Source organism: Blautia marasmi (genome assembly GCF_900258535.1).
Lineage (GTDB): Bacteria > Bacillota > Clostridia > Lachnospirales > Lachnospiraceae > Blautia > Blautia hominis.
Map to the genome: position 1 here is coordinate 2,210,001 of NZ_OIWX01000001.1, position 115,343 is coordinate 2,325,343.

The window sequence follows — 115,343 nt, forward strand, 5'->3', positions numbered from 1 at the left end:
AAGCTGAGGAATGACATAGTCATTGGTAGAGGAGCATTGAATGCGGGAAGAAGCAGTACCGTAAGGAGCTGTGGACTGCATTGAAGAGAGAATGCCGGAATGAGTAGCGAGAACAAGGTGAGAATCCTTGTGGCCGAATATCTAAGGTTTCCAGGGTAAAGCTGATCTGCCCTGGGTAAGTCGGGGCCTAAGGCGAGGGCGAGAGCCGTAGCCGATGGACAACAGGTTGAGATTCCTGTACTGCGATATAACAGAACTGTGGGGACACGTGTGGAGAGCACAACCCGGGAATGGAATCCCGGGGCAAGCGAAGGAGGGGTCTGATAGGAAAAACCGTCAGACAACCCAAAAGCGTGATGCGTACCGAACTAAAGTAGGGAAGTGTGTGAGCCATGCGTCAAGAAAAGCCGCTATTGTTTATACCGTACCCGTACCGTAAACCGACACAGGTGGATGAGGAGAGAATCCTAAGGCCGACGGAAGAAGCATTGCCAAGGAACTCGGCAAAATGACCCCGTAACTTCGGGAGAAGGGGTGCCAGGGAGACCTGGCCGCAGAGAATAGGCTCAAGCAACTGTTTAGCAAAAACACAGGTCTATGCGAAACCGAAAGGTGAGGTATATGGGCTGACGCCTGCCCGGTGCTGGAAGGTTAAGAGGAGATGTCAGGAGACGAAGCATTGAATTTAAGCCCCAGTAAACGGCGGCCGTAACTATAACGGTCCTAAGGTAGCGAAATTCCTTGTCGGGTAAGTTCCGACCCGCACGAAAGGCGTAATGATTTGAGCGCTGTCTCGGCAATGCATCCGGTGAAATTGAAGTACCAGTGAAGATGCTGGTTACCTGCGCCAGGACGGAAAGACCCCATGGAGCTTTACTCCAGTTTGGTACTGGGGTCCGGTATTGCATGTACAGGATAGGTGGGAGGCTTTGAAGGCATGACGCCAGTTGTGCTGGAGCCAATGTTGGGATACCACCCTTGCAGTATTGGGCTTCTAACCATCCGCCGTGACCCGGCGGTGGGACAATGCCAGGCGGGGAGTTTGACTGGGGCGGTCGCCTCCGAAAGAGTATCGGAGGCGCCCAAAGGTTCCCTCAGAATGGTTGGAAACCATTCGCAGAGTGCAAAGGCAGAAGGGAGCTTGACTGCGACACCGACGGGTGGAGCAGGTACGAAAGTAGGGCTTAGTGATCCGGTGGTATTAAGTGGGAATGCCATCGCTCAACGGATAAAAGCTACCCTGGGGATAACAGGCTTATCACTCCCAAGAGTTCACATCGACGGAGTGGTTTGGCACCTCGATGTCGGCTCATCGCATCCTGGGGCTGTAGTAGGTCCCAAGGGTTGGGCTGTTCGCCCATTAAAGCGGTACGCGAGCTGGGTTCAGAACGTCGTGAGACAGTTCGGTCCCTATCCGGCGTGGGCGTAGGATATTTGAGAGGAGCTGTCCTTAGTACGAGAGGACCGGGATGGACGGGCCGCTGGTGTACCTGTTGCAGTGCCAACTGCATGGCAGGGTAGCCAAGCCTGGAAGGGATAAACGCTGAAGGCATCTAAGCGTGAAGCCCCCCTCAAGATGAGATATCCCATTCTATAAAGAAGTAAGACCCCTTGAAGACGACGAGGTGGATAGGGCAGAGGTGGAAGTGCAGCAATGTATGGAGCTGACTGCTACTAATCGGTCGAGGGCTTGACCTAAGCACGGAAGTGCGANATGAGATATCCCATTCTATAAAGAAGTAAGACCCCTTGAAGACGACGAGGTGGATAGGGCAGAGGTGGAAGTGCAGCAATGTATGGAGCTGACTGCTACTAATCGGTCGAGGGCTTGACCTAAGCACGAAAGTGCGAACGGCGGGTAAGAAAAAAGGTTTTTGTGTTTTGTATATGCGGTTTTGAAGGTATATACCTTCGTGATGGCCCAGTGGCTCAGTTGGTTAGAGCGCCGCCCTGTCACGGCGGAGGTCGAGAGTTCGAGTCTCTTCTGGGTCGTTATTTTCTTGAAAAAGAAAATAATAAAATATAATGGGATCTTAGCTCAGCTGGGAGAGCATCTGCCTTACAAGCAGAGGGTCATAGGTTCGAGCCCTATAGGTCCCATTTTTGGACGATTTCCCGAGTGGCCAAAGGGGACAGACTGTAAATCTGCTGCAAATTGCTTCGGTGGTTCGAATCCACCATCGTCCATTTAGCTGATAAGGTTAGACTTTAAAGTGAATATGCCGATGTGGCTCAATTGGCAGAGCAGCTGATTTGTAATCAGCAGGTTATCGGTTCGAGTCCGATCATCGGCTTTTCAACAATAAATTGTTGATTTAAATTAATAACGCGGGGTGGAGCAGTCTGGAAGCTCGTCGGGCTCATAACCCGAAGGTCACAGGTTCAAATCCTGTCCCCGCTACTCAAGTTTTACGCCCAGATAGCTCAGTTGGTAGAGCAGAGGACTGAAAATCCTCGTGTCGCTGGTTCGATTCCGGCTCTGGGCATTTTTATTGCCTATTAGTATGTTAATTGAATATGGAGCATTAGCTCAGTTGGTAGAGCACTTGACTTTTAATCAAGTTGTCCGGGGTTCGAATCCCCGATGCTTCACTGTAAGACAGTTCAAATTCAGATATTTCTGTATTTGGGCTGTTTTTTTATTATTTTTTGCGGGGGAAGGTCATCAGAGATCTCTACACAGAAAATAAGAAGCCATAATCTTGAGGGGGGATAGATTATGGCCTCTTATTTTCATGTCTACTTTTATAAAAATATAAAAAGAAGGAGAGCCGGTATAAGGGAATACCGGCATATGAAAAAGAAAAAGATTTTGAAAAAAGTCTTATTGGCTTTGTTCAAATACTAATATACATTGTAAATGTGATGAATCTGTGATGAAATAGTAAAAGAAATGTGAAAAAGTTTTTTATTTTTTATTCATATATGGATAGAAATCACTTACGTCTATACGAAGTATATAGTGTAACGGCCGTTAAAGAATATAGAATCGGGTGACATCTTATGAAAATAAACGAAGATAACTTTATAGAGCAGCTAAAGTTCCGGAACGAGAAGGCTCTTGAATATGTGATCGACAACTATGGACGTATTGTTAAATCTGTTGTAAAAAAACATCTGTTTTCATTGGAGTATTATCAGGAGGAGTGTATCAATGATGTGTTCCTGGCAGTCTGGGAGAATATAGATTCCTTTCGTCCTGAGAGGAGTAGTTTTTTAAACTGGATCGCAGGTATCTCCAGGTATAAGGCAATTGATTATAAGCGGAAATACTTAAACAGAGAACAGATGGAGAATCTGGATGATGTGACCGCAGGGGAGGAGGACAGAGAACAGATGAGGTTAATAGAAAAGGAGCTGTCTGAGGAGATGGAGGAGATGCTCAGTTGTCTGAATCCTGAGGACAGAGAATTATTTCTAAAGCTTTATGTGGATGAGATGGAGCCGGAAGAAGTGAGCAGACAGACAGGTTTGAAAAAAGATGTGATATATAACAGAGTTTCCAGGGGAAGAAGGAGAATCAGGAAACTGTTTTCCGGACAGAGAGGAGAAAAAAGTTATGAGCAGTAATATATATGAATTATTAAATGACATTCAGACAGATATGGGAAGTTATGGAATAGAGGAAGCAAATGATATAGAAAACAAGCGCTGGAAGAAAAATGTTTCCAAAAAGATTGGCGTGACAGGAAAAAAGAAAAAAAGATGGAAACCGGTAGCCGGAGTCTGTGCTGCTGCGTTGGTTCTTGCGGTAGGCCTGGGGAGCGGTCCGCTGCATTATATTGTTCAGGCTGCTGTAAAATCAATTTCTTATGATATTGCTACAATACTTGGGATTAAGAAGGATCTGGAACCTTACAAAACAGTAGTCGGGAAGTCAGTGACTACAAATGGCATTACGATCACTTTAAATGAGGTGATTGTCAATGAAGATGAGATCCTAATATCCGCTACAAAGGAGTATGATGAGAAGATCACGGATGAGAGCAAAAGACTGATTGGGGAAAGAATATATATCAATGGAAAAAGTGTATCGGACAGCTCATCCGGCGGAGAAAAGCAGGAGGGGGATCATACACTGGTATCTATTTCCGAGTGTGATATAAAAGGGGTTGATCTAAGCCAGACTCTTGATTTTGAAATACAGTTTATGGACTACGATAATACACGTGATACATGGGATTTTGAATTCTCTGCATCCGGTGAAGAACTTGCACAGAGTACAAATACCATTGAATTAGATCAGACCTTCACATTGGAAGATGGAACGGAAGTACATCTTGATAAGCTTACAGATAATCCTCTGGGGCAAAAAATATACTTTTCCACATCTACGGGTGAATGTGATTATGATCTTGTTTTAAGAGGTGTGGATGATTGTGGAAATCCGGTGGAGTTTACATTTTCCCGGTGGAGTGATGGAGTGGGAAGAATGAATATCTCCACCATTGATAACGGAAATCTCAGTGATGAGGCCACAGAATTGCAATTGACACCATACGCTGTGAAATTTCCGGAGCAGAGCGGGAGACTCAGTAATGATTTTAAACAGGCCGGAGATGAATTTGTTATCAATATAAGGTGACTGTGAGAGAAAAGGGGCAGGCGGTTACGCCTGTCCCCTTTGCATTATAAATCTGCTTTGTACGGCGGATCTGCCGGATAACCGCTTCCGGCTTTCTGCATCCCCCGTTGTATGGCATCTCTGGAGTTCTTCCAGTCCGCATCCTTGTTTCGGTAATCGAATTTATCACAGAACCATTCCAGATCATCGGTGACTCTCTGCATGTTATCAGTCATGAGGGGAAAGAGGATTTCGTAGAAAGAAGCTTTCTCCTTGTCCGAGAGTAGGGATTCTGCCGTTTCTACCAGATCGCCAAAATGGGAGAGGCAGAAGCCTTTGCTATTTTTAAATAAATCTACAAATTCCGGATTTTTTCTGTATAGTTCAAAAAAAGTATCAAGATAGCGCACATATGTATTTTTGTAGTAGTCACAGATATAACAGTTCTGCTCCTGTTCTTTAACCCAGGCACCAATGTTTGTTTTAGGATTGTCCGCATCCAGTTTTGCCTTTTTAAAATGACCCAGCATGGAGGCTTTTCCAGGAGAGAACATCTTGATCTGTTGTTTCAGCTCTTCGTTTTTTTTCTTAAAGTGTGTGGTGAGGATCAGCCCGCAGCCCAGACGGTTTCCATAATCGAACATTTTCTTATAGTGTTCATGACAGAACCCCAGTTGATCTGTCTCTGCCCGTACATCGTCCTCCATATAGGAGGCACCGGATCCAAGGACAAAGTCCATGGAGTGCTGTTCCAGATTTCTTTCGATAAAGCAGAAAGGACATTCGTCGCCGGCATGGAATGCATCCATCAGCGGTATCGTGTATATTTTTTCCTTCATTTTTTCTTCCCCCGGTTTCTTTGCTTGTCTGATATTAGAGTAACATAAAAAAAATAAGAAAGAAAGAGTGCAAAATGTATTTCTATGCGATACAATAATAATACCGGTTTTTCCAGGGGATTTATGTGGATATCTAAAAAAAGTGTGGATAACTCCCGGGAAAGATCCATGTTCTGTTGAAAACTTCCGGTTACTGTGTAAAAAACGGTGTTTTCCGGAAACTGTGGGCAGGAACTCCTCCAGAGTTCCGTCCGGGAATCGGTTGCAGATTTTTTTGTGTCTGATAATATAGGATTTAGAGTTGAAAGTGGGGATTTGAAAGAAAAATGAAGAGAAATGTGGATTTGCTGGAAGGGCCTATAGCGGGTTCTATGGCAAGATTAGCTTTTCCCATTATGGGAACATCATTGATACAGATGGCGTACAATATGGTGGATATGATCTGGATCGGACGTGTCAGCAGCAACGCGGTAGCTGCAGTAGGGGCAGCCGGTATGTATATGTGGCTGGCAAACGGTATTACCACCATACCCAGGATCGGGGGACAGGTGACAGTGGGGCAGTCACTTGGAGCTATGGATAAAGAAGCTGCGATCGACTATGCCAGAGCCTCTATGCGGATGGGAACGCTGCTGGGGATTATATACGGAATACTCTGTGTGTTATTTGCCGGGCCTCTAATTGGATTTTTTAAGCTTAACAGCCCGGAGGTTATTCGTGATGCAGAAATCTATCTGCTGATCACCTGCGGGGCTATCGTATTTTCCTTTTTAAATCAGGTATTTACCGGGATATTGACAGCTATGGGAAATACCATGGCCGCTTTCAGAGCAACTACCATTGGTCTGATCATTAATCTGGTGCTTGACCCGGTTTTGATATTTGGAGTTGGACCAATTCCAGGTATGGGCGTCACAGGCGCAGCTCTTGCCACTGTATTTGCCCAGATTATTGTGTTTGTACTATATCTGGCCACTGTTTGGAGTGAGCCGGTTATTTTTCAACATATTCATTTGACACAGAGGGCGGATAAGCAGCACGTGCGTGATATCGTGCGTATTGGATTTCCACCCGCTGTACAGGATGCGCTGTTTTCCGGGATTTCCATGGTAATTGCCCGTCTGATCGCAGGGTGGGGAGATGCCGCGGTGGCAGTACAGAAGGTAGGAAGCCAGATAGAGTCTATATCCTGGATGGCTGCAGGAGGATTTTCAACGGCAGTGAACGCATTTGTAGCCCAGAACTACGGAGCAGGAAAAAGGGAGAGGATAAAAAAAGGCTATAAGACAGCCATGGGGATCATGGCGCTCTGGGGGATTTTTACCAGTTTTATTCTGATAGCGTTTCCTGAATTTTTCTTTCGGATTTTTATTACGGAGAAAGATGTATTGCCCATGGGCGTGGATTATCTGAGAATAATAGGAATATCCGAATTCTTCATGTGTATGGAGATTACCACGGCCGGAGCTTTTCAGGGATTTGGAAAGACGGTCCCTCCCTCTGTGACAGGAATTGTTTTTAATACACTGAGGATACCCGGAGCTATGCTGCTGTCCTCTACGGCTCTCGGACTTAATGGTGTATGGTGGACGCTGAGTCTTTCCTGTGTATTGAAGGGCTTGGTGCTGCCGGTTTGGTTCCTGATCATCTTTGTGAAATATTATAAAAGCGGACGGAAAGAATTTTAGATACTGTTCACAGGCCACTGGACTGGGAGGCGTTTTCATTCTGGAAGCATGAAAATCCCGAAGCGCGATATGGGGCAGAATGATCTATATCTGTGCATCGCGAAGCATGTTACTGGAAACGGAGTGATTCGTAACGAATTTCAGAGGATAAGCAAAAAACAATATTTACGAAGATGACAGAATAGAGGAATCGTGATAAAATGGTAACAGTTCAGACAAGCTGAAACGTTACGCATCCGGCCATTAAAAATCGCTTTGCGATGGGCCGGATAAAGCTGGCACTACTTTTTCATACGGTCAGCGCAGTAAATGCGCAGACCTGTCTGAACTGTTATGTAAAATGAATAACAGTAAAGTTCTGCCTGTAACTGTGGAGGTACGGAACCGTTACAGTTTTGGTATATTATGAAAAGGGGAAAGAACAATGGATAAAGAATTTCGTATTGAAACCAAATGTGTGCAGTCCGGATGGAAACCAAAAAAAGGAGAGCCAAGGATTCTGCCTATTTACCAGAGTACAACATTTAAATATGATACCACTGAGGAGATGGGACGTCTTTTTGATCTGAAAGACGAAGGGTATTTTTATACAAGATGCCAGAACCCGACCAATGATTTGGTGGCAGCTAAGATTGCAGACCTGGAAGGTGGTGTAGCGGGAGTGCTTACCTCATCAGGGCAGGCCGCTACCTTTTATGCTGTATTTAATATTTGTGAGGCGGGGGACCATGTGATCTGCGCGTCTGCCATCTATGGCGGTACACTGAACCTGCTGGGCGTGACAGCAAAGAAGATGGGCATTGAGTGTACTTTTGTGGATGCGGATGCACCCGCAGAAGAGTTGGAGAAAGCTTTTCAGCCAAACACTAAGGCTGTTTTTGCTGAGACCATTGCCAATCCGGCGCTTGTTGTTCTGGATATCGAAAAGTTTGCAGGTCTGGCACATGCCCACGGGGTTCCGTTGATTGTTGATAATACATTTGCAACACCTGTAAACTGCCGCCCATTTGAGTGGGGAGCGGATATTGTAACCCATTCCACAACAAAATATATGGACGGACATGCAATGCAGGTAGGCGGCGCTATTGTTGACAGCGGTAATTTTGACTGGGATGCTTACGGTGATAAGTTCCATGGTCTCACAAGGCCTGATGAATCCTATCATGGGGTGGTGTACACAAAGCAGTTCGGAAAAGCAGCATATATCATGAAAATTAATGCGCAGCTTATGCGTGACCTGGGTTCCATTCCATCTCCCACCAACTGTTTTATGTTGAATGCCAGCCTGGAGTCCCTGGCCCTGCGTGTGGAGCGTCATTGCTATAATGCCCGGAAAGTGGCTGAATTCCTCAATGAACATCCCCTGGTAAGCCATGTAAATTATGCGGGGCTTCCCGGAGATAAATATTATGAACTGGCTAAGAAATATATGCCGAAGGGTACCTGCGGTGTTATCTCTTTTGAACTGAAGGACGGAAGGGAAGCAGCAGTGAAATTTATGGACAGCCTGAAGCTGGCAGCAATCGTAACGCATGTGGCCGATGCAAGAACAAGTGTCCTTCATCCCGCAAGCCATACACACAGGCAGTTAAATGATGAACAGCTTGTGGCAGCAGGGGTTTCACCGGGAATGATCCGTTTTTCCGTGGGGATTGAGAATGTAGAGGATATTATTGAAGACCTGGCACAGGCTTTGGAAGCCAGCACAAAGTAAGAAATGAAATCATATCAGATCACAGAGTGGTGCCATGAAAGCTTTAGAATACATGCAAAGCCCGGAGGTGTCTATATAGATGCCACCATGGGGAATGGAAATGATACGCTTTTTCTGTGTAGGATGGCAGGTGAGACTGGCCGTGTAAAAGCCTTTGATATCCAGCAGCAGGCACTTGATGCCACGCAGGAGCTGCTGGAGCGGAATGGTTTGAGGCAGCGGGCAGAACTACTGCTGGAGAGTCATACCAATATGGGCCTGTATGAGCGGAAAGAGACAGTTGACGGTATATTCTTTAATTTCGGATATTTACCGGGTGGTGATCATTCTCTTGCCACAAAGCCTGAAAACAGTCTGAGGGCCATTTTAGAGGGCCTGGAGCTGTTAAAAAAGGACGGTGTTATGAGTCTTTGCATATACAGCGGAGGAGATACCGGTTTTGAGGAGAGGGACAGCATTCTGGAAATGCTGAAAAATCTGGACAGCAGGAAATATGTAGTCATTTTGAGTACATACTATAACAGAGAAAATAATCCGCCCATACCGGTATTGGTCATAAAAAAATAAGTAACTGTTCAGTACCCTCACAGTTACAGGCAAAAATCCATGCAGAGCCGCTTTTGGCGATGGGATTTTTGCTTGGCCGTGGTACACTTTCTTACGGTCAGCGCAGTGAATGCGCAGACCTGCTGAATAGTTACAAAAATAAAACTTTTTCTCAGGGAATACATTGCGAAAGGGCAGTGTATTCCCTGATTGCATGTAATAGGTATGGGACGAGAATGCCGATTCATATAATAAAAGAAAGAAATCGGCCGGGTTTTGTATGAAAGCAGGAAAAGGTCCGGGGATTTCCGGAATACTCATATTATTTTTACTGCCATATCTTTTGACTGTTATTATATGCGGGAGGAAAGCGTGCCCTGTTTCCAGGGAATCAGATATGGAAGATTATCTTCCGGCTGTCACAGCATCTCAGATATCCTGGGATGCGCCCCGTGAAGCCATAAAAGCACAAACCATTATCGCCAGAAATAATCTTTATCTGGAGTGGAAGAGAGGGACCGCCGCAAATACCATTCAAAATGCTTCCCAGGCGCTGAAAAGAAGAAAGATGGATGATCTGTTCCTGGAGCAGTTCCAGAAGTTCCAGGATGCGGCGGCTGATACCAGGGGGCAGGTACTTATGAAAGACGGGGATGTGGTAGAACTTCCTTATCATGAACTGAGCCAGGGAAAGACCAGGGATGCCCAGGAGGTACTTGGAGATGCTTTTTCCTATGCGCCTTCCGTGGATACTCCGGAAGATATCAACAGCCCTTCCTACATACAGGGGTGTTATTTTTCACTGGATGATCTGAAAAAGCAGATCCAGAACACATATCCCGGTTTTTCCATTGATGATATAGGGGAAATTGAGATCAAAAATACAGACAGTGCGGGTTATGTTATGGAGATCAATGTGGGAAACCAGGAATTTCAGGGGGAGAAGATAAGGGAGATCCTGCATCTGCCTTCCTCCTGTTTTACGGTCCAGACATTGGAAAATGAGGTCAGGTTCCTCTGTAAAGGTATTGGTCATGGGGTAGGACTGAGCCAATATACAGCGGAAAAAATGGCGGGACAAAAGAAAAAGTATGAGGAAATCTTAAATTATTTTTTTCCTGATCTAAAATTGAAGGAAATACAAAAGTAAAAGAGCGTAACAGTTCAGATAGGTCTGCGCATTTACTGCGCTGACCGTATGAAAAAGTAGTGCCAGCTTTATCCAGCCCATCGCGAAGCGATTTTTAATGGCTGGATGCGTAACGGTTCAGCTTGTCTGAACTGTTACAAAAGAGCTGCCGCGCGGAATTTTAAAATTATGTATAAGTTCACATATTCTGGCAATCCTATAAGAGAAAACAAATGGTTACTATTTACATCCACTTTCCCGGGAAGGATTTTTCCAAAGGGATGCAGCGCGATGCATAGCAAAGCGTGTTACTGGTCAAATAACTGCGCTTTTTAGGCTGTAAACAGTAACAACAAAAGGGGCGGATGCCCACTATAGGTTGAGGTGAAGAATATGAGTAAAAGAAACAAAATCCGCGTGGCTCTCAGCAGTTTTTTAGTGCTGGCCATAGTTGTAACATGTGCGGCTGTATATCAGTCTGGGAGTAAGAGCACACCGAATGAAAAGGAACTTGTCAAGAATGAGGAGAATACTTCTGACGAGGCAATGACAACAGAAGAAAAACCTGAGGAGGAATCCCAGGATGCCAACACCACTCAGGTTGAAGGTACCAGAGAAGTGCCGGAAGAGGCAGATACACAGGCAGAAGCAGTCCAGGAGCCTGCAGCAGAGCAGACAGAATCTGCAGACGCATCTGCAGCAGAGGATACACAGCCGGAGGCTGATACACAGGATGCATCCGCAGAGGTGGACAACCAGGCAGCAGTGGCAACTGCACCGGATGTGAACTTTACAGAAAGCTCTCTTATGGAGTGGCCTGTAAGTGGACAGGTAGTCATTGATTACGATATGGAACACACTGTATATTTCCCCACTTTGAATGAATATAAATACAGCCCGGCGATTGCCATTTCCTCAGAGGTTGATACGCCGGTTGCCTCCGTTGCAAACGGTCAGGTAGTGGCTGTGGAAGAAAGTGTTGAGACAGGAACAACAGTTACTGTTGACCTGGGCAATGGATATCAGGCAATTTACGGTCAGTTAAAAGATGTGGCATTCCAGCCGGAGCAGTATGTAGAGGCAGGAGCAACACTTGGTTATGTGAATGAACCTACAAAATATTATACAAAAGAGGGTGCAAACCTTTATTTTGAACTGAAGAAAGACGGAAGTCCGCTGGATCCTATCCAGTACCTACCGTAATCAAGAAACCCACCTCAAGACAGAACAATTGTCTTGAAGTGGGTTTTTATATTTACATAGAAAAAGCTGTTACTGTAAGGGTACTGAACTGTTACAAAAGTTTTATTGTGGGTATGAGGCGCAAAAAAGGGTAGTTTATTAAAAAAAATGTTTCATTAATCTGGATGAAAAATAAAAATATATAGTTTTGTAATGGTTTTTGAAACCTCTAAAATGGTATATTTTAAAGTAAGATAGGTAAATTTGTATACAATGTAAATTTTTAATTAGTTTGTTTGAATTTTTAGTGAATTTTTATTTTCTTGTTGACATTGGAAAAGAATGGTGTGAAAATATAAAGTATAAGGAAATTTATGCTTTTTTGCAGTAGGAAAAAGATGGAATGGAAGGAGTTCTATGCATTTAAAAAAATTGAGCAGAGTCGTGGCTGTAACAGTGGTACTGACAATGGTTACACCGTCCGCTGTTTTTGCCGGCGATATGACAAAGGTTGGAACAAATAAAATTGAAGAGCCTGAGGATACGGATTCTGCAAGTATAAAAGATCAGGATAAAAACCAAAAACCGACAGGTTCGGAGAATCCCGAGAACTCAGACAATCCAAATCCTGTAGAACCAGACCCGGAAAATCCAAATCCGGAGAACCCGGACCCGGAAAATCCAAATCCGGAGAACCCGGACCCGGAAAATCCAAATCCAGACCCGGAGAACCCAGATCCGGAAAATCCGAATCCAGACCCGGAGAACCCGGACCCGGAAAATCCGAATCCAGACCCGGAGAACCCGGACCCGGAAAATCCAAATCCAGACCCGGAAAACCCGGACCCGGAAAATCCGAATCCAGACCCGGAAAACCCGGACCCGGAAAATCCGAATCCAGACCCGGAAAATCCAGATCCCGAGAAACCAGACCCGGAGAATCCGGATCCTGAAAAACCGGAAACACCAGCGGAGCCTGAAAAACCTGCAGAAGAAACACCTGCAGAGCCGGAGGCACCGGCAGAGGAGCCGGCACAGGATGCAGAGACAATCGGCAATTTGATTGATGGCCAGCAGGCTTTTGAAATGCCGGATATCAAAGAGAATTTCCGTTTCCGTACCATTCGCAAGGTCTATGCATTTGCGCTGGAGAATCTGAATGTCTATGAAGAAAAATCAGAGCAGGCAAGAGTCATCGGAACACTGGATAAAGATGGTGTATGTTATCTTCTGAGCAATGACGGATTGAAACTTCATCTGGGTAATGAAGAGGAAGAACAGACCATTGATACGGACGACGGAACATGGGTATACATAGAGTCAGGAACTGTCAGAGGATTTGTGCTGAAATCAAAACTTTTAACAGGTGATGAGGCGCAGAAGATAGCAGACGCAAAAGCAAAAGAAAAACAGGAAGCTGAAGAAAAAAACAAAACTGCCAAAAAGAAAATTGTAGTTGAAGAATTTAAACAGGCAAAAGAATTAATTTCACCGCTGGAAAATAAAGCATTCCTTTATACAAAGACTACTGTAAGGTCTACTGTAGTCTCAAAAGATTATGCAGTGTGCAAATCTTTACTTGGAACCATTCATGAATCACAGAGTGATAAGAGCCGTGTCATCGGTAATTTGAATCTGGATAACATTTGTTTTGTACTTGCAGATAAAGATAAGGATTGGATATATGTAGAATCCGGAGATGTAAGAGGATTTATTAAAAAGAGTTCTCTTTACCTGGATGATGAAGCAAACAAGATCATAGAAGAGCGCGGGGAAGAGAATCTGGAGACAGCTGCAGAGCTTATAAAACCGGAAGATAACAGTGCATGTTACTATACCATCACCTCCATAAAGGGCGGAGTTCCGGGTGGAGCGCTGAGACAGTCCATTCTGGAGTTTGCATCCCAGTTTGTAGGCAATCCCTATGTGTGGGGCGGCACAAGCCTGACAGACGGTGCGGATTGTTCCGGTTTTGTTCAGAGTATTTATGCACAGTACGGTTATGACCTTCCCAGAGTTGCCGAGGATCAGGCTTACTACGGTACACAGATACCGGTTGATGAAGCACAGCCGGGGGATTTGATCTTCTATTCCAACGGAAGTGAGATTTATCATGTTGTGATGTATGCCGGAGAAGGCAAGACCGTAGAGGCGGCAAACAGCCGTGCAGGAATTATTGTAGGAAATGTCAATACTGCAAACGCAGTGTGGGCAACCAGAGTTCTGGATGACACATATGGATTCTATGGAAGCGATATCGGAGAGGTGAATGCTTCCCAGGATCAGTATGGCGAATGTCTGGGCACATATAAGATCACACATTACTGCGGCGGTGCATGCTGTAATGACCAGTGGGCAGGCGTTACTTCCACCGGAGCACCTCTTGTGGAAGGTGATACCATCGCAGTAGACCCAACCGTTATTCCTTATGGAACAAGAGTGATCATTAATGGACACATCTTTACCGCATCTGACTGCGGTGGTGCGATCAAAGGCAATCGCATAGATGTTTTTGTAAATGATCATAATCGCGGAAACAATCTGGGTGTATATTACACCAATGTATATCTTTTAAAATGATCACATCAGAATATCGTTTATTACTGTTCACAGGCCACTGTACCGGGAGGCGTTTTCATGCCGGAAGCATGAAAATCCCGGGGCAGGCAGCGGGATATGGGGCAGAATGCTCCATATCTGTGCATCGCGAAGCGTGTTTCCGGACTCGGAGTGAATAGTAACTATCTTTTTACAGGGACGGCCATTTGGCGGTCCCTGTATTCACATTTATGAGACTTTAGAGTATAATAAACTATGCGGAACAGAAAATCCGCAGCCGATCAGATTTTTACAGGTTTTATATCAGAACAGTGCTTCACTGTTCCTCTGCGGGATTATCCGAATTTCCGCAAATGGGAAAAATACTTTTTTTCATCGGCAGCTTTGGAATAGAGGTGCCGTATTTGCCACAGGCGGGTGCGGTGCCATTACATAGAAGGCAGGTCAGGGATTTATCATGAATTATACTTACATCCTTAAATGCGGTGACGGCAGTCTTTATACTGGGTGGACCAATGACCTGGAACGGCGTATAAAGTGTCACAACGCCGGAAAAGGGGCAAAATACACAAAGTCCAGACTTCCCGTTGAGCTGGCCTATTATGAGTCTTTTGGGACGAAAAAGGAGGCCATGCAAAGAGAATGGGAGATAAAACGGCTTTCGAGGAAGGACAAGCTGAAATTATTCATGTAAAGATTAAAGGCAGATCATAAACAAGGGGGAAGCAGGGAAGTCGAAAATAGACAGGATAACGGATATTCCGGGGGTGCGGTCTTATTTAATCAAATATTAGGTGTTCTTGGAGTGGCAGGAGGTTTTGCCGCTGCTTTTGTTTTTGGCGGGACGGCACTCCACTGTACAGGGGATGGAAAAACCGAACTGGATATAGTTGTGACTTTGTACATATTAGCTGTAATGGCAGCAGTTATAGTTATTAATGGGGTGCTGCGCTTCCGGTTGATCCATGAGATGAGGGAGTATATCCCGATCATCGCCTCAGACCCGGATGGGTCTGTCAAGAATCTGTCTTTAAGAATGGGAATACCGGAGGATGTGGCAGTAAAAAGACTTAGGAAAATGCTGAGAAAAGGTTATATAAAGGGCGCTTACTATGATGCGTCTACCGGAAGATTTGTTTTTTTGCACAGTATCCATATACCCGGACAGAAAACGACCAATGTTTTGGGCACATCTACTGTGGTTGTGGAGTGCGGTAACTGTGGGGTTTTGAATCATGTCAACAGGGGAAGTGTGAAGAAATGTGATTTTTGCGGGGAAAAAATACAGGGATAAAAGAGGGCGAAAGGCAGTGGTGAGGAACAGACCACTGCCTTTATTCAGGTATCCTCATAACTCCTGGTATGGGATCCGTATCTGTACACAGGTTTTGATGCCATATTCGCTTGTCACACGAAGTCCATAGGATTCACCATAATACATTTTGATTCTTTGGTGTACATTTTTCATACCAAGACCGCCGTTCTTCCTGGTATCGTCCGGGGATATAAAATTAAGGTCCAGATTTTCAAGAGATAATTTTGAAAATCCTATGCCGTTATCCATTATATCTATGATGATATCCTCCCCTTCCCGAGTGCCTTTTATCAGGATCCTTCCGTTTCCGGCTTTCTGTTCCAATCCATGCACAATAGAATTTTCTATGAGTGGCTGTATAAGGAGTTTGGGGATTTTTGCGTGGTATAGTTCAGGCGGTATTTCAATCTGCACGTCCAGTTTGTCACTGTATCGGAATTTCTGTATGGTCAGATAGCAGTGGATGTTTTCAAGCTCCTTTTCCATGGTGATAAACTCCGGACCGCTTATATTGCTCCTCATAAAATCCCCAAGTGCTTTCACCATCACGACAATTTCTTTATTGTGGTTCATATAGGCGATCCATTTTATAGATTCCAGGGTGTTATAAATAAAATGTGGATTAATCTGCATTCTAAGAGAGTTAAGTTCTGTTTTCTGCAGCAGGATCTGCTGCTGATTTGTTGTCTGTATTAGATTTTGCACCTCTTTTACCATATCAATAAAATAATCATATAAGACACCTATATCATTTTGGTAATAAGCAGGCTTAGACACATTAAAGTTTCCTTTTCCCACAGATTTCATCATTTGGCAGAGTTTATCCAGAGGTAAGAATAATTGTCTTGTTATGGCGATGGAGATAAATATTGCTGCTATTATCAAAGCAAGGGCAATTACTATAACGCAGCCCCTTAACCAGATGATTTCCTTTTCATAGGAGATATTAGGGATCGTACTTACAAGCCTCCACTGTGAACCTGGGATCACACATGAAGTCAGCCAGTCCTGGGAGTCATCTAATTTTCTGCTTACGGTATCTTCGGTGAGTAGTTGAAAGGATGGATAGATGTTACCGTTATCTCCGGGTTGGTTGCTGGAGAGGATGGTTCCCTTTTCATCCACAATACAAAGGCTGCCGTCTTTAAAATACTCTTTCTGTTCCAGAATATCCATCAGTATCTTGTCATCAAACCGGACCAGAAAGTAGCCGATGATCTTTTGTACACCTAAATCATTAATTGTACGGCCTGCAATGATCTGGGGACCGTTTTCCTTATCCAGGGTAAGCCAGCTGAGACTTCCCTGCTGCCTGTAAAGGTCGTCAAGAATAGGAGAGGAGGATGTAAAATCCGGATAGGGCTGAGAAATCCAGGCAGACTGTCCGCTGCTGGTCAATATAGTCATTTCTTTTAAGGAATCATTGGCGACGGTCATGTTAATGAGTTCCTTTTCAAGGATCTTCTTTTCGTACAGGAAACTGTTTCCCTGGGCATGGTTCATTTTGTTTATCTGGGACTGGATTGTTTCGTTGTAGCAGATATAGGTTGTCAGGCTGTCGACTTCTTTTAGTTTGGTATGTATGTTGGCGCTAATCTCATTTAGTATGTCAATACAGTATTTGGAATTCTTTTTACTGATGATCTGCTCAGAGAGCGTGTAACTGATCCCTGTTATAGCAAGCGTGGAAACCGTGATCAGCAGGATCAGCAGTGCTGCAACCAAATGCTGTACGGGAATGCGATAGATGCTGTCCCGAAGAGATCTTAAGCATTTTAAACGTTTATATTTCATAGGCATCTCCATGTTATGAATGTGGTCCATGACGTCTTAATGGGTGTTTTTTTTCTTTACGGTTTTCCGGTACTCTCTGGGGGTCATCTTATATTTGTTTTTAAATACTTGTCCAAAATACCGAAAATCACGGAAACCGGTCCGGCCGGACACTTCACTGATAGACAGATCCATATTGCATAAAAGAGAGCAGGCTTTTTCCAGACGGGTATTTGTCAATATCTGGCTGAATGGAAGTCCGTATTCTTTTTTTAGTATACGTGCCAGATAATCGGCATTCACATGTATTTCCAATGCTGCTTTGGTTATATTGATATCTTCGGTATAATTTGCCTCAATAAATGATAGACAGTCCTTTACAATATGGTGATAAGCGGGATCAGATGTACCATTCAAGTCATCAATACAGTGTGTGAGTATCTGCAGTGTCCGGTCCATTAAAACAGTCAGGGAATCAGCCTGATCAATGGATAAGAGCTGTTCTGCCGTAAGGCCGGAAAATACCTCATTTTTCTTCTGGGCAACTAAACCGGAGGCGAGGAGGCACAGGTCGATCATAGAGAGGCGGATTTTGGCAGCCGTATTCCATGTGGATTTATAGAAACCGGTTAGTTCCGTCATGGATTCACACAGGAGTGTATAATTGCGCTGCTCCAGTTGGGAGAGTATCTTATGGCACACAGACTCACCGGATTCCTGGTTCAATATGCCGCAGACTGCGTGATAAGAAATAAAATCTGACTCAGGATGGGAAAAAAATATTTCCGATGATTCTATGGCAGTCCGGTAAGCCTCAGGTATTTCCTCACAGGAGGCAGCATCCTTACCCATACCTATATGGATGGAACAGCCCAATTCCCGGCACATCTTTTGTTGTGTGGCGCGAAGCCAGGCAGAAATATGATCCAATCCGTCATGTGCAGACTCCGTGCTTTTTATTATAAGAACGAGCTTGTTATTTGCAGGGAAGAAGTACATAAAAGAGTAACCGGAATCTACCTGGTCCTTTAAAAATAATTGGATTTCACTGGCATCCGTATCATGGAATAATGCCTGAGCAGCCAGATAGGTTCCGCTATGGAAAAAATCAGAGCCTTTTAATATTTGGATCTCATTATCCGTGATAGTTTGGCTGGTATAGATATGCAAAAGGATATTCTGCAGTGTCTGCTTATGGATCTGTGATATAGTATCAGCATTTATTCGCTTAGATTTATTTTCTTCCTCTATTTTTTCTGCCAGCTTTCCTATAATATCCAGAACTTCATCAGGGTCACAGGGTTTTAAGATATAGTCATAGACATGGAGGGATATGGCCTCTTTTGCATAGTTAAAGTTATTATGGCCGGTTAAAAGTACACTTTGAATGGAAGGGGACAAAAGATTGGCAGCCCTGATCAGTTCCAGTCCGTTAATATCCGGCATCTGTATATCTGTAAACAGTATCTGGATATTTTTTTCTTTTATAAATTCCAATGCTTCCATGCCGCTTGCGGCTGTGCCAATCAGACAGACACCGGCTTTTTCCCATGGAATACAGGAAAGCCCTCTTCTCATTAATATTTCATCATCGACAATAAGCATATTTACCATGTGTTCACCTCTGTATAAAAACGCAATGTTGGAAGATAATTACAAATTCAGTGTACGTCTATTATATGATTAAAGATAACAAAAAACAACACCTCATTTAGTTAAAAAGCATAAAAAAAGGAGGGAATTACAGGAAATAATAAAATAAATACAAATATTATTTTGTGTATGGTTAAAATATAGTGTTAAAACATACAGAAAAACAAACATTTTGCTTCGGAAAATGAATAGAAAGAACAATAGCTCTTTTATATAATAAATGTAACAGTTCAGTTCTTTTACTTCTCAAGTAACTGTGAGGGCACTAAACGATCACGAAATGAAATCAGGAGGAGATATTATGAAGAAAAAGATGTTTACAATGCTTATGGCAGCAGTTATGGCTTTATCATTAGGCGCATGCGGCCAGGAAAAACAGAGTAGTGAAGAGGGGAATGAAAAGACAGAGGCAAAGGGAGCGGAGAAAAAAGAAACAGAGGGAAAACCGGTGGAACTAAGCCTGATGGCATGGGATGGCGGAACAGGTGAGGCAACAGAGGTGATACTCCATGATATTATTGATGATTTTAACAAGGAGTATGAAGGTAAGATTAAGATCGTTCCGGAGTATCTGCCCAGTGAGCAGACGAAAACAAAGCTTCCCACTTTGATGGCAGCCAATAATGCGCCTGACTTATTTATGTCATGGTCAGCAGGATATCTTGAGCCATATGTGAAAGCGGGCAAAGTTTATTCTCTTCAGGAAGCTCTGGACAGTGATCCGGAATGGAAAGACCAGTTTTTAGAGAGTGTAATGGAACATGTCACATATGACGGAGAAATCTATGCTGTCCCAACGGTCTTGTCAACACAGGTGGCATATTATAACAAGGAAATTTATGATAAATTCAATCTTCCGATTCCCAAGACACATGAAGAATATATTGAGGGTTTGAAAACGATTCGGGATTCAGGGGAGGATATCATTCCCATGGCATTTGGAAACAGCACAGCCTGGCCCTCCGCATCACACAGTGAAATTCTGGCGAACAGGATCGGTGGGGACGAACCCTTTCATAAAGTGCTGGATGGCAGCGGAAAATGGACGGATGAATCTTTTGTGAAGGCGGCATCCCTGTTACAGGAAATGTCCAATGAAAAGCTTGTACCGGATGGTTATGCAGGTATGACTCCGGAGGAGGCAGTGGAGCAGTTTAAGTCCGGTAAGGCAGCCTCTTTTATCTGGTCAAGTTATTGTATCAGTAATTTTGAAGCAGATGACTCCGCGGTTAAGGATAAAGTGGTACTTGCCAAGTGTCCCACCGTAGAAGGCGGTAAGGGAGATGAAAATAACTGGCTGGGACAGGCTGACAGATGTCTGGTTGTCAGTGAGCGCTGTGAGAATAAGGATGCAGCAGTTGAATTTATAAAATACTATACACAGATAAAATATATGCAGAAAATGGCTGATGCGGGAACTCTGACAACCATTAACGCAGAGAAGCTGGATTTAAGCAAAGTAGGTCCTATTGCGTCACAGATCATGAAGCTGCATTCAGATATGACCGGATTGTTTGTATTTTATGATGTGGCTTTAGGTTCTGTAGTAGGAAATGAGTATAACAATACAGTTCAGGGAATTATGGCCGGCAATGATCCAAAAGAAGCATTTGAGAATTTCCAGCAGTTCTTTGATGAGAATTATGAGCAATAAAAGCTTCGCAGGGGGCTGTCAAAAGCAGGAAAGGGCAGCCCTCTACTTAAAAAAGGAGGGGGATTAGATGGAGAAACTGAGAAAAGACAAACGGACAATATGCCTCTTCATACTGCCGGCCCTATTCTGCTATCTTATGATAGCAACATTTCCCCTGTTATGTTCGGCTGTTCTCAGCTTTGCCGATTGGGATGTGGCGGGGTTAAACGGTTTTGTGGGATTAAAGAATTACATACAGCTCTTCACAACAGATAAAATATTTCAGGATGCAGTTGTACATACGTTGATCGCAACCATATTATGTCTGTTGATACAGGTTCCCTGTTCTGTATTACTGGCATACCTTCTCACAAAGATCAGAAAGGAAAGGAACTTTTTTAAGGTGGCATTTTTTGTTCCGAATATGATCTCTACGGCAGCAATTGGAATCCTGTGGATCTTTATACTCCATCCGGAATTTGGTCTCATCAACTCTATTCTCCGGTTTGCAGGGCTGGATTCTTTTACACATGTATGGCTGGGAGAGTCAGGGACAGCGCTGGTTTGTGTTATTTTTGCCGCAAGCTGGCAGTATATAGGATACCATATGATCATCTATCTCTGTGCAATGCAGAACATTTCCTCATCCGTATTAGAGTCGGCGGAGATTGACGGAGCAACCTCCTGGCAGGCTTTTTGCAAGATCACTTTCCCGTTGATCGTACCCATACTCAAAATAGATACAGTATTAGTAGCAACGGGTTCTCTTAGAATATTTGATATTGTATTTGTTATGACAGGGGGCGGGCCAAACCATGCATCTGAGGTTATTGCGTCTCATATGTATACAAGGTCATTTAAGGGGATGCAGTTCGGATATGGAAGCGCAATGTCAGTGGTCCTCATGCTCATGTGTGTGCTGGTAACTGTTATATTGAACGGTGTGTTCAAGCGTTCAGAGGAAAATATGGAATGAAGTGGGAGAGGGTGAACATATGAGAAAGGTTGCAAATATTTTTAAATATGCGGTTCTGTCAGCAGTTACCCTTATTTTTATATTTCCGCTGGTTTGGGTATTTTATAACTCCTTTAAGACAAATAGCGAGTTGTTTGAAAATCCGTGGGCACTGCCCGGTAGTATAAATTTTGAGAATTACATCTATGCATGGAAACAGGCCAATATCGGACAATATTTTCTGAATTCCATTATTGTATGTGTGTCTGCGCTTTTTCTCTGTTTGCTGCTGAGTACCACCGCAGCGTTTGCGCTTACAAGGCTGAAATGGAAATTGTCCAACACTGCCATGATGGTTTTTCTGGTGGGTATGATGATACCGATCCACTCTACTTTGATCCCATTGTTTTTAATGTTCTCAAAGGCGGGGATCATAAATTCGCATTTGTCGCTGATCATTCCTTATACCACCAGTGGGATGCCTATCGCCATTTTTATCATGACAGGGTTTTTAAAAAGTTTTCCTGCAGAGATAGAAGAATCCGCAGTTATAGACGGGGCTAATATGAGAACCTTGTTTTTGCGTATAACCATACCCATAGCAAAACCGTCAATCGCTACAGTTTCTATTTATACATTTGTTTCTATGTGGAATGAATTGAATTATGCACTGGTATTTTTGAATGACCGGAGTAAAATGACGCTTCCCATCGGATTAAATTCATTTAAAGGGCAGTATTCCACAAATTATGTTGCCATGTTTGCGGCTGTGGCAGTCACCGTTTTACCAAGTATCATTATATTTTCTGTTTTTAACAAACAGGTGATAGAGGGTATGACATCAGGAGCAGTAAAGGGATAGTGAGGAGGTAGAAGATGGATCCTTTATTTAATACAGACCTGCCTGTGGAGGAACGGGCAAAAGAGACAATAAAGCAGATGACTTTAGAGGAAAAGGTTTCTCAGCTTGTATATAAAAGCGCTGCCATAGAGCGCTTGGGAATTCCGGCATATCATTGGTGGAATGAGTGTCTTCATGGTGTGGCAAGGTGCGGAACCGCAACCGTATTTCCCCAGGCGATCGGTATGGCAGCCATGTTTGATGCGGATTTTTTGAAAAAGGTGGCAGAGGCAATCTCGGATGAGATCAGGGGGAAATATAATGCGTATCAGAGTATAGGAGATAACTCTATATACAAAGGCATTACGGAGTATGCGCCGAATATTAATATTTTCAGGGACCCAAGGTGGGGCAGAGGACAGGAGACCTATGGGGAAGATCCTTTTCTTACAGCGGAACTTGGAATCGCTTTCATACGGGGAATTCAGGGCGGGGATGAAAAATACAGGAAGGCTGACGCAAATGTAAAACATTATGTGGTGCACAGCGGACCGGATGAATTAAGGCATGAGATTGATGTTGCCATTGATGAAAAACAGTTTAGGGAAACTTATCTTTATGCTTTTGCCAGATGTATCAGGGAGGCAGATGTGGCATGTGTGATGGGGGCTTACAACAGGGTAAACGGGGCACCCTGCTCAGGCAGTTCTTACCTCTTGAAGGACATACTGAGGGATGAATTGGGATTTAGGGGGTATGTGGTGTCAGACAGCTTTGCGATTGATGATTTTCATCTGCACCATAAGATCACGCAGACGCCGGTGGAATCGGCAGCAATGGCTTTTAATAATGGATGTGATCAGAATGGTGGAACTACATTTTTACATCTAACAGAAGCTGTGGATCAGGGGCTTGTCAAAGAGGAAGATATTGATACATCGGTTCAGCGTTTGCTGGAGGAGAGGATCCGCCTGGGAATGTTTGATCCTGTGGAGGATGTACCGTTTCACAAGATCAGTGATGCTGTAGTGGATTGTGAAGAATTTCGTGAGCTGGCAAAGGAGACTGCAAGGAAGTCTGCAGTTCTTCTGAAAAATAAAGACGGGATACTTCCTCTGGAAAACAAATATAAAAAAATTGCAGTCATTGGACCAAATGCAGATTCAAAGGATATTTTACTGGGGAATTATTCCGGTACACCGTCTAAATACACTACTTTACTGAGGGGGATGCAGGAGGAGGCAGAAAAACGCGGTATAGAGATTCTGTATGCGGAGGGCTGTGACCTTTATAAAAAGGAGTACAGAAGTCTCTGTGAGACAGATTTGATACCGGAGGCTGTGCTCGCAGCCAGAAAAAGCGATATTGCAGTGCTTTGCCTGGGGTTATCTCCTGTTCTGGAAGGGGAAGAGGGGGAGGAAGGAGCTGTCCAGTGTGACAGGGATACCCTTGGGCTTCCTGGCAGACAGGCGGAATTGATAAGGGCTGTTGCCGGGGAAGGCAAGCCCATCATTCTTATTTTATGTAATGGAAGTCCTTTAAGTATACCAAAGGAGGAACCGCTGGCAGATGCAGTCTTAGAAGCCTGGTATCCCGGTGAGGAGGGCGGAAGTGCTGTGGCTGATATTTTATTTGGAAATTATAATCCCTCTGGCCGTCTGCCGGTGACCGTAGTAAAAACTACGGAAGATCTGCCGCCGTTTGAAAGTTATGATATGCGGGGACGCACCTACAGATTTTTAGAAAAAGAACCCATGTACCCATTTGGATACGGACTGAGCTACACAAAGTTTCGGTATGAACCATGGGGAATCCCAAAAAAGATCAAAGTGGGAGAAGATATTCATTTTGAAGTTTCAGTCAAAAACACAGGTGAACGTTCCGGTGAGGCTGTCATTCAGGTATATATACATGATGAGGAGGCAAGCGTAAATGTACCGAAACTGCAGTTAGCAGCCTTTAAAAGAGTTTTGGTGGAAAGAGGTGCCGAAAGACAAACAGAGCTTACGATCAGAGCAAGAGATTTGGCTGTTATACGGCAGGATGGAACCTGTGTGCTGGAGCCTGGAAGATTTAAACTTTTTATTGGAGGCCATCAGCCGGATGAGGTAAGCAGGAGACTTACAGGCGAAGAGATCTGGGAAGGTGAGATAGAGATGGCAGGAGAAGAAACAAAGATACCGTATTGACCAGCAGGAAAAGGGAGGTTTGACGGATGTATTTGGAAGAGATATTTGGTCTGAAGGGAAAAGTGGCTGTAGTAACTGGAGGAAACCGGGGAATCGGCCAGGTTGTGGCAGAGGGATTAGCCAGGGCAGGAGCTGAGGTTATCATCCTGTCCAGGAGCGGGGCGGAGGATACGTTGAAAAAAATCTCTGATGCGGGCAGCAGGGGATATCATATCAAAACGGATGTAACTTCCGAAGAAAGTGTGGCAGAGGCGTTCCGGCAGATCGTGGAGAGATCAGGCTCTATAGATATTGTTTTTAATAATGCGGGAATATGTCTGCATAAGGATACTTTGGAAGCATCTGTGGAAGAATTCCGGCGGGTTGTAGATGTAAATCTCACAGGTGAATATATTGTGGCAAGGGAAGCTGGGAAGATCATGATGGAGAAGGGGATACAGGGAAGCATTATCAATATGGCATCCATGTCCGGCAGTATTGTGAACATTCCGCAGTGGCAATGCTCTTATAATGCGTCTAAGGCAGCAGTCATACATATGACACGTTCACTGGCTGTGGAGTGGGCAGAATATCATATAAGAGTCAACAGTCTGAGTCCCGGTTACATAGCAACCCCAATGTCAGTGGACACCCCAAAAGAATTAAAAGAGGCCTGGATGCCGCTGATCCCCATGCACAGAATGGGAAAGCCTGAGGAGCTTGTTCCGGCTGTTTTATATTTAGCCAGCAATGCTTCCGGGTATACATCAGGCAGTGATGTGGTGGTGGATGGAGCTTACACATGTGTATAAATGGGTATCTATCATGATGAAAATACCTCCCGGTAAGCAAAGACTGCATACCAGGAGGTATTTCTCGAACATTTATTATAATACTTTCTTCAGATTATACACGTCATCCACCAGCAGGATATCCGCTTCTTTTCCGGGTGTCAAAGAGCCGACTCTGTCATAGACTCCAATGCTCTTGGCTGGATTTCTTGTTGCGGCGAAGATGGCATCTGCCTCAGAAATACCGAATTTCATAGCTATTTTCATGCAGTCAAACAGGTTGGTCGCGGAGCCTGCGATCGTTCCGTTTGCCAGTGTTGCCTTCCGGTTGTTCATGGTGACTTCCTGGCCGCCCAGCTCGTAGGTGCCGTTTTCCATGCCGGTTGCCATCATGGAATCACTGATAAGCACAACTCTTTCACTTCCGAACATGCGGAAGGTATTTCTCACAACGCTTGGATGAATGTGGATTCCGTCACAGATCAATTCCACCATACAGTTTTCTGCATCTGCGGCAGCACCTACAACGCCCGGGTCACGGTGGCCGTATGCCGGCATGGCGTTGAAGAGATGGGTCACATGATTGGCGCCCTTTTTCATAGCAGCCAGTGCCGCGTCATACCCGGCCATGGTATGGCCAATGGATATTTTAACCTCATCTTTCAGTTCTTCTATAAATTCATCGGCGCCTTCCATATTGGGAGCAAGTGTCACGAGTTTTATGAGATTTCCGCTTTTTTCATTGCATTCACGGAAGAATCCGATATCCGGTCTGCGTATATGGCGTTCTACATGTGCACCTTTTTTATCCGGGTCAATGAAAGGCCCTTCCATATTGATTCCAACGATCCTTGCCTGATCTTCTGCATTTCCTGCCTTTACGGCAGTTGCGAAAATATCCAAGAGCTGTTCCTTCGGCAGTGTCATGGAGGTGGGGCAGTAGGAAGTCACGCCATGGGATTTTTCATAACGGAGGACCGTTTTAAGCCCTTCCACATCCGCGTCGGAAAAATCGTGTCCGAATGCTCCGTGGCTGTGTATATCCACAGCGCCGGGAAGGACTTTCATGCCTGAAGCATCAATCTCTTTCCTGTCTGTCACTTCTTCTATAGAAGATACAATTTTTCCGTTCTCTACATACAGGTCTTTCTTTTCAAAAGTGCCGTCTTCCTGAAATACTGATCCATTTTTTATTATCATCTGGTTTCACTCCTTTTCTGATTTCACTCTATCACATGAATTGTTCCCTGTCCTTGTATTTTTTTGCAATTCTTTGGGAAAATATGTGATGTTACTGAACAGTTACCATGCTTCTATTATAATTCCCTTTACAAGTTAATTCAATGTATGGTGTGTAAATTGAAAGAACTTTCATAAAACGTCAATATCAATAAAAAACGGAGGTTTGGCACGGCTAAAATTTGTGCAAGTTGATATTTGGTGTGAAAGGAATTTCTGAATTGGAAAAAATATTGAAAAAATTTTCATAAATGCTATACTGAAATCAAAGCGAAGGCAGCAATTAGAAGCCGAGATGCGGAAAGGAGAGAGTTATGAATCAGCGTTTAGAGAAGCTCAAGGGACATTTGATCGTATCCTGCCAGGCGCTCCCTCATGAACCCCTGCATTCTTCATTTATTATGGGAAGAATGGCCAGAGCGGCAAAAGAAGGCGGGGCCATGGGCATTCGTGCCAATACAAAGGAGGATATAGCGGAAATTCAGAAAAATGTGGATCTTCCTGTGATCGGAATCGTGAAACGGGACTATGATGACAGCAAGGTTTATATCACCCCCACCATGAAGGAAGTAGATGAACTGATGGAGGTAAAACCTGAGATCATTGCCATTGACGCCACAAAAGAGTTGAGACCTAGAAATGTTACTTTGGATGAATTTTATGCGGAGATCAGAAAGAAATACCCCGAACAGCTTCTGATGGCAGACTGCTCCACCGTGGAGGAAGCGCTTCACGCAGACGAGCTTGGATTTGACTTCATTGGAACGACACTGGTTGGCTACACAGAGCACAGCAAGGGCGACAGGATTGAAGAGAATGATTTTGAGATCATTCGCACAATTTTAAGCAAAGTAAAGCATCACGTGATCGCGGAAGGCAACATCAACACACCGGAAAAAGCAAAACGTGTGGTTGAGCTGGGATGTTACAGCGTGGTAGTAGGGTCTATTATCACACGTCCCCAATTGATCACAAAGTCCTTCACAGATGTGATGGCAACCCTGGAAAAGTAAATAAAAGAGGAAGATGAAAGGAGTCACAGCAATGAGTAGATTAGATAAGTACAGAGGAATTATCCCGGCATTTTATGCATGTTATGATGAGGAAGGAAATGTGAGCGGAGAGCGTGTACAGGCCCTCACACAGTATTTTATTGACAAAGGCGTAAAAGGTGTGTATGTCAATGGTTCTTCAGGTGAATGTATTTACCAGAGCGTGGAAGAGAGAAAGCTCATCATTGAAAATGTAATGGCAGTGGCAAAGGGAAAACTGACTGTTATCAACCATGTGGCATGTAATAACACAAAAGACAGTGTGGAGCTGGCAAAACACTCTGAGAGTGTGGGTGTAGATGCGATCGCGTCCATTCCTCCCATTTACTTCCGTCTGCCGGAATACTCTATCTCCGCTTACTGGAATGCGATCAGTGATGCTGCTCCCAACACAGATTTCGTGATCTACAACATTCCGCAGCTTGCAGGTACTGCTCTGACTATGAGCCTGTTTGCAGAGATGATGAAAAACCCCAGAGTGATCGCTGTTAAGAACTCTTCCATGCCCACACAGGATATCCAGATGTTCAAATCAGCAGGTCTGGCAGCAAAAGATGACTTCGTTGTTTTCAACGGTCCGGACGAGCAGTTTGTAGCAGGGCGCGCCATCGGTGCTGACGGCGGTATCGGCGGAACATATGGTGTTATGCCGGAGCTGTTCCTGAAATTGAATGAACTGGTTGAAGCAGGGGAAAAAGGACAAGCCTGTGAATTGCAGTATGCCATCAATGAAATCATCTACAAAATGTGCTCCAGCCGTGCAAATATGTATGCTGTGGCAAAAGAGATCCTGCGCACAAATGACAACGTGAATATCGGCGGTGTCCGTGAACCGCTGGAGAACCTTCAGGAAGCAGATGTGGCGATTGCACATGAGGCTGCTGAGATGGTAAAAGCTGCGAAAGAAAGATACCTGGCATAAAAGCAAAAGACAAAATCGTTACAAAGGGATACAGAAAAAGATTAGGTAACCGTCCGGGTGACCGGACTGTTACAGGATTAGAGGGAGGTAACAGATGCAAGGTTTTACTTATATTGATCTGGCAATTTTGATTGTTTACCTGGCAGCCGTTTTATTTGCCGGTCTTCATTTTGCTAAAAAGGAAATGAAAGGAAAAGAATACTTTAAGAGTGACGGAACGGTACCGTGGTGGGTTACGTCCGTATCTATTTTTGCAACACTGCTGAGTCCTATTTCCTTCCTGTCTCTGGCAGGAAACTCCTATGCGGGAACATGGATCATGTGGTTTGCCCAGTTAGGTATGCTGCTGGCTATTCCGCTTACCATCAAATTCTTCCTGCCTATTTACAGCAAGCTGGATATTGATACGGCTTATCATTATCTGGAGCTGCGTTTTAACAGCAAGGGGCTGCGTGTCCTGGGTGCTGTTATGTTCATTGTTTATCAGGTTGGACGTATGTCCATTATCATGTATCTGCCGTGTATGGTATTATCCAGCCTCATGGGGATCAATGTAAATATCCTGATTGTCATCATGGGCATTATTGCGATCATTTACTCTTACACAGGAGGCCTGAAATCCGTACTTTGGACAGACTTTATCCAGGGTTCCGTACTTCTGGTCGGTGTAACCTTTGGTTTGGTGTTCCTGATCGCCCATCTTGACGGCGGTATCGGAGCCATCTTCCATGAGATGTCAGCAGGACATAAGTTCCTGGCAGTTGATCAGCCTATCTTCAATGCCAATATTTTAAAAGACAGTGTATTCTTGATGATCGTGGGCGCCGGTTTCAATACTATGGGCTCCTATGTATCCAGCCAGGATATTGTACAGCGTTTCACAACAACAACAGATACAAAGAAACTGAATAAGATGATGCTGACAAACGGCGGTCTGTCTATTTTTATCGCCACTGTATTTTACCTGATCGGTACCGGGTTATATGTATTCTATCAGGTGCAGGGGAATCAGCTTCCTCCGGCAGCACAGCAGGACCAGATCTTTGCATCCTGGATCGCATTTGAGCTTCCTGTTGGTATTACCGGTCTGCTTCTGGCAGCGATCTATGCGGCAGCACAGTCCACACTTTCTACCGGTCTGAACTCTGTGGCATCAAGCTGGACTCTGGATATTCAGGCTCGTCTTTCCAAAAAAGAGCTGAGCTTTGAGAAACAGACAAAGATTGGACAGTATGTATCTCTTCTGGTAGGTATTTTCTCCATTGCGGTTGCTATGGTCCTGGCTAACGGCGGTGTGAAATCCGCTTACGAATGGTTTAACGGATTTATGGGTCTGGTACTTGGTATCCTGGTTGGTACGTTCATCCTGGGCGCATTTACCAAGGTTGCCAATACATTTGGCGCTGTATGTGCATTTATCGCAGCATCGGCTGTTATGGTGGCTATTAAATATGTGGTACCGGTTGTGGCACCGGATGTGACGATCTCTATCTGGTCCTACTCCATTATCTCTATTGTGGTTTCTCTGGTTGTGGGTCTTCCTGCAAGTATAATTTCCAGAAAAGTTAAGGGCGATAACTCCGTACCGGCTGCGCATACAACAATTTACAAAAACTGAACCTGATTCTGTTCTGCAAAGGAGGCAGCAAAATGGTATTTGGTAATATCAGAGATTTGAAGGATTATTCCTGGCTGGAAAAGGAAGTGCTGAAATGTTTCCGGTACGCAAAGGAACATGACCTGCAGGGATATGAGAAGGGCAGCCACGAGATTGACGGGGATGATCTGTTTGTGAATATTGTAGAGTATGAGACTACAACACCCGAGAACCGTTTCTGGGAAGCACACAGACAATACCTGGATCTGCATTTTATGCTGAGAGGCCCGGAACAGATTGATGTGAATTTTATTGATAACATGGAACAAAAAGAATTTGTGGAGAAGGATGATTTTCTTCCTCTTGACGGTGAGCCTAACAGCCATGTGGTTCTGACGGAAGGCGATTTTCTTCTCTGCTACCCAAAGGATGCCCACAGGACAGCGGTTGCTGTTGATGGTCCGGCTGTTATCAAGAAAGCCATATTTAAGATAAAAATCAAATAATCCATGATTCTTTAAGACTGTGGGGCAGACTCATGGTACAATATAGGGAACTGTAACGGCCGCGGGGATGTGACATTACAGTTCCCTTTTGTCACGTTTTTATGCCGCGGAAAATGCGGGGAAGAAAAGGATAACTGTGAAGGTAGTGAACAGTAATATAAGGAGCATTCGTATGAAGCAATATATTTGTATAGATATTGGCGGTACTTCGATAAAGTATGGTATAATACAGGAAGATGCGGTATTTGTTGCTGCAGGTGAGATGCCCACAGAGGCTATGCAGCATGGCGGACCGGGAATCATGAAAAAAGCAGTGAAGATCATCGAGGATTACCTGAAAGATCACAGGCCGGCGGGTATCTGTATCTCAACAGCCGGTATGGTGGACTGCGAAACGGGCAGGATCACGCATTCCGCCCCACTGATTCCGGAATATACGGGAACAGAGATTAAAAAAACTCTGGAAGACAAATTTCATTTGCCCTGTGAGGTGGAAAATGACGTGAACTGTGCAGGGCTTGCGGAAAATTTTGCGGGTGCTTCCAAAGGGAGCAGGATCAGTCTGTGTCTTACCATCGGGACAGGGATCGGCGGTGCTATTGTGATCGACAACCAGGTGTTCCATGGATTTTCCGGAAGCGGATGTGAAATCGGATATATGCATCTTCCGGGCGGCGAATTTCAGGATATGGGTGCAAGCAGTATCCTGGTGAAGAAGACAGCCCAATACAAGAAGATAAGCCCTGAAAGTATTGACGGAAAGTATGTGTTTGAACATGCAAAGCAGGGGGATGCGGACTGTATCCGTGCCATTGATGAGATGGTGGATGTGCTTGGAATGGGGATTGCCAATATCTGTTATGTGATCAACCCGGAAGTGGTAGTTCTGGGAGGCGGGATCATGGCCCAGAAGGAATATCTGTATGAACGGATCCGAAAGAGCCTGGATAAGTATCTGATACCCTCAGTGGCTTCCCATACCAGGCTGGCCTTTGCGGTAAATAAAAATCAGGCAGGGATGCTGGGAGCATTTTACCATTTTAGGGGAAGGCATTCTTAGCTGATATTTTAGCTGTCCGGTCCAAGAGAGCTGCCTGCCGCAGGGACAGATAGAATGGAGGTGCTCGAATGGAGCAGTATGAAAAAAATATCATTCCTCAAATAGAATCAATCTATAACAGCTTTACACCCTTGGAGAAGACCATCGCTGATTTCTTTATCAATAATTCAGAGAAAACGGATTTGTCCTCCAAGAGTGTTTCCAGCCGTCTGTACGTGTCAGAGGCATCCTTGTCACGTTTTGCCAAAAAGTGTGGATATAAGGGATACCGGGAGTTTCTTTTTTGTTATGAGCAGGGAACCGTGCGGAATTACCCGGTGAGTAATGACCAGACCAAAATGGTGCTGAATACTTACCAGGAACTTTTAAACAAGAGTTATTCCCTGGTGAATGAGGAGCAGATGAAGCGTATTGTCAATATATTGTCCGAAAAGAAGCGGGTATATGTGTATGGCAAGGGAAGTTCCGGTCTGGTGGGCGTGGAGATGAAGATTCGTTTTATGCGTATCGGTGTTAACGTGGAAGCAGTGACGGATACGCATATCATGAAGATCAACTCCGTGCTTTTGGATGAGGACTGTGCTGTTATCGGGATCAGTGTCAGCGGAAGGACAGAGGAAGTCATGACTTCCCTGAAGGCAGCCAAAGAGAGAGGGGCCACTACCCTATTAATGACATCCAGGAAGGATAAGACATTTTTGGATTACTGCGATGAGATACTTTTGTTTGCCGTTAAGGAAAATCTGGAAAAGGGGAAGGCGATATCCCCACAGTTTCCTATATTAGTTATGGTGGATATTTTGTTCTCCCATATACTGGAGTCGGATAAATTCAGGAGAGAAGCAATACATGAGTATACACTCAATGCGCTGGATGCCAGGTGATGCGGTTTGTGTTTGTGCAAAGTGATTTGTTGCAAAAAGGTATTGACTTTTTTAGAAAAAAAGGATATTATTAAAAGTGAAAGAAATTAAATTATGTAATCCAACAAGAAAAGAACCCCCACGGAGTGCCCTTCCGTGGGGGTTCACTTTGGCTAGCTGTCTTTATTTCGGTCTAGTACAGCGTTGCGTAAATTCCTGTGATATAGCACTCGCTATCTACGCCAGGAGCACGCCCACGAAGCTAGGCGTAGGGTCCACTACTCCGTCGCTTCATGGACGCACACCTGACGCAGATATCAAGCACTATATCACAGTTATTTACGCAATGCTGTACTAGCCATTTGCCGATAAAGTAAGTGACAATACCGGCCATGACCGAAATTATAAAACTAATTATGTAGTCCAACAAGATCACCTCCTTCCCGCTGGAAAGGATCGACAGCATATTCATTATAAGGTATACAATAGGCAATATCAGCATAAAATATATACAAAAAAACGATTCATAAGTATTCTACAAAAGCCGGCTGAAAAAAGAGTCGGTTTTTTTATAAATTTATACTTGACAAAAATTGTTAAGTATTATATAGTTATATCAGTAACAATTATTGTTATTGAAAGGAGGGTGCGATGGCAACATTGAAGTACAGCCGTCAGCGGGAATCCATCCGCGAGTTCGTTATGAACAGCAAGGAGCATCCTACGGCCGATACTGTATATGCAGGAATCAAAGCCGATTTTCCGAATATCAGTCTTGGAACAGTATATCGGAACTTATCTCTTTTGGTTGACTTAGGCGAGATCGCCAAGATAACAACAGGAGATGGGCCGGACAGATTTGACTGCAATACAAAACCTCATAGTCATTTTATATGCACCCAGTGTCACAGTATCACAGACATAGAGGCAGACGAATTTGACTGTATGAAGGAGAAAGTGGCCGAGAGCTTTGACGGTAAAATAACAGGTCATATGACTACTTTTTACGGAGTTTGTAAAGAATGTCTGGAATCAAAAAAAATTAAAAAAACTAGTTGACAAAAATTGTCAAGTATGTTACATTAAAACAGTAATCATTACTGTTATCAAAAAAGAAACTAATAAATAACAAAATTTTAATGAAAAAAGGAGAATGAGTATTATGAAAAAATTTGTATGTAGTGTATGTGGATATGTTTATGAAGGTGATGCAGCTCCGGAGAAATGTCCGGTATGTGGCGTAGGTGCTGATAAATTTACAGAGCAGGCCGGCGAAATGAGCTGGGCAGCAGAGCATGTTGTTGGAGTAGCTCAGGGCGTAAGCGAAGATATCATCGCTGATTTAAGAGCTAACTTTGAAGGCGAGTGCTCAGAGGTTGGTATGTACCTGGCTATGGCTAGAGTAGCTCACAGAGAAGGATATCCGGAAATCGGTTTATACTGGGAGAAAGCTGCTTATGAAGAAGCAGAGCATGCTGCTAAATTCGCAGAGTTATTAGGCGAAGTTGTAACAGACAGCACAAAGAAAAACCTGGAAATGCGTGTTGCTGCTGAGAACGGAGCAACAGCTGGTAAATTTGACCTGGCAAAACGTGCAAAAGCTGCTAACCTGGATGCGATCCATGATACAGTACATGAGATGGCTAGAGACGAGGCTCGTCACGGAAAAGCATTTGAAGGCCTGTTAAAGAGATACTTCGGCTAATCCATATAAAAGTTTTGGTATTTATCTATTAGCAACCAATTGGCAGAGCCGGCGGATGGCCGGTTCTGCTAAAGAAAATAAATAGTCGTTATTTTCAGAATCTTATGGAGGGTTTTATTATGTCAAAGTACGCAGGAACAAAAACAGAGAAAAACTTATGGGATGCATTTGCCGGTGAATCACAGGCCAGAAATAAATATACATATTATGCATCAGCAGCAAAGAAAGCCGGTTATGAGCAGTTAGCATCTTTATATCTGGAGACAGCAGACCAGGAAAAAGAACACGCTAAAATGTGGTTCAAAGAGATCCATGGAATCCATGATATTGCGCAGAACCTGGAAGACGCAGCTGCAGGTGAGAACTACGAGTGGACAGATATGTACGCACGTATGGCTCAGGAAGCCAGAGAAGAGGGCTTTGAAGAACTGGCAGTAAAATTTGAAGGTGTTGCAAAAGTGGAAGCTGCGCACGAGAGACGTTATAAAAAACTCCTTGAAAGTTATAAAACTGACAAAACCTTTAAGGGAGATGCTCCTTTAGGCTGGAAGTGCAGAAACTGCGGTTATGTACACGAGGCAGAGGAAGCTCCTGAAGTATGTCCGGTATGTGCTCATCCGAAGGCATACTTTGAAAGAAAAGTAGAGAATTATTAATTTCCTCACATTTGTATCATTCACATAACAATTAGGGAGGGGCCGTTTGGCCCTTCTTTTTATTGGTAAAAAGTACGGGACCTGTTTTCTATTTTGTTGTTATTCCACCTTTTCTGGTGTAAGATAAAGTATAACTATGTAACTGTGAGGGTACCGAACAGTTACGATAAAGTTATACAAATTCTGCTGTACGGTTAAAAAGCAGGTATTACAAAAGGAGAGGGAATTATGAAGCATTATCCACATTTATTCAGCCCCATAAAGATTGGCCGGCTGACATTAAAAAACCGAATCTGCGTGTCCCCCATGACAATCACCGGACGTGGGGAGGAAAAGGGGTATTTTGCACAGGATAACATTGATTTCTATACCACATTGGCAAGAGGTGGTGCGGCACTTCTTACGATAGGGGAGACCGGAATCCATTCACGTACGGATGCATGTCATCCGCGGATGGCTCATCTGGATGATCCGGGCCTTCTGCCGTCCCTGACAAGGCTGGTTGACGGTGTGCATCAGTATGACACGTTTGTATCGATAGAGCTTGTACACTCCGGCAGAAGAGCACATCCTGCTTATCTTCCTGATAACGGGGAGGTGTGGGGGCCGTCCCCGTCAGTCAATCATTATGGTGCCAAAGTGAAAGAAATGACAGAGGAGATGATGAATGAGATTGCCGACGCCTATGCAGAGGCGGCTTTTATGGCGAAATTTGCAGGCGTTGATATGGTAATGATACATGGAGGTCACGGATGGCTTTTAGACCAATTCCTTTCACCATTAAATAATAAACGGACAGATGAATATGGGGGGAGTCTGGAAAACCGTGCCCGATTCCCTATTATGGTTTTGGATAGAGTGAGGGAACGCTGCGGCAGAGATTTTCCCATTGAATATCGTATTTCAGGTTCAGAGCTTATTGAGGGAGGTCTGGAAGAGGAAGAAATGGCAGTCTTTGCCCATATGATCGAGAGCAGGGTGGATTCATTCCATGTATCTGTGGGAAGTTTCCATGACCCAGCCACTATGGTGCGTATGTTTCCAGGGCCGTTTTTTCCAAATGGAGTAAACATACCATATGCAGCAGCCATAAAAAAAGCAGTCAGTGTACCTGTTACAGGTATCGGAGGATTGTCGGATCCGGATGAGATGGAGAAACTGCTGGAGGAAGAACAGGTGGATATGGTTGCTATGGGACGTCAAATGATAGCAGACCCATTTCTTCCTAAAAAGGCATTGAAGGGAAAGAGCAATGAAATTGCCCACTGTATCCGCTGTATGCGCTGTAACAGCGGTGCACTTATCCCTTATGTACCATATCCAAACGGGGTGGTATATTGTTCTGTGAATCCTGTTATGGGAAGGCTTCGTGAAATTGCCCGGGAGAATTCCTTTAAAACAGCAGAGAAAAAGATTCTGATAGCAGGCGGCGGTCCTGCAGGAATGCAGGCTGCTTTAGGTGCACTGGAGAGGGGCCACAAGGTAATCTTATGTGAGGCAAGTGATTCTCTTGGAAAAACACTCAGTTATTCTGATCATATTGAATTTAAGCAGGATATCCGTAAGTTCAGGGATTCGCTTATCAGCCGTATCGAAAACAGCCAGGTTGAAGTGCGTATGAATACCGCTGTGACCCCGGAACTGATCCGGAATGCAGAACCGGATCTGGTTATAGGCGCCATAGGCGGGGAGCCGTTTATTCCGCCTATTGAAGGGATTGCTGATAACAATGTATTGTACGCTGCATCTATGCATCAGTCAGGAGCTGTTCCGGGAAATAAAACAGTGATAATCGGCGGGGGCCTTATGGGATGTGAGGAGGCCATTGCCCTTGCCCAGGACGGGAAAAATGTCACTGTCGTAGAAATGACCGATAGTATTGCAGGGGAGGCTGACAGTGGACTGAAGCAGATGATAGATGAAAAGATAGCATACTATAATATTCCGGTGCTGACAGGCTGTTCCTGTATGAAAATCACAGAGGAGGGCGCCATCGTAAAAAATAAAGACGGAGAAGAAAGAATGCTGGCAGCAGATTCCGTCCTCATTGCAGCGGGTGTGCGGCCAAAAGATTCAGAAACAAACAGGCTGCGGGATACCTGCTATGATTTGGGAATAGATTTTATAGCCGTTGGAGACTGCAAAAAGACAGGAAGAATACGTGAAGCCACAACCGGCGGTTATTTTGCAGGCCGCAATGCTTAAGCATATTCTGCTTTGGAAGTGTGAAGGGGCTGAATAGTAATAGATAAAAAAATGTCATATTTCGTAATGCAAGTATTTTATTCCGGTGATAGAATGGTTAAGGACGTATTTAAGCTCAAAAAGGAAAGGATGAGATACGAATGATTACAGATATGACAGAGGGAAAGCCATTTCATGTACTGTGGCGCTTTACCATTCCCATGCTGGTCAGTGTCATGTTCCAGCAGTTTTATAATATTGTGGACAGTATTGTAGCAGGAAAATTTGTGGGAGTGGATGCGCTGGCAGCAGTAGGGGCATCGTACCCTATTACCATGATCTTCATGGCAGTTGCTACGGGACTGAACATTGGGTGTTCTGTTGTTATTTCCCTGTATTTTGGAGCCAGGGAATACGGGAAGATGAAATGCTGTGTCAGTACATCCCTTATATCCACTGTGGGTATTGCTGTGGTTTTGTCCGCATTTGGGTTTCTGTTCAGCAGTCCTCTGATGCGGCTTATGCATACGCCGCAGAATATCTTTGCAGATTCAGCCCTATACCTTAACATATATATAGGCGGCCTTATCTTTCTGTTTCTCTATAATATATGTACCGGTGTCTTTACCGCTTTGGGGGATTCCAGGACGCCTCTGTACTTTCTCATTGCCTCGTCTGTGGGTAATATTGTGCTGGACTTGGTGTTTGTGATAACCTTTCATATGGGCGTTGCGGGTGTAGCGTGGGCTACATTTCTGGCTCAGGGTGTCTCATCTCTGCTGGCGCTTGTAACACTGATGAGAAGGATGAATAGTGTAAAGACATCGGAACCTTATAAAAAATTTTCCTGGAGCATGGTGGGAAAAATAAGCAGGGTGGCAGTGCCTAGTATTCTGCAGCAGAGTTTTATATCGGTTGGAAATCTCTTTGTCCAGGGCCTGATCAACAGTTACGGTTCTGCAGTGGTTGCCGGGTATTCGGCTGGAATGAAAGTAAATACTTTTGCCATCACCTGTTTTTCAACACTTGGAAATGGTCTGTCCAGTTTTACGGCGCAGAATACAGGGGCGGGGAAAACAGAGCGCATCAGCCAGGGGTTCCGGGCCGGCGTACGGCTGGTCCTGTGTGTGGCGTTGCCTGCGTTTCTTTTGTTTTTTATCTTTGGGCCATCTGTTATTCAGCTTTTTATGAGTAAAGGCGGTGAGTCTGCTGCCCGGGTAGGCGTGGAATTTCTGCGGATCGTGTCTCCTTTTTATATGATCATATCTCTAAAACTCATAGCAGATGGGGTACTCAGAGGCTCCGGCAGTATGAAAGCTTTTATGATCTCCACATTTACGGACCTGGTCCTAAGGGTAGCGCTGGCTTTTGTACTATCCGTTCCTTTTGGTGCAGCAGGTATCTGGATGTCCTGGCCGGCGGGATGGATGATCGGTACGGGTATTTCCCTGTTTTTCTATTTTACAGGTGTATGGAAGAGGGAGAGCACTCTGTGATCCGGAAAGCCAGTTCTGTCTTGATCACTTCATTGGCTTTCATTCTGAGTGCACTTTTGTTCTCTATGGCGCCTGTCAGTCCTTTGGAAGAGTAGCTTGTCCAGGGCTCCAGGGCAAGGTTATAGGTTCTGCCGTACCACGGATACCCATCTGCTCCTCCGCATATGAGCCACATCCACAGATATGGAAACTGCTCTCCATCCCAGTTGAGACCGTAAGATAATCCCAGTTTTTTACTGGATACCTTGTACCAGGCATGTTTGGGAAATTCGGTTAGATATATCATATCTGCAGTTCCCTCGTTGGCCGGAGGAACTGCAGACAGATCAACCGTCTTGCAGTTTGCCTTTGACAGGGGCCATAAAAATTCACTGTCAGGTTCCAGCCTCTGGTTTTTAAAATCCTGCGGTTTTAGTGTGAAACCTTTTACTGCATTGGTGCTGATCATGCAGGTTTCATCCAGAAACGGTTTTCCCACTGTTGGATGATGTCCCCACATTAATTCCATAGGTTCTTTTGCCAGGTTTGTCAGTTTCTCTGACAGATAGATCACACTTTCAAAGGCCTTCAGGGTGATCCTCTTTTCAAGCCGGAAAGGAGAACGCAGGGTGCTGACAGAGAATACCACAGCTATCTCATCCTCTTCATCCCGAATGACCTGGAATTCCCAGGGAATATTTGAAATTTCTCCATGCATGCCTAAGCAGGCTCCTTTATAAAAGCATTCACTTCCGCCGTTGGGCAGGATTTCCTGCCAGCCTCCGGAGTTATGGTCAAGATAATTGCCAAGGCTGTTGCCTGTGGTGGAAATATAATCAGATTTGTGGTGGAGACGGACCGGGGAACGCCACATCAGATCAATATCCAGGGGTTTGTACAGCAGCTCAATGATATCTGTCCCGCGTTCTGTTAAAATGGTGAGCCGCAGCATCTGGTTTTCCATCACGACTGCCCTGTTTCCTTTTATTGTTATATCCGTTGTGATACGGCAGCCATAATTTCTGGAATTCATAGTTTTCCCCCATTTTTTACATTGGTTGTTATTTTCCGCAGGAAAGTTCTTTTAACTGTTCATAGGAGCCAAAAGTTCTGGCGGCTCTTATCAGTGCCTCCACATTTTCAGGTTTGGTGTTGGCGCCCAGAGCACAGCCTGAACTTAAAATCAATCCTCGTCCTTTTGTGGAAGTTATGACATTTCTGCACTGTTCCAGGACCTTTTCCGGTGTTCCCAGATACATGGGGTCACTGGGATTAATATTTCCCATCAATACCACATGGTCCGGTACCAGCTTTCTTGCTTTTCCCATGTCCAGTTTCCAGTCAACTTCCAAGATCCCGGCCCCTGTCTTTCCCATATCCTCAATAATACTTGTAGTATCTCCGCAGATATGAATGGAGTATGGTTTTTGATAACCCTGCAGTGCTTCTACCGTCTGTTTTTCATATGGAAATGCATATTTCCGATATAATTCCGGTGAGATCAGATTGGGGCTGGCGTAGGCATCTCCCATGCTGGTAGCATGTGCACCTGCCTCCAACTGGGCTTTGGCAAATCTTATATGTACTTTTACAGCCCAATCCATTGCCTCGTAAATAACTTCTTCATCTTCTGTCAGAAGATCCATCATGAAATCCTGGGTTCCCCTTAAAAGACTCAGCAGATTAAAGGGACCCTGATCCGCACGTCCCATGACAAAAACATGGTCACCGATGGCCTCTGTCACTCTGCTGGTAGTTTCCAGCCATTCTGGAAGTCTTCCGTCCTTTTTAGGGTCTGGTATCTTCAGATCGGGAATTTCCCTCAAGTCATTGACAGCAGGGTGATGTTCATCAACACAAGCTACATTATCATCACGAAAAAGCGCCCTGGCTCCACAAGCTTCGGCCAGAGCTGCATCGTCCACATCAATAACACATCCGTCATATCCATATTTTTCCTGGCTGATACAATGGCTTTTTGCCATTTTTTCAGGACACCTGTTTATTTTTCCGATATTGTAGCCTGCTGTTTTTGCACTGAACATAAATCCTTGGGGAATTACAGGCAGACAGTCAGGTGTCTGGCCTGCGAGAACAGCCTGCACTCTTTCTAATGACGTCATTTTCTTCATACGTTACCTTCTCCTTTTCATAAATATGGTTTCCGCCGTTTCTTCATTTTTATTTTGACAGAACATATCTGTTTCTATTTGGATTATATGATTATCAAATTCATCCCGCAATCACATCCATACACCGTATAAAATTGATAATTTTGTTTTTTGACTATATATAGCTATTTTTTGGAAAAATGTTAATTTTGTACGGCGTATGGATATGATTGCAATATATTTTTTGAATGCCTATAATGAGCTTGTAATTTAATACAATTGCGTTGACATATATCACGTATTTGTTGTGCAATTTAACGGAAACTTAAAAACAATACAAGTGTATATGCTGAAAAGCAGAAGGAGGAAAAAATGAAACACAAGAAAATGTTATGTATCTTTATGACAACAGCTCTGTTGGCATCCCTTACAGCCTGCGGAAGCAAACCGGCAGAAAGTTCCGGAAGCAGTACAGATAACAAAGCCCAGGATGAGGCAGAAGCAGCAGGTAACGTATCACTGAATTTTATTGTACAGGAAGTTGATTATGAACATGTAAAAGAAGCGATGCAGCCATATCTTGACGAACACAAAGATGTGGAGGTTGAACTTGTCAAGGTTGCCGACTTTACTGCCATGAACCAGAAAGTTCTGGCCTCACACCAGGCCAATGATGATTATGACTTGATATTTGTCAATCATGTAGATACGCTTGCCTTTTCAAAAGCAGGTATTTTAGAGCCATTAAATTCGTATACGGAAAAAGATGGAATCAACTACAGTGAGATCCTCTACCCTTCGCTGGTGGAATCCTGCACTTTTGACGGGACACAATATGCTGTTCCCATCAATACCGATACGCGGGTCATGGCAGTGAATAAAGATCTGTTTGAACAATATGGACAGGAGTATCCTACAACACAGGATGAAATGCTGAAGGCCGCAGCGGCTATGACGGCAGACGGCAATTATGGTTTTGTAAATTCCATGACAAGGAGTGCCTATGTTCCGGAATATGAGCAGGGAGTTTTCCTGATGGGACGAGGGGGAACTCTTTATGAGCTGGAAGGCGATAAGGCCGTTGCAAAGATAGACACTCCGGAAATGAAAGATTACCTGAATTTCAATCTGGAACTTCTCAACTATATGCCTAAGGATTGCCTGACTATGACAGAGGACGACGGACGAAAAGTATTCGCATCAGGCAAGGCGGGAATGTACATATTTGGGCCATGGGAATATTCCCTTCTTCCGGAATTGGATTTTACTTATGAACTGATCAATATTCCGGCGGGAGAAAAAGGCAGTGTATCTACCTCAGGGGGATATCACCTGGCGATTGGAAGCGGTTCCAAAAACAAAGAGGCAGCCTGGGATTTGATGAAATATCTCACCACATCAGCAGAACCAATGGCAAAACTTGCCGCAACTGCGCTTCCCACGATGGACAAGGCATTTGAGATCGCTCCTTATACAGATGAAAAATATGATGCCTTCCGTAAGCAGATGGAGTCTTCAGTGCTTCCGGAGATTCCGGTAGCTAACCTCAATGCCGTTGTGGAAGAATTCAATACTTATTGGAATGATGTTCTTTACGGAAAAGTTTCCGTGGATGATGCGTGTAAACAGGCGCAGGAAAGTGTTCAGGCGCTGCTGGACAAGAACCAGTAGACGTTTTCTTTGAATATGAAGACGGCCGCCCATGAAAAAGCGGCGGCCGTCTCCTGAAGTCCTATGAAAATTGCGGAGGTGGGAACTTTGAAACATAAGTATAAAAAAAGCGGCAGACTTTTCCCCTATTTGTTGGTGATACCTGGAATCCTTCTGCTTATGCTTATTATTTTTATGCCGTTTATACAGAACGTTTATTATAGTTTTACGGATTATTCTTTGTTAAATGCAGATAAGTCATTTATTGGCCTGCAAAATTACAAGGAACTGCTGCATGATAAGACATTTTTTGAAGCGCTTATGAAAAGTTTTATCTGGGTTGTACTGAATCTGATACTCCTGCTGGTGGTGGGATTGACTGCTGCTTTTATACAAAATTCAAAAAGGCTGAAAGGTTTGATCATCTTTCAGGCACTCCTGCTTCTTCCCTGGATTCTGCCGGAAGTGGTAACCGGATACACATGGAAGCTGCTGCTGTCATATCAGACCGGTCCATACTACAAGTTGTTGGAATTTCTACATATCATCACACCTGGCGCAGATATCTTTTCCAGTGATTTTGGCGCTATGATGGCCACTGTGATGGCAAATGTCTGGAGAAGTTTTCCTATTGTGGGGATCACTGTTTATGCCAAGCTTCAGACACTCTCCGCAGAGCAGATTGAAGCTGCGGTCATAGACGGGGCCAACCGGTTTGTGGTTTTCAGGGATATTGAACTTCCCCATATTACCACTGCTCTGATCTCTGTAGCCACACTTTGTTTTGTATGGACTTTTAATGCTTTCGGTATTATCCATGTGATGACAGGCGGAGGACCTGCAGGCGCAACGGAGACATTGCCCGTTCTGCTCCAGAAACAAGCCTTCCAGTTCTATGACTACTCTATGGCATCCTCATTTGCAGTTATGATGATCCTTATACTGCTGTTGATCGTGGTATTCATCAATTTACTGTTAAGCGGTGCCCGCAAAAAAATCAGTTCTTGATGCCGGTTATTAACTGTTCCGGCATTGTTTTATAGGAGGAGCCTTTATGCACTATATGAAAGAAAAAAAGGGATACACGGTTTTTCGGTATCTCATCTATATAGGACTTTTTGTGTTTCTGGTGTTTCCGCTTTACTGGATCATTTCTACATCCCTGCGGACGGATAAGGAGATTTTGTCCACGACAAGCTCTGTGATTCCCAGGACCTTTACATTTTCCCATTATGTGGATGCTTTTACTGAAGTAGATCTGCTGCTTAATCTGAAAAACAGTCTGATCGTCACATTTGTAACTTTGATCATCAGCCTCCTGGTAGGCCTTCTGATGGCGTACGCGTTTGCAAGAAAAAAATTTAAAGGCAAAAACACATTAAATGCCATGGTCCTTCTGACGCAGTTCATTCCTATGGTGGCCTATATTATTCCACTTTACCTGATCATGAGCCGTATGGGATTGATCAATACCCTGCCGTCTCTGTTTATCACTTATCTGGGACTTGCGTTCCCTATTGCTGTAGTCCTTTTGACAAACTACATTCAGGATGTTCCTTTTTCCCTGGAAGAGGCGGCAAGTATAGATGGATGTAATTCCTGGCAGACCATGTTTTATATTGTATTTCCTCTCGCCGCACCCGGTATCGTTTCCACTGCAATCTTTGTGTTCATAACCGTGTGGCAGGAGTACCTGGTGGCAGTGTCTTTTATTTCACAGGAGGAGCTGTACACCGTATCCATGGCCCTCACCAGTTTTCAGGGAGCCCATGGTACGGACTGGGGCGGCATCATGGCAGGAGCGGTAGTCATTTCCATTCCGGTGGTCATTTTGTTCCTTTCTTCCAAAAAAATGTTTGTTAATAATCTCACCGGAGGTGTAAAAGGCTGATGCAAAGTAGAAAAAAAATATATGTAACACATTCCGCACATCTGGATCTGTTCTGGATGGGCTCCATGGAACAATGTATGTCAGACGGTTCCAAAATTCTGAATGATGCAATCGAGGATCTGGGAGCTGATCAAAAAAAATATTTTATAATTGAATCTGTACGTTTTCTTGAATACTATCTGGACAAGTATCCGGAAAAAACAGAATTGGTCAAATCACTTTTGAAAACAGGCCAGCTTGAGGTGGGAGCATGCTACAGTGACCGGCTGGAAAATCATCATGACGGGGAATCCCTGGTCCGCAATGTCCAGTACGGTAAAAAGCTGCTGAAAAAATTGACCGGACATGATACCAGGATCGCAACGCATCCTGATTTACCGGGACTTACAGAACAGACACCTCAGATTTGTGAAAAAGCAGGTGTGGAGTATTATATTTTTGCCAGGGGATACTATGACGGCGGACGTTTCCGCTGGAAGGCACTTAACGAAAGTGCTGTTACTGCCTATAGTTATCCCATCCACTATACTTATTACGATTTTGAAAAACTTATGGAGAATATCCCAACAGTGGAGAAAGCCATACAGAGTGATAAGGTCCTAATCAGTTGTTCAGCAGGGGATTTGGGCCCTTATGATACTTTTATAAACGGAGAAGACAAACGGGTCAATCTGACAAAAATGCTGGAAGACTATAACAGGGGAGATCATCCATATGAGCTGGTCCTTGGAAATGCCTATGATACCCTGGAAAAGATGCCGAAAGTTACTTTGCCCTGTAATTTTGGAGAAAGTCCCTGCCGTTGGGGAACTTACGGTTCGGCAACTAACGTTTCCTCCTTCCATCAGGACAAAGAGCTGTCTGCCCGTCTGTGTGATGCGGAAAAACTGCTGGCGTTGTGCCGTTTGAAAGGGATTGACTGTACCGGATTAAAAATTTCCCATCCGTTTAAGAAAACTGCAAGCTCCCATGCAATCCGCAACTATTTTGATAAGAAGACAGAACCTTCCACATTAAATGAATGGATTGATTTTGCCTGGAGGCTTCAGGTGACCACACAGGATCATAATTATGGGGGAATTGGAGGAATTACCTCAGATTTTGACCGTCATGTGTACAAGACGTGTGCAATGGAGATTGTGGATTCTATTATTTCCTTTTGCACAGACCGGCTTGCCGCCAAGATTGGCAGCAGCGGGGATCTGGTCGTCTTTAATACTCTCAACTGGAACAGAAGCGGCAAAGTGTTTCTACAGGAAGATCTATCCGATTCCCGTGCTGCGGTAGATCCGGAAGGCAACTGCCTTCCAATCGTAACAACATCTGAAGGTTCTTATTTTGAGGCATCTGTTCCTTCTATGGGATACAGACGTTTTCAGCTTATTAATACTTCAGCCCGCAATACAGCCGGTAATATAGAGGAAACAGAACATGAGATCATCATGGAGAACAGCTATTACAAAATTACCGTAGACAAAGATCTGGGAGCTGTCACGGGGATCCTTGACAAAGATATGGATAAGGTATTGACCGGGGGATCATCCATCGGTATGATAGATGCCTTTCTGGATACTTCTGTGGATGTCCATGAGGTGCTTTACGAAAAACCTCTTATAGGGTCCACTAAAGACGCTGTAAAGACCATTACATATGGTGAAAATGATCTGTCTGCCTGGGTTTGTGTCACTACGGAAATTTGCAATTCAAAAGTAGAGCTTACAGTGACTCTCAGCAATCTGGATAAAGAGATTACGTTCACACCTGTTATTTACTGGACAGGAATGAAAGATGTACAGCTTAGGATGCATCTGGGCTTGGATACAGGTCTGGAAAGCCTGTACTACGGCGTTCCCTACGGCATTCAGAAATTTGGCCATTTTATGGAAGGAGCCAGCCCTGCCAACCCTCATGATGAGATCACAGATGCTCTTTTTGCAGAATACAGAGAAATCCAGGGATGGTTTGCTTTAGAACAAAACAACAGCGGGGTCAGTATCAGTACAAATCATTCTTCTTTTGCCTTTAAAAAAGAAAATGAAATCGAAGCTGTGTTGATCCGTACAGTACAAAGCTGCGGAGATTCCGATGTGACGATCTCCAATCACGGACGCCAGGAGTTCTATTTCCATCTGACCAGCTACTGTGGAGTTTCTGTTACGGAAGATGACAGCTTTTATAAAAAATCCTGGTCCTGCCAGCATCCTCTTTATGCGGCATCTGTGACTACCTCAGAACCGGAACTTCCTTCATCAGGAAACCTTCTGAAAGTGGGAGAGGATGGAATCCTTTCCGTTTTCGGTGAAGATAATGGTACTTATACGGCCAGATTTTTCTCTGTGAGCAATGCTCCGGGCACGATTTCCATCACCACCAGCCAGAATCCTATACCGCTGACTTCTGTAGATCTACTTGGAAATGTCTCGGATGAGGACCTTTCTTTATTAAACGGTGATATTAAAACAGTAACTTTTTCATCTGAAGATATCTGACGATCATAAAACAGAGACCGGAAAAATTTATTCATTCCGGGCTCTGTTTTTATATTCGCTGGGTGTACAGGATGTAAATTTTTTAAATACTGCTGCAAAATAACTGCTGCTGCTAAAGCCGAGCTGCATGGCAATTTCCGTCTTCGACATACCTTCCAGGAGCAGAGTTTTTGCAGATTCCACTTTCTGCTGGTTGATGAAGCATCTGGGAGACACACCCAGTTGATCTTTGAATTTCTGTTTGAACTGGGAAATGGAAAGCCCGCAGTAATCAGCCAGTTCCTCAAGCAGCAGTTCCTGTGTTAAATTGTCCAGTATATAGTCCAAGGCCAGAGCAATATCACCGGTAAGATTCACTCCGCTTCTTTTGGAATGCTCAATTACCATATTCAGAAAAACTACCAGACATGCTGCTGCTCTGTACTTATTCTCTCCGGACTCCCCTAAAATGAAAGCTTTCTTTATCAGCTTTTTTAAGTCTTTATCATCACTGTGAATCACATGTCCCTCTATGGCTTTCAGACGTTCCACCAAATCTTCCCCTGCTTCTTCATTTAAAAATAACAGATTTTGGATATGGCTGATATCCATCTGCAGCCAGTAAAATTCTCCTCTGGACAGGGGCATTTCATTGGAACTGTGTATTTCTCCGGGAGGAGTCACAAAAACATCTCCTCCGGATACTTTATATTTTTTTCCGGATGCCTGAAGAAAAAAAGTGCCTTCTGCGATGACCATGAATTCAAAAGCATTTTCATGAAAATGAAGAACCAGGGGTTCGGTTGCCGTGGACATAACATGATGACCAAGTACACGAAGTCCGGGGATTGCCAGTTGTTCCTGTGTCAGCACCACTCGCTTTTGAGATACATAATATTCATCACTCCATTTGACAGGGATATTCATCAGGGAGCCTCCTCTCCATGCAAAATCAATAGTTTTTGCCCAAACCCACAGAACAGAGGTATGGAACTGACTACTATTTTACCAAATGTTTTCCATTATTTCAAACAGTCAGTATTCATCGCCAAGTGTTTTGTTACTATTCAGCCTTTCGGCTTCATAGCAGCAAAAGCATGCACACAGACTGCGCAAACCGCAGTCCGGCGCGTGGCTGCCTGGGGATTGCCATGCAAATGTATGGCAACACCTCGCGGGACAGTGGTAGGCTGAACTGTTACAGTGTTTTACCATAAAAAAGGAACCGCCAATAGGCAGAGCTATTTCAGGATTTTTTTGTGCAAAAAAGTGCACAAATTGTACTAGGACTTTTTGTGAATTTATTGTAATTGACAAAATGGAAATACTTGGGTAATATAATATTAAACATAGTTTATAAATGTTGTTTAAAAATTAGAAAAGGAGAAAAAACTATGGCAAAAAAAATGTTTACAACAATCTACGGACGTAACCTGATCGGTGAGCTGAAGAACATTGTGCAGAGACCTTACCTGGTAGTGACAATGGAGGACTTATGGGAGAAATTCAAAGATGAGTTTGATGACGACTGCATTGTACACTTTGTAAAGACCCTGGAGTACGACGAGATCATGGCAAACATCGAAAAACTCCCCAAGTTTGAAGCAGTCATCGGAATGGGCGGCGGACAGGCAGTAGACTACGCAAAGACAGTGGCCTGGAAGACACATATGCCTTTATTCCAGGTACCGACCTCCATTGCCACAAACGCAGTGTTCGGACACCGTGCAGGCCTGAGATTTGACAGTGTTGTAAAATACGTGGGCTATGTGGAGCCTGTAGCAGTCTATGTGGACTATGATGTGATCCAGAGCGGTCCCAAAGCCCTGAACAGAAGCGGTGTCTGCGATGTGCTCTGTTACAACAACTCCCTGTTTGACTGGAAATACGCGGCAGACCAGGGCAAATGTGAGGAAAAATGGCCGTATGACCAGGAGATGGCAGACGAGGTAAGAGAAGTGTTCCAGTCCGTGGTAGACAACATGGATGACATCTATGCACTGAATGAAAAAGGGATCCGTGTACTGACAGAGGGGCTTAGATGGGGCGGTGCAGCCTTCCACAACAATGGCTGGAACCCAAGACCTATAGAGGGAAGCGACCACTTCTTATTCTACACACTGGAATACATGACAAAGAAAAAATTCATCCACGGCCAGCCGGTATGCCTGGGTATCTTTGTAGGTTCCGCAATGGGAGGAAATGACCCGGACGGGATCCTGGATATCATCCACAGGGCAGGCGTGGAGATCAGGCCGGAAGGAATGGGGATCACCTGGGATGACGTATTTGCAGCGATCAAGAATGAGAAAGCGTTCCTGGAGAGCCACGGATACTGGTACACAGTAGTCAATGACTTCCAGGTGACAGACGAGTTCTGCCAGATGATCAAAGACAAAGTAATCGCAAAATACGGTGAGTGGGAAGCAAAATAAAAAGAATACCGGCATATAAAAGAGGCGCGTTTTGCAGGACGGCAGCCAGACTTCTACAAAGGTATTCTTATAAAATTAATTATACATAAAAAATAGAAAAAATCAACTTCAAAATAAAATAAGGTAACAGAAGATTCGGTGCGGGCTGGCGCGGGTCTTCGGGACATTACATCAGCGGACAGTGAATCTTCTCTTACCAGATATGAAAAGGGGGTATTATATGTCTCAGGATGGTTTAGCAATGCCGTTAGATGGTAAGAAAGATCCTTATGATATAGACTTTACATCCACAACCGCCAAGGTACCGTGGTATGACAAAATTATACACAGTATGTACGGGGCATACAGCTTTAATGTTTCCTGGGTTATATTTGGATATTATCTGGTGTATTTTTACACGGATGTGGTGGGACTCAGTGCCACAGTTGCCGGTTCCATCATGTTATTTGCCCGGGTAGCAGACTGCTTCACAGATTTGTGGGTGGGATATATGCTGGACAATGTATGTTACAAATGGGGACGTTACCGTTCCTGGGCAATTTTCGGGATCATACCGTTGTTCCTTCTGTTTATCGGCGTATTCACAGCTCTGCCGGTGGAGAGCACAGGACTGAAGGTGGCTTGGGCGGCAGTGTGTTACGGATGCTTTGGTTCTATCGGTGCCACATTCTCTTTCATGCCGCAGATCGCACAGTTCTGCAACATGACCAGAAACCCAAGAGAACGGGAGACAATTGCCATTGTTAAAAGTCTCTGTACCAACCTGGCACAGGTGGCAGCCGCCGCACTCTTCATGCCGCTGGTAAAAATATTCGGCGGCAACAGCGGAAACGAGGCACAGGGATTCTTCTGGGCAGCATTTGCGATCGGTCTGACCGTAATGTTATTCCAGATACTGAATGCGCAGATGACTAAGAAATACGAGTTGAACAGGGATGGCACCTGCCGGGAGCACTTGAAACAGGTGGAACATGAGCCTATGTTTGCACAGTTAAAGAGCTTTGGAAAGAACAGGCCGGCCATCATCTTACAGATCGGTGAAGTCCTCAAACAGGTTATGCAGGCTATAAAAAACGGTATGATCATTTACATTTTCATCTATTTCCTGGGACTGGAGGATTTTTACTCGGTAGCCATGTTCGCTTACACCATAGCGCTGATGCTGGGAGTTTTCCTGATGAAGCCGTTTATACGGCTGTTTAAGGATACCAGCCGCGCATACATGATCTGTATGGCATCCAGCGCAGTATTCAGCATTGCACTGTTTTTCGCCTGCAGCATTTATGGGCCGGCGGGAGCTTCACAGTCTATGCAGTTCGGGCTGCTCTTTGCAATGTTTATCATCAACGGAATATTGAGCGGCGCATACTATTCTTTCTCCAATGTTATGATACCCGCAACGGTTGATTACGGCGAGTGGAAGAACGGCAAAGGACAGGCCGGAGTAGTATCTGCAGTAAACGGATTCTGTATCACCATCGGCGCTGCACTGGGGGCACAGATCATGGGTATCCTGCTGGACGGCTCCGGATATGTAGCCAACCAGACACAGAGTGACGGAACCATCCGTTCCCTGTTGATCCTGGCTTTTGTAATACCGGCAGTTGTTACACTTGTACATATGGTCCTTCAGATGTTCTACGGACTCAGTGATAAAAAGCTGGAAGCATGTATGGTAGATGTAAGAGCAAGAAGAGCGGAAAAAGCAGCAAAAGAAGCACAGGCTGCAGCAGAAAAACAAAACTGACAATAAGAATTATTTCGTAACTATTCAGTAGGTTTGCGCATTTACTGCGCCGACCGTAAGAAAACCTTGAGCTGCAAGCAAAAATCCCATCGCCGAAGGCGATTCTGCAAGGATTTTTGTCCGTAACTGGGAAGTACTGAACAGTTACATTATTTCATAGAAAAAGGAGATTAAGATCATGGCAAAAAAAATGTTTACAACAATCTACGGACGCAATTTAATTGGCGAACTGAAAAATATCGTACAGAGACCTTACCTGGTAGTGACAATGGAAGACTTATGGGAAAAATTCAAAGATGAGTTTGATGACGACTGCATTGTACACTTTGTAAAGACCCTGGAGTACGACGAGATCATGGCAAACATCGAAAAACTTCCCAAGTTTGAAGCAGTCATCGGAATGGGCGGCGGACAGGCAGTAGACTACGCAAAGACAGTAGCCTGGAAGACACATATGCCTTTATTCCAGGTACCGACCTCCATTGCCACAAACGCAGTGTTCGGACACCGTGCAGGCCTGAGATTTGACAGTGTTGTAAAATACGTGGGCTATGTGGAGCCGGTAGCAGTCTATGTGGACTATGATGTGATCCAGAGCGGTCCCAAAGCCCTGAACAGAAGCGGTGTCTGTGATGTGCTCTGCTACAACAATTCCCTGTTTGACTGGAAATACGCGGCTGATCAGGGCAAATGTGAGGAAAAATGGCCGTATGACCAGGAGATGGCAGACGAGGTAAGAGAAGTGTTCCAGTCCGTGGTAGACAACATGGATGACATCTATGCACTGAATGAAAAAGGGATCCGCGTACTGACAGAGGGGCTTAGATGGGGCGGTGCAGCCTTCCACAACAATGGCTGGAACCCAAGACCTATAGAGGGAAGCGACCACTTCTTATTCTACACACTGGAATACATGACAAAGAAAAAATTCATCCACGGCCAGCCGGTATGCCTGGGTATCTTTGTAGGTTCCGCAATGGGAGGAAATGACCCGGACGGGATCCTGGATATCATCCACAGGGCAGGCGTGGAGATCAGGCCGGAAGGAATGGGGATCACCTGGGATGACGTATTTGCAGCGATCAAGAATGAGAAAGCGTTCCTGGAGAGCCACGGATACTGGTACACAGTAGTCAATGACTTCCAGGTGACAGACGAGTTCTGCCAGATGATCAAAGACAAAGTAATCGCAAAATACGGTGAGTGGGAAGCAANTGACCCGGACGGGATCCTGGATATCATCCACAGGGCAGGCGTGGAGATCAGGCCGGAAGGAATGGGGATCACCTGGGATGACGTATTTGCAGCGATCAAGAATGAGAAAGCGTTCCTGGAGAGCCACGGATACTGGTACACAGTAGTCAATGACTTCCAGGTGACAGACGAGTTCTGCCAGATGATCAAAGACAAAGTAATCGCAAAATACGGTGAGTGGGAAGCAAGATAATATCTGTACAGAGAGACGATAGAGGTAGCTATATGAAGATTTATAAGGCTGAAAATTATGATAAATTAAGCGAAAGAGCAGCATCCATCATAGGGGCGGAGGTGGTGTCCAACCCGGAGTGTGTGCTGGGTCTTGCAACAGGATCTACCCCTGTCGGAACATATGGATACCTTAAAAAATGGTACCATGCGGGGCTGCTGGATTTCACCGGGGTGAGATCCATGAACCTGGACGACTACAAAGGGCTGAAACCGGATAATGAACAGGGGTATTACTACTTTATGAAGCAGAATCTGTTTCAGGATATTAATATAAAGCCGGAAAATACCCACATACCGGACAGTATGGAAACTGATAGTGAAAAGGCATGCAGTGACTATGAGAGGACCATAGAGGAATCCGGAGGTGTAGACCTGCAGCTTCTGGGGCTTGGACACAATGGTCATATTGGTTTTAACGAGCCGGGGGAGATATTTGAAAAAAACTGCCATTGTGTCACCCTGGCAGCCAGCACGGTTGAGGCGAACAAACGCTTTTTTGAAAGAGCGGAGGATGTGCCCTCCCAGGCATATACCATGGGGATCGGCACCATCATGAGGGCAAAAAAGATCCTGCTGCTTGTGAGCGGAAAAGATAAGTCAGGTATCCTGAACCGGGTCATCAACGGCCCCGTAACACCCAAGGTACCCGCGTCTATATTACAGTTTCATCCGGATGTGACCATCATCGCAGACAAGGATGCCCTGTCAGAGGTAGATCTGCAGGAGAGAAAAGGGAGGACCATATATGAATAAGATCATTGAAAAAGATAAAAAATATTTGATCCAGTGCTATACCACAGATGATATTGCGTTTACCAACGCAAAAGGAATGTATCTGTATGACAGTGAGGGAAAGAAATACTTGGATTTCTCAGGTCAGTTCTCAGCGTGCAGCCTGGGACACGGCAATGAGGAAATGATCGGGGCTTTAAAAGACCAGCTTGAAAAGATCGTGTCTGTGACGTCCTGCTTCGCAACAGAGGAGAGAGCAGCACTTGCTGAAAAAATGATTGAAATCTCCCCGGAAGGCCTGGACAAAGTTATGTTTGGGTGTACAGGTTCAGATGCCAATGAGTTTGCCCTGAAACTGGCAAAATACTACAGAGGCGGAGGAAGGATCATCTCCTTCCGCCGCGGATTCCACGGCTCCACCGCAGGTGCGGCAGCCGCTACAGGAAAATCGGAGATGATACAGGAGAACTCCGGTATCTCAGAACTTCTCCCAAGAGGGTTTGTACATTCTGCTCCGCCCTACTGCTACCACTGTGATTTTGGCAAGGAGCCGGGAACCTGTGGACTGCAGTGTCTGAAGTATTTGGAGCAGACCATGCTCCATGAGGGCGGCGACAAGATCGCGGCAGTGATCTCAGAGCCTATCTTCGCAGCAGGCGGTGTCATTGTTCCTCCAAAGGGATTCTGGAAAGGTGTCAGAGAGCTGTGTGACAAGTACGGCGCGCTCCTGATCTTTGATGAGGTAGTTACCGGTATTGGACAGACAGGTACCATGTTCGCATGTCAGTATGAGGGTGTGACCCCTGATATCCTGGTAACAGGCAAAGCATTGACCAGCGGATATGTTCCGGGTTCTGCTGTCCTCTGCAGAAAAGAAATCGGTGAGGCAATGAGCAAGATCAACCTTCACGGACATACCCATTCCTGCTATCCGCTGACATGCCGCAGTGCTCTGAAAAATATTGAGATCATTGAGCGTGACGGTCTTGTGGAGAACAGCCGTGTGGTAGGTGACTATCTGCACAGCAGGCTTTTAGAGCTGAAGGATAAATATCCGGTCATCAAAGATGTCCGGGGCCGGGGACTTCTGCAGGGTATGGAACTGGAGGGAACACCTACAGAGGATAAATATGTCCTCGGTCAGGAATTCTATGAATCTATGCTGCGGGGAGGACTGGTCACCGAGCTGGAGAGCAGGAAAAACCTGGAGAATGTAGTTGTGGTCATGCATCCGGCACTGATCACATCTAAGGAAAATGTGGATGAGGCAGTAGCTGTCATTGAGAAATCTCTCATAGAATGTTTGAAATAGCAGACATTATCCGTTACAATAAAGAAAATTATAACGGTGAAGCCACAAAACAGTGAAATAATATTAAGGAAGTGATTTCGATGACTATAGATGCAGATAAAAAACAGACGCTGACAGTCAGCACCATCAGAAATGTGAATGTTGTGAACATAATGCAGAGTATTTTAAGAGACAGGACCAAGACCAGAAGCGAACTGGCTAAAGAAAACCATATCAGTGTCATGACGGTTAAGCATATTGTGGATGACCTGATCGCAGGAGGTATCCTTGTGGAAAAAGTCTGCGGCGGCAGTGATGTGGGCAGAAAACCAAAAGCACTTGAGATAAATGAAAAGTTCGGCAATATTGTATGCATCAATCTGACATCTGTAGATGAGATCAGTTTCCTCATATATGATATCTATGAGGCACCGGAGGCAGAGCAGACACTGGAATTTGACCAAAAATGCACCTACAGGGAAAATCTCCTGCGTGCGGTTGGACTGATAAAGGAAAAGCTTGCGGCTTTGCATACAGTTACGGTGGGGATCGCAGTGTTTGTTCCCAGTGCCTATTATGAAAATGTTGACCTGGTTAATTATGACCTCATAGCTGACTTTAAGGACCTGCATATAAAACAATTGTTTGCGGAAGCCTTTGGGATCGGTAATATTCTGGTTCTCCACGACGTGGTACCGGCTGCATGGTCGGAATATGAGAGTATGGATTCTGAATCAGACAGCCAGTTCTATTTTTACTGCGGTCATGGTGTGGGAGGTTTCTTCATCCACAGAGGCACCGCGGTCATGGGACAGGAGCTCATGGCCGGTGAGGTGGGAAAGATGCTTTTGCTTACAGACAGTGCAGGGAAAAAATATACCACATTTGAGGATATGATCTCTGTATCGGTCCTGAACCAGAAACTTCGTGAAGCGGGAATTGATAAGAAGTTCAAAGAGGTGATCCGCACCTATGAGGAGCAGGGGGAGGAAGCAAAGAGGGTTGTGGATGAGGCGCTGGATGTCATTGTCAGGGTCCTGTACAATCTGCTGTGGGTATATAACCCGGGAACTCTGGTTGTGGACAGCTGCTACAGTGACTACAGCAGGCTTATCATGACACGTTTCCAGGAATTTGTGGAATCTCTGGAGAATGAGGCTATACCCATCCATGTGGAAGTCCGTCAGGCCTTGTATGATGAGTATCATATGATGCGCGGCTGCTTTCATATGGTGAGAGATGCCTGGGTGGATGAGATCTATAATTAACTGTGATAATTCGGAACAGTTACGAAGAAAGAAGAGAAGTGGAGAATGAATAATGTAATGATCGGCATTGATCTGGGTGGGACAAATCTCCGCATCGGGGCTGTGACCCCGGACAATGAGATGAAGGATCCTTCTGTCATCAAAAGCTTTTACATTGCCAATGCCCACAATCCTGTGAAGAAGCTCTGTGAGATCATTGAGAAGTACAGGGTTTCCAATGGAATTGAGAACATAGATGCTGTATCCATCGGTGTTCCCTCCTCCGTCTCAAATGATAAGGAAACGGTCATCTGTACTACCAATATAAGAAACAGTGCAGGGGAGGTCGTATTTCATAACAGGAATATTGCGGCTGAGATGAGGGAGTATTTTGAAGTTCCGGTATTTGTGAACAATGATGTGAACAACCTCCTTCAGTATGATGTGGCGGTAAACCACCTGGAAAACGACAAAATAGTGGTTGGCATCTATATCGGTACAGGCGTGGGCGCCTCTGTGATCATTGACGGAAGACCCCTGGAGGGCAAGGACGGAGCAGAGCTTGACCTGGGCCACATTCCTTATTATAAGGGAAATGACCCGTGCAGTTGCGGGAAGAAGGGCTGCTGTGAGTGTTATGCATCGGGCTGGAGGCTGCAGCAGATAAGAGAGCAGTATTATCCGGATACCATGATACAGGACATGTTCACATTACATAGGGATGAGGAACCTCTGAGGGAGTTTGTAGATGCGTGTGCGCATGTATACGCTGTCATGGCTACCATATTCAACCCGGATTCCCTTGTGGTGGGCGGCGGTGTTATGGAGATGAAGGATTTCCCGCGGGAAGTATTTGAAAAAGCGGTAAATGAGAAGGTGGGCACTGATGTGATGGGATACGGTTTCCGGTATGTATATTCTGAGGAAGATGTGGGAAAGGGTGTCATAGGCGCAGCCGTGTTTGCCAGAAACAAGATACAGGAAGAGTGTCAGAGAGAGAAAAAGATAAGCTGACACGTTTTTAGCCGGAGCTGCCGGATCGGCGGCAGCCCGGCATACTGGAAGGAGGAAGAGGGATGATTACATTCCCGGTTAATTTAAGAGATGTAAATGAGGTCATAGATTTTGTGAACCTGGCCAATAAGATTGACTGCGATGTGGATTTAAAATACGGAAGCTGCATTTACGATGCCAAATCGGTTATCAGCGCAATGTTGATCAGCGCGGCCCATTCCATTGTCATGCAGGTACATGCGGACCGTGAGGATGAGCTTATGATCAAGGAAAGATTTGAAAAATATATCTGCGCATAAAACCCGCAGCCCGGACTTAGAAAAGAAATGGGAAAAGCAGAATAATGACAGAAAACAAAGAGTAAAAGGTATCGCCTGAATATGGATCGGCGGTGCCTTTTTGACTTGTGGGAAATCCGTCTATCCTGTATACTTGTAACAGGAGAATGCGGAAGTCAGCTTCCGGCGTGTGAAAGGAGTAGAAAACTATGTCCATGGAAAAACTGCGCACATATTATTTTGGGCTGTACGGGGAGAATGGGATCACCCAATTTTTCTATGACCAGCTTATGGAAATTATGAAGACTGCCAAGGCGGACAGGAGCGCTGCACTGAAAAAGCAGGATAAAAAGGGGAATGACTGGTATCTCTCGGAGAAGATGGTGGGAATGATGCTGTATCTGGACAAGTTCTCGGAAAACTTGTCCAATTTTGAAAAAAGGATTGATTACCTGGCTGACCTGGGAGTGACATACGTGCATTTTATGCCGCTTCTGCAGTCCAGAGAGGGCCAGAATGACGGCGGATACGCAGTGTCTGATTATTTGAACGTGGATAAGAGATTCGGCACTACAGAGCAGTTTGAGCACGTTATTGACAGGCTGAAGAAAAAGGGGATCCGTACCTGTATTGATTTTGTTCTGAACCACACCGCAAAGGAACATGAGTGGGCACTGAAATCCAGGAAAAACGAGCCGGGATATGAAGATATGTATTACATGTTCGACAATTACGGCATCCCCTCAGAGTATGAGAAGACGCTGACGGAAATCTTCCCGCAAGTGGCGCCTAAGAACTTTACTTATTATGAGGATATAGGAAAATTTGTCATGACACGGTTCTATGAATTTCAGTGGGATTTGAATTATAAAAACCCCAATGTGTTCAACCGGATCGCCCACGTACTTTTGACACTGGCCAATAAGGGGATTGATATTTTCAGGCTGGATGCCATACCGTATATGTGGAAGGAGCTGGGAACTTCATCCATGAACCTGCCTCAGGTACACACACTGCTGAAAATGTACGAGATGATCATAGAGGAGGTATGCCCCTCTGTTATCTTCTTAGGTGAGGCTATTGTGGAACCTCATGAGATCGTGAAGTATTTCGGCACCCCTGAGGAGAAGGAATGCCACATCATGTATAATGCGTCCCTGATGGTGCTTCTGTGGAATTCTCTGGCGGCCAGGGATGTGCGGCTGATGCAGCGTTCCATGTCAATTGATTACGGTACGCCTAAGGACGGGGTATGGATCAATTATGCCAGATGCCACGATGACATCGGATGGGGATTTGAGAAGGATATCATCAAAGATCTGGGCATGGACCCTGAGGCCCATAAACAGTTTATCATTCAGTTCATGGAGGGAAAATTCCCGGGAAGTTTTGCAAAAGGTGAACTATATGAGTTCAATCCCGAGACTCTGGATGCCAGAAACAGCGGAACGATGGCTTCCCTGTGCGGCCTGGAGGAGGCCCTTGAAAAGAAGGACAGATATAAACTGGAGCTGGCAGTCAAGAGGATCCTGCTTCTGAACAGCGTGATCATCTCCTATACAGGCATACCGCTTTTGTACAGCGGTGATGAGATTGGGACCATGAACTGGTGGGACTATAAGAAAGACGATACCATTGCCCATGATTCCCGATGGCTGCACCGTGCACCGATGGATTGGGATAAGGCTGCAGACAGACATGATATGGGAACGGTGCAGGGCGTTATTTTCAGCGGTATCAAAGAGATGATCCGGGTGAGAAAGGATAACCGTATATTTGCTTCGGATATTCCATCTATCCCCGTTGATACGGGAAACAAGGCTGTCTTTGCATTTCACAGGGAGGATAAGATGCTGGTGCTTGCAAACTTCAGCGAGGAGCGGCAGACCGTGAACTGCAATGCTGTGAACTGGTTTGGCCTTCCCTGGGAGCTTCATGATCTGATTCAGGGAAAAACAGTTCCCCTGTGGGATAATATAGTATTAGGGCCATATGAATATCTGTGGCTGGCTTAATAAATACGTGCAGCATTTGCTGTGTGCAGCGCTGGAGTCCGGTTTTGTGCCGGGCTCTTTTTCTACTGCTGTATACGGGTTTCCGGCTGATTTGAAATCTCTCTATTCCAAAAAATTTATAAAAAAGGGTTGCAATATAAGGAAATGCGTAGTAGTATAGTAAATATCAAAACATAGTATTTAAAACTACATGTAATATTTAAGGATACTAAATGCAGCTAAAGTACATACTATATACATAATTAAAGTAAGGAGTGATGTTATGAAATTGAAAATCAAAGAACCGGGCAGCGCGATCACACATTTTATAGGATGGCTGATGGCAGTTCTGGCGGCAGCACCGCTGTTGATCCAATCGGCCAGGGAGCCGGACAGTATCCATATAATCGCCATGAGTATTTTTATGCTGAGCATGATACTTTTATACGCGGCCAGTACCATCTACCACACGGTTGATTCCACGGAAAAGGTAAACCGGCGTCTGCGCAAGATGGACCATATGATGATCTTTATTCTCATAGCAGGCAGCTATACACCGATCTGTCTGATCGTACTCCACGGAAAAACAGGTACCATCCTCTGCACTGCGGTGTGGTTAGTGGCCATTGTGGGAATCCTGATCAAAGCCTGCTGGATCACCTGTCCAAAATGGTTTTCCTCAGTCATATACATTGCAATGGGCTGGCTCTGTGTGTTTGCCTTTGTACCCATTGTGAAAGCATTGTCACCGGCAGGTTTCGGCTGGCTTTTGGCAGGGGGTATCATATATACGGTGGGAGGGATTATTTATGCGCTGAAGCTTCCCATCTTCAATGCGAACCATAAAAATTTCGGGTCCCATGAGATTTTCCACCTGTTTGTTATGGGCGGCAGTTTATGTCACTTTATTGTTATGTATTTCTTTGTTCTGCCCATGCCGGTATAAAAAGGCAGGTCCCGTGAAAATCCACGGGACCTGTTTTTTAATCTTGTTTGCAGCAGTATTTTATAAGGATATCCTGTAATTTATTCAAATCCACCGGCTTGGCAATATGGTCATCCATGCCGCAGGAGAGGGCTTTCTCCATATCTTCCTTGAAGGCGTTGGCCGTGATGGCGATAATGGGTACCGAGCAGGCATCTTTGCGGGGAAGGCTGCGGATAGCCTTTGTGGCCTCATATCCGTTCATTCTGGGCATCTGGATATCCATGAGGATGGCATCAAAGGAACCCGGGGAGGAAGAGGAGAAAATGTCCACCGCCTCAGCGCCGTCATGAGCGGAATCAGACACAACGCCCATGATTTCCAGGAACTGTTCCGTGATCTCCAGATTCAGTTCATTGTCCTCTGTGATAAGGACCCGCTTACCCTTCAGCATTGCAGACAGGTCAGCAGATCCCTGTTTGTCTTCTGCTGCTAATGTGCTATCTTCCACAGTGTTATGTTCTTCCGGGAAGGGCAGGATGATCCGGAAGACAGACCCTTCGCCCTTTTGGCTGTCCACGTCTATGGTGCCGTGCATTAGATCCACTAGGCCTTTGATCACAGACAGACCCAGACCGGTTCCGCTGATCTGCAATTTGTCTGCTTCCTCTGAGCGGGTAAAAGGCTGGAACATGGTATCCATGAATTCTTTGGTCATGCCAATGCCGTTGTCCCTGCATTCAAACAAATAGAGGAGTTCGCCGGTCCCGTTGGTCCCCTTTTCTTTTGCCGTCAGTGTGATCTGCCCTCCTTCGGGCGTGAATTTAATGGCATTCATGATCACATTCGACAGTATTTGTTTTAATTTAACGCAGTCTCCCAACAGGATTCTGTCAGGCATGGAGGCGCCGTTGATATCCATATGGATATTTCTGGATTCCGCCTGTATACTGAGCATGGCCCGCAGTTCCTCCAAAACAGTGGACATATGGAACGTTTCCGGGGTCAGGGTCTCCCTGCCGCTTTCAATCCGGGACATGTCCAGCACGGAGTTGATCAGGGAAAGAAGCTGGCTGCAGGAGATTCTGGCCTTTTCCAGATGGTCTTTGTTTTTTTCCGGGGAGTCCTCGTTCTGCATCAGTGTGAGCATTCCCAGAATTCCATTTAAGGGTGTCCTCATCTCATGGGAGACATTGGACAAAAATCTTGTCTTGGCCTCAGTTGCCACATTGGCCAGTTCCAGAGCACGGCTCAGTTCCTTCTCGTTTCGTTCTCTTTCCACCAGTGTATCCTGCATACTTTTCTGTCGTATACGTGCGATCACCACAAAAGCAATACAGGACAGGATAAATACGATCACAGCCAGCAGGATCAAGGTTATGGGAATCACATGCTTTTTAAAAAATGTTGTTAAAGTCACGGAAGCGTTGGTCTGTTCTGTGATCATGCGCTGGTAAACGATATCATCAATAGCTGAGGAATCCATATTCAGCACTGCTTTTTCCAGAAGGGTGAGAAGATTCGTATCAGCAGATGCTGATGCGGCCAGGGTCATGGAAGTAAGCTTTAGATCGGTTGGTGCGATGGTAAGGTTTGGGTAACTGTTTGCCATGAGGAGATACTGGGATGCAAAGCTGTCCAATATAGTCTCTGTGGCAGTACCGTCAGCAACGTATTTCAGACAGTCAGACGCAGAATCGCAGTACAGTACCTTTTCATAATCCTCCAGTATCACATTGTCCTCCAGGATCTCATGCTCATACTTGGGCAGCACAAGTACAGGTTTGTTTGAGGAGGGATTGGCGGTGGTACGCATCTGTTCAGGGGGATTATAGGAAAATAGCTGCAGATCATCGTAAGTGTCCTCAGTGCCCGGCAGTGCTGTCATGACAGGCAGAAAATCAGCTTTCTGCTCTTTTACCATCTGAACGGCATCCTCCGTGTTGTCTGCCACCACATAATCAACGGAAACACCGATCTTTTCACAAAAATACTCCGCGATATCCGCGTCCAGACAGGTATAATTTCCCTTCTCACCCAGATTCCCAACAGCTCCGTATGAGGTCCTGGGCAGGACCACTGTAAGGGAGCCTTTTTCTTTGAGATAATCCTTTTCCTCAGCAGTGAATGCGTTTGAAAGGCTGGAATCCCCGTTCATATATTTGTTTTCTAATTGGTTTACATAATTTTGAGACATGGCATGCATGGTATACAGCGCGGCATTGAGTTCCCGCAGGATATCCGGTTTACCCTTGGATACAATGGTGTAATAGGGAGAATCTGCAAAACGGGTGACGATCCGCATGTTGTTGCCCCGGGCGGCGCTTCCGATCAGGATCATATCGGCTTCCCCGGTTTGCAGGGCGCTTTCGTAGTCATCCCCGGAGGCATATATTTTTATATCCATTTGAATCTGATTGCTTTCACAGAAGTCCTCCACCATCTCTTTTTTTCCGTTTTTTGCCTGCATTTCTGTAATAGCCACGGACTTATTGTTAAGAGAAGTCAGGTCTCCTGATGTGATGTCTGTGTTGTCGCTTTTCACAACCAGGCAGGTATAGTCAAAACCGCTGGAAATAGAAGGATAATCCGCATATTCATTCATAGAATCCAGATAACTGGTGGTTCCCATGATATCAATATCACCTTTAAAGAAACGGTCGAACAGTACCTCTATCTCGTCCACAACATACTGGATATCCCATCCCGCACATTTTCCCAGATTTTCAAAATATTCGTACATCATGCCGTCAAGACTTCCGTCTTCATTGACAATGTAAAGACGGCTGTCAGTCAGTATGGGAAAGGCGACGGTTACTTTACGCGGCTCTTTGGCATAAACGGGTACGGATATGGAAAAAAGAAGGATGATACTCAGCAGCAAGGCAAGAAATCTTTTCATTATGCGCCCTCCCGGCTTATTGTTTTAATTTAGGTAACTGTTCAGTACCCTCACAGTTACAGGCAAAGATCCATGCAGAATCGCCTTTGGCGATGGGATTTTTGCTTGGCTGCGGAATGCTTTCTTACGGTCAGCGCAGTGAATGCGCAGACCTACTGAATAGTTACTATTTTAGAAACTATATGTATAAGTATAGTGGATAAAAGGTAAAAAAGCAATTTAATTAGTTTTATCTGATAAAACAGATAAAAGATAATAAGTGGATGATCCGGCGGTGAAAATATGTATGCTATTTATGAAAAACGTACAATTTAGGTAATGTTATTGGTCAATCTGTTCAAGCAAAAATAAAGTTATTATGTAATTTAATGGTGTTGCATAAAACCATTGAAATTAAAAAGGGTTGTTGCTAGAATGATGACTAGAAAAGAGCAGCTGCGAAGCTGATGGAAGAAAGGAAGAACAGAATGAATAAATGGGTTTACCAGATTGAGAACATAGGACTTTCCAATGAGCAGTGTCTTTTAAATGAGACGGTTTTCCACAATGCCAATGGTTATATTGGGGTCCGCTCTGATTTTGAGGAGGGTTATGCCAAGGGGTATGACACGATCCGGGGGTCTTATATCAACGGCTTTTATGACATAGCAAAAATGTCTCAGGCGGAAAAGCTCTGCGGACTGGCAGAGGAAAAGCAGACTATGCTCAACGTGGCAGATACCCAGACCATTTATCTGCGTATTGAGGGGGACACTTTCAGTATGTTTGACGGCAGGGTGGAACAGAGCAGCCGCAGCCTGGACATGCAGAACGGTTACACACAGAGGCAGGCAGTATGGTGTTCCCCAAAAGGACACAGAGTTGGGATCACCATCAGGAGAATGACATCATTTCTGCTTCTTCCGCTGTTTACCATATCATACGAAGTGGAGGCACTGAATTTCAGCGGAACGCTGGAGTTTATATCCGTACATAACGGGGATGTGAAAAATTACTGCAATCCCAATGACCCGAGGGTGGCCGGTGAGAGCTTTCAGCACCTGCGTCCCATAAGCGCGGATAGGAAGGAGGGTGTATCGTATCTGGTTACAGAGACAGTTACCTCCGGACTTACAGTATGTACGGCGGTGAAGGATGTACTGGACTGTAAAAACGGTTCCGGATTTCAGGAGCAATCCGAACAGAACGGGCACTGCATTACCCGGAAAATGAGAACAGATGTGGCAGAAGGGGAGAGCGTCCGTCTGATCAAGTATACGGTATTCACAGATTCTCTCAGATATGAAAACTGCAGGCAGGAAGCAGAGAAAACCATGGAAAAGGCATTGTCTGTCAGTCTGGAGGAATGGTACAGGCAGCAGAGGCAGTACCTGGACGGATTCTGGGCACAGTCAGCACTGGATATTGAGGGGGACGATGACCTGGCGGTTGCTGTCAGGTACAATCTTTACCAGCTCCTTCAGTCAGCAGGCAGGGATGAACACAGCAATATAGCGGCCAAGGGACTTTCCGGTGAGGGGTATGAGGGGCATTATTTCTGGGATACAGAGATGTATATGCAGCCGTTCTTTACCCTGACCAATCCGGAGATATCTGCCAGTCTGATCACATACAGGTACAGCATTCTGGATGCGGCAAGGGAGAATGCCAGAATCATGGGACACAGAAAGGGCGCACTCTATCCATGGAGGACGATCTCAGGTTCCGAGTGTTCCGGATTTTTCCCGGCGGGTTCCGCGCAGTACCATATTGACGGAGATATTGCCTATGCGGTTGTGGCCTATTATCTGGCAACAGGGGATTTGGATCTGATGGCAGAAAAGGGCGCTGAGATTATTTTTGAGACTGCCAGACTTTGGATGGATGCGGGCAATTTCCACAGGGGAAAATTCCATATCAATGATGTGACCGGTCCGGATGAGTACACCTGTCTGGTAAACAACAACTATTACACCAACGCGGGAGCCCAGTATAATCTTCATTGGGCAGTAAGATTTTATGAACTGCTTGGTGAGGCCGGGAAACTCGCACCCGTGGCTGAGAAGATCGGGCTGAGACCGGAGGAAATCGCGGAGTTCAGGAAAGCGGAGGAGCAGATGTATCTGCCATATGACCCGGAGACAGGCATCAATCCTCAGGATGATTCTTTCCTTCAAAAAGAAGTGTGGGATATCAAGGGAACACCTGCAGACAAGTTCCCTCTGCTCCTCCATTATCATCCTCTCTGCCTATACCGTTATCAGGTCTGCAAACAGGCGGATACCGTGCTGGCACATTTTATCTATGAGGATGCGCAGGATTTGGAGACTATCAGGAAATCCTTCGCCTACTATGAGAATGTGACTACACATGACTCCTCCCTGTCCACATGTATTTTCAGCATCGTGGCATCAAAACTGGGATTGAAGGATAAGGCCTACGATTATTTCGGTGACAGTGCAAAACTGGATCTGTTCAATCTGCACCATAATACAAAGGATGGAATCCACACGGCTAATATGGGCGGGAATTATATGGCTGTGGTGTATGGCTTCGGCGGCCTGCGGCTGAAAGAGTCGGGTATCTGTTTTGCTCCGGTGCTTCCTGATAAATGGAAATCCTATACGTTCAAGATCAGTTACCGGGGAAGCCACATCCAGGTCTGTGTGGAGAAAGAGAAGACCGTGTTTACCCTGGAAAAAGGGGAACCCAAGGAGATTACCGTGTTTGGCACAAAGTATACATTAAAGGATATTATTGAGATCAAGAGATAAGGAGAAAACCATGAAATATAAAGGAATTATTTTTGACCTGGACGGAGTGATTTGCCATACGGACAAATACCATTACCAGGCATGGAAGAAACTGGCTGACAAGCTGGGTATCTATTTTGACCAGGAGATCAACAACAGACTCAGAGGCGTGAGCCGGATGGAGAGTTTTGATATTATTTTGGAAAAATACCATGGTCAGATGTCCCAGGAGGATAAAGTGCGCTATGCGGCAGAAAAAAATGACCTGTATCGTGAACTTCTGAAAAATATGACCACAGATGACCTGGACCCACAGGTGAAAGAGACACTGGATACACTGAGAAGCAGGGGACTCCTTCTGGCGATCGGTTCCTCCAGTAAGAATGCGGGCTTTATATTGGAGCGTCTGGGACTGGACGGATATTTTGATGCAGTTTCAGACGGCAATAATATCTCACGTTCCAAACCCGACCCGGAAGTATTCCTGAAAGCCGCAGAGTACCTGGATCTGCAGCCACAGGACTGTCTGGTGGTGGAAGATGCCCAGTCCGGTCTGGAGGCGGCTATCGCAGGAAATATGGACTGTGCTGCCATCGGTGACGCGGTCAAATGTAATAAAGCCAATTATAATTTGGAAACATTCTCTGATCTGCTTTTGGCGGTGGGCAGCTGAATGTCCCTTCTGGGAACTCTTCTTACAGTCCGAACAGTAAATGCATAAATCTGCCGGAGCGTTAATTTTCGTGACTTTACGGGAAAAGTTTGATAAAATAGTGGACATAAAGGAGGATTGAATATATGTCATTGGAACAGCAGATGAAAAGCGGTCTTTTGTACCGGGAATTCGGGCATAAGGATGAAAAAGATGTTGCCTACGAAAAACTGATCGAGAGGCAGAGAAAGCACGGCAAGGAGCTGACATTCGCCTATAATCAGACAAACCCGTCCGACTATGGACGGAAGCGTGAGCTTTTGGAACAGATACTTGGTTCTCTGGGAGATGAGGTCTGGATCGAGTCACCGGTGAATTTTTCTTACGGATGTAATACCCATGTGGGCAATTACTTCTATGCTAACTTTAACCTGGTGATCGTGGATGATGTGGATGTGTATATCGGGGATTATGTTATGTGCGGCCCCAATGTATCCATCTGTGTGACCGGACATCCGGTATACGGAGAATTCAGAAGGGACGGCACGCAGTTCTCCCTTCCGGTGCATATCGGCAACGACGTATGGATAGGTGCCAACGCGGTGATCATGCCGGGTGTCACCATAGGAAATAATGTGGTTATCGGAGCCGGCAGTGTGGTTACACAGGATATCCCGGATAACGTGGTAGCGTTCGGAACCCCGTGCCGCGTGGCCAGGCCTATCACAGATGAGGATAAAGAGTATTTCCGCAAAGGTGTGCCTGTAAATAAGGACTGGAGAGAATAGTCTCTGACGGAGGGGATATGTTTCATAAGAAGAAACAGGAAGACGAATACGAGATGATAAAGCTCAGGACCGTGTATGGGATATACCAGAGGGAAGCCCTGACTGGGCTGCTGGATGAAAACCATATTCCGTACATTGCCCAGGGATACAGCATAGGGGGATATCTAACTATTATTGCCGGGACATCCGGTACGTTTGGTACTGACATCCTGGTTGGAAGGAACACCTATGAGAGGGCAAAAGAACTGATGGATTCCATCAACTGGGATGAACTGGAGGAGGAATCTGAGCTTCCGGAGGAAGAATGGAATACTGGGGATTCCCCTGAGGAGTAGAAAAGTACGCCCGGGGCAGCGTGGAAGCTGTCCCGGGCGTTTTTTATGATCATTTGAACATCTCTTTGCTTACTTTCTCAATTGCCTCACTGGCTGTCTCATAAACACCCGGGAAGGTACTGATTCCCAGACCCTGGGTAATACACGGAATGTAATATTTGGTTCCGTATTCCTGGCAGGCGCGGCGGACTTCTTTTTCCACCAGCTCCGGTGTCCAGTCGGGACGGTCTACGGAAGCACTGTCAATACCACCCATGAAGGTAAGCTTCTCGCCGTATTTGGCGATCAGATCCGCAATGTTATTGGAGGTCATACAGCCCTGCCAGATGTCGATCCCCATTTCGATCATAAACGGAACCAGGGTTGCCGCATAGGAATCCGCATGGTGGATCACAACTTCTACGCCGTGGTCTTTGTAGTAGCCGTAAATTTTCTTGTAGGACGGAAGGAAGAATTCTTCAAACATATCCGGGGAGATAAAGGTGGAAGTCTGGCTTCCCCAGTCATCATGATGGAAGATGGCGTCCGGTTTGATGTATTTGCAGATCTTTTCTGCGTACTGCAGTTCCCAGTCTGTGAGGAATTCGATCAATTCGTGGGTACATTCCGGCTCCTCATAGAAGTTGATCAGTGCGTTCTGGATTTCCTGCAGATGGTGGCACTGTTCAAAAAGTCCGGGAGCAATAAACTGGGTGACAAAATATTCATTGCGGTCTACTTTTTCCGCTTCGGCAATAAATGGCTCCCACTCTGCATCAGAATAATCCAGGCGCGGAGCTTTCACATAATCTCTCCAGTGTGTGATATCTTTGCAGACAATATGTTCCTCATCGTGGATCGGGAATCCGCCGGGTGTTCCGTCAGGCCACACCATGGTTACGCCCCATGCGTTTTTGATCGGGGGTTTACCGTATTCCGGGCTTGGGCTGGCAGCCGTGTAAGGATTGCCGAAGATCATTCCCAATGCCTCGTATTGGTTTACATAACGGTCTGGATGACCGCCGCGGATCGTCTCTAATAAATTCTGTCTTCTGGTTAACATAAAATGAATACCTCCTTTGTTTGAAACCCCAACAACTTATTTTATGATGTACTAGACTTATCATAACAGAATTGTCGTAACCAGTAAATACGATGAAATAATTGACTTTTCAGTATGGATACACTACACTTTGTAGTGAGGAGATGATTTTGTATGAAACTTACTTTTTACCAAATTTACTATCATCTGAAAAAAAAGTACGAAGCCAGGAGAATTTCCTGCAATCCCGGTAAGATCAAGGTGAAAAGGCCTGTTTATTACAGGGAGGGACAGTTGTGCAGGGGGCACCTGATTTTGATCGAGAGTGGAGAACTGAGGAAAATAGACCTGAAGTCATCCCTGTGGAAGGACTGCATTTTTATCTGTTTTGGGGAAGTGGATGATATATTTTGTCGGATTGATACAGACCTGCTTGTGCTGGACAAAAAAGAATCCAGGGAGCAGGTGCTCAATGACCTGCAGGAGATCTTCCAGTATTTTGAGGATGTGGAGCGGGCCGTGACAGATGTTTTTATGGAGAACCAGGATTTCGGTGAACTGATAGAATGCTTGGGAAGGATCTTTGACACCTCCCTGGCTTTGACAGATGCCAATTTTTCTTATGTGGCGCTGGCTGACAGGGAGGGGAGATTTAAAAAAGGGTTTATCAACGAAAGCCGTGCACTGCCCATGCCGCTGGTGAGCCAGCTGATCTCAGACCCGTCTTACCAGCGGAGCACAACGCTTGCCGGGGTGTATACCTATTCGCTGGAGCAGATGACCTTTCTCTGCAAGAACCTGTTTTTCGAGGGCGAGTTTACAGGCAAACTGCTGGCTGTATCCTGCACCTCACCGTTGAATAATGAATACCACAAAGACCTGCTCCATATGGCCGCAGAGTATGTGGAGCGGATGTATGAGCGGTTCGGGGCCTTTCACATGGCTGACCGTGCCTTAGACAGCCTGCATGAAATGCTCAGGCTGAAACTGAGGGGGAATTCGGTTCCCGGTGAGAGGCTCAGGACCGCACTGGGCAATGTTTCCTGGTCAGAAGATGATCTCTATTACCTGATCCAGATGCGTCCAAGTTACAGGTATGATAAGTCCCTGTATGACAAATACCTGTGTCCTCAGATGGAACTTCAGTGGAAGGATACTTGCTGTGTGGCATATAATGACAGCCTGATGGTCCTGTTGAACGGCAGCAGGCTTCATATGACGGACTTTCAGCCGGAACTGGCTTACTTTTTAAGGGAAAACCTCCTTGCAGCTGGGATCAGCCGGAGATTTCGGGGATTTGAGGGGATACAGACCGCTTTTAAGCAGACAGATATTGCCCTTGAGATGGGGATAAAAAAAGACTCCACACCATGGTACTTCAGGTTTGATGACTATGCGCTGGATTATATCCTCATACATGGGAGAGGGGGATTTGAACCGGAGCAGATCTGTGCCCCGGGGCTTTTGGTGCTGAAGGGGCACGATGCGAAAATGCATACAGAGTACTATAAGACCTTGTACTGCTATTTTCAGTGCAGATATAACGCGGCACTGACAGCAAAAAAGCTGTTTATACATAGAAGTACATTTTTGAACCGGCTGGAGAGGATCCTTGAACTGACCCAGATGGATCTGGAGGATTTCCGTTCCAGGCTTTACCTGTCCGCCTCCTTTTATATTATGGAGGAGGAGAATTAATTTTTTTCCTCCTCCTGCTCCAGGAGACGGAAGGACAGGTTCAGATAAAAAATCTCTTCCGGGTCATCCAGACCGGAATCCAAAATATTTTTGATTTTGTCCAGGCGGTAAAGAAATGTGCTTCGGTGGATGAACAGCAATGAGGCAGCTTGTGTGGCGTTGAGATTTTCTTCCAGATACGTTCTGAGGGTGAGCATGTATTCCGTATTCTGCTCCCGATCGGTCTTCTGCAGATCAAGCAGCTTGTCATGGCACAGCATATATCCGGGCAGTCTGCGTGTGGACTGTTCCAGGATGTAGGTGAGTGCCACATTGTTGAAGTGGTGGATCCACAGGTACGGCTTTTTCCGGCTTCCCACATCCAGGGCTGTGCTGGCCTGGATATACTGGCGCCGCAGATTCATATGGCCCTGCATGGGGCGGCTGTATCCGGCTTTCAGGAAACTGTCCCTGATGAAATAAGTAAGGCTGCCCGCCACGGTATCTTCATCCATCTCCAGACGGCTCAGATTAAAATATGTGACGATCTCTTCTTTGAAAAGAAAGCTGCAGGAATAGGGAAACTGTTTTTCCAGATAGTTGCAGATAGCCCTGGTGGTGATCTTTTTCTGATCCAGATAGGTGATCTGGAAGATCAGACACAGATAATCGTGCTGTGTGCTCCAGCCAAGGGCAGACAGTCTCTGGCTGATGTCCAGATAGTCGGCTGTGCGGTCAGAGAGCACGGTAAGAAGGATCTTGTGCAGCGCGTCGGACTGCCGTGAGGCAGGGGCCTGTTCGTGGTAGAGCAGGTATTCCACATAGCCCCCCAGATGGGCGAGCAGATAACCGTCCCCGTTCTCTATGGGGTGCTCATATTCTATGAGAGCCAGACGGTGTGTGGTATGCCCGTCCTGCCGTACATTGACGTTCAGGGTGTTCAGTCCCGTGATGTAACCGGGGAAGAATACAGGAACGTCGGCGTCCAGCATTTTTGTGTAGTCCTCATCCTGAGCAAGTGCATTTACATATTCGATGTTCAAGCCGTCTTCTGAGTACAGATGATATTTTTCCGGTATCCGTTCTGTCCCTGCATTAGCCACGGGTGTAAAATCCAGTCCGATGACACACAGGGGATTATGAAAGATCTCCAGAGATACACTGAGAAGGTCACGGACACTGCCGTTGCTCAGAAGAATGGTACTGAGGCGTTCATCCCAGGTGTCAAAAGTGTCGTAGAGGTCCTGGATAAAATTGAAGATGCGGCTCAGAGTATAGCCCGTATCCAGAACCAGATAGGGGTGCGAAGGCGTTGTAAAATTCTCACCGGTTCTGACGGAGATGATCAGAAAGACCGGTCCTGTGAGCTGTGAGGCCAGTGATTCCGTGTCTTTGGCCCTCACAAGACAGATATGCCCTGTGGAAAAGCCGGAACCGTCCTCATATAAAAATGGACGAAGAAAGCTCTCAGTTGTATCCAGATTTCCCTGAGAGATAACATGAAATTCTTTATTTATCATTTCGGATAAAAGCACTGCTGATAACTTCAAAGTAATCCCCCGTTTATACGATAAATGTCTTGGCTTTTTCCGCAGCATCCACGGCGGTTTCCGTGTAGGCGTCCGCGCCGATGGAGTCGGCGAATTCCTGTGTGACGGCACCGCCTCCCACCATGATCTTCAGCCGGTGCTGCTTGTCGTGGCGGCGCAGAGATTTGACAACCTGCTGCATTTCCGGAATGGAGGTGGTGAGCAGGGATGAGATACATACAATGGAAACCTGCGGATTATCACGGACCGCTTTCAGGAACTGCTTTTCCGGAATGTCAACTCCAAGGTCAATGACCTTGAAGCCGGCACTGCGGAACATGATGGCAACCAGGTTTTTTCCAACATCGTGCAGGTCTCCTTCGACAGTACCCAGAATAACAGTGCCAATGCTTTGATCTTCCAAGGCGCCGCATCGCTCCTCCAGGATGTCAAATCCCTTTCTCACGCTGCGGGCAGCCGCCAGTATTTTGGGAATATCCGCATCGTTCTGCTTGTAATATTCCCCTACTGTCTTCATGGCAGGCACCATAGCCTGCTCCACAATGACGGAAGGATGGATATGTTCCTCCAAAGCTCTGGACACAAGAAACTGGGCATCACGCGGATGCCCGTTTTCAATTGCCTGACGAAGTTCTTCTAAAGTAGTCATGATGTCCTCCTGTTTCAATGAGAAAAAGGCGTAACAGTCCAGAACGCTGAACGGTTACCGAATGGCGCTTACTCCAGCAGAAAACAACTGGTATAGGCAATGGTACAGGGACCATAATAATAAGTCATATCGTTGGCTTTGCAGATTTGAGTGACCAGCATACCATAGGCTTCCATGGAAGAAAAGGCTTTTTTAGGGAAGCGGCAGGGCTCGTCAGGGTAGGTGCAGGTTTCACATCTGGTACAGCAGCCCGCACCTATGGCCAGCATGTCCGGATAGGTTTCCCTCAGCAGCTTTTCCATGGCAAAGAAGTTTTTCTTATGCAGAGCCTCTGTCTCCATCATGGTTTCCCCATCCATGGCATCCTCCAGCTGGCCTACGGTCTGAACCAGGATCCCGTTTTTATACTGCTGGATCTTGGCACGGCAGTCTTCCAGGGTCCCGCATCCGGGAGGGCAGCTCCAGCGTTTGCCGTACATTCCGCATGTGTTGGCCTCGCACATTTGGCGTACCTCCGGAAGCAGTTCGATGGTGCTGCATTTTAGCGGTGCTATATGGGAGAATCCGGTATCTGTTCCCAGTTTCTCCAGTTGTTCATAGTCAATCATGTAAAAACCCCCATTCATCATTCTTAAGCTTTCATAGTAATGGAATATCTATTGTTCCGGGAATTCCAGTTCGTCCACAAAGCAGTCCTGGAATTCAGGGGAAGCAGCCAGTTCAACAAAGGATATCTCCTTTGCCAGTGTATCCGAGTAGAATAATTCTTCCCTGTTGATGAGCGCTATCTTGGAACCTTCTCCGGCAGCATTTCCCACCGGTACGATCTTCTTTTTCAGACAAATGGGTATGAGGCCAATGTCACAGGCGCTTTCAGGGTTCATGTAGTTGCCGAAGGCTCCGGCTATATATACATGGGCAATCTGCTCCTCGGTGATGCCAAGCTCTTTTTGAAGAAGCTGGATGCCGGCGGCGATGGCGGCTTTGGCAAGCTGTACCTCACGGACGTCCTTTTGGCTGAGATAAACGGGGCTGCCGTTTCCGCTATCCTTGGCAGGGACCAGTGTAAATGCGGCTGTGCCGTCCTCTGACAGAAGTTTTCCGGACTCATCTATGATCCCTGCTTTTCTCAGGCAGGCGATCAGGTCGATCAGGCCGGATCCGCAGATACCAATGGCTTTTTCTCCGCCTACAGTGGTATAGCTCCATGTGCCGTCCCTGTATTCCACGTGGTCCACAGCACCGGATGCGCCTCTCATGCCGCATTCGATCTTAGCTCCCTCGAAAGCAGGGCCTGCGGCTGTGGAACAGGCTGCCAGCCGGTCCTTGTTGCCCAGTACCATCTCCCCGTTGGTGCCTATGTCGATCATCAGAGAGATATCTTCCTGCTGGTCCGGGCGGATACAGAGCAGGCATCCCATGGTATCAGCACCTACAAAGCCCGCCACATCCGGAAGCAGGATAAGCTGTCCTCTTGGATGGATGTGAAGGTCATAAGAAGCGGCATCTAAAAAGAGAAGCTGGCTGATGGCCGGATTGTAAGGGGCATGTACAAGAGCTCCCGGGGATATGCCCAGAAACAGGTGATGCATACAGGTATTGCCCACGATACAGGTCTGGTAAATGCTGTCTGTGGGGATGCCTGCTTTTTGGGCCAGGGAATCCAGGATCGACTGGACAGTCTGGCGGATGCAGGCACTTAAGTTTTCAGTTCCGTTTTCAAGTGCATAGTTGGCACGCATGATCACATCAGCGCCATACTGGGCCTGGGGATTCATACTGCTCTCCACAGCCAGGACTCTGCCTGTGCGTGCATCCATCAGATACCCTACAACTGTAGTGGTCCCGATGTCAAAGGCGGCCAGGTATCCCTTGACAGGCTCTTTCTGCAAGTCCAGAAGGGTGTCATGAGACACTGCCGCATACCAGGTGTCCGTCTCCTTGAGCATTTCATACAGGCCGGAGGCTATTTCCAGATCAGGCCTTAAATGTTCCATGCTCTCTTTGAAGGTTTCCTCCAGCGCCAGTTTCAGCCGGTCCCAGTCGGACAGATTGTCCCCCGGTTTTACCTTGCGGATATGTATTTTGCCGAATCGGAGCAGAGGATGGAGAGGTACCGGGCGGGAAAAGCCTTCAGCCAGAATGGCATGCTCTTTTTCTCTCACAAGGGTGTCAACTGTCATATCCCCTGTGATCTTTGTCTGACAGGCTTTGAGAACGCCGGTCACGGGACCTTTTGTCACGTGTACCATGCATTTTCCGCAGGTACCCTGCCCGCCGCAGGGGGCATCCGGATCCAGGCCTGCCTGCCGCTGCGCCTGCAGGACAGTGGTGCCTTCTTCTGCCAGGATGCTTTTACCTTCACGGATAAAAGTTACTTCATGTGTTTTCAATTTTCATTCCCCCAATTTTGCTATAGAGTAAGTATAACAGAAAAGACCGCGACAGTAAACTGCCGCGGTCAAGTTATGAAAAGTTTTTACTTGAAATTTTTAGGATTCTTTTACCAAATGCAGGTTCCAGCTCTGATATTCTGTATTTGGCACCGGCATGGGCAGTCCTGCATCCATGAGAGCAGCGCCCGGATAGGTTTTATCACCTATGCGGTACATGGCATCCGGGTCCAGTCCCCGCAGGCGAATGCAGGTAAAGAGATTGTTTGCCGTGAGCTTTGTGGAGACAATGCCAAGCAGGGCCTCGCTCTTGTCTGGGGCTGCAAATTCCCATACAGTGTACTCCTCATTTTCGTAGGGACTTGCCAGGCGGTAGTAGGTGCCGTCCTGAATGAGGAAATAATATTTTTTAAAGGTCTCGATCTGTTCCCTGACTTCCTCTTTTTCCTGTTCTGACAGTTTTGCCGGGTCCAGCTCATAGCCGAAAGTACCGGCCATAGCTACCGTGGCTCTTGTTGCCAGGGAGGCAGCCCTTCCGGTCTGGTGGTTGGGGGAAGCGGATACATGGGCGCCCATAGTGCTGACAGGATAGGCAAATGAGGTGCCGTACTGTATTTTCAGCCGTTCAATGGCGTCTGTGTCATCGCTGGTCCAAATCTGAGGCGTGTAGTATAACATACCTGCGTCAAATCTTCCGCCGCCGCCGCTGCATCCCTCTATGAGCATGTGGGGATAGCGCCGGTTTAAGTTTTCCAGGAATTCGTAAAGCCCCAGCACGTATTTGTGTGCGGCTTCGCCCTGGCGGTCTGCGGGAAGAGCGGCGGAGAAAATGTCGCCGACACTGCGGTTAAAATCCCACTTCAGGTATTCCACCTGTGCATTGTCCAGCACTTCGCACATCATTTTGTAAATATAGTCACGGACTTCTTTTCGGGAGAAGTCCAGGACAAGCTGGTAACGGCTTCTTACCGGGTCTTTCTCAGGAACTTTAAAGGCCCAGTCAGGATGTGCCCGGTATAGATCGCTGTCCTCGGAGATACATTCCGGCTCGAACCAGATGCCGAATTTAAGTCCAAGATCATGGATCCGGCGGGAAAGTTCATGTAAGGAACAGCCCAGTTTCTTTTCATTTACGATCCAGTCACCCAGGCCGGAATTGTCACTGTCACGTTTGCCGAACCATCCGTCATCCATAACAAACAGTTCTGCGCCCAGGTCTTTGGCCTGCTCTGCCATTTCCACCAGCTTGTCCCCGGTGAAATCGAAATAGGTGCCCTCCCAGTTGTTGATGAGAACAGGGCGGCGGGCTTTTTTGTATTCCCCTCTGCAGAGGTTATTGCGGATGGCACAGTGGAACCGGTGGCTGATGGCTTCCATGCCATCTGCGCTGTAAACCATGGCTGCCTCCGGTGCGTGGAAGGAATCGCCTGATTCCAACTTATAGCAGAAATTATCCGGGTGTATTCCCATGAGGAATCTGGTCTGTCCGCTCTGATCTTTTTCTGCTTCGGCAAGGAAGTCACCGCTGTAGAGGAAGGAAAATCCATAGCATTCCCCGCTGGTCTCTGTGGTATCTTTTGCGGCCAGCATTACAAAGGGATTGTAGTGGTGGCTGGATGCGCCTCTTGTGCTGCCCACAGACTGGATGCCGTGATGGACCCGGGTGCGGGAGTACAGTCTTTCCATGGCATGACGTCCGTAAAAACTGATAAAGTCAAAATCCCCGTACTGGAAATCCGTACAGGTGCTCATGATCCGCTCCAGATAAACCGGAGCGTCTCCTTTGTTTTCCACAGTCACGCTTCTGGTGATGATATCCTTTTCTTCCAGGACACCGTAGTGGAGATGGACATATACGCTGCCGGTGCTGTCCTTCAGGGTGATGACCAGGGTGTCGGCAGTGTCCTCCTCCAGCGCGTAGAATGCAGGCAGGCCCGGAAGGGAATATTTGCCCTCCAGGATCTCAGCGGAAACATAGCGGAATTCACAGGAGGAAGCACCGGACGCATAACGGAGCCGTACAGCGCTCTCCCGGTAGTCACCGTTGCCGTAGGTGGGAAATTCCTGGGGAAGGGTGTCCAGGGAATAGGCCCGGTTATCGCCTGCAGCGTAAGGATTACCGGAAAAGCCCCGGTCTCTTCCCGCATTCAGATAGGAGTAGTCAAATACCTGTGTTCTTTTTCCGAACCAGGTGTGTACCAGAAAGTCCAGATCATCCACTTTCATCTGGTACATGCTGTTTTTGGTAAGCAGGGTGAATAATTTTCCTGTAGTATCTTTCTTTATAGCCATTGATTGTTCTCCTTCAAAATAGAAATAAAAACGTAACGGTTCAGTACCTTCCCGGTTACGGGCAAAAATCCATGCAGAATGGCCTTCGGCGATGGGATCTTTGCTTGCAGCTCAAGGTTTTCTTACGGCCGGCGCAGTATATGCGCAGACCTACTGAATAGTTACAAAAAACGGTCTTCTGTGTTCATTATAGTGGATAGGAGGAGAAGCGTAAATATGTCATTGTGACAATAATATAGCAAAAAGAGAGAAGAGGCACCAAACAACGGCGCCTCCTCCCTCTTTTATAGGGTATGCATGACAGACATGGATTTTAGCTTATTTTTATTATGCTACAAGCTCTTTTGCTTTCTGAGCAGCGGATGCAGCATCAGCAGTATAAGCGTCAGCGCCGATCTCATCAGCAAATTCCTGTGTAATAGGAGCGCCGCCAACCATAACTTTGATATTTCCACGAAAATCCTGAGCATTTAATGCCTCTACAGTAGCTTTTAATGCAGGCATAGTAGTGGTCAGAAGAGCGGAACATCCAACGATCTTAACATCCGGGTTTGCTTTGATAGTCTCTACAAATTTCTCTGTAGGTACATCAACGCCTAAGTCGATCACTTCAAATCCAGCACTTTCAATCATCATAGCAACAAGGTTTTTGCCGATATCATGCAGGTCGCCTGCAACGGTTCCGATAACCATTTTGCCGCAGACACCAGCGCTTCCGCTTGCCAGATGCGGTTTCAGGACCTCAACGCCTTTTTTCATAGCACGTGCAGCAACTAACATTTCAGGAACGAAGATCTCGTTGTTTTTGAAACGTTCACCTACAACGCCCATTGCATCGATCATAGCGTTCAATACGTCTACAGCCTGGCATCCGTCATCCAGTGCTTCCTGTACCAATCCGCCAACCAGTTTTGCTTTTCCAGCAGCAACAGCATCTGCAACAACCTGAATCTTACTCATAATAAATTCCTCCCATTTCTTAAAAAATATATTTGATAGTTTTTGGTTTCTTTAATGATTGCTATTCCTCAACACGAACACATAAATGTTTAATTCTTCGGAGCAGGTCCGATCAGTCCCTCGCGGTAAGCGCCGATGTATTCCATACAGAAATCATCCTCGCCCATAAGTGCCTCTGTGGCATATACAAGTCCCAGCATATCACGGTTTGTAGGATCCATGATAGCACTGTCAAGTCCTGCGTTCATAGCCAGGATCATGAAGCCGTAATTGATCAGCTTGCGGACCGGCAGGTTGAAGGAGATATTGCTGATGGCTGCCGTAATGTGGATGTTCGGATATCTCTTCCTTACTGTCTCAATGACTTCAATGTTCATGGCGATGCCGTCTTCAGAAGTACACAGCATCTCTACCAGCGGGTCAATGTGGATGCGGCTGGGGCTGATGTGGTATTCTTCTGCTTTTGCCATAATGTTGTCAAATACACGGAGACGGTCAGCGGCAGATTTTGGAATGCCGGTATCATCACTTAACAGTGCGATAACTTCCCATCCTTTGTTTTCTTCCATTGCCATGATCGGGAAAATGGTATCAATCTTGTTGCCTTCTCCTGATACGGAATTGAAAAGACCCGGTTTATTACAGAATTTGTAGGCCTCTTTCAAAACATCTGTGCTGGGGCTGTCCACAGAGATCGGAAGGTCTGTAACTTCCTGGATACATTCGATCATCCATTTTAAAGTTTCAACCTCAACCTCTTCCGCAACGGAAGCACAGCAGTCTATGTAGGTGGCGTTGGCAGCAGCCTGTTTTCTGGCGCGGTCTTTGATGAACTCCGCATCCCTCTCAGCGATGGCTTTTGCAACTGCCGGTATGGAGCCGTTGATTTTTTCCCCAATGATTATCATATTTGCAAAACCTCCTGTACAAATTTATAACTCTATTGTACCAAAATGCGCAGAAAGTACAAGCCGCAAAACGGGGGGATTTTTCCTGGGTTTTCCTACAAAGTGTAGGAAGGGTGGAAAGCCGCAAAAAATGCGGTAAAACAGGAAAATGCCTGCATTTACCGCATTTGTAATGGTTAAAAAATTGTCAATCCGGCGGAAGGACGCTTTTTCTGACGACCAGCTCCACCGGAAGGCGGATTGCTTTCTCCTTCACGTGCTCTCCGGACAGCAGCCGGAACAGGATTTCGGAAGCCAATTCTCCTTTCCTGGCAATGTCCTGATGCATGGTAGTCAGCTTGGGAACACAGAACTCCGCATAAGGATTGTCGTCAAATCCACACACGGAAATATCCTGGGGAACATAGCAGCCATGCTCGTTCAGATAGCCGATCACCTCAAAGGCAAGCTGGTCCGCGGTACAGAAAAGCACATACTTTTTGCCCGACAGTGCCAGAAGGGAATTGTACTGGCTGTCCCGCCGCCTTTTCTGTGTGTCCAGGACCATGTGCCATTGTTTTTCCGTGCTTACATTATGCTCCTTCAAGGCTATTTTCGCACCTGCCGCTCTCAGGGCGGAGGAGCCTATCTTGGCGTCTGAAATGACAATGATATTGGAGAATCCCGCATTGACCAGATAATTCACCATCTGTTTACCTGCGCCGATGTCATCCAGGGTCACATGATAGCCTGTATCCGGCAGTGGGGCGGTATCTTCCATGAATGTGTCGATGCCAACTACAGGGCAGTCCACCAGGGAGCACAGTTTTTCGTAGTTGGTCTTTGACAGTGTCACGGCAATGATCCCTGCCACATTCCAGGAGAGGGCGGTCTTAAAAATATTGTCAAGATTCCGGTCTATATAGAGCATCATATAGTATCCTGCCCTGCGTATCTCCTCCTCCAGGACGCCGATAGTCTGGCTGTAGAAAGGGTCGCCTACGGTTGTCTGGGTATAACGTTTGGTAGTATGGATCACCACGATGATCAGCCTGGTCTTGCCTTTTGTCAGGGCTTCCAGTCCCATTTTCGGCACATAGTTGTGCTCTTTTAAGGCCTGCTGAATACGTTCTACGTTTTCTTTGGACACCTTGCTGGTGCGGCCGTGGATCACGTTGGCAACCGTGGTGGGGCTGACATTCATCATATTGGCTATTTCTTTTATTGTTATCATCCGGTTACCCCCAAATGCGGACGGCTTGGGCCGTCTGTTGTATGAAAGTTTCAGTGTGAGTGTGACATAAGTAATGTATCGTAATCATTCAGCAGGTCTTCGCATTCACTGCGCTGACCGTAAGAAAACGTTCAGCGGCCAGGCAAAAATCCCATCGCAAAAACCGATTCTGCATGGATTTTTGCTGTAACTGTGAAGGGACTGAACAGTTACAAGGTATCGTAGATTACTTCTATTATAGAATAGCAGAAATAAGGGAAATTGCAAGAGGTTGTCAGAAAGTTCATCCATTTGTCAGATAAAGAGAGGGAGGAATGTATAATTTGATGATTGTACAGGGGAGAAATGTGTGCAAAGTGCATAATTAAATAGTGTTTAAATTATATATCGTGATGGTTTTACATAAAACCTATTTACATATTATGGGTATTATGCTAATGTTTAGTATATCAATAGAGGTGTTGCACAACACCGACAGCCAAGATGTGACATTTTATGTAAGTATCGTAGAACACCAACAAAAGGAGGAAACAAAATGAAAAGAAAAATGGTAGCGGTAATGTTGAGTACAGCCATGGTGTTTGGCCTGGCAGCCTGCGGAGGCGGAAATGACAAGGAAGCATCCACAGATACGGGCACAAAGGATACTAAGGAAGCGGAGGACACAAAGGATGACGCCAAAGAGGCGGACGATGCAGGGGAGGCCGCAGACAACGAGACAAAGGAATCAACAGCAGATGGTGACCGTGAAGAGATCACTTTGTTCCGTTCGGATGATGGAAACGGCGCGGTAGAGGCAGTCATTGAAGGTTTTGAAAAATCCCAGGATAAATATAAAGTGAAATGGGTAACTGCTTCCAATGATACAGACCAGACCAGAAGCCAGTTGAACACAGCGTTCTCGGCAGGAAGTTCTGAATACGACCTGGTATCTATTGATACGGTTTGGGCTGGTGACATGGCTGCGGCAGGTTATATTGAGGCACTGGACAGCTATATGATGGAAGCCAAGAGAAGCCCGGCAGATTATAATAAAGGTTCTATCCAGGCCGGTACATATAATGCAAAGACATATGCGCTGCCTCTGTATCCTGATTTTGGTGTTATCTATTTCAGGAGTGACATTGTCTCAGAGGAAGATGCAGCAAAACTCAGAAGCGGCGATTACACATGGGATGATTTCCTGGCAATGGCTGAGACCTATAAGGGACAGGGCGGAACCAAGACAGGATTTACCTTCCAGGCAAACCAGTATGAAGGACTTGTCTGCAATGCGAACGAGTACACAGCCAACTTTACAGATGTAAAGGGCGGCCTGGAATCTATGAAGAAGATCGTTGATTCCGATGCCACACCGGATGATATCCTGGTATATCAGGAATCAGAAGCTGCCAACAGCTATGTGAATGGTGAGACCGTATTCTCCCGTAACTGGCCATATGTATGGGGCCTTTTAGGTGCAGATGGCGCGGCAGTGACACAGGATCAGACAGATATCGCTCCAATCCCCGGCGGTTCCTGCATCGGCGGATGGCTGCTGGCTATGAATGCAAAGAGTGAGCACAAAGACGGAGCATGGGCATTCCTGGATTACTTCACATCTCTGGAAGGACAGAGGATCTTCTGCAGCAAGGGCGGATATGTCCCGGGATTCAACGAAGCACTGGATGATGCGGAAGTAAAAGAAGCGAATCAGCTTCTCGGCAAAGAGGGATTCATGAAAGCGCTGGAGAACACGATTGCAAGACCGTCCTCTGACAAATACGAAGAGTTATCAGATGCACTGCAGATTTCCATCCACAAATTCCTGTCAGGAGAATCTGACCTGGATGCAACCACAACAGAGGTGGAAGGACTGCTGAATCAGTAAAAAGTGTGCAGATATACGCACAGAAACAATTGAATTGAGTGAGTGAAGGGGTGTCGTGTTAGGCGTTACTACATATATAAATATATGTCATTGGCTTAATGCGGCACCTTTGTTTTGTTCGGAAGAGAGGGTAGATTATGATAAAAAGAATGACGTTCAAACAATTCCTGTTCATTCTTCCGCTGCTGATCTTTATCGGTATATTTTCCATATATCCTATTGTTACATCCCTGATGTATACGCTGTTTGATTACAGGACCAATGACCAGCAGCACAATAGCTTCTATATGTCCCAGCAGTTGAACGGAGAGTTATATGCACAGGATTTGGGCTATGTGAGCTGGTTTATAGAAACCGATATGGCCACTGAGGGACTGAGCAGTGAGGATGTGGCTGAATTTGAAGCGATCAAAGCGGAAGTAGATGAGCTGCAGAAGGAATATGAAGACTCCAAAGGCGTGGAAAAGGTTTCCTCAGAAACTATTGAGGAGATAAAGGCTTTTAATAAGGATACCAGAGAAAGACTTACAGCCATTTATGACAGGAATGCAGATTTGGATATGTATAACAGGGATGGTATGCCCCAGATCCTGGATGATATGGATTCCTGTGTGGTGGAGTCAAACTTTATCGGGCTGAAGGGATTCGGGAAACTGTTTACAGACACGAGATTCTTTAAGGCGCTGCTCCACACACTGCTGTTTACCGTTATATCAGTAGCGATCGAGCTTGTGATCGGCATGATACTGGCTCTTATTATGGATAAGGCGATTAAAGGTATCGGCGCTGTCCGTACGATCGCCCTGATTCCGTGGGCAATCCCAACGGCTGTGTCGGCTATGATCTGGAGTTATATGTATGACGGAAGTTATGGTGTCATATCCAAGATATTCTCTGTTATCGGATTGATCCCCAAACAGTCCGCAATGCTTTTGACGGCAAACGGTGCCATGACATCTGTTGTTATCTCCGATGTATGGAAAACAGCTCCCTATATGGCACTGCTTCTCCTTGCAGGTCTGCAGGTGATAGACAGGGGCCTGTATGAGAGCGCTTCCATTGACGGCGCCGGTCCTATCAAGACATTTTTCAGGATCACCCTTCCGCTGATCAAGCCAAGTCTTCTTGTAGCGCTTTTGTTCCGTACCATGGATGCGTTCCGTGTATACGATCTGATCGCTATTTTAACAGGGGGCGGCCCCGGAAACGGAACAGAATCCCTCTCCGTGTACTCTTATAAGCTTATGTTCGGACAGAGTAATTATGGATACGGTTCAGTGGTGGTTATGGGAATGGCAGTCTGCGTTGCTGTCATAGCAGTGCTTTACGTGAAGGTGCTGGGTGCGGAAGTGATCAATAATGATTAGAGGGGAGGAAGGAAAATGAGTAAGAATAAAACATTTAATATAGTCTGCTGGATTTTTGTGGTTATCTTTCTGCTGATTACAGTATTTCCTTTCTTCTGGATCTTGATCAGTTCTTTTAAGCCGGAATCGGAAATTTTCGGAGCCAACTGTTACCGAATCATTGCAGAGAATCCTACACTTGATAATTACAAGACCGTTATTTTTGAGAAGGGAATGCTCCGGGCGATCGTAAACAGTTTTGTGATGTCAGCGGCCACCACATTCTATGTGGTAGTTGTGGCTTCCATGTCCGCGTATATTATCTCAAGGTTTAAATTTAAGGGTAAAGCCCTTCTTATGGGTTTGATCCTGGCAGTTGCCATGTTCCCGCAGATGATCGTAGTGGGACCTATATTTAATATGTTCTATAAACTGGACATTCTGAATACATACTGGGTCTGCCTGGCGTACTCCACAATAACCCTGCCAAGTGCGGTGTGGATCATGGTGGCCCATTTTAATCAGGTTCCGCTGGCCCTGGAGGAGGCGGCAAAGATTGACGGCTGCTCCACATGGGGAATGCTTTGGAGGATCATTTTCCCCATTGCAGCTCCCGGTGTATTTACCACGGCGATCATGAGTTTCATTGCTGCATGGAATGAGTATCTGCTGTCCTGTACTCTGAACATTGATGAAAAGATCCAGACGGTTCCTGTGCGTCTGAGTTATTTGAAGGACCAGTTCACGGTGTTCTGGAGTCAGATCGCAGCGGCCACGGTGGTGGTGGTCATACCCACACTTTTGATCGTACTTCTGTTCCAGAAGCAGATCGTGGCAGGTATTTCCAACGGTGCGGTAAAAGAATAACAAAAATAAATGCTGCCGCAAAGGGCGGTTATCAAGATACAGAGCAGCTGTAAATAAAAGTTGGAAGGAGAACAGAATGGAAAAAGCGTGGTGGAAAGAGGCGGTTGTATACCAGATATATCCCAGAAGCTTTATGGACTCCAATGGGGATGGGATCGGAGACCTGCAGGGTGTGATCAGCAGGCTGGATTACTTAAAAGAGCTTGGCATTGATGTGATCTGGATGTCTCCCTGTTATAAATCGCCTAATGATGACAATGGATATGATATCTCTGATTACAGGGATATTATGGATGAGTTTGGAAATATGGATGATTTCAGGGAAATGCTTGCCGGGATCCATGACAGGGGTATGAAACTGGTCATGGACCTGGTAGTCAACCATTCCTCAGACGAGCATCAGTGGTTTGCGGAGTCCAGAAAATCAAAGGAGAATCCATACAGGGATTACTATATATGGAGAGATGGCAAGGACGGGAAAGAGCCGAATAACTGGACTTCCTATTTTTACGGTCCCGCATGGGAGTATGATGAGACTACAGACCAGTATTATCTGCATCTGTTTTCAAAGAAACAGCCGGATCTGAACTGGGAGAACCCTAAGCTGCGGGGTGAGATCTATGATATGATGAAATTCTGGCTGGATATGGGATGTGACGGCTTCCGTATGGATGTTGTAAGCCTGTTTTCCAAGACGCCCGGTCTGCCGGATGGAAAGCCCACTGAGATAACCGGAACCGAGCACTTCCAGGACGGTCCGAGGATCCATGAATTCCTGCAGGAAATGAACCGGGAGGTTCTGTCCAAATATAATATTATGACAGTTGGGGAGACCCCGGATGTACCTCTGGAGCATGCCCTTCGTTATGCAAACAATGAGGGGACGGAGCTGAATATGGTATTCCAGTTTGAGCAAAATGTTCTGGACTGCGGTCCTGAGCGGTATAGTTACCGGAAGGTGCCTCTTCCGGAGCTGAAGGCCTGCTTCACCAAATGGCAGACTGTTCTGCAGGATAAGGCCTGGAACAGTTTATACTGGACCAACCATGACCAGCCCAGAACGGTTTCCCGCAGGGGAAATGACAAAGCGTTCCGCAAAGAGAGTCAGAAGATGCTGTATACCATGCTTTTGACCATGCAGGGGACACCGTACATTTACCAGGGGGAAGAGATTGGAATGACCAATGTACATTTTGATTCCATTGAGGATTACAATGACATTGAGGTTAAGAACCTTTGGAAGGAACGTGTTGTCAACGGGGACGCGGATCCGGAGGTCCTGCTGGATGCCATCCGTTTCCGCTCCCGGGATAATGCCAGGACGCCTATGCAGTGGGATGACAGCCAACATGCCGGGTTTACCGTGGGTACACCGTGGCTGAAGGTAAATCCCAACTATAAGGAGATAAATGTAAAAGAAGCGCTGGAAGACCCGGATTCCATATTCTATTATATGAAGAGGCTGATCCGGATGCGCAAGGCAAATGAAGTGGCTGTGTACGGAGATTTCAGGGAGTATGAGCCGGAGAATGAAAGCCTTTATATATATGAAAGAAATTATGAAGGCAAAAAAATGTTCGTGGTCTTGAACTTTACGGATCATGAGGTTCCTTTCCGTGTGCCGGAAGGGTTAAATACCGGCGGAGCAGCGTTGTTGATTGACAATTATAAAGGGGATGCGGCTCTGGAAGATCGGATGATGCGGCCTTATGAGGCGTCTGTTTATATTATGTAAACTATATATGCAATAAAAAAACCAGAGGACGGTGCAGTGTTGTTGCTGCGCCGTCTTCCGGCTTTAAACGGTATTTTACCGTTAGGCCCGGGTCTTGTCTGCCTGTTCCACAGGGGTATCCAGATCCTTATAACATACATCCTCAAATGGAAGATAAACACGTTTTCTTTCCAGAGAGGACAAATAGATCCCTTTTACCATCTCTAATGTTTTTCTTCCCTCCATGGCATCTATCACCACGGGACGGTCAAGAAGTATGGACTCATAAAAGTCTCTGAGCTGCAGGTGGTGGCTGCTGCCCCAGTAATCCGGCCCCACATTGGTGGTCTCGTAAGTGTTGCGGATTTCCGTGTAGCATCCCTCTGCCTCATAGAATCCCATGTCCTGAATCAGGCCGCAGCGCCCTTTTTCTCCCTGGAATTCAATGGTGATGGGAGCATCTGAGGCGTAGGAATTGCAAGCATAGAGATTGTAGATACAGCCGTTTTTAAATTGAATGGCAGCTTCCGCCGCGTCCTCCACCTTTACCGTATCGTGGCAGTGGTTATGTATGCTGCCGTCAATCCATTCGATATCGCTTCCCAGCATATAACGGACCCGGTCCATGCTGTGTATGGCCTGGTCAATGAGCACGCCGCCGCCCTCTTTGTCCCAGGTGCCCTTCCAGTCACTCCCCTCATAGTAGGAGTGCGGGCGGTTCCAGGTAAGATAGGAGCGGGCAGAGAGGATGCGTCCAAAATATCCGGCATCCATGAGATTTTTGAGCTTTTCCACACTTTTCGTATATCTGGTCTGGAAAATGACGCCCAGTTTTCTGCCGGTGCGTTTCTGCGCCTCCATCATTTTATCTGCGTCCTGCAGAGAAATGGCTACGGGTTTTTCCGTCAGCACATGGAGTCCTGCCTCCATAGCCTTAACGGCCATGACAGGGTGCAGATAATGGGGAAGACATAAGTGTATCACATCAAGATCGTACTGAAGTGCAGTCTCCAGGTCTGTGCAGTAATGACAATTGAATTTTTCTGCGAATGCCTTTGCCTTCTTTTCGTCAATATCTATGGCGCATACAAGTTCCACATGATCAGTAAGGCGGCTAAAAGCGTCCTCGTAGCAGACGGAAATCCTTCCGCAGCCCATAATTGCAGCTCTGAGTTTTTTCATTTCATACCTCCGTTATCGTATAAGGAAATTATCCGATGAAAAAGCTTCCATCCATCTCCTGTGTAAAATTATAGTGAATATCAAAAAAATACTTCATGGCCCCGTTGTAAAGGGCACCGGAATCCAGAAGGCTGTACCGTACGCTGACGGAATCTACCATGCGGCGGAAACCGGTGGTGTGCAGACATTCCTGTATCTCCTGTAAAAATACAGGCCCCAGGTCTTTTCCTTTGCCGCCGATAATGATCAGTTTGGGATGTACCATGCAGATCAGGTTGCACAGCGCCAGGGAAAATTCGTCGGCAATATCACGTATTACCTTGCGGGAGACCACGTCCCCGTACACGCTGGCCTGTCCCAGATCCGCATATGTGACAGCGGATGATCGCTTAAATGCCGGACTGCTCCCGGTCTGGGCGATCCGGTCCTTTAAGGAACCCTCCCCGATCATCAGCTCCAGGCATCCCCTGTTTCCGCAGGAACATAATTTGCCCTTTGGGTTAATGGAATAGTGGCCAAACTGGGTGTAAGAGGCACAGGCGTGTCCCAGCATTTCGTTCCGGATAAAGAGTGTGGCGCCGATTCCCTTTCCGAAGTTTATAAAAGCAAAATCTTTCTCTGAGATCTGTGTGTAGACTTTTTCCGCGTAAGCAAAGCAGGCAGTATCATTCAGAATGTTAACGGAGAAATCAGAGAAGGCACGCTGTATATCGCCGACAAAATCCTTTTCCGGAAGATTTAAGGTGGTGGCGAATATTTCCCGTTTGTCAGGGTCTATCATGGCGGGGACCACGATGCAGATTCCCAGAAGCTGTTCTTTTTGGATCTGCTCAAGCACGGTCTCTTGTATGTAAGCCTGACAAAGAGGGATATAGGACTCAGGTGAGGCGGCCTCCATCTGCGCAGGCAGGGAGGAGGCTCCGGTAATGTCTACCAGGGCTGCGTTTAACTTGTCTTCCTCCAGACAGAGCACCGCTACATAATATTGTTCCGCACGGAGGAGCAGGCTGTTGGGCTTTCGTCCCACAGTCGTGCTTCCGCCTGTCCCTGAATCATATACAAACTTTCGTGCGATCAATTCATCTACCAGTGAGGAGACCGCCGTTTTACTCAAATGAGAGTCTTTGGATAACTGCGCTCTTGACGTTCCCGGGTTTTGGTAGATGGAATTGTAAAGCTGCTTTAAATTGGTATTTTTGATTAATTGTTGATTGACTAGTTTCATAGTATCCTGCTTTCCTTTTGCTTCATTAATAATATACCTGTAATTGTTCAGTACCCTCACAGTTGCAGGCAAAGATCCATGCAGAATCGCCTTTGGCGATGGGATTTTTGCTTGGCTGCGGAATGCTTTCTTACGGTCAGCACAGTGAATGCGCAGACCTGCTGAATCGTTACATATACTGTTACGTTGCAGACCTGCAGCTCGCAGCACCTGGACGCAACCATTGACTACTCTAAACATATCACAAAAAAGCATAAGGAACAAATAAAATCCGCATCAGGGCGCTGCCAGTAACCGCTGTCATCCGATATAGAAGGTACTTGGCCTAGGTTCCAGGAAGGAATAATAGGTGTCAAAGAAATATTTCATGGCACCGTTTAGATAGGCATCGCTTTGAAGCTGGGAATACCTCAGACCGGAAAAGTCTACCATCCTGCGGAACCCTACATCTCTCAGCGAATCCTGTACCTCCTCCAAAAACAATGTACCCAGATGCTGTCCTTTCCCTCCCAGGATAATAAGCTCAGGGTTTACAATGCAGATCAAGTTGCTCAATGCCAGCGCCAGGTCCCTGGCCATTTTCTCCAGTGTGTGGATAGCAGCAGGGTCTTTGTAGAGCGCTGCTTTGCCCAGGTCCTCAAATGTGATGGCCGGGCGTCCGAGAAGACAGCTTTTTTTACCGGACTCCTCCAGGCGGGCCTTTATCTGGGATTCCGAGAACATGGCCTCCAGGCAGCCGTGATTGCCGCATATACAGAGCGGGCCTTTGGGGTTGACGGAATAATGGCCGAACTGGGTGACAGAGCCGCTGGCTTTGCCCAGCATGTTCCCTTCTATAAATATGGTTGCGCCGATGCCCCTCCCAAAATTAATGAACGCGAAGTTTTTTTCTTTGACCTGCGTATATATTTTTTCGGCGTAGGCATAACAGGCTGTATCCTCCAGCAGGGCCACAGGATAATCGGGAAAGGCAAAGCTCAGTTCATGTATGAGATTACCGCCGCCTCCCGGGCCGAGACTCAGGGTAGTGGAGTATATCTCATTTCGCGCGGCGTCTATCATGGCAGACACCACAACACAAATGCCCAGAATCCGTTTTGGATCAAACTTGGACAGGATGTCCTTTTTGACACAGGTTTTTGACAGGGAGATATAAGTTTCCCCTTTTTCCAGTTTCAGCCTTGTGCTGTAGACAGAGGTGCCGGCTACGTCCACCACATGAGCCTCGGCAATGTTGTCCACCCAGCTTATGACAATGATAAAGTGCTGGTTCGTCTGTGCTTTCAGACAGTTGGGCTTTCTGCCCACACAGTCAGAGTGGGAGGTACCTTCATCAGCGATAAAATCCCTCTCGATCAATTCGTCTACCAATGTGGATACAGTGGTTTTGCTGAGATGGGTCCGTCTGGCAAGCTCTGTGCGGGATATTCCGTTCTCGATATATATGGAGGAGTACAGGTGTTTCATATTAGTGTTCTTGATTACCTGCTGTGTCAGAAGTTTCGTATGCTCACCTCCTTTGTGGATTTAATTGTAAAGTGGTATTATTAATTGAATGCTACCATAAAACTTGAAGATATGCAATATTATTTGTGAAAAGTTACATAAAAGATGGAGGATATGAGGTTTTTTATATGAAATGATGAATACAAGCGGTGATACGCGATAGTAATGGCAGATGGAAACAGGAAAATAGTGGAAATAAATTGTAATGTCATAGGAATAAAAAGGTATAATATAAAATATGCACAAAAAGTATGGGTATAAAATGTTAAAAGTGTCGTAAATTACATTCAGGACCAACAAAAACATAAAAACATATTGACAGATATGATATCAAATGCTATTGTATAGCTATCAAATAAATAAATTTTACATTAGCAAAAAGCCAAAAACAGCTAAAATAGCGGCAGGGCTTTTAATTTTAAAATTTATTAGTAAGGTCACTGGACAAACAAAAAGAAAAGAGGATGATGAGATGAAAGTGGGATTAATCGGATGCGGAGGTATGGGAACTACCCACAACCTGTCGCTGAAAGCACTGTCATCCAAGATGGATGTTGAAGTAACAGCCCTGGCGGACTGCAGGCCGGAATTTCTTGAGAAGGCAGCGGAACAATGGCCGAACGCCAGACTCTACAAGACGGGCATGGAACTTCTGGAAGCGGAGACGCTGGACAGCGTACATATCTGTCTTCCCAGTTATCTTCACACAGAACATGCTGTGGCAGCCATGGACAAAGGCATCAATGTGTTTGTGGAGAAGCCGGTATGTCTGACAGAGGAGGAAGCACAAAAGCTTCTGGATGCTAAGATGAGAAACAAGGTACAGGTTATGGTGGGTCAGGTGGTTCGATCCTTTGACGAATACCGGTATCTGAAAGACTGTTATGACACGAACAGATACGGTGAACTGAAATCCATTACCATGCAGAGGGTGAGCGGTGACGCGGCCTGGGGATTTGAGGACTGGTTCCATAAAGAGGACAAGAGCGGTTCGGTTGTTCTGGACCTCCATGTACATGACTTGGATTTTCTCAGATATATGCTGGGAGAACCGGATTCCTTTGAAGTAAGGGCAACTGCATTTGAAAGCGGAATGATCAACCAGATCTTTACTACATATGAATTCGGAAAAGTATTTGCAGTGACAGAGGGAATCTGGGATATCAGCTCGGCGCTTCCTTTTGAGGCCAGTTTCCATGCGTGCTTTGAGGAGGCCAGTATTGTATTCCGTGGGCGGGAGGAAAAACCCCTGGCAGTTTATAAAAATGACGGAACCATTGAGTATCCCAAGCTTGAGCGGGAATATGACGTGAAGGATGATTCGGCGGGGATCAATGTTTCCAACCTGGGCCCCTACTACACAGAGATCAAATATTTCATTGAATGTCTCCAAGGCGGCAGAGAAGTGGAGGTTGCACCTCTGGAAGAAGGAATTAAATCGGTCCGTCAGGGAATTGAAGAGTGGAGACGGGCAAAGGAATATGTGAAAAGGAAATAAAAATAATTATATATTTCAAGGAGGAAAAAATTATGATGAAGAAAACACTGGCGGTTCTGATGACAGCGGCATTGGCAGCATCCTGCCTGACGGCCTGCGGCGGCAATGACGGCGGCGGCTCAGATGAGGCTAAGAGCGAGACGAAAAAGGAAAGCAAAGACAGCGGTGAGGAAATCACCCTGAAGGTATTCGATGCCCATGCTTACGGCCTGGATGAATATGCGGAGATGGCCAAAAAGTTTGAAGAATCACACCCTGGCGTTAAGATTGAAGTACAGCACGCTGCCAATGACAGCAACACACTTCTTCAGTCACGTATCAACTCAGGGGATATCCCGGATGTGTTTGACGTGGAGTCCGGAACATCTGCACAGAAATACTATGAATACGCTTATGATTGGACAGACGACAAGGAAGTGCTGGACAAATTTAATGAGGCGGCTTTGGAGACAGGAAAAGACGCGGACGGAAATATCATGTCCCTGCCTTGGACTTATGAAAATATGGGAATGATCTACAACAAAGACTTGTTTGAAAAAGCCGGCATCACAGAACTTCCGAAAACTATGGATGAGCTGGAAGCTGCCTGTGAGAAGTTAGACGCAGCAGGCATCACGGCATTTGCACTTGCGGCAAAAGAGACATGGGTGCTGCAGCAGCTGTCCACCCATTACATGATGGACAAATCCCTGGACGCCAAGGGCGTAGTAGAGAAACTGAACAGCGGAGATATGACATTTAAAGACCTGAAGAATTTCCAGAACGTATTCCGTCTTCTGGACCTGGCTGTAAAATACGGACCGGACAAACCTCTTGAGGTTGACTGGGAGACAAGCGAGAACATGCTTGCAAACGGCGAGGCAGCGATCATCCATATGGGTGACTGGTGCCAATCCACACTGGATTCCTTCAATCCTGATGCAAACCTGGGATTCCTTCCTTGTCCGGTAAGTGATAACGCAGAGGATGTAACACTGCTGTCCTCCTGTAACTGGACATACCTTGTAAACAAAGATTCCGAAAACCTTGAGCTGGCAAAAGAATATCTGGAATACATCCTCACATCTGAGGAAGGCCAGAAATGGATGTGTGACGGTGTCGGCGCTGTTCCCGGTGCGAAGACAGACATGGATGTAAAGGGTGCTCTTGCTAATGACGCGTCCACATATGTGGAAGAAGGCAAGACAAACGGATGGATCCATACCATAGAGCCAAACGGATACGCAGACATTGTGGGACCGGCACTGCAGGCTTATATGACAGGTGACATGACTGCGGAACAGGTGACTGAAGAATTCCAGAACGGATGGGTTGTACAGTAAAGCTGGAAACTGCGGCGGGGTAACAATGACCGGACGGGGCTGTTGCGGCTGCAACGGCCCCGTTTTTTAAGACGGGCGGACCGTGTGGTCTGTCGTTTCGGAAAGGGGAAATTTGGAGGCGTGAAAGTGAAAGGCAAAGGAAAAACAAAAGATTTATTGATATTCGCATTGTTTGTATTTCCGGCAGTGGCATTTGTTCTTTTTTCCACAGATGTGCCGTTTCTGATGAATCTGTATTATTCTGTGTTTGACTGGAATGGGATCAGCAAGGATATGGAGTTCGTGGGACTTCAGAACTTTGTAAAAATATTTACCAATGATGCACTGTTTTGGAAGAGTACTGCATTTACACTGAAATTCTCAGTGTTCTACGTTGTGATCGTAAACGTACTTTCTCTGACTGTGGCTCTGGTCATGGCAAAGGAGAAGAAAAGTTCAAGTGTGGGACGAGCATTTTATTATATCCCGTATATCATCAGTTTGACAGCCATCAGTTTGATCTGGAAATTTATTCTGGGTCCGGGATTTGAGGCTCTGTATCAGGTGACAGGATGGGAAATGTTTAACTGGAGCTGGCTCGGTACGGCTAAACTGGCATTCTTCGTTGTGGTGATCATGACGGTATGGCAGAATCTTGGATTTTATATGGTGAATTACATAGCGGGTATTATCGCGGTGCCGAAAGAACTGATCGAGGCCGCCAAAATAGACGGTGCCAATAAGTTCCAGGTCCTGAGAAAAGTGACAGTTCCTCTGATCATGCCGGCGGTTTCCATCTGTATGCTTACATCTCTGACGTTTGCGTTCAAGTTGTTTGATGTGATCATGGTATTTACCAAGGGCGGTCCGGCGAACTCCACCATATCTGTGGCGTACAATATTTACAAAGAGGCGTTTGTCAACAACCGGTATGGAATGGCAACGGCGAAATCCCTTGTATTTGTAATGTTTGTTCTGATCGTAACAGTAATACAGCTTAAAGTGACCAAGAGTAAGGAGGTAGAGGCATAATGAAAAAAGCGAGAAAGATCAGCGTTCTTTCCATTATAGTGTTCATATGTTCCGTGTTCTGGCTGATGCCCCTGCTTCTGATATTCATTAACTCCTTTAAACCGTATAATGATATGCTGCAGCAATTCCTGGCCCTTCCTAAGAGCTGGAGCCTGGATATGTATATAGAGACCTGGACTAAGTTTGACTTCCCGCTGCTGATCGGTAATACACTTCTGTATACCATATGCACGGTGCTGATCATTGCGCTGCTGGCGCCCATGGCTGCATACAAGCTGGCCAGGACAAAGGGAAAACTGTCTGGTGTGTGCTTTGTGCTGATCATCATTCCTATGATGGTGCCGTTCCAGTCCTACATGATCACACTGACAAGACTGGTTGCAAACCTTGGAATGACAGGAAGCAAGATTGGCTATATACTGGTGAGTACAGGGCTTTGTATGCCTTTGGCTGTTTATATGATCCACGGATTTGTAAAAAATGTACCTATTGAGCTGGAAGAGTGTGCCTGTATTGACGGTGCCAGCAAGGTCAGAACGTACTTTAACATCGTGCTGCCGCTGCTGAAACCGATCCTGACCACGGTTGTGGTTCTGGATACTCTGGCTACCTGGAATGATATCATTACCAACCAGCTGATCGTTGGCGGAAATGCGAAGGCGATGAACATACAGAACGCCCTTTATATGCAGTTCTCCGCACAGACGGCAGACTGGGAACATGCTCTGCCCGGTATTGTGATGTCCATGATCCCCAGTTTGATCTTCTTCGTGATCATGCAGAAACACATTGTAGGCGGAATTACAGCAGGTGCAGTGAAAGGTTGAAAAAAGAAAAGAGAGGTATTAATTTATGAGAGTAGGAGTTTTGATCGAAATTTTCCGGGATACGGATGTGGATGCCAAATTCGCGGAGCTGCGTTCCATGGGGATGGAGAGCTGCCAGCTTGTGTGCTGGGATAAAGAGATCATGAATCGGGAGACTGCAGAAAAGGTCAATGCGGCTGCCAAACACCATGAAGTGGATATCACGGCATTCTGGTGTGGGTGGGAAGGCCCCAGAGTATGGGATTTCTATGACGGCCAGCTTACCCTGGGACTTGTGCCTGAGGCGTTCCGCTTTGAGCGGGTGAAAATGCTGCAGAAGGGCATTGCATTCGCTGCCATGATCCATGTAAAGGATGTGGCTACACACGTGGGATATATGCCGGAAAATCCCTATGACCCCAACTATGCGGGAGTTCTTGCGTGTCTGAAAGAGCTGGTGAAACAGTGCAAGGAGAACGGGCAGAACTTCCTGTTTGAGACAGGGCAGGAGACACCGGTTACCTTAAAGCGAGCTATCCAGGATATAGAAAAAGAACTGGGAAAAGGAAATGTGGGCATTAATCTGGACCCTGCAAACCTGGTAATGTACGGAAAAGCCAATCCGGTGGATGCACTGGAAGTGTTCGGCGAGTACGTCATGGGAATCCACGGCAAGGACGGAAAATATCCTACAGACGGCCATATGCTGGGAGATGAAGTGCCTCTGGGACAGGGAAAAGTAAATTACCCTGCCTTTGTGGCAAAGCTGAAAGAAATCGGATATGCTGGAGATATCACCATTGAGCGTGAGATTTCCGGGGAAGAGCAAAAGAAAGATATTGTTATGGCAAAAGCGGTTCTGGATGAACTGCTGAAATAAAAAAAGAAGGCACCGCCTGTGCAGGGAGCGCTGTTCGTTGAATACGGACGGCGCTCCCTGCACAGGCGGTGCCTTTTTTGTGTCTATTTCAGTTCCTCTTTTTGAGGGGCTGCTTCTTTTTCCAGGTAAGGCCGGAAGATCCGGTACAGCAGGAAAGAGTCAATATAGGCCGTCAGCGCGAAACCGAAGAAAAACCAGCAGGACGCATAAAGCGGCATCAGCTCCAAATCCTGATAAGTCATAAACATGGGCAGGATTGTGATGACTGCCATAGCCAGCGTGGAAGGAAAATGCATGAAGGCAAAGAGAACGGAATTTTTCAGCAGGTTCCCAATGGTATTGGCAAAAGCGGCGATCACGGGGAATATATAGAGGGCGGTTATGACCAGAAGCCCTATAAGCGCTCCTGACATATAGAACAAAATCTTACCATATGAGGACTGCCCCTGTGCCTGGATCAGAAAGCGGAGATTCAGGAACAATATGACACCCAGCAGCAGTAAGCCCAGCCACACGATCAGAGACTGGAGAAAGTTCTGCTTAAACGCGCGGAAAAATGTTTTGGCTGTACTGCTGTCATTTCCTTTTACCATGCGCAGGGTACAGTGGTATAGTGCTGTGAGTGCCGGCCCTATAGTGACAATGGGGATACAGCAGACGATGAACAGAAGATTAGCTACTACCAGATCGCCGATCCTGCTGAGAAAAATGTGAACTACATTGTCTTCGTTTAAAAGATTCATGATCTCCGCCCTTTCTGAATGAAGAATTTTGATGTTTCGTAACTATTCAGTAGGTCTGTGCATTCACTGCGCTGACCGTAAGGAAGTGAACCACGGCCAAGCAAAAAAACCATCGCCAAATACGATTCTGCATGGATTTTTGTCTGCGAGGTTCTGAACAGTTACTGTTTTTCTAAGGGCTATTCTAGCATTAAATGTTGAAGAATGCAATTGGGGTATGTAATTTTGCGCGAAATAATAGAAAAAACAGGAAAAATGTAAAAAATATGGAATAATGTAACCTTATTTAGACTTAATGTGGTGTTGATATGTGAGAATGAACCCGTCATTGTGACGAAAACCACCAAAAGTATATGGAAAACAAAGCTTGAACTTGAAGTAAACTGTAAGGAAAAGCCCATGAAATCAATGAAAAGTGTAAAAAACGCACAAACATATAACATTATGACATATTATAAAAACATATATCCATTTAACATTATTCCATGTGCAACTATAATAAGGCTATCACTCGGAGATACAGTAAAAACTGTTAATCTGACGAAAACTTTAATGCAAAAGGAGGAGCAAGTATGAAATTCAGAAAGGTAGCAGCATTATCACTGGCAAGCGTTATGGCACTTTCATTGGCAGCATGTGGAGGTAACAGCGGCGGAGACAGCAAAGGTTCTGATGACAGCAGCGCCAAGACAGAGGGCGAAGGAGACAAAGCAGAAGGCGAAAAATCCGACAGCGGAAGCTCCAGCGACGCAGAACTTTCCGTATCTATCTGGGATACCAACCAGGAACCGGGTATCAAAGAGATCCTGGCAGATTTCACAGAGCAGACCGGAATCAAGACAAAACTCTCCGTTGTAAAATGGGACGAGTACTGGACCATGTTAGAGGCAGGCGCACAGGGCGGTTCCCTTCCGGATGTATTCTGGATGCACTCTAATGAGAGCCAGAGATATATGTCCAATGACATGCTTCTTGACCTGACAGACAAAATTGCAGACAGTGATAAGATCGATCCGGAAAACTACCCGTCAGATATCTGGGGCCTGTATACATATGAAGATAAATATTATGCAGTTCCTAAGGATGTTGATACCATTGCACTTTGGTATAACAAGGCAATGTTTGACGAAGCGGGACTTGAATATCCTACAGCAGACTGGACATGGGATGACGTGACAGAAGCAGCGAAGAAGCTGACAAAAGAGGACGGAAGCCAGTACGGTATGGCACTTAGAAACGACAACAACCAGGCCGGTTACTATAACATGATCTATGATAACGGCGGAAGCATTATCAGCGATGACAAGAAAAAATCCGGATGGGATGATCCTAAGACTATCGAAGCAATGCAGATGTTAGAAGGATGGATCAAAGACGGCGTTATGCCTTCTATCGAGACGATGTCTGAGAATGGTGAGGACGTACTGTTCCAGTCCGGCAAAGTAGCTATGGTATTCCAGGGTTCCTGGATGCTGGCAGCATACCGCGACAATGAGTACACAGCAGAAAACTGTGACGTTGTAGAACTTCCGAAGAACGCAGAAACAGGAAGAAGAGCTTCTATCTATAATGGTCTTGGATGGGCAGCAGCAGCAAACGGCGAGCATACAGACGAAGCTTGGCAGCTGATCGAATACCTGGGTTCCAAAGAAGCACAGGAAAAACAGGCTGAACTTGGTGTTACAATGTCTGCATACACAGGTACATCCGATGCATGGGCAAAATCTGCTGACTTTAACCTGGAAGCATACCTGAACATGATGGATGACATGGTAATCAGACCTTACTCCAAGACAACCGTTACCTGGGAAAATGAAGACAATGAAATCTTAAAGAGCGTATATACCGGTGAAATGTCCATGGAAGATGCCTGCAAGAAGATGGCAGAGCAGATGAATGAGAAATTAGCCGAAGAATGATCAAAAAGAAGCTGAATTGACCGAGGATTAAATTGCAGGCAGGTTCGTAAGAATCTGCCTGTATTTGGAAAAGGAGTGAGTGGCGTGGCTAGTAATGGGAATGCAAAGAAACAAATGAAAACCAGCAGGGAACGCAGCGAGTTTTTGTGGGGCTGGCTGTTTATCCTTCCAACTGTGATTGGACTGGTTATTTTAAATATCATCCCGATCTTCCAGACTCTGTACCAGAGTTTCTTCAAGACAGGGGATTTCGGAAAAGGAAACATCTTTGTTGGAGTAGAGAATTATGTAAAAGTTTTCGGAGACCATGAAGTTTGGCAGTCTCTGATCAACACATTCAAATATGCGATCGTAGAGGTTCCGTTCTCGATCGTGATCGCCCTTGTTCTGGCAGTTCTGCTTAACAGGAAAATGAAGGGCCGCGGTATTTACCGTACGATTATCTTCCTTCCGATGGTTGCAGCTCCGGCGGCAGTTGCCATGGTTTGGAGATGGCTGTTCAACTCAGATTTCGGTCTGATCAACAATGTGTTCCATACAAGTGTTAAATGGGTATCAGATCCCAAGATCGCAGTATTTTCCATTGCTGTTATCGGTGTATGGTCCATTATAGGTTATAACATGGTGTTATTTATATCCGGTCTGCAGGAGATTCCCCACGACTATTATGAAGCGGCGGAGATCGACGGTGCTACGGGTGTTAAGAGTTTCTTCCATATAACAGTACCCCTGTTATCCCCAACTATTTTCTTTGTTCTTGTAACACGTGTCATCGGTTCCCTTCAGGTATTCGATCTTATGTACATGGTAATGGATAAATCCAACCCGGCACTGGAAAAGACACAGTCCCTGGTATACCTGTTCTACAAATACGCGTTCATCAACAAGAACATGGGTTACGGTGCAACTATTGTTATCCTGCTTCTGATCATCACCATGATCATCACGGTGTTCCAGATGATAGGACAGAAAAAATGGGTGTTCTACAACTAGAAAGGGGGATGCAGAATGGATAGTATGGAAAGAAAAAGTAAAATTATTAACATCATCATTCACGTGATCTTGATTCTGGTATCTATCACCATGTTGATACCCTTCCTGTGGATGATTCTCACTGCATTTAAGTCAGTGACAGAGGCAACCTCTGTTAACCCGTTTGTTATCTTCCCCAAGGTATGGAGGACAGAAGCATTTACCTCCGTTATGGAGAACATGAACTTCCTTGTACTGTATAAAAATACTTTGCTGCTGATCTTATTCCGTGTGATCTGTGCAGTGCTTACAGCTACCATGGCAGGCTATGCCTTTGGCCGTCTGCATTTTAAAGGAAGAGATTTTTGTTTTTCCCTGGTACTTCTTCAGATGATGGTACCGGTTCAGATCTTCATTATACCTCAGTACCTGATGGTAAGTAAAATGGGAATGCTGAATACCATTTTCGCACTGGTATTCCCCGGTATGGTTACCGCATTCGGAACCTTCCTGCTCCGCCAGGGTTATATGGGACTTCCCAATGACCTGGAAGAAGCGGCAAGGCTGGACGGGTGTAATATCGGACAGACATTCCTCTATATTATGGCACCGCTTACCCGGTCCAGTATGGTTGCTCTGGGAATCTTTACAGCAGTGTTCGCTTTCAAAGACCTGATGTGGCCAATGATCGTCAACACAGATAAAGATATGCTGGTCCTGTCCTCCGCACTTGCAAAAATGCAGGGACAGTATACCTCCAAGTTCCCGGAACTGATGGCAGCTTCCCTGATCGCCTGTATCCCGATGATCGTCCTCTACATGATCTTCCAGAAACAGTTCATCGAAGGTATCGCAACCAGTGGTGGTAAACTCTAAGATATTTAAGGCCGGCGTGATAAGGTGTTATTGCGCCGGCCTGTTTTTAAAAGGAGAGAAATATGGCAGTTATATTTCATGAAAAGACAAAGGAATTTCATATTTTTAACAGAGAAGTAAGCTATCTTATGCGGATCATGGAAAACGGGCAGCTTGAGAATCTGTATTACGGAAAAGCGATCCGCGATAAGGAGGATTTTGGTTATCTCCATGAGGAGGCCATGCGTTCCCAGATGTCTGTGTGTATTCCGGAGCCGGGAATTTTGTCCATGCAGTATACAAGGCAGGAGTATCCTGTGTACGGAACCGGTGACTACAGAAGCCCGGCCCTTACTGTTCTGCAGGAAAACGGCAGCAGACTGGTTGACTTTTCCTATGTATCCTATGAGATTTATAAAGGAAAGAAAGGGATATCCCCTCTTCCCTCCACTTATGCAGAGTCTGAGGAGGAAGCGGAGACACTGGAAGTCACACTCCATGATAAAGTGACAGATACAGACCTGGTACTCACGTACACTATTTATGAGGACTATCCTGTGATCACCCGAAATGCCCGTTTTGAGCAGAAAGGGGAGCAGAAGATCGTTCTGGAGCGTGCCATGAGCGCCAGCGTGGAATTTTTGGATATGGATTATGAACTGGTGCAGTTGTCAGGTGCATGGTCCAGAGAACGTTATGTGAAAAACAGAAAGCTGGAAATGGGTATCCAGTCTGTGCATAGCCTGAACGGTACCTGCAGCGGCGCAGAACATAACCCGTTTATTGCTTTGAAACGGCCCCATACCACAGAGGACCAGGGGGAAGTCTATGGATTCAGCCTGGTGTACAGCGGCAATTTCCTGGCACAGGCAGAGGTTTCCACTTTTGATATGACAAGGGTTATGCTGGGCATCAATCCGGAGGACTTTTCCTGGGAACTGAACCAGGGTGAGAGCTTTCAGACGCCTGAGGTGGTTATGGTATACAGTGACCAGGGCCTGAACAAGATGAGCCAGGCTTATCACAGGCTTTACAGAACACGTCTTATGAGGGGGACCTGGAGAGACAAAGCACGTCCTATCCTGCTCAACAACTGGGAAGCCACATATTTTGACTTTAATGAGGAAAAGATATTAAAGATAGCGGAGAAGGCAAAAGAGGCCGGTGTGGAACTGTTTGTTCTGGATGACGGATGGTTTGGCGCCAGGAATGATGACTACAGAGGGCTTGGAGACTGGTATGTAAACCTTGAAAAACTGCCGGACGGTATTGCTGGTCTTTCCCGCAAGGTGGAGGCTTTGGGGCTGAAGTTCGGCCTCTGGGTGGAGCTGGAGATGGTGAACAAGGACAGTGACCTTTACCGGGCACATCCGGACTGGCTCATCGGCGCACCGGACCGCTTTGAGTCCCATGCAAGGCATCAGCATGTACTTGACTTCTCCAGAAAAGAAGTGGTAGATTATATCTACGAAATGATTGCAAAGGTTCTCCGTGAATCTTCCATTTCCTATATCAAATGGGATATGAACCGTTATATGACAGAGCCTTACAGCAGGGGCGCAGATGCCTCCCAGCAGGGTAAGGTGATGCATAAGTATATTTTGGGTGTGTATGACCTGTACACACGCCTGACAACAGAGTTTCCGGAAATCCTGTTTGAATCCTGCGCCAGCGGCGGTGCCAGGTTTGACCCGGCTATGCTTTATTTTGCGCCGCAGACCTGGACCAGTGACGATACGGATGCCAGTGAGAGGACCAAGATCCAGTACGGCACCTCTTATGTATATCCGGTTGTCAGCATGGGATCCCATGTATCAGCAGTGCCGAACCATCAGATGCACCGCATGACACCTATTGAGACCAGGGCAAACGTGGCGTATTTCGGAACCTTTGGCTATGAGCTGGACTTAAACCTTCTGTCCGAGGCGGAGCTGGAGAGTGTTAAAAAACAGATCGCATTTATGAAGGAGTACAGAGAACTGATCCAGGTGGACGGTGATTTCTACCGCCTGTTAAGTCCGTTTGAGGGAAATGAGACTGCCTGGATGGTAGTGGCGCAGGATAAATCCCGGGCTGTGGCTGCATTTTACCAGAAAATGAACAAGGTGAATGCATCCTGGATCCGGTTTAAACTGCAGGGGCTTGATGCGGGAACGTTGTATGAGGTGAGCTGCGACATGGCTCCTTCCGCATCCTATGATGAGAGTCTTGCTAAGATATATGGTATACAGACAGAGGAAAATATGGTGAAGACCTACCGGGCATACGGTGATGAGCTGATGCAGGTAGGAATACCGATTGACAGGGAAGATCTGAATAAAAAGGGCGGAGATTTTGCATCCCTGCTCTACACCCTGAAAAAGGTAACTGACTAGAATCTTGCGGCGGGAATGTTCAGGGTAGTGTTCCCGGACATTTCCGCCGTTTTTTGTCCACGGCTGCAGCAGGTGCGGGGAAGGAGCCACACCGTGCAGGCTGCCGTATGTGCATACAGAGGGAGGGGGATTACGTTGAAACACACTACTGGTTTTACCAGTTCGGCCAGATACAGATGCCTGGAGGACCTTCAGAGGGAGGCTGTGGAGTTATGTCTTATCTACTGCGGCTGGGAATACTGTGACCCGGGACACCGGTTCGGGCCGAATAAGAGGACTTCTTATGTATTGCATATTGTGAGGGAAGGTAAGGGGACTCTGGAGATATATAAAAAGAAGTATAACCTGAGTGCAGGGGACGCGTTTTTGATTCCGCCCAGCACAGAGGCGTGGTATGAAGCGGACAAAGAGGACCCGTGGTCTTATATGTGGGTTGGGTTCACCGGATTAAAAGCAGAGGAATGTGCGGGCAGCGCAGGTTTTTCGGTGAAGACACCTGTGCATAAGGTGGAGTGTATGCGGGTGCTCAATGAATATATTGATGCAATGCTGGAGGCGCACCAGCTCTCCTACACGGATGAGCTGAGGAGAAACGGGCTTTTGATGTTGTTTTTCTCCGCGCTGATCGATGAGCACAGGAAGAACATTCCCGGCTCCGGCAGCCCTCATCCGTATCCCGGCTCTGTGTATGTGAAACATGCCATGGAATATATTTCTTTTAATTATAATCAAAAGATCAAGATCAATGAGCTTGCGGATTATATTGGTGTCAACCGGAGCTATCTGACAAGCAGCTTTAAGAAGGCCATAGGGTGTTCTCCTCAGGAGTATCTGGTGAACCTGCGTATGGAAAAGGCAAGATCCCTGCTGAAAAACACAGATATGCAGATCAATGCCATTGCCAATTCCGTGGGGTATGTGGACCAGCTTGCTTTTTCCAAGATATTTAAGCAGCATTATGGGATGAGTCCCAGGGCTTATAGGGAAGAGGAGGAGGAATTGGTCATAAAGAATAAAAAAGGTGATTATGAGGGCGCGCCCTTGTAAAGAAAAAAGATATCCGCAGGCAGAGATGCCGGAGGATATCTTTTTTTATTGAAGGGCAGTGTTTGAGTGAAAGCATCTTGTATGGGGGGACTGCTTGGGAGAGTAAGCGCTTTGTACGGGGGCTGCTTGGGAGAGTAAGCGCTTTGTATGGGGGACTGCTTGGGGGTGGAAGCGGTTTGTGTGGAAGTCACTTTTGGGTGTCAGCCGTTTTTCCGGTAGGCCGCGGGTGAAAGGCCGAAATATTTTTTGAACATAGCCGAAAACTGAAAGGGGCTGGAAAACCCAACGGATGCTGCAATGGTGGAAACCGGCTGTTCAGTCCTAAGAAGCAGTGTGGCGGCCCGTTCCATTCTCAGGGCTTTTAAGTATTCACTGGGAGTCTGCCCATAGGCTGCCTTAAAGACAGAACAAAGGTAGTTAGGGTGAAGATGAAGGACATCCGCCACATCTTGTATTTTAATAGGTTCACTGTAGCAGGAGTCAATGAATGCACGTGCATCTTCGGCGTAGTTTTTCTCCCTGATGGAGGAAGGGCAGCGGCAGGCCTGTGCTTGTGTCAGGCGTGCAAACAGGTGCAGCATCCGGCTGTTTACCTCCAGGCATTTGTCCGGCTGGGAGACAGGGAAGAACTGTTCACCGGGATATTCATTTCGGTTGTAGGATGTGACGTCTTGAAGACGCGGGTCTGTGACAGACAGGATGGAGAGTATAAGGCGCTCCAATTCATCCAGAGGCAGACAGATTTCCGTAACCCTTTCTTTTCCAAAGAGCATTTCCACAAAGGGGCTGCGGGAATCGCAGTAAAAACCAAGCCAGGTGTATTTCCACGGGGCTTTGCGGGAGGCTTGATAGTGTCCGGCTGTGCCGGAGGGAATATAGAAAGCCTGTCCGGCGTGAAGGGTGTAGGTTTTGCCCTCTGTTTCCAGAGTTCCACTGCCTTTCAGGACAAAATGGATGAGATGATAGGGTTTCATATAGAATCCATACTGATACCCGGGGCTGCACTCCTGGATGCCGCAGTGGTTAAACTGCAGGGACAGGAGACTGACAGCAGTCCGGTGGATCAGAAGGTCCCTGTTTCCGAGCATAACAGCACTTCCTTTCTCTGATAATATGGGTGGTTCTCTGGTGCTAGAGTGTGTCTGAAGATTCATTCTGACAATCTGCACGCTGCACGTCCCACTTCGCGGTATATTTAGTCCCGGTTGGGTCAACGCAGCCCGCTGCGCCTTCCTCATCGGGACAAAATCTTCCACATCATATTGAACAGAGCTCAATAAGTATAAACTGTGACGCACAGCTTGCCGAAAGCAATTTTCAGGCACGCTCTAAAGCTGTTTTTGCAGAACCGTGCATACAGATATTTTATCATGACGGGCAGCAAAATTCGAGGGGATGGGGGGAAGATGTTGGATTTTAACAGACATTTCTTAGAAAACCATATGTCCATTTGAACGGCAGTCTGTTATTCTTTCAGCAATAGATAAAACGGAAAGAGGGGTTGTGTGAAATGGCATTGATGGAGGTCAGAGATCTGAAAAAGGACTACAGGATAGTGAAAAAGGAGGAGGGTATCCGGGGGAGTATCCGACATCTTATAAAGCCCCGGTATGGGTGTAAGGAGGCGGTTAAGGGGGTGTCTTTTTCTATAGAAGAAGGGGAAAGTGTGGCTTTCCTTGGGGCGAACGGCGCGGGGAAATCCACCACTATTAAGATGCTTACCGGGATCCTGAAGCCCAGTGGGGGCGATGTTGCTATTATGGGGAAGGATCCTTTTGAGGACAGGATAGAAAATGCAAAGAGGATTGGCGTGGTGTTTGGGCAGAAGACACAGCTTTGGTGGGATATTCCGGTGATAGAGACATTTCGGCTGTTAAAGAATATTTACCAGGTGCCGGATGAAAAGTATGAGAGGAATATGCGGGAGTTTAGGGAAATCCTGGATTTGGATCCTTTTTTGGGACAGCCGGCCAGAAAATTGTCGCTGGGGCAGAGGGTGCGGGCAGATATGGCGGCCGCCCTGCTCCATGAGCCGCCTGTGCTTTTTCTGGATGAGCCTACCATTGGGCTGGATGTGGCGGTAAAGCAGAAGATTTATGAGTTCCTGAGGCGGATCAATCAGGAGAAAAATACAACGATCCTGCTGACCAGCCACGACTTAAATGACCTGGAGTCTCTGTGCAGCCGCCTGATCATTCTGGAACAGGGGGAGATCTTGTTTGATGACAGGATGGAGAAGATATTTGAACAGTATCCGGAGGGTACAACCCTGGAGCAGATTGTGATCGGCCTTTTTAACAGGAGGAGCTGCGGATGAAAAAGTATATTTCCTATATGCGCTGCGGATTTTTAGAAGGGTGTGCATACCGGGGCAATTTTATTACCGGGATGCTGGCTAACTTTATCCAGGTGGCAGTGCTTTACTATGTGTGGAAGAGTATTTTCAAATATCAGGGAGTGGTGAACGGGTATACCTGGGAGATCATGAGGAAATATGTGTTTGTGGCGTTTTTGTGCAACAGTTCCTTTTCTTTTGGGTTTGAGATGAATACGGCAAAGAGGATCATTAAAGGGGATATTATTTTGGATCTGCTTAAGCCGGTACCTTACAGAGGGATGCTTTTTTTCAGGATGCTGGGGACTGCGGGAATGGAATTTGGGGTAACGCTGGTGCTGGTTGGAGGCTTGTATCTGTCTGTAAACGGTATGGGAGGGATCAGCGGGGGAAGGGTGCTGCTGTTTTTCGTGTCGCTGTTTTTAGGGATGGGGATCAAGTTTGGGATTCAGTATCTGTTTTCTCTGTTGTGTTTTTATACGGATAATTCATATGGGGTGACAAAGGCCAGGGAGGTTTTGACAAACTTTTTTTCCGGGGCACTGCTGCCTTTGGTGATGTTCCCGGGAGTGCTCAGGAAGGTTGTGGAGGTGCTGCCTTTTCAGGGGATCGTGTTTACGCCGTGCAGTATTTTTATAGGGACATTTTCTATGGAGGAAAGTCTTTGGAGAATTGGCGGGCAGGCAGTGTGGATTGGGGTTCTGTGGGTGTGCGGGACTCTGTTTTGGAAAAAGGCATCAGGGGTTATTTCCCTGTACGGAGGGCGAGAGATGAGAAAATGGAGACATTATCTGAAAATGTATGGGCAGATCCAGCTGCAGAATATGAAGTCGCTGGCTGAGTATAGGGCGGATTTTTTGATGATGCTGTTTTTTACCGGTTTTTCCCAGATATGTAATTTGGGGGTACTTGGGATCATTTACAGTAATATCCCCGCAGTGGGAGGGTGGACGTTGTGGGAGATACTGCTGTTGTACAGTTTTCTGCTGTTCTCGGAGGGGTGTATCAATTTTTTCTTTCAGGGGACATGGAAGATCGCGGAGATGATCAATCTGGCGGATCTGGACCGGTTTCTGGTGCGGCCTCTGCCCATTGGACTGCAGCTTCTCACAGCCAGGATTGATTTTGACGGGCTGAATAAGATGGGGATCGCAGCGGCGGTGTTTGTATTGGGGGTAAGTCACTGTGATATCCGGTGGAGTTTGTGGAAAATTGTGTGTCTGGGAGTTTTTCTTGTGGAATGTTGTGTGATTCGGGAGTGCATGATCTGGATCGCAAGCTGTGCCTCTTTCTGGATGGAGAGCGGGAGGAATAGTCTGAACTTTTTTGCTGTTTCTATTGGGGAGATGGCTAAGTATCCGCTGGTGATCTATCCGCCCATTCTGCAGGGGGTATTTGCGTATGTGATCCCGTATGCTTTTGTGAGTTATTATCCGGTGGGGTATCTGCTGGGGAAGAGTGGAATGGATGGGGGAGTGATGGCCATGCCGGTGGTGTGCGGGGTGATGGTATGGGGGGCTGTGACGGTGATGAGGAGGGGGATTGGGAGGTATGAGAGTAGTGGGAATTGATAATAAAGTAAAAATGGTAAAGTGATCTGTATGCAGCAATAGCAACTTTATGATTTGCGGATGAAACGGCTGTTGTTGTACATATTTGGCAAAACTTGATTAATTTTGTGATTGGTCAAATAGAGGTTGACTTTGTGTGTAAAAAGGTGTATGGTGATTTTAAGATAAATATTCGATAATAGTAAAGCTGTCGAAAGGCAGTGACACAAAGCTAAAGGGTCTAAGGTCTATGAAGCAGACTATGACAGCCAGTTGCCGTATTATTTCGATGTAAGGTAGTTATATCCTTACTCTATTTTGATACGCTTCTGCCTGCAAATTGCTGCAGGCAGTTTTTATTTCAGGGAGAAAATCTGTCCTGAGGTAAAAAGTCCGATGGGTACTTATTGTGAGATAAGTGCGCTCTTTTGGTACGGATGATCAGAGAGTATGCCCCATTCGGAAGCAGCCAACCTTTAGTTTTGTGCAGAGACCGGGCATAGCGCCGGGGTTTGCCGCACAAACTCCGAAAACTGAAAAATCAGGGACCGCGCGAGAGTATGCCTAGGCATACTCTCTTTGTTATTATAGATATAATAACAAAAACATTCTATCTACATAAAATATAATCTGTGCGGCCGAAAACTTGTTTAGAGGTGAGTGGATTGAAAGAGGAAGAGAATAAAAACAAAAGCACTGGTGAAGTTGTTACAGACCATGCTTTGAAGCTTCAGAAAGCGGTGCTGAGGCAGAAAATAATGATTGGTGCCCTTGTAGGTGTCATAGCAGTGGGCGGCGTAGGTGCAGCAGGATATAAGCTTGGATGGTTCGGCGGAGGAGATGACAAGGCTCAGGAAGAGCAGGCATCCGCAGATATTGACCCGAATGCCGGGGATTGGGACGGTACCATACCGGAGGCTCCCAAGGGTGATCCAAATGCAGAGAATATAGAACTGCCGGGGTATCCAAAGATTTATATACCGGCAGGCCAGACAGATGTGGATGTGGCATTTTCCAACCCGGAAGGGAATCCGTGTTACTTTACATTTCAGCTTGTGTTAAAGGACACCGGGGAAGTATTGTATGAATCAAAACAGGTGCCTCCGGGGGAGGCAATTACAACGGCTACATTAAGCAAGGCACTGGATGCAGGGGAATATGCGGCTGAATTGAGGATCACAACAGCAAGTATTGTGGATTTATCCCCCATGAATGGAGCCAATATGGAGACAGTGCTTGATGTGAGGTAAGGGTGGTGTTTCATGAAAGGCAGAAGTTGGAGAGGGATAGGAGTTTCTGTTTTCGTGTCGGCGGTGTTGGTGATTGGGAATGCGGGGATGGCTTTTGCTGATGCGGAGTGTATGGAAGCTGATCAGATAGAAGATGAAGTAGTTTCACAGACTGAGTGTACGGTTGAGAATCCTGAAGAGGGTGATTTGTCGGAAGACATAGAGAGTCCTGACAATGATAGTGAATGGAATAATGTGGACAATGAGCTGGAAGACAGTGTTGAGGAAGAGGAAAGAGTAGAGGAAAGCAACGGCGTGCATCATCACGATGCATCCTGTGGCTATAGAGAAGCACAACCGGAAATACCATGTGACCACGGGTGTACGGACATGGATGAAGAAGGCAGGATTATACATTGTCCGGAGTGTGCTTATCGTCCGGCAGTTGAGGAAATTCTCTGTAAGTATGAGTTGGAGAAGTTGAAAGAGGAAGAAGAGCTCAAAAAGCAGCAGGAAGATCAAGAACAGCCAGAGGAACCGGATTCTGCAATAGAGGAATCTGAAGAAGAGGAAACCCGAAAGGAAGAGTCCGGTATTACGGATGAGCAAACAAATAAGAAAGAAGATGAGAACCAGAAAAAAGAGAGTGGATTAGAATCAGAGAAAGAGAATCAGGAGAATTTTCCTTCCGAAACGGTCGAAGAGGGTCATAAAGATGAAAATTCCATACAGGAAGAACTGACCCATGAGGTGGCTCCACCTCAGGACGAGATGGAGGAGAGCATAACTGATTCGGTAGATGATTTAAGCGGGACGGAAGAAGAAACTTCATTGCCGTTCAATGAACCTGTCTATGTAGTTGAAATTCCTTCAGAGGTGAAATTTACAGAAGATACGGATAGTTTTACGATCCAGACTAAAAAGTTAATTCCCGAGGAAGACGGAGAATTAGCAGTAACTGTAGAAGGAACAGAGAGCAGGGACGGGAACTATTTTGCATTGTATTGCGGACAAAACAGTTGGGAGTATCGGCTGGACATGGCCGGTAACCTGATTACACCAAGGCAGAATGAAGTGATTTTGGACAGTTGGAGTGAGGTACAAGAGGTGAAAATCCTGCCCGAGGAAAATGAAGATTTGTGTGCAGGGGAATATACCGGAGTGCTGATGTTTCATGTGATGTATGAAAGTAGAATTGAGAAGTTTGAAATGGAATTTAATTAAAAAAATATAAGAGTTCAGGAGGATTTTATTATGAAGAAAAAAAGTTTAGTTGCTATGGGGTTGGCTGGAGTTATGACAATTGGGATGTGTGTGCCGGTGTTGGCAGCAAGTGTAAATGAGAGCCAAGATGCAACAGAAGCAAATACGCAACAGGCAGCAACTGTGAAAATGACGGTTGCCCCGTCATATACCATAAGCATACCTAAAACTATCGTTGTAAACTCAACTGATGAAGAGGTTACTTTGGATATTAAGGCAAAAAAAACAATATTAGAAAACAATCATCAATTAGAGATATCAGTACAAGAAAAGGAGATAGGTTTAATATTAAACGATGATAGTTCAGTTAGCTATAAAATGAATTTTAGTGGAACTGCCGAAGGTGGAAAAGTTATTTTAGGAGTTTTTGCAAACAGTATAGTTAATGAGCAAGGTGAAGCATTTTCAGTGCCAGCTACATTAACTAGGACAGCACAGGCTACAGTTGCTGGAGAATATTCTACAACTGTTACGTTTGATGTTACTAATACAGCGGCACCAACAGCTTGATAATAAATAATCGTAAACCTTATGGCGATACAAAAACTTCTCTAGTAAATTATTATAGCCTTGGTTTTATTTTTAAATATGTGATGGCTATTGATTAATTGGGCTTTATAAAAATATCAAAATGATTATTTGTGAATATATGTGGGCTGGGGGCTTTTATATAAGCCTTCAGCCTTTATTGTGTGTGCCGAACATGATACTGGCCATACTGGTGAAAGTCCATTCGCGGGTATTTACTGCCAAGTGTAGTTAACCACAAGTCGGTATTAGTAATGGTGTGGATGGAGGAAGTGGTGTAGCAAAGTTCTTGAGCCTACGTACAGAAACTTGATAAGGTGACTAGGTGGGTAAGGCTGTACATCAAACCAAAGCCCGAAGGGTAAATGTAAACCAAGAGGTTGTGGAACAAAAGATTAGTGTCTTACCTCGGGAGACACTACTCACATACCAAAAGGTATGGTCAAAAAAGTTTTGGAGTTGTTATCTAAACGGGAAGTACAGAAATGGATTTAATCACGAAGAAATATTTAAGGTTGCGAACTTGAGACTTGGTTGATATAGAAGAAGTGGAATGAACGTAGTGAATTTCATAATTGGTAAAGATTTACTTGAAAATAGGATAAGAGATGGAGCTGGTCTGCTCATTCCCTTACCCTATCACTCGGTTAAAGTTGGAATATAAGTTGTAGACCCGTGCGTACGAGGCGAGAAATTTATTCACCTCCTATTAAACATAATAGTTAGGCGTTTGCGAAACGCCTAAAGCCGCATAAATACGGCATTTTTTTGTTATTAAAATCAAATAACTCCTCACTGGATATGGTATAATAGAGTTGTCGAGAAACCATTAACCACACCTAAGAAAGGAGTTATTCTGATACTTATGATACCATATAAACAGCTTTCTTTAAATGATGTTTTTCAAGATTGTCAGGACAAATTTGAAAATGACAAACCTGCATTTCTAACTCTATTAGAACAACATATCGACATTGATGAAATTATTCCGATTACTTTTCGTAATCACTTTTATGCATCAACGGGACGAACCCGCAAATACCCTTTGCGTGCCTTGCTTTGGGCACTCATTATTCAGCGGATCTTCTCCATCCCTACTGACCAGCTTCTTCTGATTATCCTCGCTTACTCAAAACCTCTCAGGGATTTTTGTGGTTTCTCCAAAGTACCTGATGCTTCAAAAATCACTCGCTTTAAACAGAATTTTATTGATGATCTGCAACTCGTTTTTGACAACCTTGTTGATCTTACAGAACCCATCTGCCAGGCTATTGATTCTGCCAAAGCAGATATGACTATCTTTGATTCCTCCGGCATTGAAGCATTCGTTACAGAAAACAACCCTAAGTATGCAAACAGAATTATCAAGCAGTTAAAAGCATATGCAAAAGCCCAGGGATTTGACGATAACTATGACCCTTATAAAGCAGCTTACGGTAAAATGCCCCCCCACGCAGCTGCAAACCCTGAAATCAAACAGTTATACATAAATGGGCACTTTTGTTATGTCTTTAAATTTGGCATTGTAACTAACGGGCTTGGAATCATTCGCCATATTTCCTTTTACAACAAGGATTTTTTGAATAATCATCCTGACATTGTCGTAGAAAAGAAATCAGATTCTCCTGATGAAGATAAATCAGTCCATGATTCCAAACTTCTGATTCCTACATTGAGAGATTTCTTTCTGAAACACCCGCTCATCAATCCCCAAACGTTTCTTGGTGATTCTGCCTTTGATACAGCTCAGTTATACAAAGATCTTTTTAGCAGTGATACCTTTGGAAAAGATAAGCATTTCTCCAAAGCATATATTCCTTTAAATATACGCTCACATCTGGAAAATATGGACTATACCATCAATGAAGATGGAATACCCTGTTGTCCTCATGATGTGAACCTTGCCATGAAACCGGAAGGAACAAAAAGAAGAGGAACGGATATCAAAGCTTTTAAATTCGTCTGTCCAAAGGTCAAATGGATCTATGACAGGTCCACTCAAAAACAACATCGTGAATGTCAATGTGAAAATCCCTGTACTACTTCCAAATGTGGGCGAATGGTTTACATCTATCCCGAAAAGAATCTTCGTGCCTATCCCGGTGTACTCCGTGGTACGGATGAGTGGAACGAAACCTACAAAATCAGAACGATTGTAGAGCGAAATATTCAACACACCAAAATGAATCTTTGCTTAGCAGGAAGGCATACACAAAACGAAAAAACACTTCATGCTGATTTAATCCTTGCAGGAATTACCCAATTGATCACAGTTCTGTTAGCAGACAACATCCATAAACATGAATATCTTCGAAGTCTGAAACCGCTTATAGCCTGATTCTGCATGATATCGGACTTGCAACTTTATAAACGGTAAGGCTTATTAAAGTACGCCAATTTTCACGGAACTGACTGTTATCCCCCCAATACTACTTTGCAGGGTTTCTTTCTCTTTGGAATCAGAATTGCGAACTCGTTTCGCAATCACCTAAACATAATAGTATAAACTATCCGAAAGATTGTGTAAACTTTCAAACTGATGTAAGATAAAATCATTCAGTTTTCAAGTTGGCTTATGGGAAAAGGTAACAGTACACGGAAAACTGTAGTTAGAAAAATCAGAAACGAATACTCCAGTGAAACTATACTCACCAGTTATGAAGGTGGTTATTACAGGTACCGTGATTGCAAGTATAAAAATCAGCTTCACTAAGGAATATCAGAATATCGTGACACAGAATATGGTGTAAAAAAATCCTGTTTAGACATTTTAAGTACCCAGACGTGGCCAAGTGCATTTATAGCACTTTTTTCAATTTGTGATACTTTAAATATTATAGAATGGCTGAACCGTCAATAACGTAAAGTCATCAAAATAGAAAGCTTATTATCGAGTGATAGTTTTCTGGAAAATGCTGTATCTTGCAAGTATAAATGTCAGAAAGAAATGGAACAAAAGATATAGGGGCTGGAATTAGGTGATAATCCAACTAATTGTCCGTTACGGGGTAAACTTACCCAGTTTTTTAAAAGATAAGGAGCCGAATGGCATCAGCTACTAATAAGACTGTTTCGACATTATTCCTTCGGCATTAGTAGTAAATCCAGAAATACTATATCTTCTTCCAGAGCCAAGGTGGAAATTTTATTCTTTAGAAAAATTCTAAAATGAATACATCCGCTATCCGGCATTTTACAGGGAACTCAGAGTGTTTGGTATGGGATCGTTGTCTTTCCGGAATTTCCGTGGAGCAACCCCTGTACATTTCCGAAAAACCCGTGAATAATACCCTGCATCCGTAAAACCGGAGTTAAACGCTGCATCCGTGATACTATATTCCTCATCCCGCAAATAAGGAATACTCTGTTCCACCCGGTATCGCAGCAAATAATCAAACAAAGACTCATTCATATGCTTCTTAAAAAAACGGCAGCACTCACTCTTACAGATATGCACAGAATCCGCAATATCTGTAAGAGTGATCTTCTTATCATAATTCTCATGAATAAATCCCAAAATAGTTTTCAACCGGGCCAATTCCTTAGGATTCAGCGACTCCGTTTCCTGATGAAAAGCCCCCTGATGCCGCAGTAAAACGAGCCAAATCTCCGACAACAGCATTTGTACCTCCATCTCATAAAAATCCGGCCTCTCCAAATCCAGTTCTATAACTTTTTTCATCTTCTTCCGGATATCCCCATGCCACTCCTCACTCCCATCAAACCAAAGGGCTGAAAACTCATGCCCATTCACCACCAGATCCACATACTTTGTCTGTATCAGACTTTTTTCAAACCCGTATACAATCTTAGGATCAAAAGTAATACTCCAGTAATGGCAGTCCTTCCCCTCGACCATATGTCCGCTGTGCAGTGTATTGGCATTGCCGAACATCACATGCCCTTCCTTCAGAAGAAAATCCGCTCCATTTACCTGATAGATCATCTCCCCATCCTCCACCAGCGTCATCTCGATTTCCGAATGCCAATGCCACGAGAAGGTTCCGAATTCATAGTCCGTAATACATTCTTTACTCACCAATACAGGAAATGTAAAATCCCCGTGTGCCTTAATTTCCCGCTGATTCCTGTTTGTCTGTATCTGCATTGTTATTCCTCCATGGTAAAATGCCAAAATCTCAATATCGTCCATATATACTTCAAGATATTCCTAGAAATTCACCTGATATCTACATTATAATACAAGTAAAGTTTGAGTCAAGAAAAACGGGAGGTATTTTACAATGTTTGAAAATGAAAAAGCAGTTGCAACTCTGAAAACAGTTTATGGTGAAGAGAAATTGCAGGTGGAGCAGGAGCGTTACGATCATCTGTACCGGGAATTTGTGAAAGCATTCGGCGAAGGTGAAGCTGATTTCTTCACATCACCGGGAAGAACAGAGATCCTGGGCAACCATACAGATCACAACCATGGTAAAGTGCTGACCGGAAGTATCGCTATGGATACCATCGCAGCGGCTAGAAAGAACGGCACTTCACTTGTTCACGTGATCAGCGAGAATTACAATCAGAGCATTACGGTTGATTTAGACAATATGGACACATCCTGCAAATGCCAGGGAACCCTTTCCCTCCTGATTGGTATGTTTGAAGGATTTGTGAAAAAAGGGTATAAAGTGGAAGGCTTTGACGCTTATGTATCCACAGATGTGATCGGCGCAGCAGGGGTAAGCTCCTCTGCATCTTTTGAAATGCTGATCTGTGCCATTGTAGACTATTTCAGCAATGACGGAAAAATAGATTATGTTGAGTATGCTAAGATTGGCCAGTACGCAGAACACGAATACTGGGAAAAACAGTCCGGTCTGCTGGATCAGATGGCCTGTGCAGTGGGCGGCGTGATCACCATTGATTTCAAAGAGGATATGCCGAAAGTAGAGAAGCTGGACTTCGGATATGACCAGCTGGGATATGACCTGATCATTGTAAATACAGGAAAAGGCCATGCGGATTTAAGCGCAGAATACTCCTCCGTTCCCATTGAAATGAAAAAAGCAGCACAGGTTATGGGAAAAGAAGTGCTGGCTGATGTAGATGAAAAGGAATTCATGGAGAACCTGAACAAAGTGAGAAAAGAAGCAGGTGACAGAGCGGTTATGCGTGCCCTTCATTTCTTTGCGGAGCAGAACCGTGTGGACGCAGCAGTGAAGGCAATTAAAGAAAAAGACTATGATACCTTTTTACAGTGTATCACTAAATCGGGAAATTCTTCCTGGAAATGGCTGCAGAACTGTTTTGCAACAAAAGACGAGACAGAACAGGCCGTTCCGGTTGCGCTGGCTCTGACAGAAATGTTCATCGAAGAGGCAGGAAGAGGATACTGCAGA

Annotated in this window: 89 protein-coding genes, 7 tRNA genes, 1 rRNA gene, 2 pseudogenes and 1 riboswitch (2 of these 100 cut by a window edge); of the genes and pseudogenes, 75 read left to right on the plus strand and 24 right to left on the minus strand. The window is 45.6% G+C overall.

Annotation, left to right across the window (positions count from 1 at the left end):
* The 10 genes from C6P39_RS09540 to C6P39_RS09585 all read left to right on the plus strand — a co-directional run.
* Nucleotides 1-1,698, plus strand: a 23S ribosomal RNA gene (locus tag C6P39_RS09540) (it extends 1,187 nt beyond the left edge of the window).
* Nucleotides 1,699-1,918: 220 nt separating this feature from the next.
* Nucleotides 1,919-1,992 (plus strand) — tRNA-Asp (locus C6P39_RS09545).
* Between the two features lie 35 nt (nt 1,993-2,027).
* Nucleotides 2,028-2,100, plus strand: a tRNA-Val gene (locus C6P39_RS09550).
* 5 nt (nt 2,101-2,105) lie between these two features.
* Nucleotides 2,106-2,187 (plus strand) — tRNA-Tyr (locus C6P39_RS09555).
* 34 nt (nt 2,188-2,221) lie between these two features.
* A tRNA-Thr gene (locus tag C6P39_RS09560) sits at nt 2,222-2,294 on the plus strand.
* A 33-nt stretch (nt 2,295-2,327) separates the two neighbouring features.
* Nucleotides 2,328-2,401, plus strand: a tRNA-Met gene (locus C6P39_RS09565).
* Nucleotides 2,402-2,413: 12 nt separating this feature from the next.
* Nucleotides 2,414-2,486, plus strand: a tRNA-Phe gene (locus C6P39_RS09570).
* A gap of 33 nt (nt 2,487-2,519) precedes the next feature.
* Nucleotides 2,520-2,592, plus strand: a tRNA-Lys gene (locus C6P39_RS09575).
* Between the two features lie 411 nt (nt 2,593-3,003).
* A complete protein-coding gene (locus tag C6P39_RS09580; protein ID WP_104803607.1) occupies nt 3,004-3,570 on the plus strand; it encodes a sigma-70 family RNA polymerase sigma factor in 567 nt (188 codons plus the stop codon).
* Complete coding sequence (locus C6P39_RS09585; RefSeq protein ID WP_095176454.1) at nt 3,560-4,585, plus strand: DUF4179 domain-containing protein; 1,026 nt, start codon at nt 3,560-3,562, stop codon at nt 4,583-4,585. Before C6P39_RS09580 ends, C6P39_RS09585 begins: the two co-directional genes overlap by 11 nt.
* Before the next feature lie 44 nt (nt 4,586-4,629).
* Here C6P39_RS09585 and C6P39_RS09590 read toward each other — a convergent pair whose 3' ends face one another.
* Nucleotides 4,630-5,403, minus strand: coding sequence for a DUF6062 family protein (locus tag C6P39_RS09590; protein WP_104803608.1), 774 nt, complete (start codon nt 5,401-5,403; stop codon nt 4,630-4,632).
* Nucleotides 5,404-5,729: 326 nt separating this feature from the next.
* Here C6P39_RS09590 and C6P39_RS09595 point away from each other — a divergent pair, with 326 nt between their 5' ends.
* From C6P39_RS09595 to C6P39_RS09630, 8 genes are all read left to right on the plus strand, one after another.
* On the plus strand, nt 5,730-7,091 hold the full coding sequence (locus C6P39_RS09595) for an MATE family efflux transporter (RefSeq protein ID WP_095176451.1): 1,362 nt from the start codon (nt 5,730-5,732) through the stop codon (nt 7,089-7,091).
* A gap of 424 nt (nt 7,092-7,515) precedes the next feature.
* Nucleotides 7,516-8,805: an O-acetylhomoserine aminocarboxypropyltransferase/cysteine synthase family protein gene (locus C6P39_RS09600; RefSeq protein WP_095176449.1), complete on the plus strand. Its 1,290-nt coding sequence runs from the start codon at nt 7,516-7,518 to the stop codon at nt 8,803-8,805.
* 3 nt (nt 8,806-8,808) lie between these two features.
* The gene (locus tag C6P39_RS09605) at nt 8,809-9,372 is read left to right on the plus strand and encodes a tRNA (mnm(5)s(2)U34)-methyltransferase (protein ID WP_095176446.1); all 564 of its coding nucleotides are present in this window, start codon (nt 8,809-8,811) and stop codon (nt 9,370-9,372) included.
* A 259-nt stretch (nt 9,373-9,631) separates the two neighbouring features.
* Nucleotides 9,632-10,501 carry a SpoIID/LytB domain-containing protein gene (locus C6P39_RS09610; RefSeq protein WP_095176445.1) on the plus strand — a complete coding sequence of 290 codons (870 nt, stop codon included), beginning with the start codon at nt 9,632-9,634 and terminating at the stop codon, nt 10,499-10,501.
* A 372-nt stretch (nt 10,502-10,873) separates the two neighbouring features.
* On the plus strand, nt 10,874-11,683 hold the full coding sequence (locus C6P39_RS09615) for a peptidoglycan DD-metalloendopeptidase family protein (RefSeq protein ID WP_095176443.1): 810 nt from the start codon (nt 10,874-10,876) through the stop codon (nt 11,681-11,683).
* Between the two features lie 396 nt (nt 11,684-12,079).
* Nucleotides 12,080-14,242 carry a C40 family peptidase gene (locus C6P39_RS27745; RefSeq protein WP_158661516.1) on the plus strand — a complete coding sequence of 721 codons (2,163 nt, stop codon included), beginning with the start codon at nt 12,080-12,082 and terminating at the stop codon, nt 14,240-14,242.
* A 436-nt stretch (nt 14,243-14,678) separates the two neighbouring features.
* On the plus strand, nt 14,679-14,915 hold the full coding sequence (locus C6P39_RS09625; protein ID WP_104803609.1) for a GIY-YIG nuclease family protein: 237 nt from the start codon (nt 14,679-14,681) through the stop codon (nt 14,913-14,915).
* A gap of 111 nt (nt 14,916-15,026) precedes the next feature.
* On the plus strand, nt 15,027-15,515 hold the full coding sequence (locus tag C6P39_RS09630; protein ID WP_104803610.1) for a hypothetical protein: 489 nt from the start codon (nt 15,027-15,029) through the stop codon (nt 15,513-15,515).
* Nucleotides 15,516-15,569: 54 nt separating this feature from the next.
* Here the strand turns inward: C6P39_RS09630 and C6P39_RS09635 are convergent, their stop codons facing one another.
* Nucleotides 15,570-17,330, minus strand: a complete 1,761-nt coding sequence (locus tag C6P39_RS09635) for a cache domain-containing sensor histidine kinase (RefSeq protein WP_158661517.1) — start codon at nt 17,328-17,330, stop codon at nt 15,570-15,572.
* Nucleotides 17,331-17,366: 36 nt separating this feature from the next.
* Complete coding sequence (locus C6P39_RS09640) at nt 17,367-18,923, minus strand: response regulator transcription factor (protein WP_104803612.1); 1,557 nt, start codon at nt 18,921-18,923, stop codon at nt 17,367-17,369.
* Nucleotides 18,924-19,263: 340 nt separating this feature from the next.
* Between C6P39_RS09640 and C6P39_RS09645 the strand changes: the two genes are divergently transcribed.
* The 5 genes from C6P39_RS09645 to C6P39_RS09665 all read left to right on the plus strand — a co-directional run bounded on the left by C6P39_RS09645 (nt 19,264) and on the right by C6P39_RS09665 (nt 25,371).
* Entirely contained in the window at nt 19,264-20,616 is a 1,353-nt protein-coding gene (locus tag C6P39_RS09645) for an ABC transporter substrate-binding protein (protein ID WP_158661518.1), read from the plus strand.
* Between the two features lie 67 nt (nt 20,617-20,683).
* On the plus strand, nt 20,684-21,571 hold the full coding sequence (locus C6P39_RS09650; RefSeq protein WP_104803614.1) for a carbohydrate ABC transporter permease: 888 nt from the start codon (nt 20,684-20,686) through the stop codon (nt 21,569-21,571).
* A gap of 19 nt (nt 21,572-21,590) precedes the next feature.
* Nucleotides 21,591-22,412 carry a carbohydrate ABC transporter permease gene (locus C6P39_RS09655; protein ID WP_104803615.1) on the plus strand — a complete coding sequence of 274 codons (822 nt, stop codon included), beginning with the start codon at nt 21,591-21,593 and terminating at the stop codon, nt 22,410-22,412.
* Nucleotides 22,413-22,426: 14 nt separating this feature from the next.
* Nucleotides 22,427-24,580, plus strand: coding sequence for a glycoside hydrolase family 3 C-terminal domain-containing protein (locus C6P39_RS09660; RefSeq protein WP_104803616.1), 2,154 nt, complete (start codon nt 22,427-22,429; stop codon nt 24,578-24,580).
* 26 nt (nt 24,581-24,606) lie between these two features.
* The gene (locus tag C6P39_RS09665) at nt 24,607-25,371 is read left to right on the plus strand and encodes an SDR family oxidoreductase (RefSeq protein ID WP_104803617.1); all 765 of its coding nucleotides are present in this window, start codon (nt 24,607-24,609) and stop codon (nt 25,369-25,371) included.
* 75 nt (nt 25,372-25,446) lie between these two features.
* Here C6P39_RS09665 and nagA read toward each other — a convergent pair whose 3' ends face one another.
* On the minus strand, nt 25,447-26,550 hold the full coding sequence (gene nagA, locus C6P39_RS09670; RefSeq protein ID WP_104803618.1) for an N-acetylglucosamine-6-phosphate deacetylase: 1,104 nt from the start codon (nt 26,548-26,550) through the stop codon (nt 25,447-25,449).
* Nucleotides 26,551-26,903: 353 nt separating this feature from the next.
* Between nagA and C6P39_RS09675 the strand changes: the two genes are divergently transcribed.
* The 11 genes from C6P39_RS09675 (at nt 26,904) to C6P39_RS09730 (ending at nt 38,630) form a co-directional block, all read left to right on the plus strand.
* Nucleotides 26,904-27,602, plus strand: a complete 699-nt coding sequence (locus C6P39_RS09675) for an N-acetylmannosamine-6-phosphate 2-epimerase (protein ID WP_104803619.1) — start codon at nt 26,904-26,906, stop codon at nt 27,600-27,602.
* A 31-nt stretch (nt 27,603-27,633) separates the two neighbouring features.
* A complete protein-coding gene (locus C6P39_RS09680) occupies nt 27,634-28,563 on the plus strand; it encodes a dihydrodipicolinate synthase family protein (protein WP_104803620.1) in 930 nt (309 codons plus the stop codon).
* A 94-nt stretch (nt 28,564-28,657) separates the two neighbouring features.
* Entirely contained in the window at nt 28,658-30,181 is a 1,524-nt protein-coding gene (locus tag C6P39_RS09685; protein ID WP_104803621.1) for a sodium:solute symporter, read from the plus strand.
* A gap of 32 nt (nt 30,182-30,213) precedes the next feature.
* The gene (locus tag C6P39_RS09690) at nt 30,214-30,666 is read left to right on the plus strand and encodes a YhcH/YjgK/YiaL family protein (protein WP_104803622.1); all 453 of its coding nucleotides are present in this window, start codon (nt 30,214-30,216) and stop codon (nt 30,664-30,666) included.
* 172 nt (nt 30,667-30,838) lie between these two features.
* Nucleotides 30,839-31,726 (plus strand): ROK family protein, encoded by an 888-nt coding sequence (locus C6P39_RS09695; protein ID WP_104803623.1) that lies wholly within the window; start codon nt 30,839-30,841, stop codon nt 31,724-31,726.
* A 68-nt stretch (nt 31,727-31,794) separates the two neighbouring features.
* Entirely contained in the window at nt 31,795-32,610 is an 816-nt protein-coding gene (locus C6P39_RS09700; protein ID WP_104803624.1) for a MurR/RpiR family transcriptional regulator, read from the plus strand.
* Nucleotides 32,611-33,240: 630 nt separating this feature from the next.
* Nucleotides 33,241-33,648, plus strand: a complete 408-nt coding sequence (locus C6P39_RS09710; RefSeq protein WP_104803625.1) for a Fur family transcriptional regulator — start codon at nt 33,241-33,243, stop codon at nt 33,646-33,648.
* 103 nt (nt 33,649-33,751) lie between these two features.
* Nucleotides 33,752-34,294 carry an NADH peroxidase gene (locus tag C6P39_RS09715; RefSeq protein ID WP_033141649.1) on the plus strand — a complete coding sequence of 181 codons (543 nt, stop codon included), beginning with the start codon at nt 33,752-33,754 and terminating at the stop codon, nt 34,292-34,294.
* A gap of 119 nt (nt 34,295-34,413) precedes the next feature.
* A complete protein-coding gene (gene rbr, locus C6P39_RS09720) occupies nt 34,414-34,950 on the plus strand; it encodes a rubrerythrin (protein WP_104803626.1) in 537 nt (178 codons plus the stop codon).
* A gap of 228 nt (nt 34,951-35,178) precedes the next feature.
* Nucleotides 35,179-37,155, plus strand: coding sequence for an NAD(P)/FAD-dependent oxidoreductase (locus tag C6P39_RS09725; RefSeq protein WP_104803627.1), 1,977 nt, complete (start codon nt 35,179-35,181; stop codon nt 37,153-37,155).
* Nucleotides 37,156-37,295: 140 nt separating this feature from the next.
* Nucleotides 37,296-38,630, plus strand: coding sequence for an MATE family efflux transporter (locus tag C6P39_RS09730; RefSeq protein WP_104803628.1), 1,335 nt, complete (start codon nt 37,296-37,298; stop codon nt 38,628-38,630).
* On the opposite strand, the gene C6P39_RS09735 is transcribed toward C6P39_RS09730, so the two are convergent.
* Both C6P39_RS09735 and C6P39_RS09740 read right to left on the minus strand, forming a co-directional pair.
* On the minus strand, nt 38,596-39,642 hold the full coding sequence (locus tag C6P39_RS09735) for an aldose 1-epimerase (RefSeq protein WP_104803629.1): 1,047 nt from the start codon (nt 39,640-39,642) through the stop codon (nt 38,596-38,598). The two genes, C6P39_RS09730 and C6P39_RS09735, sit on opposite strands and share 35 nt — an antisense overlap.
* 28 nt (nt 39,643-39,670) lie before the next feature.
* A complete protein-coding gene (locus C6P39_RS09740; protein WP_104803630.1) occupies nt 39,671-40,741 on the minus strand; it encodes a uroporphyrinogen decarboxylase family protein in 1,071 nt (356 codons plus the stop codon).
* Nucleotides 40,742-41,092: 351 nt separating this feature from the next.
* Between C6P39_RS09740 and C6P39_RS09745 the strand changes: the two genes are divergently transcribed.
* The 4 genes from C6P39_RS09745 (at nt 41,093) to C6P39_RS09760 (ending at nt 46,750) form a co-directional block, all read left to right on the plus strand.
* On the plus strand, nt 41,093-42,391 hold the full coding sequence (locus C6P39_RS09745) for an ABC transporter substrate-binding protein (RefSeq protein ID WP_104803631.1): 1,299 nt from the start codon (nt 41,093-41,095) through the stop codon (nt 42,389-42,391).
* 87 nt (nt 42,392-42,478) lie between these two features.
* Nucleotides 42,479-43,378, plus strand: coding sequence for a carbohydrate ABC transporter permease (locus C6P39_RS09750; protein WP_158661519.1), 900 nt, complete (start codon nt 42,479-42,481; stop codon nt 43,376-43,378).
* A 46-nt stretch (nt 43,379-43,424) separates the two neighbouring features.
* Entirely contained in the window at nt 43,425-44,261 is an 837-nt protein-coding gene (locus C6P39_RS09755) for a carbohydrate ABC transporter permease (protein WP_104803633.1), read from the plus strand.
* Nucleotides 44,261-46,750, plus strand: a complete 2,490-nt coding sequence (locus C6P39_RS09760) for a glycoside hydrolase family 38 N-terminal domain-containing protein (RefSeq protein ID WP_104803634.1) — start codon at nt 44,261-44,263, stop codon at nt 46,748-46,750. The genes C6P39_RS09755 and C6P39_RS09760 overlap by 1 nt, the downstream gene beginning before the upstream one ends.
* 27 nt (nt 46,751-46,777) lie before the next feature.
* On the opposite strand, the gene C6P39_RS09765 is transcribed toward C6P39_RS09760, so the two are convergent.
* The gene (locus tag C6P39_RS09765) at nt 46,778-47,656 is read right to left on the minus strand and encodes an AraC family transcriptional regulator (protein ID WP_104803635.1); all 879 of its coding nucleotides are present in this window, start codon (nt 47,654-47,656) and stop codon (nt 46,778-46,780) included.
* A gap of 467 nt (nt 47,657-48,123) precedes the next feature.
* Here C6P39_RS09765 and C6P39_RS09775 point away from each other — a divergent pair, with 467 nt between their 5' ends.
* The 10 genes from C6P39_RS09775 (at nt 48,124) to trhA (ending at nt 59,901) form a co-directional block, all read left to right on the plus strand.
* A complete protein-coding gene (locus C6P39_RS09775; RefSeq protein WP_104803637.1) occupies nt 48,124-49,164 on the plus strand; it encodes an iron-containing alcohol dehydrogenase in 1,041 nt (346 codons plus the stop codon).
* Nucleotides 49,165-49,384: 220 nt separating this feature from the next.
* Nucleotides 49,385-50,911 carry an MFS transporter gene (locus C6P39_RS09780; protein WP_158661520.1) on the plus strand — a complete coding sequence of 509 codons (1,527 nt, stop codon included), beginning with the start codon at nt 49,385-49,387 and terminating at the stop codon, nt 50,909-50,911.
* A 268-nt stretch (nt 50,912-51,179) separates the two neighbouring features.
* Nucleotides 51,180-52,358 (plus strand): iron-containing alcohol dehydrogenase, encoded by a 1,179-nt coding sequence (locus C6P39_RS09785; RefSeq protein ID WP_456318621.1) that lies wholly within the window; start codon nt 51,180-51,182, stop codon nt 52,356-52,358.
* Between the two features lie 32 nt (nt 52,359-52,390).
* Nucleotides 52,391-53,152: a glucosamine-6-phosphate deaminase gene (gene nagB, locus C6P39_RS09795; RefSeq protein WP_104803639.1), complete on the plus strand. Its 762-nt coding sequence runs from the start codon at nt 52,391-52,393 to the stop codon at nt 53,150-53,152.
* On the plus strand, nt 53,145-54,443 hold the full coding sequence (locus C6P39_RS09800; RefSeq protein ID WP_104803640.1) for an aminotransferase family protein: 1,299 nt from the start codon (nt 53,145-53,147) through the stop codon (nt 54,441-54,443). The genes nagB and C6P39_RS09800 overlap by 8 nt, the downstream gene beginning before the upstream one ends.
* Nucleotides 54,444-54,523: 80 nt before the next feature.
* Entirely contained in the window at nt 54,524-55,690 is a 1,167-nt protein-coding gene (locus tag C6P39_RS09805) for an ROK family protein (RefSeq protein WP_104803641.1), read from the plus strand.
* A 45-nt stretch (nt 55,691-55,735) separates the two neighbouring features.
* The gene (gene alsK / locus C6P39_RS09810) at nt 55,736-56,683 is read left to right on the plus strand and encodes an allose kinase (protein ID WP_104803642.1); all 948 of its coding nucleotides are present in this window, start codon (nt 55,736-55,738) and stop codon (nt 56,681-56,683) included.
* Nucleotides 56,684-56,745: 62 nt separating this feature from the next.
* Nucleotides 56,746-56,982 (plus strand): HPr family phosphocarrier protein, encoded by a 237-nt coding sequence (locus tag C6P39_RS09815; RefSeq protein ID WP_104803643.1) that lies wholly within the window; start codon nt 56,746-56,748, stop codon nt 56,980-56,982.
* Nucleotides 56,983-57,170: 188 nt separating this feature from the next.
* On the plus strand, nt 57,171-58,976 hold the full coding sequence (locus tag C6P39_RS09820) for an alpha-amylase family glycosyl hydrolase (RefSeq protein ID WP_104803644.1): 1,806 nt from the start codon (nt 57,171-57,173) through the stop codon (nt 58,974-58,976).
* Nucleotides 58,977-59,238: 262 nt separating this feature from the next.
* Nucleotides 59,239-59,901, plus strand: coding sequence for a PAQR family membrane homeostasis protein TrhA (trhA, locus tag C6P39_RS09830; protein ID WP_104803646.1), 663 nt, complete (start codon nt 59,239-59,241; stop codon nt 59,899-59,901).
* Nucleotides 59,902-59,938: 37 nt separating this feature from the next.
* On the opposite strand, the gene C6P39_RS09835 is transcribed toward trhA, so the two are convergent.
* The gene (locus tag C6P39_RS09835) at nt 59,939-62,782 is read right to left on the minus strand and encodes a response regulator (protein WP_104803647.1); all 2,844 of its coding nucleotides are present in this window, start codon (nt 62,780-62,782) and stop codon (nt 59,939-59,941) included.
* 467 nt (nt 62,783-63,249) lie between these two features.
* Here C6P39_RS09835 and C6P39_RS09840 point away from each other — a divergent pair, with 467 nt between their 5' ends.
* The 4 genes from C6P39_RS09840 to C6P39_RS09855 all read left to right on the plus strand — a co-directional run bounded on the left by C6P39_RS09840 (nt 63,250) and on the right by C6P39_RS09855 (nt 67,289).
* Nucleotides 63,250-65,535, plus strand: coding sequence for a glycoside hydrolase family 65 protein (locus C6P39_RS09840; RefSeq protein ID WP_104803648.1), 2,286 nt, complete (start codon nt 63,250-63,252; stop codon nt 65,533-65,535).
* A 10-nt stretch (nt 65,536-65,545) separates the two neighbouring features.
* Nucleotides 65,546-66,187, plus strand: coding sequence for a beta-phosphoglucomutase (gene pgmB, locus C6P39_RS09845; protein WP_104803649.1), 642 nt, complete (start codon nt 65,546-65,548; stop codon nt 66,185-66,187).
* A gap of 125 nt (nt 66,188-66,312) precedes the next feature.
* Entirely contained in the window at nt 66,313-66,954 is a 642-nt protein-coding gene (locus C6P39_RS28455) for a sugar O-acetyltransferase (RefSeq protein WP_104803650.1), read from the plus strand.
* 17 nt (nt 66,955-66,971) lie between these two features.
* Nucleotides 66,972-67,289: a putative signal transducing protein gene (locus C6P39_RS09855; RefSeq protein ID WP_104803651.1), complete on the plus strand. Its 318-nt coding sequence runs from the start codon at nt 66,972-66,974 to the stop codon at nt 67,287-67,289.
* Between the two features lie 49 nt (nt 67,290-67,338).
* On the opposite strand, the gene C6P39_RS09860 is transcribed toward C6P39_RS09855, so the two are convergent.
* Nucleotides 67,339-68,331, minus strand: coding sequence for a uroporphyrinogen decarboxylase family protein (locus C6P39_RS09860; protein ID WP_104803652.1), 993 nt, complete (start codon nt 68,329-68,331; stop codon nt 67,339-67,341).
* Nucleotides 68,332-68,484: 153 nt separating this feature from the next.
* Between C6P39_RS09860 and C6P39_RS09865 the strand changes: the two genes are divergently transcribed.
* The gene (locus tag C6P39_RS09865; RefSeq protein WP_104803653.1) at nt 68,485-70,008 is read left to right on the plus strand and encodes a PucR family transcriptional regulator; all 1,524 of its coding nucleotides are present in this window, start codon (nt 68,485-68,487) and stop codon (nt 70,006-70,008) included.
* Here C6P39_RS09865 and C6P39_RS09870 read toward each other — a convergent pair.
* The 8 genes from C6P39_RS09870 to C6P39_RS09905 all read right to left on the minus strand — a co-directional run bounded on the left by C6P39_RS09870 (nt 70,005) and on the right by C6P39_RS09905 (nt 79,952).
* A complete protein-coding gene (locus C6P39_RS09870; protein ID WP_242987005.1) occupies nt 70,005-71,537 on the minus strand; it encodes a PucR family transcriptional regulator in 1,533 nt (510 codons plus the stop codon). The two genes, C6P39_RS09865 and C6P39_RS09870, sit on opposite strands and share 4 nt — an antisense overlap.
* Before the next feature lie 13 nt (nt 71,538-71,550).
* Complete coding sequence (locus C6P39_RS09875; RefSeq protein ID WP_104803655.1) at nt 71,551-72,186, minus strand: cobalamin-dependent protein; 636 nt, start codon at nt 72,184-72,186, stop codon at nt 71,551-71,553.
* 68 nt (nt 72,187-72,254) lie between these two features.
* Nucleotides 72,255-72,794: a DUF2284 domain-containing protein gene (locus tag C6P39_RS09880; RefSeq protein WP_207657121.1), complete on the minus strand. Its 540-nt coding sequence runs from the start codon at nt 72,792-72,794 to the stop codon at nt 72,255-72,257.
* A 48-nt stretch (nt 72,795-72,842) separates the two neighbouring features.
* A complete protein-coding gene (locus C6P39_RS09885; RefSeq protein WP_104803656.1) occupies nt 72,843-74,579 on the minus strand; it encodes an ASKHA domain-containing protein in 1,737 nt (578 codons plus the stop codon).
* A 99-nt stretch (nt 74,580-74,678) separates the two neighbouring features.
* Nucleotides 74,679-76,871, minus strand: coding sequence for an alpha-galactosidase (locus C6P39_RS09890; RefSeq protein ID WP_104803657.1), 2,193 nt, complete (start codon nt 76,869-76,871; stop codon nt 74,679-74,681).
* Between the two features lie 327 nt (nt 76,872-77,198).
* Complete coding sequence (locus C6P39_RS09895) at nt 77,199-77,831, minus strand: corrinoid protein (RefSeq protein WP_104803658.1); 633 nt, start codon at nt 77,829-77,831, stop codon at nt 77,199-77,201.
* 89 nt (nt 77,832-77,920) lie between these two features.
* Nucleotides 77,921-78,739, minus strand: a complete 819-nt coding sequence (locus tag C6P39_RS09900; RefSeq protein ID WP_104803659.1) for a methyltetrahydrofolate cobalamin methyltransferase — start codon at nt 78,737-78,739, stop codon at nt 77,921-77,923.
* 187 nt (nt 78,740-78,926) lie between these two features.
* On the minus strand, nt 78,927-79,952 hold the full coding sequence (locus C6P39_RS09905; RefSeq protein WP_104803660.1) for a LacI family DNA-binding transcriptional regulator: 1,026 nt from the start codon (nt 79,950-79,952) through the stop codon (nt 78,927-78,929).
* Nucleotides 79,953-80,487: 535 nt separating this feature from the next.
* Between C6P39_RS09905 and C6P39_RS09910 the strand changes: the two genes are divergently transcribed.
* From C6P39_RS09910 to C6P39_RS09925, 4 genes are all read left to right on the plus strand, one after another.
* A complete protein-coding gene (locus C6P39_RS09910; RefSeq protein WP_104803661.1) occupies nt 80,488-81,822 on the plus strand; it encodes an extracellular solute-binding protein in 1,335 nt (444 codons plus the stop codon).
* 137 nt (nt 81,823-81,959) lie between these two features.
* Complete coding sequence (locus C6P39_RS09915) at nt 81,960-83,189, plus strand: carbohydrate ABC transporter permease (protein ID WP_104803662.1); 1,230 nt, start codon at nt 81,960-81,962, stop codon at nt 83,187-83,189.
* 15 nt (nt 83,190-83,204) lie between these two features.
* Nucleotides 83,205-84,035, plus strand: coding sequence for a carbohydrate ABC transporter permease (locus tag C6P39_RS09920; protein ID WP_065543848.1), 831 nt, complete (start codon nt 83,205-83,207; stop codon nt 84,033-84,035).
* A gap of 76 nt (nt 84,036-84,111) precedes the next feature.
* The gene (locus C6P39_RS09925; RefSeq protein ID WP_104803663.1) at nt 84,112-85,770 is read left to right on the plus strand and encodes a glycoside hydrolase family 13 protein; all 1,659 of its coding nucleotides are present in this window, start codon (nt 84,112-84,114) and stop codon (nt 85,768-85,770) included.
* Nucleotides 85,771-85,851: 81 nt separating this feature from the next.
* On the opposite strand, the gene C6P39_RS09930 is transcribed toward C6P39_RS09925, so the two are convergent.
* The 3 genes from C6P39_RS09930 to C6P39_RS09940 form a co-directional block, all read right to left on the minus strand.
* Nucleotides 85,852-86,931: a Gfo/Idh/MocA family protein gene (locus C6P39_RS09930; protein ID WP_104803664.1), complete on the minus strand. Its 1,080-nt coding sequence runs from the start codon at nt 86,929-86,931 to the stop codon at nt 85,852-85,854.
* A 28-nt stretch (nt 86,932-86,959) separates the two neighbouring features.
* Complete coding sequence (locus C6P39_RS09935) at nt 86,960-88,156, minus strand: ROK family transcriptional regulator (RefSeq protein ID WP_104803665.1); 1,197 nt, start codon at nt 88,154-88,156, stop codon at nt 86,960-86,962.
* A 300-nt stretch (nt 88,157-88,456) separates the two neighbouring features.
* A complete protein-coding gene (locus C6P39_RS09940) occupies nt 88,457-89,623 on the minus strand; it encodes an ROK family transcriptional regulator (RefSeq protein ID WP_104803666.1) in 1,167 nt (388 codons plus the stop codon).
* A gap of 511 nt (nt 89,624-90,134) precedes the next feature.
* Between C6P39_RS09940 and C6P39_RS09945 the strand changes: the two genes are divergently transcribed.
* From C6P39_RS09945 to C6P39_RS09965, 5 genes are all read left to right on the plus strand, one after another.
* Entirely contained in the window at nt 90,135-91,160 is a 1,026-nt protein-coding gene (locus C6P39_RS09945; protein ID WP_104803667.1) for a Gfo/Idh/MocA family protein, read from the plus strand.
* 32 nt (nt 91,161-91,192) lie between these two features.
* Nucleotides 91,193-92,482, plus strand: a complete 1,290-nt coding sequence (locus tag C6P39_RS09950; RefSeq protein ID WP_207657122.1) for an ABC transporter substrate-binding protein — start codon at nt 91,193-91,195, stop codon at nt 92,480-92,482.
* A gap of 126 nt (nt 92,483-92,608) precedes the next feature.
* Entirely contained in the window at nt 92,609-93,493 is an 885-nt protein-coding gene (locus tag C6P39_RS09955) for a carbohydrate ABC transporter permease (RefSeq protein WP_104803668.1), read from the plus strand.
* Complete coding sequence (locus tag C6P39_RS09960; RefSeq protein WP_104803669.1) at nt 93,493-94,320, plus strand: carbohydrate ABC transporter permease; 828 nt, start codon at nt 93,493-93,495, stop codon at nt 94,318-94,320. Before C6P39_RS09955 ends, C6P39_RS09960 begins: the two co-directional genes overlap by 1 nt.
* A gap of 25 nt (nt 94,321-94,345) precedes the next feature.
* Complete coding sequence (locus tag C6P39_RS09965) at nt 94,346-95,179, plus strand: sugar phosphate isomerase/epimerase family protein (protein ID WP_104803670.1); 834 nt, start codon at nt 94,346-94,348, stop codon at nt 95,177-95,179.
* A gap of 83 nt (nt 95,180-95,262) precedes the next feature.
* Here C6P39_RS09965 and C6P39_RS09970 read toward each other — a convergent pair whose 3' ends face one another.
* On the minus strand, nt 95,263-95,922 hold the full coding sequence (locus C6P39_RS09970; protein WP_104803671.1) for a YesL family protein: 660 nt from the start codon (nt 95,920-95,922) through the stop codon (nt 95,263-95,265).
* Between the two features lie 572 nt (nt 95,923-96,494).
* Here C6P39_RS09970 and C6P39_RS09975 point away from each other — a divergent pair.
* The 5 genes from C6P39_RS09975 (at nt 96,495) to C6P39_RS09995 (ending at nt 103,090) form a co-directional block, all read left to right on the plus strand.
* Nucleotides 96,495-97,841, plus strand: coding sequence for an ABC transporter substrate-binding protein (locus C6P39_RS09975; RefSeq protein WP_104803672.1), 1,347 nt, complete (start codon nt 96,495-96,497; stop codon nt 97,839-97,841).
* A 114-nt stretch (nt 97,842-97,955) separates the two neighbouring features.
* On the plus strand, nt 97,956-98,834 hold the full coding sequence (locus C6P39_RS09980; protein WP_104805897.1) for a carbohydrate ABC transporter permease: 879 nt from the start codon (nt 97,956-97,958) through the stop codon (nt 98,832-98,834).
* A 15-nt stretch (nt 98,835-98,849) separates the two neighbouring features.
* Nucleotides 98,850-99,689: a carbohydrate ABC transporter permease gene (locus C6P39_RS09985; RefSeq protein WP_104803673.1), complete on the plus strand. Its 840-nt coding sequence runs from the start codon at nt 98,850-98,852 to the stop codon at nt 99,687-99,689.
* Nucleotides 99,690-99,751: 62 nt separating this feature from the next.
* The gene (locus tag C6P39_RS09990) at nt 99,752-102,043 is read left to right on the plus strand and encodes an alpha-galactosidase (RefSeq protein ID WP_104803674.1); all 2,292 of its coding nucleotides are present in this window, start codon (nt 99,752-99,754) and stop codon (nt 102,041-102,043) included.
* A 135-nt stretch (nt 102,044-102,178) separates the two neighbouring features.
* Nucleotides 102,179-103,090 carry an AraC family transcriptional regulator gene (locus tag C6P39_RS09995; protein ID WP_104803675.1) on the plus strand — a complete coding sequence of 304 codons (912 nt, stop codon included), beginning with the start codon at nt 102,179-102,181 and terminating at the stop codon, nt 103,088-103,090.
* Between the two features lie 200 nt (nt 103,091-103,290).
* Here C6P39_RS09995 and C6P39_RS10000 read toward each other — a convergent pair whose 3' ends face one another.
* Complete coding sequence (locus C6P39_RS10000; RefSeq protein ID WP_158661521.1) at nt 103,291-104,178, minus strand: AraC family transcriptional regulator; 888 nt, start codon at nt 104,176-104,178, stop codon at nt 103,291-103,293.
* 43 nt (nt 104,179-104,221) lie between these two features.
* Nucleotides 104,222-104,335: pseudogene (locus tag C6P39_RS28730) on the minus strand (hypothetical protein); the annotation flags it as partial.
* A gap of 37 nt (nt 104,336-104,372) precedes the next feature.
* On the opposite strand from C6P39_RS28730, the gene C6P39_RS28735 reads away from it, so the two are divergent.
* The 7 genes and pseudogenes from C6P39_RS28735 to C6P39_RS10030 all read left to right on the plus strand — a co-directional run bounded on the left by C6P39_RS28735 (nt 104,373) and on the right by C6P39_RS10030 (nt 112,238).
* Complete coding sequence (locus tag C6P39_RS28735) at nt 104,373-104,510, plus strand: DUF6783 domain-containing protein (RefSeq protein WP_390410630.1); 138 nt, start codon at nt 104,373-104,375, stop codon at nt 104,508-104,510.
* 90 nt (nt 104,511-104,600) lie between these two features.
* Entirely contained in the window at nt 104,601-105,407 is an 807-nt protein-coding gene (locus C6P39_RS10005) for an ABC transporter ATP-binding protein (protein ID WP_104803677.1), read from the plus strand.
* The gene (locus C6P39_RS10010) at nt 105,404-106,996 is read left to right on the plus strand and encodes an ABC-2 family transporter protein (RefSeq protein ID WP_104803678.1); all 1,593 of its coding nucleotides are present in this window, start codon (nt 105,404-105,406) and stop codon (nt 106,994-106,996) included. The genes C6P39_RS10005 and C6P39_RS10010 overlap by 4 nt, the downstream gene beginning before the upstream one ends.
* A 170-nt stretch (nt 106,997-107,166) precedes the next feature.
* A riboswitch (cyclic di-GMP riboswitch) is annotated at nt 107,167-107,256 on the plus strand.
* A gap of 384 nt (nt 107,257-107,640) precedes the next feature.
* Nucleotides 107,641-108,225, plus strand: a complete 585-nt coding sequence (locus C6P39_RS10015; RefSeq protein ID WP_104803679.1) for a hypothetical protein — start codon at nt 107,641-107,643, stop codon at nt 108,223-108,225.
* A 12-nt stretch (nt 108,226-108,237) separates the two neighbouring features.
* Nucleotides 108,238-109,428 carry a hypothetical protein gene (locus C6P39_RS10020; RefSeq protein ID WP_158661522.1) on the plus strand — a complete coding sequence of 397 codons (1,191 nt, stop codon included), beginning with the start codon at nt 108,238-108,240 and terminating at the stop codon, nt 109,426-109,428.
* Between the two features lie 30 nt (nt 109,429-109,458).
* On the plus strand, nt 109,459-109,977 hold the full coding sequence (locus C6P39_RS10025; RefSeq protein WP_104803681.1) for a hypothetical protein: 519 nt from the start codon (nt 109,459-109,461) through the stop codon (nt 109,975-109,977).
* An 883-nt stretch (nt 109,978-110,860) separates the two neighbouring features.
* Nucleotides 110,861-112,238: pseudogene (locus C6P39_RS10030) on the plus strand (transposase).
* 950 nt (nt 112,239-113,188) lie between these two features.
* On the opposite strand, the gene C6P39_RS10035 reads toward C6P39_RS10030, so the two are convergent.
* Complete coding sequence (locus tag C6P39_RS10035) at nt 113,189-114,103, minus strand: helix-turn-helix transcriptional regulator (protein WP_104803683.1); 915 nt, start codon at nt 114,101-114,103, stop codon at nt 113,189-113,191.
* A gap of 136 nt (nt 114,104-114,239) precedes the next feature.
* On the opposite strand from C6P39_RS10035, the gene C6P39_RS10040 reads away from it, so the two are divergent.
* A protein-coding gene (locus C6P39_RS10040; protein WP_104803684.1) for a galactokinase crosses the window boundary here: on the plus strand, nt 114,240-115,343 show its 5' portion. 153 nt of this gene lie beyond the right edge of the window; only the first 1,104 of its 1,257 coding nucleotides appear in the window; it begins with the start codon at nt 114,240-114,242; its stop codon lies off the right edge, out of view.

Excerpts from the sequence above, each read along its gene's own strand:
- C6P39_RS09580 (WP_104803607.1), top strand. The coding sequence starts at position 3,004 with ATGAAAATAAACGAAGATAACTTTATAGAGCAGCTAAAGTTCCGGAAC.
- C6P39_RS09585 (WP_095176454.1), top strand. The coding sequence starts at position 3,560 with ATGAGCAGTAATATATATGAATTATTAAATGACATTCAGACAGATATG.
- C6P39_RS09590 (WP_104803608.1), bottom strand. The coding sequence starts at position 5,403 with ATGAAGGAAAAAATATACACGATACCGCTGATGGATGCATTCCATGCC.
- C6P39_RS09595 (WP_095176451.1), top strand. The coding sequence starts at position 5,730 with ATGAAGAGAAATGTGGATTTGCTGGAAGGGCCTATAGCGGGTTCTATG.
- C6P39_RS09600 (WP_095176449.1), top strand. The coding sequence starts at position 7,516 with ATGGATAAAGAATTTCGTATTGAAACCAAATGTGTGCAGTCCGGATGG.
- C6P39_RS09605 (WP_095176446.1), top strand. The coding sequence starts at position 8,809 with ATGAAATCATATCAGATCACAGAGTGGTGCCATGAAAGCTTTAGAATA.
- C6P39_RS09610 (WP_095176445.1), top strand. The coding sequence starts at position 9,632 with ATGAAAGCAGGAAAAGGTCCGGGGATTTCCGGAATACTCATATTATTT.
- C6P39_RS09615 (WP_095176443.1), top strand. The coding sequence starts at position 10,874 with ATGAGTAAAAGAAACAAAATCCGCGTGGCTCTCAGCAGTTTTTTAGTG.
- C6P39_RS27745 (WP_158661516.1), top strand. The coding sequence starts at position 12,080 with ATGCATTTAAAAAAATTGAGCAGAGTCGTGGCTGTAACAGTGGTACTG.
- C6P39_RS09625 (WP_104803609.1), top strand. The coding sequence starts at position 14,679 with ATGAATTATACTTACATCCTTAAATGCGGTGACGGCAGTCTTTATACT.
- C6P39_RS09635 (WP_158661517.1), bottom strand. The coding sequence starts at position 17,330 with ATGAAATATAAACGTTTAAAATGCTTAAGATCTCTTCGGGACAGCATC.
- C6P39_RS09640 (WP_104803612.1), bottom strand. The coding sequence starts at position 18,923 with ATGGTAAATATGCTTATTGTCGATGATGAAATATTAATGAGAAGAGGG.
- C6P39_RS09645 (WP_158661518.1), top strand. The coding sequence starts at position 19,264 with ATGAAGAAAAAGATGTTTACAATGCTTATGGCAGCAGTTATGGCTTTA.
- C6P39_RS09650 (WP_104803614.1), top strand. The coding sequence starts at position 20,684 with ATGGAGAAACTGAGAAAAGACAAACGGACAATATGCCTCTTCATACTG.
- C6P39_RS09655 (WP_104803615.1), top strand. The coding sequence starts at position 21,591 with ATGAGAAAGGTTGCAAATATTTTTAAATATGCGGTTCTGTCAGCAGTT.
- C6P39_RS09660 (WP_104803616.1), top strand. The coding sequence starts at position 22,427 with ATGGATCCTTTATTTAATACAGACCTGCCTGTGGAGGAACGGGCAAAA.
- C6P39_RS09665 (WP_104803617.1), top strand. The coding sequence starts at position 24,607 with ATGTATTTGGAAGAGATATTTGGTCTGAAGGGAAAAGTGGCTGTAGTA.
- nagA (WP_104803618.1), bottom strand. The coding sequence starts at position 26,550 with ATGATAATAAAAAATGGATCAGTATTTCAGGAAGACGGCACTTTTGAA.
- C6P39_RS09675 (WP_104803619.1), top strand. The coding sequence starts at position 26,904 with ATGAATCAGCGTTTAGAGAAGCTCAAGGGACATTTGATCGTATCCTGC.
- C6P39_RS09680 (WP_104803620.1), top strand. The coding sequence starts at position 27,634 with ATGAGTAGATTAGATAAGTACAGAGGAATTATCCCGGCATTTTATGCA.
- C6P39_RS09685 (WP_104803621.1), top strand. The coding sequence starts at position 28,658 with ATGCAAGGTTTTACTTATATTGATCTGGCAATTTTGATTGTTTACCTG.
- C6P39_RS09690 (WP_104803622.1), top strand. The coding sequence starts at position 30,214 with ATGGTATTTGGTAATATCAGAGATTTGAAGGATTATTCCTGGCTGGAA.
- C6P39_RS09695 (WP_104803623.1), top strand. The coding sequence starts at position 30,839 with ATGAAGCAATATATTTGTATAGATATTGGCGGTACTTCGATAAAGTAT.
- C6P39_RS09700 (WP_104803624.1), top strand. The coding sequence starts at position 31,795 with ATGGAGCAGTATGAAAAAAATATCATTCCTCAAATAGAATCAATCTAT.
- C6P39_RS09710 (WP_104803625.1), top strand. The coding sequence starts at position 33,241 with ATGGCAACATTGAAGTACAGCCGTCAGCGGGAATCCATCCGCGAGTTC.
- C6P39_RS09715 (WP_033141649.1), top strand. The coding sequence starts at position 33,752 with ATGAAAAAATTTGTATGTAGTGTATGTGGATATGTTTATGAAGGTGAT.
- rbr (WP_104803626.1), top strand. The coding sequence starts at position 34,414 with ATGTCAAAGTACGCAGGAACAAAAACAGAGAAAAACTTATGGGATGCA.
- C6P39_RS09725 (WP_104803627.1), top strand. The coding sequence starts at position 35,179 with ATGAAGCATTATCCACATTTATTCAGCCCCATAAAGATTGGCCGGCTG.
- C6P39_RS09730 (WP_104803628.1), top strand. The coding sequence starts at position 37,296 with ATGATTACAGATATGACAGAGGGAAAGCCATTTCATGTACTGTGGCGC.
- C6P39_RS09735 (WP_104803629.1), bottom strand. The coding sequence starts at position 39,642 with ATGAATTCCAGAAATTATGGCTGCCGTATCACAACGGATATAACAATA.
- C6P39_RS09740 (WP_104803630.1), bottom strand. The coding sequence starts at position 40,741 with ATGAAGAAAATGACGTCATTAGAAAGAGTGCAGGCTGTTCTCGCAGGC.
- C6P39_RS09745 (WP_104803631.1), top strand. The coding sequence starts at position 41,093 with ATGAAACACAAGAAAATGTTATGTATCTTTATGACAACAGCTCTGTTG.
- C6P39_RS09755 (WP_104803633.1), top strand. The coding sequence starts at position 43,425 with ATGCACTATATGAAAGAAAAAAAGGGATACACGGTTTTTCGGTATCTC.
- C6P39_RS09760 (WP_104803634.1), top strand. The coding sequence starts at position 44,261 with ATGCAAAGTAGAAAAAAAATATATGTAACACATTCCGCACATCTGGAT.
- C6P39_RS09765 (WP_104803635.1), bottom strand. The coding sequence starts at position 47,656 with ATGAATATCCCTGTCAAATGGAGTGATGAATATTATGTATCTCAAAAG.
- C6P39_RS09775 (WP_104803637.1), top strand. The coding sequence starts at position 48,124 with ATGGCAAAAAAAATGTTTACAACAATCTACGGACGTAACCTGATCGGT.
- C6P39_RS09780 (WP_158661520.1), top strand. The coding sequence starts at position 49,385 with ATGTCTCAGGATGGTTTAGCAATGCCGTTAGATGGTAAGAAAGATCCT.
- nagB (WP_104803639.1), top strand. The coding sequence starts at position 52,391 with ATGAAGATTTATAAGGCTGAAAATTATGATAAATTAAGCGAAAGAGCA.
- C6P39_RS09800 (WP_104803640.1), top strand. The coding sequence starts at position 53,145 with ATGAATAAGATCATTGAAAAAGATAAAAAATATTTGATCCAGTGCTAT.
- C6P39_RS09805 (WP_104803641.1), top strand. The coding sequence starts at position 54,524 with ATGACTATAGATGCAGATAAAAAACAGACGCTGACAGTCAGCACCATC.
- alsK (WP_104803642.1), top strand. The coding sequence starts at position 55,736 with ATGAATAATGTAATGATCGGCATTGATCTGGGTGGGACAAATCTCCGC.
- C6P39_RS09815 (WP_104803643.1), top strand. The coding sequence starts at position 56,746 with ATGATTACATTCCCGGTTAATTTAAGAGATGTAAATGAGGTCATAGAT.
- C6P39_RS09820 (WP_104803644.1), top strand. The coding sequence starts at position 57,171 with ATGTCCATGGAAAAACTGCGCACATATTATTTTGGGCTGTACGGGGAG.
- trhA (WP_104803646.1), top strand. The coding sequence starts at position 59,239 with ATGAAATTGAAAATCAAAGAACCGGGCAGCGCGATCACACATTTTATA.
- C6P39_RS09835 (WP_104803647.1), bottom strand. The coding sequence starts at position 62,782 with ATGAAAAGATTTCTTGCCTTGCTGCTGAGTATCATCCTTCTTTTTTCC.
- C6P39_RS09840 (WP_104803648.1), top strand. The coding sequence starts at position 63,250 with ATGAATAAATGGGTTTACCAGATTGAGAACATAGGACTTTCCAATGAG.
- pgmB (WP_104803649.1), top strand. The coding sequence starts at position 65,546 with ATGAAATATAAAGGAATTATTTTTGACCTGGACGGAGTGATTTGCCAT.
- C6P39_RS28455 (WP_104803650.1), top strand. The coding sequence starts at position 66,313 with ATGTCATTGGAACAGCAGATGAAAAGCGGTCTTTTGTACCGGGAATTC.
- C6P39_RS09855 (WP_104803651.1), top strand. The coding sequence starts at position 66,972 with ATGTTTCATAAGAAGAAACAGGAAGACGAATACGAGATGATAAAGCTC.
- C6P39_RS09860 (WP_104803652.1), bottom strand. The coding sequence starts at position 68,331 with ATGTTAACCAGAAGACAGAATTTATTAGAGACGATCCGCGGCGGTCAT.
- C6P39_RS09865 (WP_104803653.1), top strand. The coding sequence starts at position 68,485 with ATGAAACTTACTTTTTACCAAATTTACTATCATCTGAAAAAAAAGTAC.
- C6P39_RS09875 (WP_104803655.1), bottom strand. The coding sequence starts at position 72,186 with ATGACTACTTTAGAAGAACTTCGTCAGGCAATTGAAAACGGGCATCCG.
- C6P39_RS09880 (WP_207657121.1), bottom strand. The coding sequence starts at position 72,794 with ATGATTGACTATGAACAACTGGAGAAACTGGGAACAGATACCGGATTC.
- C6P39_RS09890 (WP_104803657.1), bottom strand. The coding sequence starts at position 76,871 with ATGGCTATAAAGAAAGATACTACAGGAAAATTATTCACCCTGCTTACC.
- C6P39_RS09895 (WP_104803658.1), bottom strand. The coding sequence starts at position 77,831 with ATGAGTAAGATTCAGGTTGTTGCAGATGCTGTTGCTGCTGGAAAAGCA.
- C6P39_RS09900 (WP_104803659.1), bottom strand. The coding sequence starts at position 78,739 with ATGATAATCATTGGGGAAAAAATCAACGGCTCCATACCGGCAGTTGCA.
- C6P39_RS09905 (WP_104803660.1), bottom strand. The coding sequence starts at position 79,952 with ATGATAACAATAAAAGAAATAGCCAATATGATGAATGTCAGCCCCACC.
- C6P39_RS09910 (WP_104803661.1), top strand. The coding sequence starts at position 80,488 with ATGAAAAGAAAAATGGTAGCGGTAATGTTGAGTACAGCCATGGTGTTT.
- C6P39_RS09915 (WP_104803662.1), top strand. The coding sequence starts at position 81,960 with ATGATAAAAAGAATGACGTTCAAACAATTCCTGTTCATTCTTCCGCTG.
- C6P39_RS09920 (WP_065543848.1), top strand. The coding sequence starts at position 83,205 with ATGAGTAAGAATAAAACATTTAATATAGTCTGCTGGATTTTTGTGGTT.
- C6P39_RS09925 (WP_104803663.1), top strand. The coding sequence starts at position 84,112 with ATGGAAAAAGCGTGGTGGAAAGAGGCGGTTGTATACCAGATATATCCC.
- C6P39_RS09930 (WP_104803664.1), bottom strand. The coding sequence starts at position 86,931 with ATGAAAAAACTCAGAGCTGCAATTATGGGCTGCGGAAGGATTTCCGTC.
- C6P39_RS09935 (WP_104803665.1), bottom strand. The coding sequence starts at position 88,156 with ATGAAACTAGTCAATCAACAATTAATCAAAAATACCAATTTAAAGCAG.
- C6P39_RS09940 (WP_104803666.1), bottom strand. The coding sequence starts at position 89,623 with ATGAAACACCTGTACTCCTCCATATATATCGAGAACGGAATATCCCGC.
- C6P39_RS09945 (WP_104803667.1), top strand. The coding sequence starts at position 90,135 with ATGAAAGTGGGATTAATCGGATGCGGAGGTATGGGAACTACCCACAAC.
- C6P39_RS09950 (WP_207657122.1), top strand. The coding sequence starts at position 91,193 with ATGATGAAGAAAACACTGGCGGTTCTGATGACAGCGGCATTGGCAGCA.
- C6P39_RS09960 (WP_104803669.1), top strand. The coding sequence starts at position 93,493 with ATGAAAAAAGCGAGAAAGATCAGCGTTCTTTCCATTATAGTGTTCATA.
- C6P39_RS09965 (WP_104803670.1), top strand. The coding sequence starts at position 94,346 with ATGAGAGTAGGAGTTTTGATCGAAATTTTCCGGGATACGGATGTGGAT.
- C6P39_RS09970 (WP_104803671.1), bottom strand. The coding sequence starts at position 95,922 with ATGAATCTTTTAAACGAAGACAATGTAGTTCACATTTTTCTCAGCAGG.
- C6P39_RS09975 (WP_104803672.1), top strand. The coding sequence starts at position 96,495 with ATGAAATTCAGAAAGGTAGCAGCATTATCACTGGCAAGCGTTATGGCA.
- C6P39_RS09980 (WP_104805897.1), top strand. The coding sequence starts at position 97,956 with ATGAAAACCAGCAGGGAACGCAGCGAGTTTTTGTGGGGCTGGCTGTTT.
- C6P39_RS09985 (WP_104803673.1), top strand. The coding sequence starts at position 98,850 with ATGGATAGTATGGAAAGAAAAAGTAAAATTATTAACATCATCATTCAC.
- C6P39_RS09990 (WP_104803674.1), top strand. The coding sequence starts at position 99,752 with ATGGCAGTTATATTTCATGAAAAGACAAAGGAATTTCATATTTTTAAC.
- C6P39_RS10000 (WP_158661521.1), bottom strand. The coding sequence starts at position 104,178 with ATGCTCGGAAACAGGGACCTTCTGATCCACCGGACTGCTGTCAGTCTC.
- C6P39_RS10005 (WP_104803677.1), top strand. The coding sequence starts at position 104,601 with ATGGCATTGATGGAGGTCAGAGATCTGAAAAAGGACTACAGGATAGTG.
- C6P39_RS10010 (WP_104803678.1), top strand. The coding sequence starts at position 105,404 with ATGAAAAAGTATATTTCCTATATGCGCTGCGGATTTTTAGAAGGGTGT.
- C6P39_RS10020 (WP_158661522.1), top strand. The coding sequence starts at position 108,238 with ATGAAAGGCAGAAGTTGGAGAGGGATAGGAGTTTCTGTTTTCGTGTCG.
- C6P39_RS10025 (WP_104803681.1), top strand. The coding sequence starts at position 109,459 with ATGAAGAAAAAAAGTTTAGTTGCTATGGGGTTGGCTGGAGTTATGACA.
- C6P39_RS10035 (WP_104803683.1), bottom strand. The coding sequence starts at position 114,103 with ATGCAGATACAGACAAACAGGAATCAGCGGGAAATTAAGGCACACGGG.